This is a genomic window from Pseudomonas reactans (genome assembly GCF_013385825.1).
In the GTDB taxonomy this organism is placed as follows: Bacteria; Pseudomonadota; Gammaproteobacteria; order Pseudomonadales; family Pseudomonadaceae; genus Aquipseudomonas; species Aquipseudomonas reactans.
The window spans coordinates 1-112340 of record NZ_JACAPG010000023.1 but is presented as its reverse complement, the minus strand read 5'-3'; the positions used below and the strand labels follow the sequence as shown (position 1 = coordinate 112340).

Here is a 112340-nt window from a genome sequence, read left to right as displayed (position 1 = left end):
GATCTCTCTATACGCTGGGATCAATGAGCGGTTAACCCATTGAAAGTCCTCGATACCAATGTGGGAAAGATACCGGCTCCTGACGCTGAGGAAAAGGATCAGCCGACGCATGCGCTGCCGTAAACTCTTGTGCACTGATGTCCGATACCCGCTGGGATTGGCAGCGCCCCCACCGACAGAGCCTTTATGAACATCCAGCAGAAAACTTTTCCAGCATGCCGAAAATGAGCTTCACTGGGCTCAAAGCCTCGTTCTTCACGTGCGCTTGTCGGCTTACGACGAAAACGGCCTTGAGGGAGAAACCGGGGTCTATGACATCTTCTACTACCCACCCACTGCTCAGGTGCGTTGACCGATGATGCTCTGGGGCAAGGCCGAGAAACGCCAACCCACCCATGCTCAGCGCTTGTTCCACGGACTGGTGCGCGAGTGGTTGTGGATAGGTTTGCTGCTGCTGCCTATCACCGCCTACCTGTCGCTGAGCCCTGGCCTTGCCTTGAATAATCCGTTGTACGACAGCCTGCGTCGCCTCACGCCACTGCCAGTCGATCCGCGTGTCTTGCTGGTGACGATCGATGACTCCAGCCTGAAAAAGCTCGGCCGATGGCCTTGGCCACGCAGCGTGCACGCCGACCTGATCGACCGCCTGAGCGCCGCGCAGCCCGCAGGCATTTTGTTCGATGTGATCTTCAGTGAGCCTGGAGATCCTGCCAATGACAAACGCCTGGCCGAGTCGGTCTGTAACGCTGGCAATGTCTTGCTGCCTCTGGTGCGTGAAGGGGCTGCGAACTATAGCCAGCCGGACACGCAGGTGATGCCCCTGCTCAAATGCGCCAAAGGCTTGGGCCACATCAATGTTGAAGCGGACAGCGATGGCGTGGTCCGCAGCCTCTACCTGCGTGAAGGTCCGGCCGAGGCCACGGCGCCGCAATTGGCCTGGTTGGCCTATGAGATGAGTGGCGAGTTGTCTGAAATGCCTGGCGAGCCTCTGCAATCGCTCACTGAGCACTGGCATCGGGAACACGCTATTCGCATCCCGTTTATTGCCACCCATACCCATTTTCCCAGCGTGTCCTACGCCAGCGTACTACGCGGTGAAGTCGCTCCCGAGCAACTGCGTGGTCGTCTGATTCTAGTGGGGTCGACAGCATCCGGTATGGGCGATCGATTCGTCACACCTGTGTCTTCGACGATTGGCACCACGGCAGGCGTAGAGATCCAGGCCAACGTGCTGAATGGCTTGCTTCAAGGCCGCAGCATCGTTGATCTGCCAGGCTGGCTCGCGGCCTTGATGGCGACCTCGTTGGTGGCATTGCTCCTGGGCCTGCTGCTCTATCGCCCACGCTATGCGTTATGGATGACGTTGGGCTGCATGGCCGTCGCATTACTCGGTTCCCTGGCCCTGTTGCGCCTGGGGCACTGGTGGTCGCCTGCGGCCTGCCTGATTGGCTTGCTGCTCAGTTACCTGATCTGGAACTGGCGCCGCCTCAGTGTGATCCTCGCCTACTTTGGCTGGGAACTGGCACGTCTGGACAACGAACCCAAAGTCCTGCCCGAACGCCGCCGTGCACCCGCCAGTAAAGGCGACGTACTGCAGGCGCGTATCTTTGCCCTGGAGCAAGCTGTAAGCCGTACGCGTGACACACGGCGCTTTATGGCCGATGGCCTGGAGTGCCTGCCGGTGGCGACGCTGATTACCGATCCCAAGGGCAATATCCTGCTGGCCAACCGCATTGCGCGGGAAGTGTTCGGTAATGAGCTGGTTACCCATAACCTGCTGGAGCAGCTGGCCGATCTGGGCTATCCGCCGCTGCACAATGGCGTGCGCCCTGCCCTATCAGTGCTGGAGCTTGTGGAATTCCGAGACATCCACCAACGCAGCTTGCGCATGGAGCTTGCACCCTTGCTGCCGGCTGAAGGCGACGTCGCCCTCGGTTGGCTGCTGAGCCTGACGGATTTGAGTAAGGAGCGCGAAGCCCAGCAACACCGCGAGACGATGTTGCGGTTTCTCTCTCACGACCTGCGTGCCCCCCATTCAGCGATCCTTGCGCTGCTAGATGTGCATAACGGTGAATCCCCAGTTTTTGCCCAAATCGAACAGCAGGTTCGCCGGGCCTTGGGCCTCACCGAATCCTTCGTGCAATTGGCGAAAGCCGAGGCTGACGGTTACCAGTTCCAGCCGACGCTGTTTGCCATGCTGGTCATGGATGCCTTTGACCAAGTGGCGCTGATTGCCCAGCTCAAGGGGATTCATCTGGTTCACGACTTGGACGAGGCCGATGAAGGCATGGTGTCGGCTGATCAGTCACTGCTCACACGGGCGTTGTTCAATGTGCTGGAGAACGCCATCAAGTATTCACCTTCCGGGACGACCGTGAGGTTGAGGCACAGCAGCGCAGAAGGCTGGTTGGAATGCCGTATCAGTGACCAGGGCCCGGGGATTGCTGCAGAGGACCTGCCGGAGCTGTTCAGCCAGTACCGTCGCTTCGATTCGGCTCAAGGCAGCGAAGGCCTGGGGTTGGGGCTGACGATGGTCAAGGCCGTGGTAGAGCGTCACGGTGGGCACATCGCTTGCGAAAGTGTGGTGGGTAAAGGCACCACATTCAGCATTCGACTGCCGTTGCTGGAAGACTGAAAAACGTACTTTATGCTGTGCATAAAAAACCGGTCGCAAGGACCGTTTTTTTTATGCGGAAAAAACTTATGCACCTTTTTCGCGATTTTATGAGCTTGGGAAATATGTAGGTAAATCAGCTTCTTATAAGACAAAAAAGCTGATTCGCCAACAAACCGTACACAGGTTATCCACAGATGCTCAGATGACCGGCGTGTCGACTACAACCGGCTCCGGCGGCAGCGAACCCATGGCCCGTTGCTGGGCTTCATTCCACGCCTGGGCACGGTCATTCAACGCGGCGATGGCGCGGGGTCCTTCACCCTCGGCGTACATCGGTTCGCCAATCACCACGGTAATGGTGCCTTCGCGTTTAGCCCAGCCGGTCTTTGGCCAGAACTTGCCGGCGTTATGCGCAATTGGCAGCACCGGCAGATGCGCGTTGACCGCCAATGCTGTACCACCGCGTGAGAACTTACCTACCGTGCCGTAGGGCACACGTGTGCCTTCGGGGAAGATCAGCACCCAAACACCATCCTTGAGCAGCTCGTCGCCCTTCTTGGCCACGTGCTTGAGCGCGGCCTTGGGGTTATCACGGTCGATGGCGATCGGACGCAGCATGGCCATGGCCCAGCCGAAGAACGGCACGTACAACAGCTCACGCTTGAGCACCTGGCTCAGCGGCGAGAAGTACGCCGACAGGAAGAACGTCTCCCAGGTGCTCTGGTGGTTCGACAGAATCACGCAAGGCTGGTCCGGGACATTTTCCGCACCCTTGACCTCGAAACGGATGTTCAGGAACACCTTGGTCAGCCACAACGCGCAGCGGCACCAATAGACGTTGATAAAGCGATAGCGCGCCTTGAATGGCAAAAAGGGCGCAATAAAAAAGCTCAGGGTGCACCAGAGAAACGAACTGGTGCCCAGCAGCAGGTAAAAGAAAAAGGTTCTGATGGCCTGCAAAATCGACATGGCGGCATTTACCGTTGCGGGACACGGCCCGCCTGCTAAAAGCGCACTCCCGAGCAATCCTTGTTCAGGAAGTCGAGGGTGCTAGTTGTTGATAAGTTCTGCGGCAACGGCCGCCAGATCGTCAAAAATCAAGGTGCCTACCGGCAGGTTTTTCGCCTGGGTCTTTTCGCCTTTTCCGGTCTTAACCAAAACTGGCTGAGAGTCGACGGCTTTGGCCGCCTCCAGGTCACCGAGGCTGTCCCCGACGAACCATATCCCAGCTAACGGCACCTTGTAATGTTCTGCAATGGTTTTCAACATGCCCGGCTTGGGTTTGCGGCAATCGCAACCCTCATCCGGCCCGTGAGGGCAATACACCACCAACCCCACCTCACCATCCTGCTCGGCCACCAACGTGCGCAAGCGCGCGTGCATGGCGTCCAGAGTGTCGATGTCGTAGTAACCACGGGCGATGCCGGACTGGTTGGTGGCGATGGCCACCGTCCAGCCGGCTTTGCTCAACTGCGCGATGGCCTCGATCGAGCCGGGCAGTGGAATCCATTCCGCCACCGACTTGATGTAAGCGTCGGAGTCGTAATTGATCACCCCGTCCCGATCGAGAATCAGCAGTTTCAACATGGTCAGCTCAGCGTCGAAATGTCAGCGATATTGACGAACAGACCGCGCAGGCGCGCCAGCATGGCGTAGCGGTTTTTGCGCACGCCAGCGTCTTCGGCATTGATCATCACGGCTTCGAAGAACGCATCCACCGGGTCACGCAAGGTGGCCAGGCGCGCGAGCGCTTCGGCGTAGTTGCGTTCGGCGATCAGCGGTTTCACTGCCGTCTCCGCTTTGGCGATGGCCGAGTTCAGCGAGAACTCCTTGGCATCGGCAAACAGACCAGGGTCGACGTCAGCATTGCCCAGGCCTTCGGCCTTGCTCAGCAGGTTTGACACACGCTTGTTCACGGCGGCCAGGGCGTCGGCTTCCGGCAGTTTGCGAAAGGCCTGCACGGCTTGTACGCGCTGGTCGAAGTCCAGCGCCGAACCCGGTTGCAGGGCACGTACCGCCAGGTACACCGACACGTCCACGCCTTCGTCTTCGTAACGCGCACGCAGGCGGTCGAACACAAACTCCAGCACTTGCTCGGCCAGGCCGGCTTGCTTGACCTTGGCACCGAACTGGCCGACGGCAAACACCACGGCCTGGGTCAGGTCGAGGTCCAGCTTCTTGTCGATCAGGATACGCAGCACACCCAGGGCCGCACGGCGCAGGGCATAGGGGTCTTTGCTGCCGGTTGGCAACATGCCGATACCGAAGATACCCACAAGGGTATCCAGCTTGTCGGCGATGGCCACGGCTGCACCGGTCAGGGTGGTCGGCAGTTCAGCGCCGGCACCGCGTGGCATGTACTGCTCGTTCAGCGCCAGGGCAACATCGTCTGGCTCGCCGTCGTTGAGGGCGTAGTAGTAGCCGGCAACGCCTTGCATCTCCGGGAATTCGCCGACCATCTCGGTCGCGAGGTCGCACTTGGACAGCAGGCCCGCACGCGCAGCCCAGGCGGAATCGCCACCAATGCGTGGCGCAATGTAGGCGGCCAGCTTGGAAACCCGCACGGCCTTGTCGTAGACGCTGCCGAGTTTTTCCTGGAACACCACGTTCTGCAGGCGCAGGTTGAAGTCTTCCAGCTTCTGCTTCTTGTCTTGCTTGAAGAAGAACTCGGCGTCAGTCAGGCGCGGGCGAACGACTTTCTCGTTACCGGCGATGATCTGCTGCGGGTCCTTGCTTTCGATGTTGGCCACGGTGATAAAGCGCGGCAGCAACTTGCCGTCCACATCCAGCAGGCAGAAGTACTTCTGGTTGTCCTGCATGGTGGTGATCAGCGCTTCTTGCGGCACATCGAGGAAACGCTCTTCGAACGAACACACCAGCGGCACCGGCCATTCAACCAGCGCGGTCACTTCGTCGAGCAGGCTTGGCGGCACGATGGCGGTGCCTTCCTGCAGGCGGGCCAGCTCTTCGGTACGCTTGCTGATCAGCTCGCGACGCTCGTTGGCGTCGGCCAGCACGTAGGCGGCACGCAGGTCGGCGGCGTAGTTGGCCGGCGAGGTGATGCGTACAGCTTCAGGGTGATGGAAGCGGTGGCCGCGGGAATCACGACCGGCTTTCTGGGCAAGGAGGGTGCAATCGATGACTTGGTCACCGAGCAGCATCACCAGCCATTGGGTCGGACGTACGAACTCTTCCTTGCGAGCGCCCCAGCGCATGCGCTTCGGGATCGGCAGGTCGTTCAACGAGTCTTCAACGATGGTCGGCAACAGGCTGGCGGTCGGCTTACCGGTGATGACCTGGCTGAAACGCAGTTTCGGGCCGCTCTGGTCGATCTCGCTCAGCTCGACGCCACACTTCTTGGCAAAACCAAGGGCGGCTTGAGTTGGGTTGCCTTCGGCATCGAAAGCGGCCTGGCGCGGTGGGCCGTCGAGGTTGATGTTGCGGTCCGGCTGCTGGGTTTCCAGCGCGGTCAGCAACACGGCCAGGCGACGTGGCGCGGCGTAGACTTTCTTCGCGGCGAATTTAAGACCGGCGGTCTGCAGGCCTTTTTCGATACCGGCCAGGAACGCGTCGGCCAGGGTGTTCAGTGCCTTGGGTGGCAGCTCTTCGGTGCCCAGTTCAACCAGGAAATCTTGAGCACTCATTGTGCAGCCTCCAGCTTAGCCAACACTTCATCACGCAGGTCCGGGGTTGCCATCGGGAAGCCCAGCTTGGCGCGAGCCAGCAGGTAGGCTTGGGCGACGGAACGCGCCAGGGTGCGTACACGCAGGATGTATTGCTGGCGCGCGGTGACCGAGATGGCACGACGGGCATCCAGCAGGTTGAAGGTATGGGAGGCCTTCAACACCATTTCATAGCTTGGCAACGGCAGCGGCTGGTCGAGTTCGATCAGGCGCTTGGCTTCGCTTTCATAGAAATCGAACAGTTCGAACAGCTTCTCGACGTTGGCGTGTTCGAAGTTGTAAGTGGACTGCTCCACCTCGTTCTGGTGGAACACGTCGCCGTAGGTGACTTTGCCGAACGGGCCGTCAGCCCACACCAGGTCGTAGACCGAGTCCACGCCTTGCAGGTACATGGCCAGGCGCTCAAGGCCGTAGGTGATTTCGCCGGTCACCGGGTAGCACTCGATGCCGCCCGCTTGCTGGAAGTAAGTGAACTGCGTGACTTCCATGCCATTGAGCCAGACTTCCCAGCCCAGGCCCCAGGCGCCCAGGGTCGGCGATTCCCAGTTGTCTTCGACAAAACGGATATCGTGGACCAGCGGGTCCAGGCCCACATGCTTGAGCGAGCCCAGGTACAGTTCCTGGAAGTTGTCCGGGTTCGGCTTCAGGACCACCTGGAACTGGTAGTAGTGCTGCAGACGGTTCGGGTTTTCGCCGTAGCGGCCGTCAGTCGGGCGACGACTGGGCTGCACATAAGCGGCGTTCCAGGTTTCCGGGCCGATGGCCCGCAGGAATGTAGCGGTGTGGAAAGTGCCGGCGCCTACTTCCATATCGTAGGGCTGAAGTACCACACAACCTTGCTCGGCCCAGTATTGCTGGAGGGCGAGGATCAAGTCTTGGAAGGTACGCACGGCTGGCGTAGGCTGGCTCACGAAATTCACCTGTTACTTGGGCTGCGATTTAAAGAGCGGGAGTATACCCGATTCGGCCGCGCCACCATCCCCTGGAGCCTTATGCCACGCTGCTTTTGGTGTTCTGAAGATCCGCTGTACATGGCTTATCACGATCAGGAGTGGGGAACGCCGCTGCGCGATGCGCAGGGTTTGTTCGAGTTGCTTTTACTCGAAGGGTTCCAGGCAGGCCTTTCCTGGATCACTGTTTTACGCAAACGCGAGCATTATCGAAAGGTCCTGTTCGGTTTTGATGCACAACGGTTGGCGCGGCTCACCGATGATGAAATCGAAGCATTGATGCTCGATCCGGGCATCGTGCGCAATCGCCTCAAGCTCCAAGCCACCCGCCGCAATGCCGCAGCCTGGTTGGCGCTGGAGGACCCGGTGGGGTTGCTCTGGTCCTTCGTTGGCGGTAAGCCCAAGGTCAATAACTTCAAGGACCGCAGCGAAGTGCCGGCGATTACACCGCAGGCTGAGGCCATGAGCAAAGCCCTGAAAAAAGCCGGTTTCACCTTTGTCGGGCCGACCATTTGCTATGCGTTCATGCAGGCCTCGGGCATGGTCATGGACCACACTCAAGACTGCGACCGTTACGCGGACTTGGCCAACGCCGGTTAGAATGCCGGCTTTGCGCACCACACACGATCAGGAGTGACCTGTGGAAAAGTTTAAAGGCGCCTTGCTGGTAGGCGCTCTCCGGTTGTTTGCCCTGCTGCCCTGGCGCGCTGTCCAGGCCGTCGGCACGGCGATTGGCTGGATCATGTGGAAAACCCCCAACCGCTCCCGCGACACGGTGCGGATCAACCTGTCCAAATGCTTCCCGGACATGGACCCGGCCGAACGCGAAGCGCTGGTCGGCCGCAGCCTGATGGACATCGGCAAGTCCCTGACCGAAAGCGCCTGCGCCTGGATCTGGCCGGCGCAGCGCTCCATCGACCTGGTGCGTGAAGTCGAAGGCCTGGAAGTGCTGCACGAAGCCCTCGCCTCGGGCAAAGGCGTGGTCGGGATCACCAGCCACCTGGGCAACTGGGAAGTGCTGAACCACTTCTATTGCAGCCAGTGCAAACCGATCATTTTCTACCGCCCGCCCAAGCTCAAGGCGGTGGATGAATTGCTGCGCAAACAGCGCGTGCAACTGGGCAACCGGGTGGCTGCGTCGACCAAGGAAGGCATCCTCAGCGTGATCAAAGAGGTGCGCAAGGGCGGCCAGGTGGGCATACCGGCCGATCCAGAGCCGGCGGAATCCGCGGGGATCTTCGTACCGTTCTTCGCCACTCAAGCGCTCACCAGCAAATTCGTGCCGAACATGCTCGCGGGTCACAAGGCGGTGGGCGTGTTCCTGCATGCGCTGCGGCTGCCGGACGGTTCGGGTTACAAAGTGATCCTGGAAGCGGCGCCGGAAGACATGTACAGCACCGACACCGCCACGTCCTGCGCGGCGATGAGCAAAGTGGTGGAGCGTTATGTCGGCGCGTATCCGAGCCAGTACATGTGGAGCATGAAGCGCTTCAAGAAACGCCCGCCGGGTGAAGAGCGGTGGTATTGACGGCTACCCGCACACTGTAGGAGCGAGCTTGCTCGCGAAGATCTCTAACGATAACGCGTACACGCATGAATGCTCGCGGTGCTTTTGAGTTCTTCGCGAGCAAGCTCGCTCCTACAGTTGTTTTTCCAACTTCTTGAGAAATACGGTCATCTCTTTTTCGGCCTGTTTGTCGCCATGGGCCTTGGCCGCTTCGATGCCCTTCTCCCACGCCAGCCGCGCCGCCGCACGATCATTCAGCCCCAACTGCGCCTTACCCAACAACTTCCACGCCGCCGAATACTTCGGATCAAACTCGACGCACTTCTGCAGATGCTCCGCCGCCTTGGCGTCGTCCTTTACGTCCAGATAACCCTTGCCCAAACCAAAGCGCAGCAGCGAGTTATCCACACCCTTGGCCAGCATTTTTTCCAGAGACTCAAGCATACAAAGGACCCTGTAGGAGCCGGCTTGCCGGCGATAGCGTCATCAGAAAAAACTCAGGCCCACGTGGAACAACTTCTCCACATCGCGGATATGTTTCTTGTCCACCAGAAACAGAATCACATGGTCCCCGGTTTCGATCACCGTATCGTCGTGGGCAATGATCACCTCTTCATCACGAATGATCGCGCCAATGGTGGTGCCTGGCGGCAAGCCGATATCGCGGATGGCCTTGCCGATCACCTTGCTCGACTTGGAATCACCGTGGGCAATCGCCTCGATGGCTTCCGCCGCACCCCGGCGCAGGGAGTGCACGCTGACGATATCGCCACGGCGCACGTGGGCCAGCAAGGTGCCGATGGTGGCCAACTGCGGGCTGATGGCGATGTCGATATCGCCACCCTGGATCAGGTCCACATAAGCCGGGTTGTTGATGATGGTCATCACCTTCTTCGCGCCCAGCCGCTTGGCCAGTAGCGATGACATGATGTTGGCTTCGTCATCGTTGGTCAGGGCCAGGAAGATATCCGCGTCGGCGATGTTCTCTTCCATCAGTAGGTCGCGATCCGAGGCGCTGCCTTGCAGTACGACGGTACTGTCGAGGGTGTCGGACAAATGCCGGCAACGTGCCGGGCTCATCTCGATGATCTTCACCTGGTAGCGGCTTTCGATGGCTTCGGCCAAACGTTCACCGATCTGCCCGCCGCCGGCGATGACGATGCGTTTATAGGTCTCGTCAAGGCGGCGCATTTCGCTCATGACGGCACGAATATTCGCCTTGGCGGCGATGAAAAACACTTCATCGTCGGCCTCGATCACCGTATCGCCCTGAGGCAGGATCGGGCGGTCACGCCGGAAAATCGCCGCGACGCGGGTTTCCACATTGGGCATGTGCTCGCGCAATTGGCGCAGTTGCTGGCCCACCAGCGGGCCGCCGTAGTAGGCCTTCACGGCGACCAGTTGCGCCTTGCCGCCGGCAAAGTCGATCACTTGCAAGGCACCCGGAATTTCGATCAGGCGCTTGATGTAGTGGGTCACCACTTGCTCCGGGCTGATCAGCACGTCGACCGGAATCGCGTCGTTGTCGAACAGACCGGCGCGGGTCAGGTAGGCCGCTTCGCGTACACGGGCGATTTTGGTCGGGGTGTGGAACAGGGTATGGGCGACCTGACAGGCGACCATGTTGGTTTCGTCGCTGTTGGTCACGGCCACCAGCATGTCGGCATCGTCGGCACCGGCCTGGCGCAGCACCGTCGGGAACGATGCACGGCCTTGTACGGTGCGGATATCGAGGCGGTCGCCCAGGTTGCGCAGGCGCTCGCTGTCGGTGTCGACCACCGTGATGTCGTTGGCTTCGCTGGCCAAATGTTCGGCCAGCGTGCCACCGACTTGCCCTGCCCCAAGGATGATGATTTTCATCCGGTCACTCCCTTAAAACCATTCAGCCGCGCGCGGCGGCGATCTTGATCAGTTTGGCGTAGTAGAAGCCATCGTGTCCGCCTTCTTGCGCGAGCAACTGGCGGCCGTGGGGCTGCTTGATGCCAGCCGTGGTGGCGAGGTCCAGCTCCCGGGCGCCGCTGGTGCGGGCGAGGAAGGCTTCGATCACCTCGGTGTTTTCCGTCGGCAAGGTGGAACAGGTGGCGTAGAGCAGGATGCCGCCGACTTCCAGGGTCGGCCACATTGCGTCGAGCAGTTCGCCTTGCAGCACGGCCAGGGCGGCGATGTCGTCGGGTTGGCGGGTGAGCTTGATGTCCGGGTGGCGGCGGATCACGCCGGTGGCGGAACAGGGTGCATCGAGCAGGATGCGCTGGAACGGCTTGCCGTCCCACCAGGTGGCGGTGTCACGGCCGTCGGCGGCGATCAGCTCGGCGCTGAGGCCCAGACGAGCGAGGTTTTCGCGCACGCGCACCAGGCGTTTGGCTTCCAGGTCGACAGCGACCACACCTGTCAGGTCTTTTTCGACTTCCAGGATGTGACACGTCTTACCGCCTGGCGCGCAGCACGCGTCGAGCACGCGCTGGCCCGGCGCCAGGTCGAGCAGGTCGGCGGCCAGTTGAGCGGCTTCATCCTGCACGCTGATCCAGCCTTCGGCAAAGCCCGGCAGACTGCGCACGTCAGTGGCGGCTTCGAGCACGATGCCGTCGATGCTGTACACGCACGAGGTGGCATTGATGTCGGCGTCGGTGAGCAATTGCAGGTACGCGTCACGGCTGTGATGACGACGGTTGACCCGCAGGATCATCGGCGGGTGCGCATTGTTCGCTGCGCAAATGGCTTCCCACTGCTCAGGCCAGAACGCCTTCAGGGATTTTTGCAGCCAGCGCGGATGGGCAGTGCGCACCACCGGGTCATGTTCCAGCTCGGCCAGCAGCGCTTCGCTTTCGCGCTGGGCGCGGCGCAGCACGGCGTTGAGCAGGGCCTTGGCCCAGGGTTTTTTCAGCTTGTCGGCGCAACCGACCGTTTCGCCGATAGCGGCGTGGGCGGGCACGCGGGTGTAGAGCAGTTGATAGAGGCCCACCAGCAGCAGCGCCTCGACATCCGCATCGGCCGCCTTGAACGGCTTTTGCAGTAATTTGGTTGCCAGCGCCGACAAACGCGGCTGCCAGCGGGCCGTGCCAAAGGCCAGGTCCTGGGTGAAACCGCGATCGCGGTCCTCGACCTTGTCCAACTGAGTCGGCAACGAACTGTTCAGCGAAGCCTTGCCTTGGAGGACGGCAGCGAGAGCCTTGGCGGCGGCCAGACGTGGGTTCATTGGGCAGCCCCGAGGAGAGTACCCACGGCAAATTTCTCACGACGGCTGTTGAACAAATCGCTGAAATTCAGCGCCTTGCCACCGGGCAATTGCAGACGAGTCAGGCACAGTGCTTGTTCACCGCAGGCGACCAGCAGGCCGTCCTTGCTGGCGCCGATGATCTCACCGGGAGCGCCTTTGCCCTCGGCCAAGGTGGCGGCCAACACTTTCAAGGCTTCGCCGTTGAGGGTGCTGTGGCAGATCGGCCACGGGTTGAACGCACGCACCAGACGCTCCAGCTCCAGGGCCGGGCGGCTCCAGTCGATGCGCGCTTCGTCTTTGTTCAGTTTGTGGGCGTAAGTGGCCAGGCTGTCGTCCTGCACCTCACCTTCCAGAGTGCCAGCAGCCAGGCCGGCGATGGCCTGGATCACGGCGGGCGGGCCCAGCTCTGCAAGGCGGTCGTGCAGGCTGCCGCCGGTGTCTTCGCCGGTGATCGGGGTGGTGACCTTGAGCAGCATCGGGCCGGTGTCCAGCCCTGCTTCCATGCGCATCACGGTCACGCCGCTTTCGCTGTCACCGGCTTCCACGGCGCGCTGAATCGGCGCCGCACCGCGCCAGCGAGGCAGCAATGAGGCATGGCTGTTGATGCAGCCCAGGCGTGGGATATCCAGCACCGCTTGCGGCAGGATCAAGCCGTAGGCCACCACCACCAACAGGTCCGGCTTCAGCGCCGCCAGTTCGGCCTGGGCCTCGGCGTTGCGCAGGGTCGGCGGTTGCAGCACGGGAATGTTGTGCTCCAGCGCCAGTTGCTTGACCGGGCTCGGCATCAGTTTTTGCCCACGACCGGCCGGGCGATCCGGCTGGGTGTACACCGCGACGATGTCATAAGGGCTGGCAAGCAGGGCCTTGAGGTGTTCGGCGGCAAATTCAGGCGTGCCGGCAAAAACAATGCGCAGTGGCTCGGTCATGGGAGGTCTCGGTTAAAAGCAGTCACAAAAGAAAAAGGCTTGCCGCAGCAAGCCTTTGGAAGGGGGCATCAAGCTTGCTGGCGATGCTTTTTTTCCAGCTTCTTCTTGATTCGGTCGCGCTTGAGCGTGGACAGGTAATCGACAAACAGCTTGCCGTTGAGGTGGTCGCATTCGTGCTGGATGCACACTGCGAGCAGGCCTTCGGCAATCAGCTCAAATGGCTTGCCGTCGCGGTCCAGGGCCTTGATCTTCACGCGCAGCGGGCGTTCGACGTTCTCGTAGAACTCCGGCACGGAGAGGCAGCCTTCCTGGTATTCGCCCATCTCGTCGGTCAGCGGTTCGAACTCCGGGTTGATGTACACCATCGGTTCGCTGCGATCTTCCGACAGGTCCATGACCACGACGCGCTGATGCACGTTGACCTGGGTCGCGGCGAGGCCGATGCCCGGGGCTTCATACATTGTTTCAAACATGTCATCGACCAACTGACGAACCTTGTCGTCCACTACGGCCACCGGTTTGGCGATCGTGCGCAGGCGCGAGTCGGGGAATTCGAGGATGTTCAAAATAGCCATAAGCGTAATTGCTGCACATGTGAGGTAGAGGCAAATCGGCGTTGGGATGGACCCAGACAGCCGGTGTGAAACCCTTAAAAGCCGCGAAGGCCAAGGCATTTCACGCGAACGCACATAATAAAGGAGATTCACCCCATGAGGAAATCGCTACTCGTCTTGCTGCTGTGGGCCCCGTTTTCCATGGCCCTGCTGCCCCCGCCCGTCCAGCGCCTGGAACAACCGACGCAACAGGCTATCCAGCGCTTCCTGCTGCATAACCGCATCCTTGATACACCCCAGGACCTGGACAATGCGCCGTACATCGTTGCTGCCGAGGCTGGTCGCGTGCTCGGCGCCAATGGCGAGCGGGTGTTCGCCAGGGGCGACCTGGACCCCTCCCAGCCCAACTACGGCATATTCCGGCGTGGCAAGGTCTACACCGACCCGCAGACTCGAGAGCTGTTGGGGATCAACGCCGACGACATTGGTACCGCCCGTTTTGTAACGGCTGGCGACCTCACCACCCTGGCCGTCCAACGTATTACTCAGGAGGTGCGACCCGGTGACCGTCTGTTGCGTGCACAACCTCCGGCCGATCCGGCAGCCTTTGCGGTCTCGCCAACCACGCCCTTTATCGAAGGGCAGATCATCGATATCCCCAAGGGCGTGACCCAGATCGGCGTGCTGGATGCCGTGACCCTGAACAAAGGACGTCGTGACGGCCTGGTCGAAGGCCAACTGCTCAGCGTGATCAAGGCCGGTGCCAACGTCCGCGACACCCTCACGGGCGCTCCGACAAAACTCCCTGATGAACACGCCGGCACCCTGCTGGTGTTTCGCACGTACGAAAAACTCAGTTACGGCCTGGTCCTCAAGGCTTCACGCCCCCTGGCAGTGATGGACCGTTTCGAGACTGCTCATCAAACACAATAAATAGCCTGCTAAATAAGTTACCAACAGAGTTATCCACAGCTTGTTCCGGTCAAGGATGATCAGATGTATCCGACAAACAACCATGAAATATCTCCGTCAGAACTGGAAGCGCGTCTACGCTTGCACAGGCTGCCGGAATTGGGTCCGAAGCGTTTTCGCTTGTTGATCGAGGCGTTTGGCTCTGCCTCAAAAGCCATCAGCGCGCCTGCCAGCGCCTGGCGTTCGCTGGGGCTGCCGGCCATCAGCGCCGATGCCCGGCGCAGTCATGAAATCCGCGACGGCGCGAGTGCGGCACTGGCCTGGCTGGCCTGTCCGGCCCAGCATTTGCTGATGTGGGACCAGCCGGACTACCCGGCGCTGCTTGCCCAGATCGATGACGCGCCGCCGCTGTTATTCGTCGCCGGTGACCCTGCAATCCTGGAAAAACCGCAACTGGCGATGGTGGGCAGTCGTCGTGCATCGCGTCCCGGCATGGACACGGCGGCTGCCTTTTCTCGCAGTTTGGCGAGCGCTGGTTTTGTCATCACCAGTGGCCTTGCGCTGGGCATTGACGGTGCGGCCCATCAAGCGGCGTTGGATGTCGGCGGCCAGACAATCGGCGTGCTCGGCACCGGACTTGAAAATTTTTATCCACAGCGCCATCGACGGCTTGCGGCGGCGATGATTGACCAGGGTAGCGCCGTGGTTTCCGAGTTCCCTCTCGACGCGCCGCCCCAGGCGAGTAATTTTCCCCGACGCAATCGGATCATCAGTGGCCTGTCTCTGGGTGTACTGGTGGTGGAAGCCAGCATGGCCAGCGGATCGCTGATCACAGCGAAACTGGCGGCGGAGCAAGGGCGCGAGGTGTATGCGATTCCGGGTTCCATCCACCATCCCGGTGCTAAGGGATGCCACCAATTGATCCGTGACGGCGCGGTTCTAGTGGAGACGATCGAGCACATCCTGGAAGGTTTGCGGGGCTGGCAGGCGTTGTCACGCCCTACCCCGGTGCCTGTTGTCCATCCGCTGGTGGCACTGCTGCACGCGGCGCCGCACACCAGTGAAGCCTTGGCGATTGCCAGTGGGCGACCGCTGTCCCAGGTGCTTGCGTGCCTTACGGAGCTTGAGCTGGAAGGACAGGTCATTTGCGAAAGCGGGCGCTGGCTTGCGCGCTGCTAGGTTTTGTAAAGAAGATCGGTAAACTGCGCAGAGCTTTAGTCTGGAGAGTGAACAATGGTCAACCGGTGGCGTGTGCTGGAAACCGCACGAGAAATTCGCGCAGGCGCGGTGATTGCCTATCCAACCGAAGCGGTTTGGGGCTTGGGCTGCGATCCGTGGAACGAAGAAGCAGTAGACCGTTTGCTCGCCATCAAGAACCGTTCGGTGGACAAGGGCCTGATCCTGGTGGCGGACAACATCCGTCAGTTCGACTTTCTGTTCGAAGACTTCCCGCAGGACTGGATCGACCGCATGGCCAGCACCTGGCCAGGGCCGAATACCTGGCTGGTGCCCCATCAAGACTTGTTGCCGGAATGGGTGACGGGTGTGCACGACACCGTGGCGCTGCGGGTGACTGACCATCCGCTGGTGCGGGACTTGTGCTCGCTGGTTGGGCCTTTGATTTCAACCTCGGCCAACCCGCAGGGTCGCCCGGCGGCGCGCACGCGGATTCGCGTGGAGCAGTACTTCCGTGGCCAGGTGGATCTGGTGCTGGGTGGCGCCCTGGGTGGGCGCAAGAACCCGAGCTTGATTCGTGATTTGGTGACCGGCGAAGTGGTGCGGCCTTCTTGAGACCTCGCCGGCAAGCCGGCTCCTACAGGGACTGTGTGCTTTCTGTAGGAGCCGGCTTGCCGGCAATAGCACCCTGAAGCCTTACGGTAACAGAATGGTCGACCCAGTCGTCCTGCGCCCCGACAACTCCGTCTGCGCCTTCGCCGCCTCCGCCAGCGCATACCGCTGGTTGATATCAATACGAACCTTGCCGCTCTTGATCATCGAGAACAGGTCATCCGCCATCGCCTGCAGGTTCTGAGGGTTGTTGGCGTAGGTCGCCAGGGTCGGCCGGGTGACGTACAGCGAGCCCTTGGCCGCCAGGATCCCCAGGTTCACCCCATCCACCGCGCCCGACGCATTGCCGAAACTCACCACCAACCCACGTGGCGCGACGCTGTCCAGTGAGGTCAGCCAGGTGTCTTTGCCGACGCCGTCGTACACCACCGGTACTTTTTTGCCGTCGGTCAATTCCAGCACGCGCTGTGCGACGTTTTCCTTGCTGTAGTCGATGGTTTCCCAGGCGCCGAGGGATTTGGCCAGGGCGGCTTTTTCCGGCGAGCTGACCGTACCGATCAGCTTCACGCCCAGTGCCTTGGCCCATTGGCAGGCCAGGGAGCCCACGCCACCGGCAGCGGCATGGAACAGGATGGTTTCGCCGCCCTTCAGTTCGTAGGTCTGGCGCAGCAGGTACTGCACGGTCAGGCCCTTGAGCATGGCACCCGCAGCTTGTTCGAAGCTGATGTCGTCCGGCAGGTGCACCAGGTTGGCGGCGGGCAACACATGCAGTTGGCTGTAAGCGCCCAACGGGCCACTGCCGTAGGCCACACGGTCGCCGACCTTGAATTGAGTGACTTCGCTGCCGACCGCGTCGACCACCCCAGCGCCCTCTGCGCCCAACCCCGATGGCAACGCGGGCGGCGCATACAGGCCACTGCGGAAATAGGTGTCGATGAAGTTCAGGCCAATCGCCTCATTACGCACGCGAACCTGCTGCGGGCCGGGCTCTGCCGGCGTGTAGTCCACAAACTCAAGTACTTCGGGGCCGCCATGGGCGCTGAACTGGATACGTTTGGCCATCTGCACTTCTCCTGGGTTCGAATCGCGTAGCCCCCTATCGGACTCCTAAGCTTGATCTTCGTCAACTGCGGCGCAACCGGGTGCAGTGGTATCCTGTGCGCCCATTTGCCGCCGACGCCCAATGGCCTCGCGTAGCTTTGCCCGATTCAAGGTGATGCCATGACTACCCGCACCGAGGCTGTAAAGGCCTATCTGCTTGACCTGCAAGACCGGATTTGCAGCGCCCTGGAAACCTTCGAGACGGACACTCGCTTTATCGAAGACGCCTGGACCCGGCCTGCCGGCGGCGGCGGTCGCACCCGCGTGATCGAAAACGGTTCGGTGATCGAAAAAGGCGGCGTCAACTTTTCCCACGTGTTTGGCAGCGGTCTGCCACCGTCCGCCAGCGCGCATCGGCCTGAGCTGGCCGGCCGTGGCTTTGAGGCCCTGGGGGTGTCGCTGGTGATCCACCCGCACAACCCACACGTACCGACTTCCCACGCCAACGTGCGCTTTTTCATCGCTGAAAAAGAAGGCGAAGAGCCGGTGTGGTGGTTCGGCGGTGGTTTCGACCTCACGCCTTACTATGGCAACGACGAAGACTGCATCCACTGGCACCGCGTGGCCGAGCAGGCCTGTGCGCCGTTCGGTCCCGACGTGTATTCGCGCTACAAAGCCTGGTGCGACACCTACTTCCACATCAAGCACCGCAACGAACCGCGCGGCATCGGCGGCCTGTTCTTCGATGATCTGAACGAATGGGACTTCGACACCTGCTTCGCCTTCATCCGTGCCATCGGCGACGCTTACATCGACGCCTACTTGCCGATCGTGCAGCGCCGCAAAGCCACCGCCTACACCGAGCAGCAGCGCGAATTCCAGGAATTCCGTCGCGGCCGCTACGTTGAATTCAACCTGGTCTACGACCGTGGCACCCTGTTCGGCCTGCAATCGGGCGGGCGCACCGAGTCGATCCTGATGTCGCTGCCGCCGCAAGTGCGCTGGAGCTACGATTGGAAGGCCGAGGCCGGCAGCGAAGAAGCGCGCCTCACCGACTACTTCCTGCAAGACCGCGACTGGCTGGGCCTTACCGCGCCCAAGGCGGCTGTCTGATGGACCGCTATGTCGTGTTCGGCAATCCCATTGGCCACAGCAAGTCGCCGCTGATCCATCGCATGTTCGCCGAGCAGACCGGCGAGCAACTGGACTACAGCACCTTGCTGGCGCCGCTGGAGGATTTCACTGGCTGTGCCCGTGAGTTTTTTCTACAAGGCCGTGGCGCCAACGTCACCGTACCGTTCAAGGAAGACGCCTACCGCTTGGCCAACACCTTGACCGAACGCGCCCAACGCGCGGGCGCGGTGAACACCCTGAGCAAGCTGGCCGACGGCAGCCTGTTGGGTGACAACACCGACGGTGCGGGCCTGGTGCGCGACCTGACGGTCAATGCCGGGTTGGGCCTGCAAGGCAAACGCATCCTGTTGTTGGGCGCCGGAGGCGCGGTGCGCGGCGCATTGGAACCATTGTTGGCCGAACAGCCCGCTTCGCTGATCATCGCCAACCGCACCGTGGAAAAGGCCGAAATGCTCGCTGAGTTGTTCGACGACCTGGGCCCGGTGTCCGCCAGTGGTTTCGATTGGTTGCGTGAGCCGGTGGACGTGATCATCAACGCCACCTCCGCCAGCCTGTCAGGCGATGTACCGCCGATTGCCGGCAGCCTGATCGAACCGGGCAAGACCTTTTGCTACGACATGATGTACGCCAAGGAACCGACCGCGTTTTGCCGCTGGGCCACCGAACAAGGCGCAGCCGTGGCGATGGATGGCCTGGGCATGCTGGTGGAACAGGCAGCGGAAGCGTTCTTCCTGTGGCGCGGTGTGCGCCCGGAGTCAGCGCCGGTGTTGGCCGAACTGCGCCGCCAGTTGGCCTGACATCGATCTGACGTGGGCACGGTCATTGTAGGAACCGGCTTGCCGGCGATTGGCCCTCAAGACGTGTGCTGACCTCGCGGGCGCTATCGCCGGCAAGCCGGGCTCCTACAGGGGGGGGGTCAGTCTTCGAAATGGAGGGGGCACTTGTCGGCCCCCTCCAGCTTCTTAAGTTCTTCAACGACCTGTGGCCGCGCCCGACGCAACGTCAAGCTGCGCCCCAACCCGCGCAACCGCCGCGCCTCCTGGTGCAGCATCTCCACCCCCGAATAGTCGATAAAGTTGATCTGCTGCGCCTCGATCACCACCCGTTCGCCCTGCAGGCTTTGCAGGCGTACTTGCAGGTAGTGGCTGGCGCCGAAAAAGATCGAACCGCCTACCCGCAGCACATCCTCATCGCCATCGCGCCATTGCTGTACCCGTGGCTGCGACGTGCGCTTGAGGTAGAAAAACAGCGACGCCAGCACCCCGGCGTAAATTGCCGTTTGCAGCTCCAGCAGCAAAGTGGCGACGCAGGTCAGGCTCATCACCACGAACTCGGCGCGACTGACGCGGAATAACGCGCGAATACCGCGACGGTCCACCAGCCCCCAACTGATCAGCAAGATGCTCGCTGCCATGCTCGGGATCGGAATGTGGGCGATCAACGCCGCGCCAAACAGCGCAAACAGTGCCACCCACAACGCGGAAAACACGCCCGCCAATGGCGAACAGGCACCCGCCTCATAACTGAGGCCGGAGCGGGTAAAGGAACCGGCTGACAAATACCCGGAGAAAAATCCGCCAACGATGTTGGATAAGCCCTGCGCACGGACTTCCTGGTTGGCATCAAGCAATTGCTGGGAACGCGCCGACAACGAACGGGCAATCGACAGGCTGGTCACCAACCCCAGCATGCCCACCGCCACGGCGCTCGGCAGCAGGCGCAGGATCACGTCCAGGTCCATCGGCAACGGGCTGAACGGCGGCAGTTTGCCGACAAACGAACTGACCAGCGCCACATGCCCGAACATCGCCGGCCACAGCCACGCCACCAGGCTGCCCAGCGCCAGGGCGATCAACAGGGTCGGCCAGCGTGGTACGAGGTATTTGAGCAGTGCGCCCACCAGCAAGGTGCCGAGCCCGAGCATGAGGGACGCGTGGTCCCATTCGCCGCTGTGATGGATCAGTGCCAGCAGGCTATTGATTGCCGTGGCCTGGCTCGGCAAATCCAGCCCCAGCAGATTGGGCAGTTGCCCGAGCGCAATCACCACGGCGGCACCCAGGGTGAAACCGAGCACCACCGAATGGGAAACAAAATTCACCAGCGCGCCAAAGCGCAGCATGCCCAGCAGCCACTGGAAAACCCCGGCGAGGAAGGTGAGCAACAGGATCAGGGTGATGTAGTCCTGTGAGCCCGGCACGGCCAAGGGGCTGACGCTGGCGTAGAGCACAATGGAAATCGCCGCCGTGGGGCCGCAGATCAGGTGCCAGGAGGAACCCCAGAGGCAGGCGATCAGCACCGGGATGATTGCGGCGTACAGGCCGTATTCGGGTGGGAGACCGGCGATCAGCGCGTAGGCAATTGACTGTGGCAAGGCGAGAACCGCGCCACTGAGGCCCACCATCGCATCCCGGCCAACGCTGGCGCGGGTCTGGCGCGGGAGCCAGGCGAGGAAGGGGAAAAGTGTATGGCGGTTGGGCCGGGGCATCGGGCTGCTCGAAATACTGTAGGAGCTGGCTTGCCAGCGAAGGTGGGTAACGATAACGCGGGTTGTCTGAAAAAACGCGGCGTTTTCGAGTGCTTCGCCGGCAAGCCGGCTCCTACAGGGGGTGATGTTGCATTCAGAGTTTGGCTTTTACGGCCGCCAGCGCGTCCTTGCCATCCACGGTCTTCACGCCCTCCAGCCACTTATCCAACACCGCCGGGTTGGCCTTGATCCACGCCTTCGCCGCATCGGCATTGCTGACCTTGTTGTTGGCCACCTCGGCCATGATGCTGTTCTCCATCTCCTGGGTAAAACTCAGGTTGGTCAGCAGTTTTCCTACGTTCGGGCAGGCCTGTGCGTAGCCCTTGCGGGTCAAGGTATACACGCTGCCGGTGTCACCAAAATATTTCTCCCCGCCCTTGAGGTAGTGCATTTTCAACTGCACGTTCATTGGGTGCGGGGTCCAGCCGAGGAAGGTCACGAATTTCTGCTTCTTAACGGCGCGCGACACTTCGGCGAGCATCGCCTGTTCGCTGGACTCCACCAACTTCCACTGGCCGAGTGAGAAGTCGTTTTTCTTGATGATGTCCTGCAAGGAGATATTCGCCGGCGCGCCGGAGCCGATGCCGTAGATCTTCTTGTCGAACTTGTCGGCAAATTTGTTCAGGTCGGCAAAGTCATGCACCCCGGCGTCCCACACATAGTCCGGCACGGCGAGGGTGAACTCAGTGCCGTCGAGGTTCTTCGCCAGTTGCACCACGTCGCCATTTGCCACGAACTTGTCATAGAAACCCTGCTGCGCTGGCATCCAGTTGCCCAGGAACACGTCCACCTGGCCATCCTTGAGCCCGCCAAAGGTGATTGGCACCGCCAGGGTGTCGACCTTGGGTTTGTAGCCCATGCCCGTCAGCAGAAAACCGGTGATGGCATTGGTGGCCGCAATATCGCTCCAGCCCGGATCGGCCATCTTTACCGTTTCACAACTGGCGTCTGCGTAAACATTGGCGCTTCCCAGCGCCAGGAGCCCCAGCATCACAGTTAACTTTTGCATGGCCTTCCCTCAGTGTTATTGGTTTTGGCAGGGTTGTGGATAACGTGCCTTGCGCTCCAGGTCGTCGAGGTCGATATGGTTGCGCATGTATTGCTGACTGGCGTCCACCAGTGGCTGGTGATCCCAGCTCTTCAGCTTGCCCTGGGTCAGTGCTTCAAACACCAGACGGCGGCGGCGTTGGCTGGCGAGCACCTGTTGGTGGATCGCCGGGATGTCCCATTTGGCCCGCGCCTCGTCCAGGAAGGCTGCAAACAGTGCCCGGTGTTGCGGCGACTGGCTGAGGTCTTCATGCTCCCGTGGGTCGTTGTGTACATCGAACAGTAGACAAGGGTCGTCTTCGCTGTAGATGAATTTGTAGGCGCCCCGGCGAATCATCATCAGCGGGCTGATGGTGCCTTCGGCCATGTACTCGCCAAACACTTCGTCGTGCCCGCCCTGCCCTTGCAAGTGCGGGACCAGCGAGCGGCCGTCCAGCGGCAGGCGCGGGTCCAGCTCGCCGCCGGCCAGTTCCACCAGGGTCGGCAGCAGGTCGGCGGTGGACACGGCTTTGCTCACGCGGCCTGCCGCGAACTGCCCCGGCGCACTGACCAGCAGCGGCACGCGGGCGGCCATTTCAAACCAGTGCATTTTGTACCAGAGGCCGCGTTCGCCGAGCATGTCGCCGTGGTCGCCGGAGAACACGATGATGGTGTCGTCGGCCAGGCCGGTGTCTTCCAGAGTTTGCAGCAGCTTGCCGACGTTGCTGTCGATGTAGCTGCACGCGCCGAAATAGGCGCGGCGTGCGTCGCGGATCTTATCCACAGGCAGCGGCTTGTCCCACAGGTCGTAGACCTTGAGCAGGCGCTGGGAGTGTGGGTCGAGATCGCCTTGCGCAGGGGTCGTAGGCAAAGGGATATCAGCGTCGTCGTACAGGTCCCAGAACGGCTTGGGAATGGTGTACGGGTCATGGGGGTGAGTCATCGACACCGTCAGGCAGAACGGCTGGTCGCCGTCTTCGCGGATATGGTCGAACAGGTATTGCTGGGCCTTGAACACCACCTCTTCGTCGAAATCCAGCTGGTTGGTGCGCACACACGGCCCGGCTTGCAGCACCGACGACATGTTGTGATACCAGGTGGGGCGTACGTCCGGCTCATCCCAGTTCACCGCCCAGCCATAGTCGGCGGGGTAGATGTCGCTGGTCAGGCGTTCTTCGTAGCCATGCAACTGGTCGGGACCGCAGAAGTGCATCTTGCCCGACAGCGCGGTGCGGTAGCCGAGGCGGCGCAGGTAGTGGGCGTAGGTCGGCACGTCGGCGGGGAAATCGGCGGCGTTGTCGTAGGCGCCGATCTTGCTCGGCAACTGGCCACTCACCAGGGTGAAACGCGACGGCGCGCACAACGGGCTGTTGCAATAGGCGGCATCGAACACCACGCCTTGTGCGGCGAGGCGGCTCAAGTTCGGTAGTTTGATAGGCGAAGAACCGTAGAACGGAAGCATCGGCGCGGCCATTTGATCGGCCATGATGAAAAGAATGTTCTTGCGCTTCATGATCTATCGGCATTCCATAGGCGGTGTTTATGCCAATGAGCATGCAGCCCACGAAAATTGGGGTAAAGCCCATGAAAAGCAATGTCTAGGATAAGCACAGCTTATGTATGAAGCCCTTGGTGACCTGTCCCTCGATTTGCTGCGCGCCTTCGAAGCCGCCGCACGCCATCGCAGTTTTACCGCCGCCGCGATGGAACTGGGCACCACCCAACCGGCCATCAGCCAGCAGATCAAGCGCCTGGAAGAACAGTTGGCGATTCGCCTGTTTGATCGCATCTACCGAGGGATTGAACTGACCGACGCCGGCGCCCTGCTGTTCGAGCATGTGCAAGGCGGTTTGCAAGGCATCAACCAGGGCTTGAGCCTGATCACCCAGCAGGATCAGCATGAAGTGTTGCAAGTCGCCACCGACTTCGCCTTCGCCGCCTATTGGCTGATGCCGCGCCTGCATCGCTTTCATCAGGCCAACCCGCAGGTTGATGTGAGCCTGGTGACCAGCGAGCGCAATCACGCCACTTTGCGCAGCGATATCGACGTGGCGGTGTTGTTTGGCGACGGCCGTTTCAAGCAGGGCGACAGCCTGTGGCTGTTCAACGAGGAAGTGTTCCCGGTGTGCAGCCCTCAGTGGCTCAAGGAACAGGCCACGCCGCTGACTGTGCAGAATTTGCACGATTTCCCGCTGCTGCACCTGCGCCAGGAAAACAACAGCCAATGGTTCGACTGGAGCGGTGTGTTTCGTGAGCTGGGAATCAGTGCGGCACCGACGCCCGGCCAACTGCGTTTCGACAATTACACCCTGTTGATCCAGGCCGCGATTGCCGGCCAGGGCGTTGCCATCGGCTGGCGCCACCTGGTGGATAACCTGCTGGAACAGGGCTGGTTGTGCCGGCCGGTGAGCGACACGGTGATCTCGCGCTTTGGCTATTACGTGGTGCAGCCCCAGCGCAAACGTCGGGGGCAGTTGGTCGAGCGCTTCGTCGACTGGTTGGTGGCAGAACAAGCCAGCAGCGCCCAGTCGCTGACCGGGCTGGCCCTGCCGTCCATTGCGGTCTAGCATCGGGCGCATAATGGATCCGGAGTCCGCCATGCAACGTATCAAGGGCTACCACGCCCATATCTACTTCGACGCCAGCACGATCGAACAGGCGCGCAGCCTGTGCGAAGACGCCGCCAAACTCTTCCCACTGCGCATGGGCCGTGTGCACGAACGACCGGTGGGCCCGCACCCGGATTGGAGCTGCCAGCTGGCGTTCGATCCAGAGTACATCGGTGTCGTGCTGCCGTGGTTGGTGATCCATCGTAACGGGCTGGTGGTGTTCCTGCACCCCGAAACCGGTGATGACCTGAAGGACCACACTGACTATGCCGTCTGGATGGGGGCGATGCGGGAGCTGAACCTGTCAGCCTTTTCTTAAATTAAGTCCCTAAATATGGGATTGATATTTATATATTGAGACTTTCGTTCGCGTAGGTTTATATTCGCTGCATCCGCTCAGAACTCAGGTGAAGCGATGCAGGCGCAATTGATCGCGCTCGATTGGGGAACCAGCTCCCTTCGTGCTTATAAACTCGGCCCCGCAGGCACAGTGCTGGAACAGCGCTCGCTGGCGTGGGGCATCATGCATTTGCCCAGCGAACCCCGGGACATTGCCGGCGTGCGTTGCAGCAACGGCTTCGAGTTGGCGTTCGACGCGGCGTGCGGGGATTGGCTCGACGCCCAGCCGGGGTTACCGGTAATTGCCTGTGGCATGGTCGGCAGCGCCCAGGGCTGGAGCGAGGCGGCCTATCGCAATACCCCGGTCGATGTCGCCAGCCTCGGCCAGGCGCTGCACCAAGTGCACAGCCTGCGCGGCGTGGACGTGCACATCGTGCCGGGCGTGATCGAGCAGGTCGGCCTGCCCAACGTGATGCGCGGCGAAGAAACCCAAGTGCTGGGCGTGCTGCAAGGGCTGGGCGCCGATGTGTTGATCGGCCTGCCGGGCAGCCATTCCAAGTGGGTAGAAGTGGTCGAGGGCTGCATCACGCATTTCGATACCTTCATGACCGGCGAGCTGTTTGCGGTGTTGAGCAAACACAGCATCCTTGGGCGTACTCAGCTGCCGTCCGAACAATTCCAGGTCGAAGCCTTCGACCGAGGCGTGCACGTGGCGCTTTCCGAAGACGGCCAGCGCGGCGTGCTGTCCACCTTGTTCAGTGCCCGCACCCTGGGGCTCACCGGCGAACTCGCGCCTGACCAGCAGCCCGATTACCTGTCCGGCTTGCTTATCGGCCATGAACTCGCCGGTCTGCCCGACAGCGCCAAACACAAGCCGATCATCCTGGTCGGCGCCGCGCCCCTTTGCGCCCGTTATCAACGTGCCCTCGCCCTTTGCGGCTTTGCCCACGTCAGCCTGGAGCAGGAAGCCACCGAGCGCGGCCTGTGGCAGCTGGCCGTGGCGGCTGGGCTCACTCAACCTGTATTGGAGGCCTGACATGCTCAAGCAAGCACTCGCGCAAAACGGTTTGATCGCCATCCTGCGCGGCATTCGCCCGGACGAAGCCCAGGCTGTCGGCCAGGTGCTGTACCAAGCGGGGTTTCGGGTGATCGAAGTCCCGCTGAATTCGCCTGATCCCTACACCAGTATCCGCACCCTGCGCGACAGTTTGCCCGCCGATTGCCTGATCGGTGCTGGCACGGTGTTGACGCCGGAGCAGGTTGAGCAAGTGAAGGCGGCCGGCGGCCAAGTGATCGTCATGCCCCACAGCGATGCCAAGGTTTTGCGTGCTGCGAAAGCCGCAGGCCTGTTTCTGTCGCCGGGCGTGGCTACGCCGACCGAAGCCTTCGCGGCACTGGCCGAAGGCGCCGACGTGCTGAAGCTGTTCCCCGCCGAGCAAATGGGCCCTTCGGTGATCAAGGCGTGGCTGGCGGTATTGCCGGCTGGCACCTTGCTGCTGCCGGTGGGAGGCATCACCCCGGACAACATGCAGGTGTTCACCGACGCCGGCGCCAAAGGTTTCGGGCTGGGTTCCGGGTTGTTCAAACCGGGTATGACCGTGGATCAGGTAGCGAGCCGCGCCCAGGCTTATGTCGCCGCCTGGAAAGCCCTTAGCTGAATCAAGTTTCGCGCCTACCGGCGCCGCATCTATAAGAGAGATAACAGATGAAAATCACCAAACTGACGACCTTTATCGTCCCACCGCGCTGGTGCTTCCTGAAAGTCGAGACCGACCAGGGCGTGACCGGCTGGGGTGAGCCTGTTGTAGAAGGCCGCGCCCACACCGTGGCCGCTGCCGTCGAAGAATTGTCCGACTACCTGATCGGCAAAGACCCACGCAATATCGAAGACATCTGGACCGTGCTTTATCGTGGCGGCTTCTACCGCGGCGGCGCCGTGCACATGAGCGCCCTCGCCGGCATCGACCAGGCGCTGTGGGACATCAAGGGCAAGGCGCTCGGTGTGTCGGTCAGCGATCTGCTCGGCGGTCAGGTGCGTGACAAGATCCGCGTTTACTCGTGGATCGGCGGTGATCGCCCGGCCGACACCGCCCGCGCTGCCAAAGAGGCAGTGGCCCGTGGCTTCACCGCGGTGAAGATGAACGGCACCGAAGAACTGCAGTTCGTCGACAGCTTTGAAAAAGTCGACCTGGCCCTGGCCAACGTCGCCGCCGTGCGTGACGCGGTGGGTCCCAATGTCGGCATCGGCGTCGACTTCCATGGCCGGGTGCACAAGCCCATGGCCAAGGTGCTGATGAAGGAACTCGACCCGTACAAATTGATGTTCATCGAAGAGCCGGTGCTCAGCGAGAACTACGAAGCGCTGAAAGAGCTGGCACCGCTGACCAGCACGCCGATTGCCCTGGGCGAGCGCCTGTTCTCGCGTTGGGATTTCAAGCGTGTGCTCAGCGAAGGCTACGTCGACATCATCCAGCCGGATGCGTCCCATGCCGGTGGCATCACCGAAACCCGCAAGATCGCCAACATGGCCGAAGCCTACGACGTGGCCCTGGCCCTGCACTGCCCGCTGGGCCCGATTGCCTTGGCGGCATGCCTGCAACTGGACGCGGTCTGCTACAACGCGTTTATCCAGGAGCAAAGCCTGGGCATTCACTACAACGAGAGCAATGACCTGCTCGATTACGTGCGTGATCCGGGCGTGTTCGACTATGACCAGGGCTTTGTGAAGATCCCCGACGGACCGGGCCTGGGCATCGAGATTAACGAAGAATACGTGATCGAACGCGCGGCCATCGGCCACCGCTGGCGTAACCCGATCTGGCGCCACGCCGACGGCAGCTTCGCCGAGTGGTAAGCACCGCTTACCTGTAGGAGCCGGCTTGCCGGCGATTGCGGTGGATCAGCCACTGCCGGTGTCGACTGGCGCGCCGCCATCGCCGGCAAGCCGGCTCCTACAAGTTGATCCATACCTCAATAAGCATAAGAAGAGGCAACCCCCATGCACCCTGAATCCTTCACCGGGCAGGCTTCTTTAGTCACGCCTACCCGAAAGCGTTTCTTCATCATGGTCCTGCTGTTTATCACCGTGGTGATCAACTACCTCGACCGCAGCAACCTGTCCATCGCCGCCCCGGCCCTGACCAGCGAACTGGGGATCGACCCAGTGCACGTTGGGCTGATTTTCTCTGCGTTCGGCTGGACCTACGCCGCCATGCAGATCCCCGGCGGCTGGCTGGTGGACCGCGTGCCGCCGCGCATTCTCTACACCGCTGCGTTGCTGCTGTGGTCGATTGCGACGGTCATGCTCGGCTTCGCTGCCAGCTTTATCGCGCTGTTCGTGCTGCGCATGGCGGTGGGTGCGTTGGAAGCCCCGGCCTATCCGATCAACAGCCGCGTGGTTACAACCTGGTTCCCCGAGCGCGAGCGCGCCACGGCGATCGGCTTCTACACCTCCGGGCAGTTTGTCGGGCTGGCATTCCTCACGCCGGTACTGGCGTGGCTGCAACATGCGTTTGGCTGGCACATGGTGTTTGTGGTGACCGGTGGCGTCGGCATCCTGTGGGCGGCGATCTGGTATGCGGTGTACCGCGAGCCGAAGGATTTCAAAAGCGCGAACGCTGCTGAAATCGAGCTGATCCGTGAAGGTGGCGGCCTGGTAGACATGCAGGAAAAAGCCGCCAAGGCGCCGTTCAGCTGGGTCGACCTGGGCATCGTGTTGAGCAAGCGCAAACTGTGGGGCATCTACCTGGGGCAGTTCTGCCTCAACTCCACGTTGTGGTTCTTTCTGACGTGGTTCCCGACTTATCTGGTGAAGTATCGCGGCATGGACTTCATCAAGTCCGGCCTGCTGGCGTCATTGCCATTCCTCGCGGCGTTTGTGGGCGTGCTGTGTTCCGGGATCTTTTCCGATTGGTTGATTCGCCGCGGCGCGTCGGTGGGGTTTGCGCGCAAGTTGCCGATCATCGGCGGGCTGCTGATCTCCACGGCGATCATCGGTGCCAACTATGTGGATTCGACGGCGTGGGTGATTGCGTTCCTGGCGGTGGCGTTCTTTGGTAATGGGTTGGCCTCGATTACCTGGTCGCTGGTGTCGACCCTGGCACCGGCGCGCCTGTTGGGGTTGACCGGTGGGGTGTTCAACTTCATCGGCAACCTGTCGGCGATTGCCACGCCGATCGTGATTGGCTTTCTAGCCAGTGGCGATTCGTTTGCGCCGGCGATTACCTATATCGCGGTGCTGGCGTTGCTCGGGGCGCTTTCCTACGTGTTGCTCGTAGGCAAAGTCGAACGCATCGAACTCAAATAACCACAGCCCTGTAGGAGCCGGCTTGCCGGCGATAGCGCCCTCAAGACCGCCATCGCCGGCAAGCCGGCCCTACAGTGCATGGGTTTCAGTTGAGGACGCCGTCGAGGATCTCGTAGACGATGCCCGTACCCACCGCGATCAACACCACGTCCGGCCCCGAACGGCGCCATTCATAACCTGGATACACCGGTAGGCGCTCCAAGGCGCGGCGGTCGAGGCGCTCGCCGTAGTAGCCGCGGGGCAGCGGCTGGCCACGCACCAGGCGTACATTCGGCGGTGGCGGTGCGCCACGGGCGAACTGGCCGTGGTTATCGTGGATGATCTGGCGGACCGGGCCGAAATCCTGGGGCGGGCCGCCGCGACGGTTGTCCTGCGGGCCGCGATGGTCGTCGCCGCGTTGTTCGTGCTGGCCCTGCGGGCCGCCACGGTCAGGGCCGCCCTGGTCATAAGGCGCAGCCTGCACCAGGGCGCTGGCGCCAAGCACCAGCACGCCAAGGCCGGCAATCACGGTTTTGGGCATTTTCATCGGGTATTCCTCAGGGCACGCAAACAAAAAAGGGATTTCGAACGAGGTTCGAAATCCCTTGGTCTTGCTGTTTAGGCCGTGCCCGGGCGGGTTGATTCCTCTGTATCAGGAACTTTACCTACTGCTTACGGGGCCCTTACTTACGAGCGTTACGCACGCCTTCCGACAATGCCGCACACAGGCTCAACACGCCGTCGATGGCTTGCTGGTCGTTCTTGGCATTGGCGATATGGTCGATCAGCGCCGAACCTACGACCACACCGTCAGCCAAGCGGGCGATGGCCGCCGCTTGTTCCGGCGTGCGGATACCAAAACCGATGCTGATCGGCAGGTCGGTATGGCGACGCAGGCGGGTCACGGCTTCTTCGACGTGCTCCAGGGTCGCAGCGCCGGCGCCGGTTACACCGGCCACCGACACGTAGTACACAAAACCGGAGCTGCCATTCAGCACTGTCGGCAAGCGCACATCGTCAGTGGTCGGCGTGGTCAGGCGGATGAAGTCGATGCCAGCGGCCTGGGCCGGGTCGCACAGCTCGCCGTTATGCTCGGGCGGCATGTCGACCACGATCAGGCCGTCCACGCCGGCTTCCTTGGCGTCGGCGATGAACTGCGGCACGCCGTATTTGTGGATCGGGTTGAAGTAGCCCATCAACACCAGCGGCGTGTCGTTGTTGTCCTGGCGGAACTCGCGGACCATCTGCAGGGTTTTCACCAGGTTCTGCTTGGCGTTCAACGCGCGGATGTTGGCCAGTTGAATGGCCGGGCCGTCGGCCATCGGGTCGGTGAAGGGCATGCCCAACTCGATCACGTCGGCGCCAGCGGCTGGCAAGCCTTTGAGGATCGCCAGCGAGGTGTCGTAGCCAGGGTCGCCAGCAGTAACGAAGGTCACCAGGGCGGCGCGATTCTGTTCTTTAAGCTGTGCGAAGCGGGTTTGCAGGCGGCTCATCAGTGTTTCTCCTGCTTGGCGGTTTCCATATGGTGCATCACGGTCTGCATGTCTTTGTCGCCACGGCCGGACAGGTTGACCACCATCAGGTGATCCTTCGGCAGGGTCGGTGCGCGTTTGAACACTTCGGCCAAGGCGTGGGCGCTTTCCAGGGCAGGAATGATCCCTTCCAGGCGGCAGCATTTGTGGAAGGCATCGAGGGCTTCGTCGTCGGTCACCGAGGTGTACTGGACGCGACCGATGTCATGCAACCACGCGTGTTCCGGGCCGATACCGGGGTAATCCAGGCCAGCGGAGATCGAATGGGCGTCGATGATCTGGCCGTCTTCGTCCTGCAACAGGAAGGTGCGGTTGCCATGAAGTACACCCGGTACGCCGCCGTTGAGGCTGGCGGCGTGCTTGCCGGTCTCGATGCCGTGGCCGGCGGCTTCAACGCCGATGATCTCGACGCTGGTGTCGTCCAGGAACGGATGGAACAGGCCCATGGCGTTGGAACCGCCGCCAATGCACGCCACCAGGCTGTCCGGCAGGCGGCCTTCCTGGGCTTGCAACTGGTCGCGGGTTTCCTTGCCGATCACGGCCTGGAAGTCGCGCACCATTGCAGGGTACGGGTGCGGGCCGGCCACGGTGCCGATCAGGTAGAAGGTGCTGTCGACGTTGGTCACCCAGTCACGCAGTGCTTCGTTCATCGCGTCTTTCAGGGTGCCGGTGCCGGCAACCACCGGGATCACTTCCGCGCCCAGCAGCTTCATGCGGAACACGTTGGCTTGCTGGCGCTCGATGTCAGTGGTGCCCATGTAGATCACGCATTGCAGGCCGAAGCGCGCCGCCACGGTGGCAGTGGCCACGCCGTGCATGCCGGCGCCGGTCTCGGCGATGATGCGTTTTTTACCCATGCGCCGGGCCAGCAGGATCTGGCCGATGCAGTTGTTGATCTTGTGCGCGCCGGTGTGGTTCAGCTCTTCGCGCTTGAGGTAGATCTTGGCGCCGCCGCAGAATTCGGTCAGGCGCTCGGCGAAGTACAGCGGGCTTGGACGTCCGACGTAGTCGCGCTGGAAGTAGGCCAGTTCTTCGTTGAAAGCCGGATCGATCTTGGCCGCTTCGTATTCGCGGGCCAGGTCGAGGATCAACGGCATCAGGGTTTCAGCGACGTAGCGGCCGCCGAACGCGCCAAACAGGCCGTTGGCGTCAGGGCCGTTGCGTAGATCGGTCTGGGACTGAGTCATGGGACGCTCCAGGAAAGAAGGGGTGTGGGAAGCAATGAGGGCCACTCTACCCCTGACGTTCTACGCTGAAAACCGATAAGATCGCCGCAACCTGTCAGGAAAACTCACAGATGAGCCGAGACCTTCCGCCCCTCAACGCCCTGCGTGCCTTTGAAGCGACTGCGCGCTTGAACAGCGTCAGTCAGGCCGCCGAGCAATTGCATGTGACCCACGGTGCCGTCAGCCGCCAGTTGAAGGTGCTGGAGGAGCATTTGGGGATCAGCCTGTTCGTCAAGGAAGGTCGAGGCCTTAAACTCACAGATGCAGGCGTCCGGCTACGGGATGCCAGCGCCGAGGCATTCGAGCGCCTTAGGGATGTGTGTGCCGAGCTGACCCAGGCCAGCGCCGATGCGCCTTTCGTGCTCGGCTGTTCGGGCAGCCTGCTGGCGCGCTGGTTGATCCCGCGCCTGGGCCGCTTGAACGCGGACTTGCCGGACCTGCGCTTGCACCTGTCGGCGGGTGATGGCGATCTGGACCCGCGCCGCCCAGGCCTGGACGCACTGCTGGTGTTCGCTGAGCCGCCATGGCCGGCGGATATGCAGGTGTATGAGCTGGCCAGTGAACGCATCGGCCCGGTGATGAGCCCGCGCTTTGCCGGCTATGAACGTTTGCGCGAGGCACCCGCCGAGGCCTTGTGTGGTGAAAAGCTGTTGCACACCACCTCACGCCCGCAAGCCTGGCCCAGTTGGGCAGCGCAGCACGGCATCGAGCCCGGCGCGTTGAAACACGGCCAGGGGTTTGAGCATTTGTATTATTTGCTGGAGGCGGCAGTGGCAGGATTGGGCGTGGCGATTGCGCCTCAGCCGCTGGTGGCCGAGGACTTGCGTGCGGGTCGCCTGGTGGCGCCGTGGGGTTTCAGTGAAACCCCGGCGCACCTGGCGCTGTGGCTGCCCAAGCGCGCCGCCGATGGGCGCGCCGGGCAACTGGCGCAGTGGCTCAAGGCTGAGCTACGGCGCGAACCGGCTTAGTCGCCGCGTTTGCACAGCAGATAAGCTGCGAGCAGGCCCAGTGCACCGACGGCAACACCGGCTGTAGTCCAAGGGTGCTCTTGTGCGTAGTCCCGGGTTGCAACACCGGTTTCGCGGATTTTGACTTTGCTTTCTTCGTAGGCATCGCTGATCAGGTGGCGGGAGTGCTTGAGGGCATTCTCGGCATTGCTTTTCAGGGCCTTCAAGGTTTTGCGCGACTCGTCGGATGCATCGTCCTTGAGACTTTCCAAAGACTTGAGCAGGCTCGAAATCTCGGCTTCCATGCTTTCCAGCGACGCTTTGCGTAAAGAAGTGTTGGCCATGTGGACTCTCCTGAAGTGATTGAGTGGCGTGTGTAGATACCGACTGCGGCCGTTTCAGAAAGTGCAGTAAATCTGAACTTTCGGGTACGAACAGTCGCCAGAAGCAGTACGAACATTGACTGCTACGCTTGCTGAACGACCCTTAGGAGAACTGCCATGAGTGATCATCACACCTACAAGAAAGTCGAACTGGTGGGCTCGTCAACCACCAGCATTGAAGACGCCATCAACAATGCGCTGGCCGAGGCCAATAAAAGCATCAAACATCTGGAATGGTTCGAGGTGACTGAAACCCGTGGGCACATCAAGGACGGCAAGGCCGCGCACTTTCAGGTCACCCTCAAGGTGGGGTTCCGAATTGCCAGTAGTTGATCGCATCGGTTGAACTTGCTGACTGGCCGATTGCCATAACCTGCGCTACAACCAATGGGTGCCGATGCCACAAGCGTCGGCACGCTCTTTTCGATCAGCGCAAGGAAAGTAACGGATGAAGAAGTTCCTGTTAGCGGTAGGTTTGTTGAGCATTGCAGGCACGGCCCTGGCGGCGGGCAAGCCTTGTGAAGAGCTCAAAAGCGAAATTGCAGCGAAAATCGACGCCAAAGGCGCTTCGGGTTATTCGCTGGAAGTGGTGGATAAAGGCGCTGCGCCGAGCGATCACACAGTGGTCGGCACCTGCGAGGGTGGCACCAAGGAAATTGCCTACAAGCGCGGTTAATCCCGTGTTGCAGACATAAAAAACCGACGCGCTGCGTCGGTTTTTTTTCGCCTGAAGGTTTTAGCCCGTCATCAACTGCGCCAGCAGCTCGTAGGAATGAATCCGGTCGGCGTGTTCGTACAGGTCGCAAGTAAAGATCAACTCGTCGGCGCCGGTCTGCTCGATCAGCACTTCCAGTTTGGCGCGGATCTTCGCCGGGCTGCCCACCATGGCCAGGCCCAGGAAGCTGCCGACGGCGTCTTTTTCATGGGGCAACCACAGACCGTCCATGGTTTTCACGGGCGGGCGCTGCACCAGGCTTTGTCCGCGCATCAGCGCGAGGATGCGTTGGTAGACCGAAGTCGCCAGGTAATCGGCCTGCTCGTCGGTGTCGGCCGCGACCAAGGGAATGCCGAGCATCACGTAGGGTTTATCCAGCACGGCTGAAGGTTTGAAGTGATTGCGGTACACGCGAATCGCTTCATGCATCAGGCGGGGTGCGAAATGCGAGGCGAAGGCGTAGGGCAAACCGCGTTCGCCTGCCAGCTGTGCGCTGAACAAGCTGGAACCGAGCAGCCACACCGGCACATTGGTGCCCGTGCCAGGCACGGCGATGATCCGTTGGTCGGGGGTGCGTGGGCCCAGGTAGGCCATCAACTCGGCCACGTCTTCCGGGAATTCATCGGCGCTGCCGGAGCGCTCACGGCGCAGGGCACGGGCGGTCATCTGGTCGGAACCGGGCGCGCGACCCAGGCCCAGGTCGATACGGCCGGGGTAGAGGCTCTCCAGGGTGCCGAACTGTTCTGCAATCACCAGCGGCGCATGGTTGGGCAGCATCACACCACCGGAGCCGACACGAATCGTCGAAGTGCCACCTGCCAGGTAGCCCAGCAGCACCGAAGTGGCCGAACTGGCGATACCGTCCATGTTGTGGTGCTCGGCCACCCAGAAACGGTTGTAGCCGAACTTTTCCACGTGCTGGGCCAGGTCCAGGGAGTTGCGCAACGATTGCGCCGGGCTGCCATTGGCGCGCACGGGCACCAGGTCGAGGGTTGAAAATTTTACGTCGGACAGCGATTTCATAAGCCTGCTTCTCCAAGGGGGCCGCAGGCTTTTTAGACGAACCAAAACCTGCCGCTTCATGTGCATACCTATGCAATAAGGGCATATACCCGAGATTCAATAGCACGCTAGGAAAATTCCTACTGTATTGCTAGGTTTCTCCGACAGGATGAACTTTGCCAGTCCGACTACTCTCAGAACCCTTACTGACGCAAAACCACCGTTCGAGGAGACCGCTATGAGTATCGTGAAAAAAGCATCCGCGCATTGGGAAGGTGACCTGAAGACTGGCCTGGGCTCCATTTCCACGGAAACCGGCGTGCTACGTGAAGCGCCCTACGGCTTCAAGGCGCGTTTCGAGGGTGGCAAGGGCACCAACCCGGAAGAACTGATCGGGGCGGCCCACGCCGGCTGTTTCTCCATGGCCTTCTCCATGATTCTCGGCGATGCCGGGCTCAAGGCTGACAGCATCGACACCCAGGCTGAAGTGACCCTGGACCAGGTCGACGGTGGTTTTGCGATTACCGCCGTGCACCTGATCCTCAAGGCCAAGATTCCGGGTGCAAGCCAGGCGCAGTTCGATGAATTGAGCAAAAAGGCCAAGGAAGGGTGCCCGGTGTCCAAGGTGCTGAATGCAACTATCACCCTGGATGGCACGCTTGTAAGCTGACACCGCTAAACCGGTAGGAGCCGGCTTGCCGGCGATGAGGCCCTCAGATTTACATGGTTTTTGAGGTCGTCATCGCTGGCAAGCCAGCTCCTACAGTGGTTTTTGGGGTGGCTAAAACATCTGCTTCAAATCAGAACTCGTGTTTTGTAAGTGTGGTCCTATTACCATGCAGCCTAGGCGCACATCCGTGCGCAGTGCATTCAGGGAGCTTCACACATGAAACGTTTTGCCTTGGCAATCATCTGCGGTGTATTGGCCACTTCGGCCGTGGCCGCACCAAAAGATTGTGAAGAGCTCAGGAAAGAGATTGAAGTGAAGATCCAGGCCAAGGCGATTCCTTCGTACACCCTGGAAATCATCACCGCCGAAGAAGCCAAGAATCACGACAGTGCAATGATTGTCGGTTCGTGCGAAAACGGCACCAAGCGCATCATCTACCAGAAAAACAACGACTGATCAGATGCAGTTGACGCTGCGTTCCTCCGCGAGCAACTGACGCGCCGTGTCATACAGCCGGATATTCGGCGTGAAGGCCAACGAGCGCCCTTCCAGCACATAGCGCTGGCCGGCCTGGAAGTGGTCGTATTCCAGGGTCATGAAGCAGGTGCGATACATCATCTGGCTGAGCCCACCCAAACCGCCGCCGGCCGGGACTTCAAAGTCGAAGCGCACCATCAGTTCGTGATGGCCGGGCGGGAATTGGAAGAAACGTCCGTCATCGAGGTTCTTGCCGTCCAGGCGCTGCGCCATGACCAGCTTGGAGCCCGGCGTCGGCGTAGTGAAATCGACCCACGCCTGTTGCGGATCCATCGGTGGCACGGGTGTTGTCGTGCAGGCGCTGAGGAACAAAGCGGCGACGGGTAACAAGAGCTGGCGCATGGCAGGCACTCAACGGGAAGATAAAATTGAGCCTGCTGCGACGGCGGCAGACTTCCTATGAGTATAAACACGTCGAGCCATGGAAAAATTCCGCACAGGCGCGATAGTCTGGCGAGCAAATTACCCAGGAGCGGTCGGGGCATGGTCAGGCGTTTTCTTCCAGGGTTGATGATTTTGCTGCTCTGCGGCTGCTCCAGCGTGAGTTATTACAGCCAGTTGGCCAGCGGCCAATGGCAATTGCTGCGGGCCCGAGAGCCAGTGGCGCGGGTCATTGCCGATTCTTCCCGCCCGCCGCTGTTACGCGAACACCTGGTGCAATCACAAAAAGCGCGCACGTTCGCCAGTGAGCATTTGCATCTGCCGGATAACCAGAGCTACAGGCTGTATGCGGATATTGGTCGACCCTATGTGGTCTGGAATGTCTTTGCCACGCAGGAATTTTCCCTATCCCCCGAAACCCATTGCTTCCCCATCGCCGGTTGTGTGGCCTATCGCGGCTACTACAACCAAGGTGCGGCGCGTGGCGAGGCGGCGTTGTTGAAGCAGCGCGGCATGGACGTGTCGATCGGTGGCGTGGAGGCTTATTCCACCTTGGGTTGGTTCAACGACCCGATCATGAACTCGATGATGAACTGGGGCGATGAGCGCCTGGCCACGTTGATCTTCCATGAACTGGCGCACCAACGTTTCTATGTGAAGGACGACACCGAGTTCAACGAATCGTTTGCCAATTTCGTCGAGCAGGAAGGCACACGGCAATGGCGTGCTGCGCGGGAGTTGCCGCCGCAGAGCCTGTCGATGTCGAAGCAGCGTGACCAGTTTATCCAGTTGGTTCTCGATACCCGGCAACGTTTGGAAAAGCTCTACGCCCAACCGTTGGCTGCTGATGCGATGCGCCAGGCCAAGGCGGCCGAGTTCGAGCGTTTGCGTAGCGAGTACCGGCAATTGCGCGATAGCCAGTGGGGCGGGGATAAACGTTATGACGCGTGGATCAACCAGCCGATGAACAACGCTCGGTTGTTGCCGTTCGGGCTGTATGACCAGTGGGTGCCGGCGTTTGCGGCGCTGTTTGCGCGGGAAAATGGGGATTGGGTGAGGTTTTATAAGGCTGTGGAAACGATGGGCGGGTTGCCAGTGGCGCAGCGCAAGGCGGCGTTGAAGCAGTTGCAAGGGGGTGGCCTTTAGGGCCTCTTCGCCGGCAAGCCAGCTCCCACAGTTGACCGATTTTCAACATGAGAATGGGTTCAACTGTGGGAGCTGGCTTGCCTGCGATAGCTATCTTAAGGCCGCTGCAAAAACGCCTGATGCATCTCGCCTAATGTTTCAAAATGCCAAGTCGGCGCCTCGGCATTCAGTTCTTCAAAACTGCCAAACCCATACCCCACCGCCGCTGAATCCAGCCCGTTGCTGCGTGCGCCGATCAGGTCGTGCTTGCGGTCACCAATCATCAGGGTGGTAGCCGGGTCCAGGCCTTCCTCGCTCATCAGGTGGGCGATCAGTTCGACCTTGTTGGTGCGCGTACCGTCTAGTTCGCTGCCGTAGATCACCTTGAAATGCTTGGCGAAATCGAAGTGCCGGGCGATCTCGCGGGCAAATACCCAAGGCTTGGAGGTGGCGACGTAGAGCTGGCGCCCCTGGCCGCTCAAGTCCTCCAGCAACGGCATCACGCCGTCGAACACGCGGTTCTCATACAAGCCGGTCACCTTGAAGCGCTCGCGGTAGAAGTTCACTGCTTCCCAGGCCTTGGCTTCATCAAAACCGTAGAACTGCATGAACGCTTGCAGCAACGGCGGGCCGATGAAGTGCTCCAGCTTGGTCAGGTCCGGCTCGTCGATCCCCAGTTTGCCGAGGGCATATTGGATCGAGCGGGTAATGCCTTCGCGCGGATCAGTGAGCGTGCCGTCCAGGTCGAACAGCACGGTTTGATAATGCAGGGTCATCGGTCGAATCCTTCAGCCAGGTGCAGGTCTTTGAGCTTCACGTAGTTCGCGGCGCTGTAGGTGAAAAAGGCGCGTTCCTTGTCAGTCAGCGGGCGGATTTGTTTAACCGGGCTGCCCACGTACAGGAACCCGCTTTCGAGTTTCTTGCCTGGCGGCACCAGGCTGCCAGCGCCGATGATCACGTCATCTTCCACCACCGCGCCGTCCATGACGATGCTGCCCATGCCGATAAGGATGCGGTTGCCCACGGTGCAGCCATGCAGCATGACTTTGTGGGCGATGGTCACGTCGTTGCCGATCAGCAGCGGGAAGCCGTCCGGGTTGAAGGGACCGGCGTGGGTGATGTGCAGCACGCAGCCATCCTGCACGCTGGTGCGCGCACCGATGCGGATGCGGTGCATGTCGCCACGGATCACGGTCAGCGGCCAGACCGAGCTGTCGGCGCCGATTTCGACGTCGCCGATCACCACCGCCGAAATATCGACAAAAGCCCCGGCGCCCAGGGCTGGCGTGTGGTTCTGATAGGTGCGAAGGGTCACGATAGCCTCTCTCTCTTCTGCTGATAGCTGCGGTGGGCGTTGATTGTAATTAAGATGGCCCCATCTTTGTTCTTACATGTTTCTTCAGCCAAGGTGCCAACCGTGAGCGCGAACAACCCGCTTCTGCAGTCCTACGACCTGCCGCCGTTCTCGGCGATCCGTGCCGAGCACGTCCAGCCGGCCATCGAACAGATCCTCGCCGACAACCGTGTCGCCATCGAAGGTATCCTGCAAAGCCAGGGGAAAAATCCGACGTGGGCCGGTCTGGTGCTGGCCATGGACGAACTGAATGACCGCCTGGGCGCCGCCTGGAGCCCGGTCAGCCACCTCAACGCTGTGTGCAACAGCGCTGAACTGCGCGAAGCCTACGAAAGTTGCCTGCCGGCGTTGAGCGCCTACTCCACCGAGATGGGCCAGAACCGCGAGCTGTTCCAGGCCTTCGAAGCCCTGGCCAACAGCCCGGAAGCGGCTGGTTTCGACGTGGCGCAAAAAACCATCCTGGAACACGCCCTGCGTGACTTCCGCCTGTCGGGTATCGATCTGCCGCCGGAGCAGCAAAAACGCTACGCCGAAGTGCAGAGCAAACTGTCCGAACTGGGCAGCAAGTTTTCCAACCAGTTGCTGGACGCTACCCAGGCCTGGACCAAACACGTCATAGACGAAGCCACCCTCGCCGGCCTGACCGATTCGGCCAAGGCGCAAATGGCCGCCGCCGCCCAGGCCAAAAGCCTCGAAGGCTGGTTGATCACCCTGGAATTCCCAAGCTACTACGCGGTGATGACCTACGCCCAGGACCGCGCCCTGCGTGAAGAAGTCTACGCGGCCTACTGCACCCGTGCGTCGGACCAAGGCCCGAATGCCGGTCAGAACGATAACGGCCCGGTGATGGAACAGATCCTCGACCTGCGTCAGGAGCTGGCCAAGCTGCTGGGTTATGCGTCGTTCTCCGAACTGAGCCTGGCCACCAAAATGGCCGAGTCCAGCGACCAGGTGCTGAGCTTCCTGCGCGACCTGGCCAAGCGCAGCAAGCCGTTTGCCGCCCAGGACCTGCAACAGCTCAAGGCCTACGCCGCCGAACAAGGCTGCGCCGACCTACAAAGCTGGGACAGCGGTTTCTACGGCGAAAAACTCCGTGAGCAACGCTACAGCGTGTCCCAGGAAGCCCTGCGCGCCTACTTCCCGATCGACAAGGTGCTGGGCGGCCTGTTTGCCATCGTGCAACGCCTGTACGGCATCGAAATCGCCGAGCAAAAAGGCTTCGACACTTGGCACCCGGATGTCCGCCTGTTTGAAATCAAGGAAAACGGCCAGCACGTGGGCCGCTTCTTCTTCGACCTGTACGCCCGCGCCAACAAGCGTGGCGGCGCGTGGATGGACGGCGCGCGCGACCGTCGCCGCAAAATCGACGGCGTGCTGCAAAGCCCGGTGGCCAACCTGGTGTGCAACTTCACCCCGGCCGACAGCGGCAAGCCTGCCCTGCTGACCCACGATGAAGTGACCACCCTGTTCCACGAGTTTGGCCACGGCCTGCATCACCTGCTGACCCGCGTTGAACACGCGGGTGTGTCCGGCATCAACGGCGTGGCCTGGGATGCGGTGGAATTGCCGAGCCAGTTCATGGAGAACTGGTGCTGGGAGCCGGAAGGCCTGGCACTGATCTCCGGTCACTACGAAACCGGCGAAGCGCTGCCTCAGGACCTGTTGGAAAAAATGCTCGCGGCCAAGAACTTCCAGTCCGGCCTGATGATGGTGCGTCAGCTGGAGTTCTCGCTGTTCGACTTCGAACTGCACGCTACCCACGGTGACGGCCGCAGCGTGGCCCAGGTGCTCGAAGGCGTACGCGATGAGGTGTCGGTGATGCGTCCGCCGGCCTACAACCGTTTCCCCAACAGCTTCGCGCACATCTTCGCTGGCGGTTATGCCGCGGGTTACTACAGCTACAAGTGGGCTGAAGTGTTGTCGGCGGATGCCTTCTCCAAGTTCGAAGAGGACGGCGTACTCAATGCCGAGACCGGCCGCGCCTTCCGCGAGGCGATCCTGGCGCGTGGCGGTTCCCAGGAACCGATGGTGCTGTTCGTCGACTTCCGCGGACGAGCGCCTTCGATTGACGCACTCTTGCGCCACAGCGGCCTGAGTGAGGACGCGGCAGCATGAGTGAAGGGCCTGTGATCACCAAAAAGCAATTTATCGCCGGGGCGGTCTGCCCGGCGTGCAGCGAGCCGGACAAGTTGAAGATGTGGACCGAGGACAACGTGCCCCATCGCGCCTGCGTGGCCTGCGGTTATACCGACACGCTGAATGACCAGGGGTTGTCGGTGCCCAAGGAATTGGGCACGCGGGTGAATACGTCTGCGTTGAAAGCGCCGGCGGACCCCAAGGTGCAGGCGGTGCAGTTCTTTCCTAATCCGAAGCTGAAAAAAGATTGACCCATTTGATGTTTCTCGCCCTGAAACCAAGGTTTTGGGGCGAGGAGCGTTAAGCATCTACACCCTTCTCTCCTGCGGTGTATTCCAGGATGACAACTCCCACTTGTTGTCTTCAAGGATGCACCATGCACGACCCCAATCCCCTGTTGCAGGACTATCACCTGCCGCCTTTCTCGGCTATTCGCGCCGAACACCTTGTACCTGCCGTTGATGCGATCGTGCTGCACGGTCGCACCGAGGTGGGCCGCATCATTGCCAGCCAGCGACACAGCCCGAACTGGGACGATCTGGTGCTGGCCATAGAGGCGGTGACGTCGCGGATCGACGAGGTGTTAACGGTAATTTACATACTCGACAGCGTAAACACTGAACAAAAATGGAAACGAGCCACCGCACAAGCCACGTTCCGGGCCATTGAGTTCGTGCGCGATCTAACCAGTAACCGCGCGCTCTTTGACTGCTACAAAGCGTTGGCGGCCAGTTCAGCGGCAGGACTGTTCGATGCGTCCCGTCAGAGTTTGCTGAGGCGTACGCTGAAAAAGTTTGAACAGGCCGGTATCGAATTGGAACCTGTCTCGCAGCAGAGGCTGGTGACGCTTAACCTTGAAATTGCCGGGCTTCAGCAGTTGTTCATTAGCCGGTTGGAACAGGCAAACAACGCTTGGCGCAAACACATCACCGACGAATCGCACCTGCAGGGGCTTACGCCGACATTCAAGGCGCGTAGGGCGCAAAAGGCCCACGCCGCCAACCTGGAAGGTTGGCTGATTACCCTGAATGAAGAAACCTACCGAGACCTCATGGCGTACGCGCAAAATCGCGCTTTGCGAGAGGAGGTTTTCATCGCCTACAACACGCGTGCGTCCGATATCGGCCCGCACGCCGGGCAGTTCGACAATGGCCCGCTGCTGCAAATGATAATGGTCAGCCGTCATCAAAAAGCCCAGCTTTTGGGCCACGCCAACTTCGTTCGATTGGCGCTTGAACTCCAGGTATTGGATACCGAAGATCAGGTGCTGACGTTTATTCGTGATCAAATTGCGTCGCAACGTATGGCCTTCGAGCATGACAAACGACAGCTCACTACGCTGGGCCGTGAGCTTGGTTTGGCCGATCTGCAGCCCTGGGATTACGCCTATCTGGCGCAGATCATCCGGCAACAGGCCAGCGGCGTTGCTCAAGAGACGTTGCGCGCTTATTTCCCGCTGGATACCACCCTGATCCGCCTGTTTGCTTTGATAAAGCGCCTGTTCGACATCGAAATCAGTGAGCTCGATGGCTTCGACTCCTGGGCTCCCGGGGTTCGACTCTTGCAAGTGCAGGCCTATGGCGAAGTATTGGGGCAGATATATTTCGTACCGTTTTTGCAAAACAGCGATGATTTTCCCAGGGCGTTTTCGTTGAAAAACCGCTGGACTACAGCTGAAGGGCAAAGAGTGCAACCGGTAGTTGTGCTCTGCAGCCAGTTTGAAGTGACCCCTGACGAGCCCTGCTTGCTTGCGCACCAGCAGCTCAAGATCCTGTTCCATGAGTTCGGCCATTGCTTGCAGCAGGTGCTGATGGGCGTGGGTTATCGCACCAAAATGGGCATTGATGACCTGGGCATCGACAGTGCGGAGTTCTGCGGCCAGTTCTTCGAGCGCTGGTGTGATTCCCCTGAATGTCTTGTCTGGCTGTCAGGCCATGTCGAAACCGGCGCGCAGTTGCCTGAGGCCATGGCCCGACAGCAAGTGGTGTATGCCAACACTCAAACGTCTTGGGAGCGCGCAGAGTCGCTGACCCTGGCGCTGTTTGATATTGAAGTGCATCGCACCCACGGCGACGGACGCGCAATTGAGCAGGTATTCGCAAGCGCCAACCGTGAGGTCGGGCACCTGCCAGCGCTGGATGCTGTGCGTTATGTCAATGGTTTCAGCCATATGGTGTCGGGTTACGAGGGCGGGTTTTATGCTTACCAATGGTCTGAAGTGCTGGCACGTGCAGCCTTCAAAAGGTTTGAGCAAGAGGGTGTGTTCAACCCGCAGACGGGTCGTGCGTTTCGCGAGCTAGTGCTTGCTCCCGGTCACTCTAGATCGTTGGTTGATTCGGTGCGTTTATTTTTAGACGTTACGCCCGGCAACGCAGTTTGAATCCAGGAGCCAGTGTTGGCAGTGTTCATCCAACTCTTCATCGAACACAGGGCGAAGGCACTGGTGCTGCATTCTCCATTGAGTAATGCCTTGCGTAACTTGTCGACATCGGCCCTCATCATGTAGCGAACGCCGTCCTTGAAGCCATTGCTGGTGCCAAAACCGCCCAGGGTCATTTCGTTCAGTGCATCCTCCTTGCTCCACCCCTGAATCACCACCCGATACATCGCCGCCATCAGGCCGGTACGGTCAGAGCCGTGCTTGCAATGCATCAGCACTGGGCCGTTGGTTTCGGCGTCCTGGATGGCTCTCAACGCCGCCAGTACGTCGGAATCATCCACATGGTTGGTGCGATAAGTCAGCTGTACCTGGCGGATATCAGGCGATTTGAGCCAGTTGGCATCGGATTCCGGCAGGAAATTGATCACGGTGCCGATCTTGAGCTTTTCCAGCAGCGGCGCCGCGTTGCTGTCGGGTAACCCGCTGCGATAGAGCGTGGGCGTCATCTGATGGAGGTTGTATTGACTGCCCACCGGTTGTGCCCACTCGGGGGAACGGATGGAAATGGGCTCGTCGGCTTGAGCGAAAGCGCTGGAGAACAGCGCGATGAACGCGAGGCCGAAGGCCGGCAGCCATTGATTCTTGAGCATTGATGACAAGACCGAGCAGCAGATTGGTGAATGCCGCTCAGGTTGGTCCAAGGGGGGTCAATGAAGTGTGAGGACGCCGTCAAAGAACCGTGAATCCTCAGTCTTTAGTCGCTGAAACGCTTCTCCCGATGCATAGCCTGCTATCATTTGTAACTATTGATTGCCGAAAAAGCCAAGCCGCTCACCAGAAGCCGGCTGATAAACCCGTGACCACATGATGAGGTGCCACCATGTCTGATCAAGATCAAGACAATCCCCGGCGTGACTTTCTGCGCAAATCCTTGACCTTGATCCCGGTGGTCACGGTTGCCAGCACTGGCCTTGGCGGTTCGATGCTGATGGCCACGCCTGAGCCGGCCCAAGCCGCGCCGGCCAAGCCTGCGGCCAGCGAAAAGGCCTATGAGCCGACTTATTTCACTGCCGAGGAATGGGCGTTCATCAACGCCGCCGTCGCGCAATTGATCCCCGCTGACGCCCAAGGCCCAGGTGCTCTGGAAGCCGGTGCACCGGAATATATCGACCGCCAGATGAACACGCCGTACGCCAGCGGTGCCCTGTGGTTCATGCAAGGTCCTTTCAACGCCGACGCGCCGTCGGAGATGGGCTGGCAGTCCAAACTGGTACCCAAAGAGATCTATCGCCTGGGCATTGCCGCGACGGATGCTTGGTCGAAGGCGTTCAACGGCAAAGTTTTTGCCGCGCAAGACAGCGCTACCCGAGACGATATGTTGCGGCGTCTGGAGGCTGGCGGTAGTGAGGTGACGGCGCATTTTGATGCGGTGCCGCCAAAGATCTTTTTCAACCTGTTGCTGCAAAACACCAAGGAAGGCTTCTTCTGCGACCCGATCCACGGCGGCAACAAAGGCATGGTCGGCTGGACCATGATCGGCTTCCCCGGCGCCCGCGCCGACTTCATGGACTGGGTTGAACGCAACGAGCAATACCCCTTCCCGGCAGTTTCCATCCGCGGCGAGAGGGCATAAACGTGGCGACCATCATGAAGAAAGTGGATGCAGTGATCGTAGGCTTCGGTTGGACCGGCGCGATCATGGCCAAGGAACTGACGGAAGCAGGCCTCAACGTGGTAGCGCTGGAGCGCGGCCCGATGCAGGACACTTACCCGGACGGCAATTATCCCCAGGTCATCGACGAATTGACCTACAGCGTGCGTAAGAAACTCTTCCAGGATATCTCCAAGGAGACGGTGACCATTCGCCATAGCGTGAATGACGTCGCCCTGCCCAATCGTCAGTTGGGGGCGTTCCTGCCGGGCAATGGCGTGGGCGGCGCGGGTCTGCATTGGTCCGGCGTGCATTTTCGTGTCGACCCGATCGAGTTGCGCATGCGCAGCCATTATGAAGAGCGCTACGGCAAGCACTTCATTCCCAAGGACATGACCATCCAGGACTTCGGCGTGAGCTATGAAGAGCTGGAGCCGTTTTTCGACTACGCGGAAAAAGTCTTCGGCACCTCTGGGCAAGCCTGGACCGTGAAAGGCCAACTGGTCGGCGAAGGCCGTGGCGGTAACCCGTATGCGCCGGACCGCTCTAACCCGTTCCCATTGGAATCGCAGAAAAACACCGTCTCCGCACAGCTGTTTCAGAAAGCGGCTGCCAGCGTCGGTTATAAACCCTACAACCTGCCGTCTGCCAACACCTCGGGGCCCTACACCAACCCCTACGGCGCCCAGATGGGACCGTGCAATTTCTGCGGTTTTTGCAGCGGCTACGTGTGCTACATGTACTCCAAGGCTTCGCCGAACGTGAACATTCTGCCGGCGCTGCGCCAGGTGCCGAACTTTGAACTGCGGCCCAATGCCCACGTGCTCAAGGTCAACCTCGACAGCACCAAGCGCAAGGCCACTGGCGTGACTTACATCGACGCCCAAGGCCGCGAATGCGAGCAACCGGCGGACTTGGTGATCCTCGGCGCGTTCCAGTTCCATAACGTGCGCTTGATGCTGCTCTCCGGTATCGGCAAGCCGTACGACCCGATCACCAACGAGGGCGTGGTGGGCAGAAACTTCGCCTACCAGAACATGGCGACCATCAAGGCGTTCTTCGACAAAGACACTCACACCAACAACTTCATCGGCGCGGGCGGCAATGGCGTGGCCATCGATGACTTCAACGCCGACAACTTTGACCACGGGCCCCATGGATTTGTAGGCGGTTCGCCGATGTGGGTCAACCAGGCTGGCAGCCGACCGATTGCTGGTACGTCAAACCCGCCGGGCACTCCGGCCTGGGGCAGTGCCTGGAAGCGCGCCACCGCCGATTACTACACCCACCAGGTGTCGATGGATGCCCACGGTGCCCATCAGTCCTACCGGGGTAACTACCTGGATCTGGACCCGGTGTACCGCGATGCCTACGGCCAGCCCTTGCTGCGGATGACGTTTGATTGGCAGGAAAACGACATCAAGATGAACCGCTTCATGGTCGAGAAAATGGGCAAGGTCGCTGAGGCGATGAACCCCAAGGCCATTGCTGTGCTCGGCAAAAAAGTCGGCGAGCACTTCAACACGGCGTCGTACCAGACCACCCACTTGAACGGTGGCGCGATCATGGGCACCGATCCGAAAACCAGTGCATTGAATCGCTACCTGCAGTGCTGGGATGTACACAACGTGTTTGTCCCAGGCGCATCCGCTTTCCCACAAGGTTTGGGCTACAACCCTACAGGCTTGGTGGCGGCGTTGACCTACTGGTCGGCGCGGGCAATCCGTGAGCAGTATTTGAAAAACCCCGGCCCACTGGTTCAGGCATAAGGAGCGATGACCATGAAAGCACTTGTTATCGCGACCTTCGCCCTTTTCAGCAGCTGCTCTGTCAGCGCCGCTGAAACGGACTTGATCAAGCAGGGTGAATACCTGGCCCGCGCGGGTGACTGCGTGGCTTGCCACACGGCCAAAGGTGGTAAACCCTTTGCCGGCGGCCTGCCGATGGAAACCCCCATCGGCGTGATCTATTCCACCAACATCACCCCGGACAAGACAGGCCTGGGCGACTACAGCTTCGAGGACTTCGACAAGGCTGTGCGCCATGGCGTCGCCAAGAGCGGCAGTACGCTTTACCCGGCGATGCCCTACCCGTCTTACGCACGCGTCAGCGACAGCGATATGCAGGCGTTGTATGCGTACTTCATGAAAGGTGTCGAGCCCGTCGCTCAGGAGAACAAGGACAGCGACATTCCGTGGCCACTGAGCATGCGCTGGCCGTTGGCGGCATGGCGCTGGATGTTTGCGCCTTCTGTCGAGGAGCATCAGGCTCAAGCCGCCGCCGACCCGGTGATCAGCCGAGGCGCCTACCTGGTAGAAGGCCTTGGCCATTGCGGTGCGTGCCACACGCCACGGGCGCTGACCATGCAGGAAAAAGCCCTGAGTGCCACTGACGGAAACGCCTTCTTGTCCGGCAGCGCGCCGCTGGAAGGTTGGATCGCCAAGAGCCTGCGCGGTGACCACAAGGATGGCCTCGGCAGCTGGAGCGAGGAACAACTGGTGCAGTTCCTCAAAACCGGCCGCAGTGACCGCAGCGCGGTGTTTGGTGGCATGAGCGACGTTGTCGTCCACAGCATGCAGTACATGTCGGAAAATGACCTGACCGCTATCGCCCGTTACCTCAAGAGCCTGCCGGCGGTGGATCCCAAGGATCAGCCGCACCAATACGACAAGCAAGCGGCCGAGGCGTTGTGGAAAGGCGATGACAGCCAGCGCGGCGCCTCGGTGTATATCGACAACTGCGCGGCTTGCCACCGTACCGACGGCCATGGCTACACGCGGGTGTTTCCGGCGCTGGCGGGCAACCCAGTGTTGCAAACGGCGGATGCCACGTCGTTGATCAACATCGTGTTGAACGGCGGCACTTTGCCGGCCACCCACGCGGCACCGTCGACCTTCACCATGCCGGCGTTCGCCTGGCGGCTGTCGGATCAGGAAGTGGCGGATGTGGTCAGTTTCATCCGCGGCAGTTGGGGCAATCAGGGCGCGCCGGTGAAGGCCAGCGATGTGAAGGACCTGCGCCACAACGATATGCGTACCACCTCCGGCGATGACCTGGGGCAAGTGACGCAGAAGCACTGAGGCTTGCCTGACCGCCAAACGGCACTGGTCAGAACCCTTGCGCCTCGATACTGTATATAAAAACAGTATCGAGGCGCTTTCATGTCTACTCCGCTGCCGCCCCGTGGCCGGGGCACGGCCACCAATCTGCATAACCGCTTTGCACCTACGGTGAGCGTGGCCGAGGATGATGGCTGGTTTCAGGAAGTGCCGCCGACCCAGGGCACCGAAGTGCGTATTGAGACGGCCAAGAGCATCATCACCCGCAACAATTCACCGGACTTGCCGTTCGATCGCTCGATCAACCCCTACCGTGGCTGCGAGCATGGCTGCATCTACTGCTATGCGCGGCCCAGTCATGCCTATTGGGACCTGTCGCCGGGGTTGGATTTCGAAACCAAACTGATCGCCAAGACCAACGCCGCAGATGTGCTGGAGCAGCAGTTGTCGAAGCCGGGTTATGTGTGCGCGCCGATCAACCTGGGCTCCAATACCGACCCGTACCAGCCGATCGAGCGCGAGTACAGGATTACCCGGCAAACCCTCGAGGTGCTGCTGCGCTATCGACACCCGGTGACCATCATCACCAAGGGCTCGCTGATTCTGCGAGACCTGGACCTGCTCACCGAGTTGGCGCGCCAGCGATTGGTGGCGGTGATGATCAGCCTCACCAGCCTGGACGATGAACTCAAGCGCATCCTGGAGCCACGCACGGCAGCACCCAAGGCGCGGTTGCGGGCGATTCGGGTGATGCGTGAGGCGGGGATTCCGGTGGGCGTGCTGTGTTCGCCGATGATCCCGATGATCAACGACAGCGAGCTGGAAAGCCTGCTGACTGAAGCCCACGCCGCTGGCGCGCAAAGCGCGGCGTACATGATGCTGCGCTTGCCGCTGGAGGTGGCACCGCTGTTCGAGGAGTGGTTGGCGGCGCACTACCCGCAGCGCGCGACCCATGTGATGAGTTTGGTGCGCCAGGTGCGTGGCGGTGAGGTGTATGACAGTCGCTTCGGCGTACGCATGCGCGGTGAAGGGCCGTTTGCCGATCTGCTGGCCCAGCGCTTTAGCAAGGCAATCAAGCGCCTGGGCCTTAATCAGCGAGAAGGTTTCAATCTGGATTGCACTGCGTTCTGTCCACCGGGCAGGCAGATGGCTTTGTTGTAGACTGAAGAGGAGGAATGCACCCTTCCTGTAGGAATAGTCGCGTTTTGATATCACTGAAACCCGCGATCTAGAGCGGTTCATTCAGTTTGAGTTAAGTTTCGGCGGTTACCTTGTTCAGCGAGTGACTGATGAGTCGGCGGCCCGGTTTTGAGGCGTTTGCAACTGTTCTCCTGGCCCGGCGTCGAACTGACCTGAACACTCCCCTGCATTAATCAAGAGGATGAATCATGAGTGACAAGGATAAACAGCCGTTGGCTGCGTCGGCTTCTGCCTCTCCGGTGGCTGAAACCGCCGATGCAGCGCTGCAGCATATTGTTGACGGCTTTTTGCATTTCCATCACGACGTCTTCCCCCAGCAGGAAGAACTCTTCAAGAAACTCGCCACGGCCCAAAGCCCGCGTGCGATGTTCATTACCTGTGCCGACTCGCGCATCGTGCCTGAACTGATCACACAAAGTTCGCCTGGCGACCTGTTCGTGACGCGTAACGTCGGTAACGTAGTGCCGCCTTACGGCCAGATGAACGGCGGTGTGTCCACGGCTATCGAGTACGCGGTACTGGCCCTGGGCGTGCAGCACATCATTGTCTGCGGGCACTCCGATTGCGGCGCCATGCGTGCGGTACTCAACCCCGCCAGCCTGGAGAAGATGCCAACAGTCAGGGCCTGGCTGCGGCATGCTGAGGTCGCAAGGTCCATGGTCGAGGACAACTGCGACTGTGCCAATGAAGGCGAGAGCATGAAGGTGCTTACTGAAGAAAACGTCATCGCCCAGTTGCAACACTTGCGCACCCACCCTTCCGTGGCTTCGCGCATGGCCAATGGTCAGTTATTTATCCATGGCTGGATCTACAACATCGAGACCAGTGAAATCCGGGCCTACGATGCGGACCAGTCAGCGTTCCGATCGCTGAGCGGCGACGGGCCGATTCCTTCCGCGACGCCTAAAGCGCGCTTCTAAAACACTTCCCTGCCGGGTAAAGCGGTGGCTGCCATGGACGCAGCCAGGCTTTGCCGCGCCCGGCGAATGCCTCGGGAGAGTCATCATGCGTGCTGCTCAATTGAAAGCTGTACTGCCACGGGAGCTGCTCGCCTCGGTGGTTGTGTTTCTGGTCGCCCTGCCCCTGTGCATGGGGATCGCGATTGCCTCTGGCATGCCGCCGGCAAAAGGTCTGATCACCGGGATCATCGGTGGCCTGGTGGTGGGTTGGCTGGCGGGCTCGCCGCTGCAGGTCAGTGGTCCGGCGGCGGGCTTGGCGGTGTTGGTGTTCGAGTTGGTGCGCCAGCACGGCATGCTGATGCTGGGGCCGATCCTGTTGCTGGCGGGCTTTCTGCAACTGGTGGCCGGGCGGTTGCGCCTGGGCTGCTGGTTCCGCGTCACGGCGCCGGCGGTGGTGTACGGCATGCTGGCGGGGATTGGCGTGCTGATTGTGCTGTCCCAGATTCACGTGATGCTCGACGGCGCGCCCAAGCCTTCCGGGCTGGATAACCTGGCGGGGTTCCCGGCGGCGTTGGCCGAGGCGATCCCAACCTTGGGCGGCGGCCTGGGGTGGCAGGCGGGATTGCTGGGGTTGTCGACCATGCTGGTGATGTACGCCTGGGACAAATTACGCCCGCAACGCCTGCGCTTTGTGCCGGGGGCCTTGTTGGGGGTGGGCCTGACTACCGCGGTCAGCCTGGTGCTGGCGCTGCAGGTCAAGCGCGTGGAAGTCCCGGAAAACCTCGCCGACGCCATCGACTGGCTGCGTCCCAGCGACCTGCTCAACCTCGCCGACCCTCAACTGCTGATCGCCGCCTTTGCCGTGGCGTTTATTGCGAGCGCCGAAACCCTGCTTTCCGCTGCGGCGGTCGATCGTATGCACAGTGGTCAGCGTTCTGATTTCGATAAGGAATTGTCTGCCCAAGGTGTAGGCAACATGCTCTGTGGTCTGGTCGGCGCCTTGCCGATGACCGGTGTGATCGTGCGCAGCTCGGCCAACGTGCAGGCCGGTGCAACCACGCGTTTGTCAGCGATGTTCCACGGCCTGTGGCTGCTGGCGTTCGTCCTGTTGCTGTCGAGTGTGCTGCAAAGCATTCCGGTGGCGAGCCTGGCGGGTGTGTTGGTGTACACCGGGATCAAGCTGGTGGACATCAAGGCGTTCAAGGCACTGGGGCGTTATGGGCGGATGCCGATGTTTACCTACGCAGCCACGGCGTTGGCGATCATCTTTACCGACCTGCTGACCGGCGTGCTGGTGGGCTTCGGATTGACGCTGGTCAAGCTGGCGTTCAAGGCGTCCCGGCTCAAGGTCAGCCTGATCGACTTGCCCCAGGAGGGTGAAATGGAGCTGCGTCTGACGGGCGCGGCGACTTTCCTGAAAGTGCCGGCGTTGACCCAGGTGCTGTCGGCGGTGCCGGCGGGGACAACCTTGCATGTGCCGTTGAGCAACCTGAGTTACATCGACCATTCCTGCCTGGAGCTGCTGGAGGAATGGGGGCGGGCCAATGCGGCCAAGGGCTCGACGCTGGTGATCGAAGCGCGTGGATTGAAGCGACGGCTGGAAGGTCGGGTCAGGATGACGACGGGGATAGGTTCCGCGCCAGCCTAACCAGCAAGCAACCCTGTGGGAGCCGGGCAAACCCGGCTCCCACATTTGATCGTTTGCGACCCAGGAAATTAAGCCGGCTGATCCAGCGCCAACTCAACCCCCAACTGCCGCGACAGGCAAGGCCAGCGCTTCCACGCGGCTTCCGTGTCCGGACTCTTGAGTGTCTCGCGGTAGGCTTCTACCGACTCCAGCGCAAAGCTGTCCTCATTGAGCATCTCGTCCACCGCCAAATGCACGGCTTCATCCAATTTGTTGGCGAACGCTTCGCCGATCAACTGGTGGGCGATCAGGTTAGCCACCGTGGTATCTGCCGGAATCAACGGCTGGCCGAAGTGCTTGATATACAGATCATTCACCTCTTCAACCAACCGATGAGCCAGGTAAGCCTCGTCCAGCAGGCCGTCGAGCCCTTCGTGGCCGGCCAGGATCGCGGGTGGTTGCAGGAAGAAATGCTCGGCAATCTTCAGCACCGGCTTGATCTGGCTCTCAATACCGGCCTCGCGGGCCACGTCATTGGCGGCGTCCAGCAAATCCGGGACGAGGTCGATGTAGGCGGTGACAAAGCGGGTCATGACAATGTTGCGATCACCGTCAGCCAGGGAAATGGCCGAATGCAGGTGCGGCAATTGTTTTTCCAGTTGCTGGGCAAGCTGGCCCGTGCTGGCTTCGTGTTGATGGGCACGGGAAATCTGCTCGCGCAATGCGGCGGTGTTCATGAAAGCTCCAGTGATGCAGGCGTAGGAAAAGGGAGAGGATAAGGTAGCTCGTTTATACGAGCGCCTAAGACGCATTTGTCATAATTATTTCATGGTTATGCGCGCGCGTTATATCGAATTGCCATCGTTCGTCGGATAAACGATTCCGCCCCCGGTTTTATTAGCCCTGACCGGCCATTTCTACTCATTTGCCCCTACACATTGCGGGGTTGCAGAGCCTGTCTATACTCGGATTTGTACGCGATTAGCTGATGACGCCAGACTGCATAAGCAGGCAAGGCCAGGCGGTTGTAAGCAGTATGGAAGCCGCTCCCTTCGACGCAGGTGCAAACCGGCGGGATAACAAGAACGATAAGGGGAACCCGCAATGATGCGACATCCACACGTTTGGATGGGCCTCCTGTTGTGGTCAGTATTCGGCCAGGCACATGCCGCCTGGACAACGAATATGGCGCCAGGGGCGACAGAAGTCAGTCACGCTGTGTTCGACCTGCACATGACCATTTTCTGGATCTGTGTGGTGATCGGCATCATCGTGTTTGGCGCGATGTTCTGGTCGATGATCGTTCATCGCCGGTCCACGGGTCAGGTCGCGGCCAAGTTCCACGAGAGCACCACCGTGGAAATCCTCTGGACGGTCGTGCCCTTGCTGATCCTGATCGCGATGGCCATTCCAGCCACCAAGACCCTGATCAATATCTACGACAGCAGTGAGTCGGATATCGATATCCAGGTCACCGGCTACCAGTGGAAGTGGCATTACAAATACCTGGGCCAGGACGTGGAGTTCTTCAGCAACCTGGCCACGCCCGCCGAACAGATCCATAACCAGGCCACCAAGGGCGAACACTACCTATTGGAAGTCGACCAGCCGCTGGTGTTGCCGGTGGGCGCCAAGGTGCGCTTCTTGGTGACGGCCGCCGACGTGATCCACTCCTGGTGGGTGCCGGCCTTTGCGGTCAAGCGCGACGCCATTCCCGGTTTCGTCAACGAGGCCTGGACCCGTGTCGAGAAGCCAGGCATTTATCGCGGCCAGTGCGCCGAACTGTGCGGCAAGGACCACGGCTTCATGCCCATTGTGGTCGAGGTCAAGTCCAAGGCCGACTACGAGACGTGGCTGGGCGAGCGCAAGGCAGAGGCCGCCAAGCTCAAGGAGTTGACCTCCAAAGAGTGGACGCTGGAAGAGCTGGTGGCCCGTGGCGACAAGGTCTACCACACCACCTGCGTGGCCTGTCACCAGGCCGAAGGCCAGGGCCTGCCGCCGATGTTCCCGGCGCTCAAGGGCTCGAAGATCGCCACCGGCCCTGCGGCAGACCACCTGAGCATTGTCTACCACGGCAAGCCCGGCACCGCGATGGCGGCCTTCGGCAAGCAGCTCTCCGAAGTGGATATCGCCGCCGTGGTGACCTACGAGCGCAATGCCTGGGGCAACAACAAAGGCGACATGGTCACGCCTAAAGACGTGCTGGCCATCAAGCAGGCGGAAAGCAAATGACCTCTCTCAAGGCGTTTACCTCGACCCGCCCCGCCCACCCGCTTGCAGGAGAACGGCCATGAGCGCTGTGATCGATGACCATGGTCACGCCGACCATGCCCACGGCCCCGCCAAGGGGTTGATGCGCTGGGTGCTGACCACCAACCACAAAGACATCGGCACCATGTACCTGTGGTTCGCCTTTGCCATGTTCCTGCTCGGCGGCTCGTTTGCCATGGTCATCCGCGCCGAGTTGTTCCAGCCCGGCCTGCAGATTGTGCAGCCGGCCTTCTTCAACCAGATGACCACCATGCACGGGTTGATCATGGTGTTCGGCGCGGTGATGCCGGCGTTCGTCGGCCTGGCCAACTGGATGATCCCGCTGATGATCGGCGCGCCCGACATGGCCCTGCCGCGCATGAACAACTTCAGCTTCTGGCTGTTGCCGGCAGCGTTCTTGCTGCTGGTCTCGACGCTGTTCACGCCCGGTGGCGGGCCGAACTTCGGCTGGACCTTCTACGCGCCGCTATCCACCACCTATGCCCCGGAAAGCGTGACGTTCTTCATCTTCGCGATCCATCTGATGGGCATCAGTTCGATCATGGGCGCGATCAACGTGGTCGCCACCATTCTCAACCTGCGTGCGCCGGGCATGACCTTGATGAAAATGCCGCTGTTCGTGTGGACGTGGCTGATCACCGCGTTCCTGCTGATCGCGGTGATGCCGGTGCTGGCGGGTTGCGTGACCATGATGCTGATGGACATCCACTTCGGCACCAGCTTCTTCAGTGCGGCTGGCGGTGGTGACCCGGTGCTGTTTCAGCACGTGTTCTGGTTCTTCGGCCATCCTGAGGTGTACATCATGATCCTGCCGGCCTTCGGCGCCGTCAGCTCGATCATCCCGACCTTCTCGCGCAAGCCGCTGTTCGGCTACACCTCGATGGTCTACGCCACGGCGAGCATCGCGTTTTTATCGTTCATCGTGTGGGCGCACCACATGTTCGTGGTGGGCATTCCGCTGGTGGGCGAGCTGTTCTTCATGTACGCGACGCTGCTGATCGCCGTGCCCACCGGGGTGAAGGTGTTCAACTGGGTCAGCACCATGTGGCAAGGCTCGCTGACCTTCGAGACGCCGATGCTGTTTGCCGTGGCCTTTGTGATCTTGTTCACCATCGGCGGCTTTTCCGGGCTGATGCTCGCGATTGCCCCGGCGGACTTCCAGTACCACGACACCTATTTTGTGGTGGCGCATTTCCATTACGTACTGGTGCCCGGCGCGATCTTCGGCATCTTCGCCTCGGCCTACTACTGGCTGCCGAAATGGACCGGCCACATGTACGACGAAACCCTGGGCAAGCTGCACTTCTGGCTGTCTTTCGTGGGCATGAACATGGCGTTTTTCCCGATGCACTTCGTCGGGCTGGCGGGGATGCCGCGGCGGGTGCCGGACTACAACTTGCAGTTCGCCGATTTCAACATGGTCTCGTCGATTGGCGCGTTCATGTTCGGCGCCACGCAGATCTTCTTCCTGTTCATTGTGATCAAGTGCATCCGTGGCGGTACACCCGCACCGGCCAAGCCGTGGGATGGCGCTGAAGGCCTGGAATGGAGCGTCCCTTCGCCGGCGCCGTACCACACCTTCACCACGCCGCCGGAGGTCAAATGAACAGGATGACGGGAGGCTGCCATGGCTGAGTCCGTGCCCACCAAGCGCCTGGTCACCCGCCTGCTGATCCTGGTGGTGGCGATGTTCGCCTTCGGCTTCGCACTGGTGCCGATCTACGACGTGATGTGCAAGGCGTTCGGCATCAACGGCAAGACAGCCGGGCAGTACGAGGGCGAGCAGATCGTCGACCCAACGCGCCAGGTGCGGGTGCAGTTTTTGTCCACCAACGCCATCGACATGGTCTGGGATTTTTACGCCAAGGCTGACGAAGTGGTGGTCAATCCGGGTGCGGTGACCGAGATGCTGTTCGTGGCCCACAACCCCACCGACAAGCCGATGACGGCCCAGGCTGTGCCCAGTATTTCCCCGGCCGAAGCGGCGATGTACTTCCACAAGACCGAGTGCTTTTGCTTTACCCAGCAAGTGCTGCAACCGGGTCAGCGCATCGAGATGCCGGTGCGTTTCATTGTCGACCGCGACATGCCCAAGGATGTGAAGCATCTGACCCTGGCGTACACGCTGTTTGATGTTACTGCGCGCCAACCGCCGGTGGCTGCCCACAGCGGCGGCTAGCTACTGTTTGCCCCCTCAATCAGGAGAGCGAATACATGTCGTCTCATGATACGTACTACGTACCAGCGCAAAGCAAATGGCCAATAATTGCCACGTTTGGCCTGTTGATCACGGTGTACGGGCTGGGCCTGTGGTTCAACGACCTCAAGGCCGCGCGGGCGGAATCCCACGGCCCGTGGATCTTTTTCGTCGGCGGGCTGTTATTGGCCTACATGCTGTTCGGCTGGTTCGGCGCGGTGATCAAGGAAAGCCGCGCCGGTTTGTACAGTTCGCAGATGGACCGCTCGTTCCGCTGGGGCATGACCTGGTTCATCTTTTCCGAAGTGATGTTCTTTATCGCCTTCTTCGGTGCGCTGTTTTACGTGCGGCACATGTCGGCGCCCTGGCTGGCGGGTGAAGGCTCAAAGGGCATTGCGCACATGCTGTGGCCGAACTTCGAGTTTGCCTGGCCTTTGCTGAACAACCCCGACCCGAAAATGTACCCGGCACCGGAAGGCACCATCAGCCCGTGGGGCCTGCCGCTGGTGAACACCATTCTGCTGGTGAGTTCCAGCGTGACCATCACCATCGCCCACCACGCGCTGCGCAAAGGCCATCGTGGCGCGCTAAAAATCTGGCTGGCGATCACTGTGCTGTTGGGCCTGGCGTTCCTGGGGTTTCAGGCCGAGGAATACATCCACGCCTATAAAGAGCTGGGCCTGACCTTGGGTTCCGGCGTGTACGGCGCGACGTTCTTCATGCTCACCGGGTTCCACGGTGCCCACGTCACCATCGGCACGATCATTCTGTTCGTGATGCTGATGCGCATCCTCAAGGGGCACTTCAATGCCGAGCACCAGTTCGGGTTCGAGGCGGCCAGTTGGTATTGGCACTTCGTGGATGTGGTGTGGATCGGCCTGTTTTTCTTCGTCTATGTGCTGTGACGCTTCCTACCACGGCGCATGAGAAACCAGCTGGCCGCTGAAAAAGCCCCAGGCGATCAGCGCCACGGTGATCACGGCCAGTACGACACGCACGGTCAAGGCAGTGACGAGGCGATTGGAGTTGCCCTCGTCCTTGACCAGAAAGAACAACCCACTGAACAGGCTCACAACGGTCGCGATCAGCATCAGGGCAATAGCGGCTTTGAGCATGGTCTGGCTCCAACGGGATGGGCGGGCAATGAAAACAAGTATAGCCAGCGCCATAAAATGCTTTCGGCCAGGAATCGCACCGACATTGGTGGTGTTGGTGCTGCTGCCGTTGATGGTCGGCCTGGGGTTCTGGCAGTTGTCTCGCGGCCATGAAAAACAGTTGCTGGTGGACAGCTACGCCGAGCGGCGCGCGGCTGAGCCGATCAGCAGCGCGCAACTTAGCGACATGGCGGACCCGGCCTTCCGCCGCGTTCGTCTGCGCGGCCAATTCGACGCCGAACACAGCGTATTCCTCGACAACCGCATGCGCGACGGCAAGGCCGGCGTAGAGCTGCTGCAACCCTTCCACGACCAGGCTAGTGGCCTGTGGCTGTTGCTCAATCGCGGTTGGCTGCCCTGGCCGGATCGGCGCACGCCACCCGCCTTCACCACGCCGGATCAGCCGGTGAATCTCGATGCCTGGGTGTACGTCGCTCCCGGCGAAACTTTCCAGTTGCATCCGGACCCCACGACCGCGCAATGGCCACGCCTGCTCACGGCCGTGCACCCTGCCGCACTCTGGGCCGAGTTGGGTCGCAACGGTTTCGCCTATGAGTTGCGGGCCGAAGCCGGCCCCGGCACCTACGAAACCACCTGGCCGATCGTCGCAATGGGCCCGGAAAAACACCTGGCGTATGCCGTGCAGTGGTTCGCCATGTCGCTGGCGTTGCTGGCGCTTTACCTCTACCTCGGATGGCACAACAAAAAGGAGAAGCCCCATGGGAGCGGCCACGAATCCACTCAACATGTCTGAAGCCCCGAATCGGCGCAAAGGCCGCTGGCAGTTGATCCTGATCCTGATGATGGTGATCGGCCCGATGGCGCTGGCCACCTTTATGTACAAGCTGCAGTTCTGGGTGCCGGAAAGCCGCAGCTACCACGGCGAGATGATCGGCAACGGCCAGACCCGCGCCGATATTGGCGTACAGGCCGACGAGCAGCGCTGGCAACTGCTGGTGACCGCGCCCACTGCCTGCGCGGCGGATTGCCAGCAACTGGTGTACCTCGCACGTCAACTGCAAATCAGCCTGGGCCGTGATGCCTCCCGCGCCAGCCATGCCTTGGCCAGTGCGCAGCCGGTGAGCGCGGAGTATGAAACCAAGCTGAACGTTGAATACCCGCAACTGCAACGCTACCCGCTGGACCTGTCGACCTTCAGCAAAGGCGCCGCCGCGCCGGGTGACGCGCAACTGTGGATCGTCGATCCCCACGGCAACCTGGTGTTGCGCTACGACGCCAAGGTCAAGGGCAAGGATTTGCTCAACGACCTGCGCCACCTGCTGAAACTGTCGAACATCGGATAAGGGCACCGTCATGGCCAAACCTGGATTTCGCCTCGCGTTGTTTGCCACCTTGTTGGCTTTGATCGTCGTGCTGCTCGGCGCCTATACGCGCCTGACCCACGCGGGTCTGGGTTGCCCGGATTGGCCGGGCTGCTACGGCTTCATCAGCGTGCCCAAGACCGAAGCCCAGTTGGCTCATGCCGAGCTGCATTTTCCCGATACGCCGGTGGAGGCCGACAAGGGCTGGGCCGAGATGACTCATCGCTACTTCGCTGGCACCCTGGGCTTGCTGATTGCGTTGCTGGCCGCGCGTTCCTGGAGTCATCGGCGTGATCCGGGCCAGCCGGTGAAGCTGCCGCTGTTCCTGCTGGCGGTGGTGTTTGCCCAGGCGGCGTTTGGCATGTGGACGGTGACGCTTAAGCTGTGGCCGCAGGTGGTGACGGGGCATTTATTGGGTGGCTTTGCGACCTTGAGCCTGCTGTTTCTGCTGACCCTGCGCTTGTCCGGCGTGTTGCCCGCGTTGATCGTGCCCAAGCGCCTGCAGTACTGGGCGACGGCGGGCCTGGTGCTGGTGATCGGCCAGATCGCGCTGGGGGGCTGGGTCAGTTCCAACTATGCGGCGGTGGCCTGTGTTGATTTGCCGACGTGCCATGGCGAATGGTGGCCGGCGGCGGATTTCGCCAACGGATTTCATCTCACCCAGCACATCGGGCCCAACTACCTGGGCGGGCAGTTGGACAGTGAAGCGCGCACCGCCATCCACCTGACCCATCGCATCGGCGCCGTCATCGTCAGCCTGGTGTTGCTCGGCCTGGCGTGGCAATTGCGCGCGGTGGGCATGACGCGTTTGGCGGGCTTATTGCTGGTCGCCCTGGCCGCGCAAATCTGCCTGGGCCTGAGCAATGTGGCTTTCGGGCTGCCGCTGGCGGTGGCTGTAGGCCATAACGCCGGTGGCGCCGCGTTGTTGCTGAGTCTGGTGCTGGTCAATTACCACGCTCGCACCAGCCTGGTCCGGGTGCGCAACCAACTGCCGTTCGGCTGGCGTTTTATCCCACGCAAACACGTATCGGGCCTCATCACCCTTAAAGGAGAGATGCCATGGCGACCTTGATCGGCGCGCGTCACGGCCAGGCAATCTGGCGTGACTACCTGGAGCTGACCAAGCCGAAAGTGGTGGTGTTGATGCTCATCACCTCATTGGTGGGCATGTTCCTGGCGACCCGTGCGGGCGTGCCGTGGACGGTGCTGGTGTTCGGCAACCTGGGGATTGCTCTGTGCGCGGGCGGCGCGGCGGCGGTGAACCATGTGGTGGACCGGCGGATCGACGCCGTAATGGCGCGCACCCATAAGCGGCCGTTGGCAGAGGGCCGGGTATCGCCGCTGGCGGCGCTGGCTTTTGCATTGTTTCTGGCTGTTGCAGGATTGGCGCTGCTGCTGGCGTTTACCAACCCATTGGCGGCTTGGCTAACCTTGGCTTCGCTGCTGGGATATGCCGTGATCTATACCGGCTTTCTCAAGCGGGCGACGCCGCAGAATATCGTCATCGGTGGATTGGCAGGTGCTGCGCCGCCCTTGCTGGGCTGGGTCGCGGTCACCGGGCATGTCAGCGCCGAGCCCCTGCTGCTGGTGCTGATCATCTTCGCTTGGACTCCGCCGCACTTCTGGGCGCTGGCCATTCACCGCAAGGAGGAATACGCCAAGGCCGATATTCCGATGCTGCCGGTGACCCATGGCGAGCATTACACCAAAGTGCATATCCTGCTCTACACCTTCGCCCTGCTGGCGGTAAGCCTGATGCCCTATGTGATCCACATGAGCGGCCTGCTGTACCTTGCGTGTGCACTGGTATTGGGCGGGCGCTTTCTGCAATGGGCCTGGGTGTTGTACCGTGGCGGTCGGCCGCACGCGGCGATCAACACCTTCAAGTACTCTATCTGGTACTTGCTGCTGCTGTTTATCGCGCTGCTCCTCGACCACTACCTACTGTTGAACCTATGACTCGAACTCAAAAAACTGTCTTCATCCTGGTGGCCCTGGTGGCATTGATCATGGGCCTGACCGTTAACAAAGTGCTCTCGGGCAAGGGCCAGGGCGACCCCACTGCCTTGATCGACGCCGGCATCATCCTGTTGCCGCAAAGCCGTCAGTTGCCACCGGTGACCATGACCAACCAGGAAGGCCAGCCGGTGGTGGTCAACGAATTGAAAGGCAAGTGGAGCCTATTGTTCTTCGGCTACACCTTCTGCCCGGACATCTGCCCGACCACCCTCGCCCAACTGCGCCAGATCAAGAGCGAGCTGCCCAAGGACGTTGTGGATAAGTTGCAGGTGATTTTGGTCAGCGTCGATCCGCATCGCGATACGCCGACTCAGCTGAAGCAGTACCTGGGTTACTTTGATCCGCAGTTTGTCGGGTTGACCGGTGCGAATGTGGAGGAGGTGCAGAAGGTCTCGAATGCGGTGAGCATTCCGTTCATTCCGGCGGATACCAGCAAGCCCAACTACACCGTCGACCACAGCGGCAACCTGGCGCTGATCGGGCCGGATGGGACGCAACGTGGGTTCATCCGTGCGCCGTTGAACAACCAGAAGCTGGTGGCGCAGTTGCCGGTGTTGTTGAAGCGACCGTAAGCCTTGCGCTTACACTGCTAACAACACCGTCCCCTGTAGGAGCCGGCTTGCCGGCGATGAGGCCCTTGAGATCGGTGGTGATCTTTCGGGCCTCATCGCTGGCAAGCCAGCTCCTACAGTGGGTACGGGGGCGTTAGAACGCCGGCTTGATCGCGCCTTTGTACTTCTCTTCGATGAATTTCTTCACTTCAGGCGTGTGCAGGGCTGCAACCAGCTTCTTCACGGCGTCCGAGTCTTTGTTGTCTTCGCGGGTCACCAGGATGTTCACGTAAGGCGAGTCGCTGCCTTCGATGACCAGCGCATCCTTGGATGGGTCCAGCTTGGCTTCCAGCGCGTAGTTGGTGTTGATCAGCGCCAGGTCGACCTGGGTCAGCACGCGCGGCAGGGTCGCGGCTTCCAGTTCGCGGAATTTCAGGTTTTTGCTATTACCGGTGATGTCCTTAATGGTCGACAGGATGTTGGTCGGGTCCTTCAGGGTGATCAGGCCGTTCTTGGCCAACAGCAACAGCGCGCGGCCGCCGTTGGTGGCGTCGTTCGGGATCACGACATTAGCGCCGCTTGGCAGCTCATCCAGCTTCTTGTACTTGCTGGAGTAGGCGCCCAGGGGTTCCAGGTGCACAGCACCAACGCTCACCAGGTGAGTGCCCTTGGCCTTATTGAACTCATCCAGATACGGCTGGTGCTGGAAGAAGTTGGCGTCCAAGCGCTTTTCAGCGACTTGTACGTTCGGCTGCACGTAATCGGTGAAGACTTTGACCTGCAGGTCTACGCCTTCTTTGGCGAGGGCAGGTTTCACGAATTCCAGGATTTCCGCATGAGGCACCGGCGACGCAGCGACCGTGATGGTCTCGGCGTGGGCGGAAAACGCGGCAACGGCGGCGAAAGCAACCAGTAGTTTTTTCATCCAACAAGCTCCTTGTTCGGGCATGTACCGGCGTGCGGCCGGCAATGGCCGTTATTTTCGAGAAAAGTGCACCACCAGCTTGTCGCCGACGGTTTGCAAAATTTGCACCAGAATCAGCAGCATCACCACGGTGACCACCATCACATCGGTCTGGAAACGCTGGTAACCGAATCGGATCGCCAGGTCACCCAGGCCACCGGCACCGACCACACCGGCCATTGCCGTGTAGGACACCAGTGTAATCGCCGTCACCGTAATCGCCGCGAAAATGCCAGGACGGGCTTCGGGCAGCAAGGCGTTGGTGATGATCTGGCGCGTGCTGGCGCCCATGGACTGGGTGGCTTCGATGATGCCGCGGTCCACTTCACGCAGCGCGGTCTCCACCAGGCGCGCAAAGAATGGCGTTGCACCTACGACCAGCGGCGGAATCGCACCCGCCACGCCCAGCGAAGTGCCGGTGATCAGGACGGTGAACGGGATCATCACGATCAACAGAATGATGAACGGCAGCGAGCGCAAGATGTTCACGATCAACGAGAGCAACGCGTACAGGCCTTTCTGTTCGAACAGTTGGCGCGGGCTGGTCAGGAACAACAGCACACCCAGCGGCAGGCCGAGTACCACGGTGAAGAACAGCGAGCCGAACAGCATGGTCATGGTGTCGCCGGTGGCGAGCCAGATTTCCGACCAGTCGATATTGGCGAAGAAACTCAATAGGACGTCCATTAGCGCAGGATCTCCATGTGGACGTCAGCGGCGGTGAAGCGCGCAAAGGCGGCTTCCATGTCGCCACCGGTGACGGCGAGGGTCAATTGCCCGTAAGGGATGTCTTTGATGCGGTCGATACGACCGGCGAGGATGCTGTAGTCCACACCCGTTTCGCGGGCGACAGTGCCCAGGAGCGGCGCGTAGGTCGCTTCGCCCTGGAACGTCAGCCGCACGATGCGGCCTGGGACATGGGCGAAGTCGTCGCGTTGCTCGTTTTCGTCGACCTGCTCGGACTCTTGTACGAAGCGCTTGGTCGTCGGGTGCTTGGGGTGCAGGAATACGTCGGCCACCGAGCCTTGTTCGACGATCACGCCAGCGTCCATCACTGCCACCTGGTCGCAAACGCGGCGGATCACGTCCATTTCATGGGTGATCAGCACGATGGTCAGCTTCAACTCGCGGTTGATCTCGGCGAGCAGTTGCAGCACCGAGGCGGTGGTCTGCGGGTCGAGGGCGCTGGTGGCTTCGTCGCACAGCAGAATCTTGGGCTTGGTCGCCAGGGCGCGGGCGATGCCAACGCGTTGCTTCTGACCACCGGACAACTGCGCCGGGTATTTCTTGGCGTGGTCCGACAGGCCCACGCGCGCGAGCAACTCCGCGACGCGTAGGTCGATGTCCTTGCGCGACAATTCGCCGGCCAGGGTCAGTGGCAGCGCCACGTTGTCGGCGACAGTCTTGGATGCGAGCAGGTTGAAGTGCTGGAAGATCATCCCGACCTGCTGGCGGAAACGGCGCAGGCCGTTGGCGTCCAGGGCAGTGACTTCTTCGCCATCCACCGTGATCTTGCCGCCGCTCGGTTCTTCGAGGCGGTTGATCAGGCGCAGCAGTGTACTTTTGCCCGCGCCGGAATGACCGATCAGGCCAAACACCTGGCCGTTCTCGACGGTCAGGCTGGTGGCGTGCAGCGCGGGAATGTCCCTACCGGAGACGCGGTAGGTTTTATGGACGTTTTGAAACTCGATCACGTAGCGAACCTTGTGGGGCGCATGGAAAAGGGATCAGCGGTTAGCCGGGCGCGCATTTTAGCCTGTCCGTATAGCGTTTCTTAGCATTTATTTCGCATTCATCCAGCGATTTGGCAATAACGCGATCAAAGGTCATAAAAAAGGAACGGCTCAAAACCCCGTCAGTCACTACTTAAGCAAAGCGATTCCTGGGTGCCGTGCCTGGGTCTGAATAAGGAGTTTTGACTGATGAGTACGAAAAAGCCAAAGAGCGAACTCGCCGGAACCGACACCCTGGACCGTAACAACACCAATGCCAAGCTGGAGGCCTTGGAAGAATTCCGCTCTGACGCTACCGGCCAGGCCCTGCGTACCAACCAAGGTGTGAAGATCTCCGACAACCAGAACAGCTTGAAGGTCGGTTCCCGTGGCCCATCGCTGCTGGAAGACTTCATCATGCGTGAAAAAATTACGCACTTTGACCATGAGCGCATCCCGGAGCGCATCGTGCATGCGCGTGGCACCGGCGCCCATGGTTACTTCCAGACCTATGAAAACCATTCGGCGCTGACCAAGGCCGGTTTCCTGCGGGATCCTGGGCATAAAACCCCGGTGTTCCTGCGTTTTTCCACCGTGCAAGGCCCGCGTGGCTCGGGTGATACGGTGCGCGACGTGCGCGGTTTCGCCGTGAAATTTTTCACCGACGAAGGCAACTTCGACTTGGTCGGCAACAACATGCCGGTGTTTTTCATCCAGGACGCGATCAAGTTTCCTGACTTTGTCCATGCGGTAAAACCCGAGCCCCACAACGAGATTCCTACAGGCGGTTCGGCCCACGATACCTTTTGGGACTTCGTGTCGCTGCAGCCGGAATCGGCGCATATGGTGATTTGGGCAATGTCCGACCGGGCGATTCCTAAAAGCCTACGGGCCATGCAGGGCTTTGGCGTACATACCTTTCGCTTCATCAACGCTGAAGGGACGTCCAACTTCGTTAAATTCCACTGGCGCCCTACCGCCGGCACCTGCTCGCTGGTGTGGGATGAAGCGCAAAAGCTCGCCGGTAAAGATACCGACTACCACCGCCGCGACCTCTGGGAAGCGATTGAGATGGGCGATTACCCCGAGTGGGAGCTGGGCGTGCAGGTGATTCCCGAGGAGAAGGAGCATGCGTTCGACTTCGATATTCTCGACCCGACTAAGCTGATCCCTGAAGAATTGGTGCCAATCACCCCGCTGGGCAAGATGGTGCTGAACCGCAACCCGGATAACTTCTTTGCCGAGGTCGAGCAGGTTGCCTTCTGTCCGGGCCATATCGTGCCGGGGATCGACTTCTCCAATGACCCGTTGTTGCAGGGCCGTCTGTTTTCCTACACCGACACGCAGATCAGCCGACTCGGTGGTCCGAACTTTCATGAGTTGCCTATCAACCGCCCGGTGGCGCCGTTCCATAACGGCCAGCGCGATGCCATGCACCGCACCACCATCGACAAAGGGCGTGCGGCGTACGAACCCAACTCCATCGATGGCGGTTGGCCCAAGGAAACCCCGCCTGCGGCGCAGGACGGTGGTTTCGAGTCGTACCATGAACGCATCGATGCCCATAAAGTGCGTGAGCGTAGCGAGTCGTTTGGCGATCACTTCTCCCAGGCGCGCCTGTTTTTCCGCAGCATGAGCAAGCATGAACAGGAACACATCATCGCGGCCTACAGCTTTGAGCTGGGCAAGGTGGAGCGTGAGTTCATTCGCGCGCGCCAGGTGAATGAGATCCTCGCCAACATCGACCTTGAACTGGCCAAGCGTGTGGCGCAGAACCTGGGTTTGCCGGTACCTAAGAAAGGTACGGTGCCGGAGCGCAAGACGTCGCTGTCGCGCTCCCCGGCTTTGAGCCAGGCGAACCTGCTGTCGGGTGATATCAAGACGCGCAAGGTGGCGATCCTCGCGGCGAATGGTGTGGATGGCGCGGCGATTGAGGCTTTGAAGAAAGTGCTGAAGGCCGAAGGCGCCCACGCCAAATTGCTCGGGCCGACCTCGGCGCCGGTCACCACGGCGGACGGCAAGAGTTTGCCGGTGGATGCGTCCATGGAGGGCTTGCCGTCCGTGGCGTTCGACGCGGTGTTTGTACCCGGCGGCGCCAAATCGGTGAAGGCGTTGAGCGAGGACGGCGTGGCGTTGCACTACCTGCTGGAGGCGTACAAGCATTTGAAAGCGATTGCGGTGGTGGGTGAGGCCAAGCAGTTGCTGGACCTGTTGAAGCTGGAGGCTGATGCGGGGTTGATCGTCGGCGGGGATGCCAAGGCATTGAAGGCGTTTGTGGCGGCGATTGCCCAGCATCGGGTCTGGGATCGGGAGCCGAAGGCCAAGGCGATTCCGGCTTAGTCTGTCATACCGCTATCGCCGGCAAGCCGGCTCCTACAAGGTTCTGTAGGAGCCGGCTTGCCGGCGATTGGCTTTATTCCGCCTTGCGCGGAATCAGCACAACCTGCGCCGGGATATGCTTCAGAATCTGCCGGTGAATCTTCAGGTCATACTCCGAATCAATTCGCTTCACCCGTTTGGTCAGCAACGTGGCCAACCACGGGTAATCCTGGGTGCGCGGCGCCTGAATGGTCACATCGCACTGGTAATTCACCACGTCGGTGGCGATCGCATCCAGTTGATGGCGCAGTTCTTCAATATCGGTGAGGTTCAGTGCCACGGTAGTGCTTGGTGCGGCCGGGTCAATGACCTTGGCGGCAGGCTTGGCTTCGGCGGCCTTCAGTGCGGCTTCGGCTTTATCCAGCTCGGCCTTGCGGGCGTGGGTGATGGCGCTGTTGACGCCGCCGGTCAGTGCGGGCGCCTTGGGCATCAGGGCGCGGGCGCGGCTCAGGGCAGTCGCGGCGGCGTTGACGTCACCCTTTTGCAGCACGATCTGGCTGCGCTGCAGGTAAGCTTCCGCTAATTGGCGCTGATAGTTTTCCAGCGCCGGGTCGTTGGGCGACTGCGCTTGCAGTGCCGCCAACTGGTCTTCGGCAGTGGCCAGCTCGCTGCTGGCCAGGTTTTGTTCCAGCTGCGCGATGGCCGCAGCGCGTGCGTCCGGGGCCTCGGGGGCGGCGGGCGGTGTGCTTTGACAGGCGCCCAGCAGCAGGGAAAATGCGGCAAGGAGCAGATAACGGGAGGTGAACGGCTTCATTCCTGCGACTCTCTATTTGCGCAAAAAGCGAGCAAGTCTACACCCCTCGACGGGGCAGGACAAAACTCAGCAGAAACAGGGCGGCGGCCGTGACCACAATCGATGGCCCGGCCGGCGTGTCCTTGAACCAGGACAGCGCCAGGCCCCCGCACACGGCAAGCATCCCCAGCAAACTGGCGCCGATGGCCATCTGCTCCGGAGAACGGGCATGGCGCTGGGCAGCGGCTGCGGGAATGATCAGCAGCGATGTGATCAACAATACGCCGACAATCTTCATCGCGACAGCAATCACCACGGCGATCAACAACATCAGGGCCATGCGCAGGGTCGGCACGGGCAGACCTTCCACCGTGGCCAGCTCTTCATGCACGGTGATTGCCAGCAGCGGCCGCCACAGGGCCACCAGCAGCACCAGCACGGCTGCGCTGCCGCCGAGGATCCATGCAAGGTCGGTGGTGCTGATTGCCAGCAGGTCGCCGAACAGGTAGGCCATCAGGTCGATGCGCACTTCATGCATGAAGCTCAGTACCACCAGGCCCAGGGACAGCGTGCTGGGCGCCAGGATGCCCAACAAGGTGTCGGAGGCCAGCGGCTGGCGCTGTTGCAGGGTCACCAGCAGCACTGCCAGTAGCAGGCAGCCCACGGTCACGGCGATGGTCGGACTCACATCCAGCAAGAAGCCCATGGCCACGCCCAATAGCGCGGCATGCGACAACGTGTCGCCAAAATAGGCCATGCGCCGCCACACCACGAACGAACCCAATGGGCCCGCCACCAACGCCAAAGCCAAGCCTGCCAGCAGGGCGTAGAGCAGAAAATCAGCCATGCTTGCAGCTATCTCCATGAACGTGGGTATGAGGTGTGGCGGGATCGTCGACCACGGCGCCATGCAGGTCATGGGCGTGGTCGTGATGGTGGTGGTAGATCGCCAGGCTCTGGGCGTTCTTGCCGAACAGCTCGACGAAGGCCGGGTCGCCGCTGACTTGTTCCGGGTGGCCGGAGCAGCACACGTGACGGTTGAGGCACACCACCTGGTCGGTGGTGCTCATCACCAGGTGCAAATCGTGGGACACCATCAGCACGCCGCAGCCATGGCGGTCGCGCAGGCGGGTGATCAGGCTGTACAGCTCGGCCTGCCCGGCGACGTCGACGCCTTGCACGGGTTCATCCAGCACCAGCAGTTCCGGCTCGCGCAACAAGGCGCGGGCCAGCAGCACGCGCTGCATTTCGCCGCCGGAGATGCTTTGCACCGGGCTGTCGATCACCTGTTCGGCGCCGACTTCCTTGAGCGCTGCTTGCGCGCGGGCTCGGTCCACGCCCGGCACCAGGCGCAGGAAGCGCAACACGGACAGTGGCAGGGTCGGGTCCACGTGCAGCTTCTGCGGCATGTAGCCGACACGCAGCCTGGGCTTGCGCCACACACTGCCGGTGTCGGGCTTGAGCAGGCCGAGTACGGCACGCACCAGGGTGGTCTTGCCGGCGCCGTTGGGGCCGATCAGGGTGACGATCTGCCCAGGCTCCACGCTCAGTGCGATGTTATCCAGCACGGCTTGCCCGGCGAACGTGACCCCGACCTGTTCCAGGCGGATTAACGCGTTGCTCATCAAGCCCCCTGGCAGCCCGAGCACAGGCCGACCACTTCGACCGTTTGCCCTTCGACCCGGAAGCCGACCTCGGCAGAACTCTTGATAATGGCGTCGCTGATGCTTTTTTGTTCAAGCTCGATGGCGGCGTGGCACTCGCGGCAGATCAGGAACTGGCCCTGGTGCGCGTGTTCCGGGTGGCTGCAACCGACAAAGGCGTTCAACGAGGCGATGCGGTGCACCAGGCCGTTTTCCAGCAGGAAGTCGAGCGCGCGGTACACGGTCGGCGGAGCAGCGCGGCGGCCATCCTGCTCACTGAGCACGCCCAGGATGTCGTAGGCGCCCAGCGGCTTGTGGCTCTGCCACACCAGTTCCAGCACGCGGCGACGCAGGGCGGTCAGGCGCAGACCCTTCTGTGTGCACAGGGTATCGGCCTCCGACAGCGCGGTATGCACGCAGTGAGAGTGGTCGTGGGGACGGCTGGCAAGCGGTGTTTTAGGCATGAGCGGCGACAGATATTTGATAGAGACGTTATTATGTTACCCGTTCCTACGCCATTGAGTGGTCATCGTGTCCCGACTTTTTCCCGTTTTTGTCATATTTGTCACCAGTTTGTTCGTCGCGAGCGCCGCTCAGGCAGAGGTCAAGGTGCTGACCAGCATCAAACCGTTGCAGCTGATCGCCGCGGCTGTGCAGGACGGCGTGGCGGTTCCTGAGGTTTTATTGCCGCCGGGTGCATCGCCGCATAACTATGCGCTGCGTCCATCCGACGTACGGCGTGTGCAGTCGGTGGACCTGCTGTACTGGATCGGCCCGGATATGGAGAGTTTCCTGCCGCGCGTGCTGAAAGGTCGTACGGCCGCGACAGTGGCAGTGCAGGACCTGCCAGGTATGAAGTTGCGTCGTTTTGCCGAAGATAGCCACTCACACGCCGATGAAGCCGACGAACACGACCACGATCACCGCCCAGGCAGCCTGGATGCGCACTTGTGGCTGTCGACGGTGAACGCTCGGGTGATTGCAGCGCGCATGGCGACTGACCTGGCTGCCGCCGATCCGGCCAATGCTGCGCATTACCAGAGCAACGTAAAGGCGTTCGATGAGCGTCTGGATGCCCTGGATGCTCGCCTGAAAGTCCGCCTGGCGCCGATTGATGGCAAACCTTACTTCGTGTTCCACGAAGCCTTCGATTACTTCGAAGACGCTTACGGCCTCAAGCACACCGGCGTGTTCAGCGTGGCTGCGGAAGTACAACCCGGCGCCCAGCATGTAGCGGCGATGCGTACGCGTTTGCAGGAAGTGGGCAAGACCTGCGTGTTCAGCGAGCCGCCGTTGCGTCCGCGCCTGGCTGAAACGCTAGTCTCCGGTTTGCCGGTGAAGCTGGCGGAGTTGGATGCGCTGGGTGGTTATACCCCGGCTACCGCTCAGGGCTATGAGCAGGTGCTGGAGAAGCTGGGTAATGATCTGGCTGGGTGTCTGGAGTCGCTGTAACGCCACACTGTAGGAGCGAGCTTGCTCGCGAAAAACGTTAACGATGACGCGTTTACCCTGGATAAACGCGGCGTTCTCGGGTTTTTCGCGAGCAAGCTCGCTCCTACAGGTAGAGGTGTTACATCGCAAATGGCAGTTGGACAGTCACTTGCTGACGCTGCACCAAGCGATGCTCGAACTCCGCCGGGTCATGGATCAACACATCCTGCCCGGCGAACGACTCGGCCGCGATCAGGCGTGACAACCAGAATCGCACACAGGCCACCCGCAGCATGGTCGGCCACAACTCGGCCTCCTTCGCGGTAAACGGTCGAAGACCTGCATAGGCTCCCAGCAATGCCCGAGCCCGTTGCCCATCGATCACGCCGTCAGCATCCGAGCACCAGTCATTCAGCGCGATTGCCACGTCGTACAGCATCGGGCCGGAGCAGGCGTTGTAGAAGTCGATCAAGCCTGTAAGGTGCGTGCCTTCAAACATCGCGTTATCGCGGAACAGGTCGGCGTGCACGTTGGCGCGTGGCAGTGCGAGGATCTCAGCCTTGTGAGCTTCGATCTCGGTCAGCGCATCCTGCAGCAGACGCTGTTGTGCGTCGTTCAAGTGCGAAATCAACTGCGCGCCTTCACTGAGCATCCAGTCCAGGCCGCGATCGGTTTTGCGCTCCAGCACCTTCTCGCCCTGTGTTGCCAGGTGCAGATGGCCCAGCAGATCACCGACCTGGGCGCAGTGCTGGGCGTTGGCGTCCTTGATGTGCTTGCCGGCCAGGCGCGGTTGCAGCAGCGCCGGTTTGCCTTTCAGCTCGCGCAGGGCCACGCCGTCGGTGGTGCGCAGGGCGTAGGGCACGGGCAGGTCGGCGTCGTGGAGCACGTCGAGCAGTTCGATGAAGAACGGCATTTCCGCGACCGGACCGCGTTCAACCAGGGTCAGGACGAACTCGCCCTGCTCCAGGCTGATAAAGAAATTGGTGTTTTCACTACCGGCGGCAATCCCCTGGAAGTCGATCAGGCGGCCGAGGCCGTAAGGGGCGAGAAAGGTTTCCAGCTCGGGCCGAGCCAGGGGGGTGAACACAGACATGGTTAAAACTGCCAGTACGGGCGCCGCGGTGCGCGGCGCCAATTTAAGTTAAGAAATCATTTCCATTCGAAAATCTTCCATGACGGGATCAGCATATCCGGCTGGTCAGAGCGGATGAAGTTCGCATCGGTTCCGTCCGCGCGCACCAGGAAGTAAGGCGGCGCACCTTTCGGCGTTACCTTGATTGCGTACAGGAATCCATTTTGGCGGTATTCCTGGATGGTCTTGTCGCCTTCCGTGCGAATGGTCACTTCCGGATCGCCCCCAGGCGCATCGTCTGCCGCCATGGCAGCCATCGGAGCGAGTGCAATCAAGCCGGTCAACAGCAGGCGATTGAATGTACGCATGATAACCTTGTCCCTTTGTCGTCATTGGTCCGGCTATTCTAGCGCCTGACCCGCCGAAAAGGTTGATTCTGCTCATGAGCCAAGCACCCCTCGTCCTGGTGGACGGTTCTTCCTATCTGTACCGCGCGTTCCACGCGTTGCCACCGCTGACCACCTCCAAAGGCCTACCCACGGGTGCGGTCAAGGGCGTGTTGAACATGCTCAAAAGCCTGCGCAAGCAGTACCCGAACAGTCCGTTCGCGGTAGTGTTCGACGCCAAGGGTGGGACCTTTCGCGATGACATGTACGCCGAATACAAGGCTAACCGCCCAAGCATGCCCGATGACATGCGCCTGCAGATCGAGCCCCTGCACCAGAGCGTGATCGCCCTGGGCTTCCCGCTCCTCTGCGTCGAAGGCGTTGAAGCCGATGACGTGATCGGCACCCTGGCCCGCAGCAGCGCGGCGGCCAACCGCCCGGTGGTGATCTCGACCGGTGACAAGGACATGGCGCAGCTGGTCGACGGGCACATTACCTTGGTCAACACCATGACCGGTAGCGCGATGGATATCGAAGGCGTAAAGGAGAAATTCGGCGTCGCTCCGGAGCAGATCATCGACTACCTGGCGCTGATGGGGGATTCGTCCGACAACATTCCAGGCGTTCCGGGTATTGGTCCCAAGACTGCTTCCGGCTTGCTTGTCGGCGTGAACGGCGGCATCAAAGAGCTTTATGAGCAATTGGACATCGTTCCGACCCTGCCTATCCGAGGCGCCAAGACACTGCCAGCCAAGCTGGAAGAACATCGCGAGAGTGCGTTTCTTTCCTACCGGTTGGCGACGATCAAGTGCGACGTACCGCTGGATGTCGGCCTGGATGACCTGCACCTGATCGAGCCGGATCGCGAGAAGCTGCTGGAGCTGTACTCGCTGTTGGAATTCAAGAGCTGGATTGACGAAATCCAGCGCGATGTGAAGCGTGTGGAGCTCAAGGCTGCGCCTGTTGCTGAGGACGTCGTTGAAGCCGTTGCGCCGACAGAGGCGAGCTACACCACCATTCTCGACCAGGCGACCTTCGACATCTGGTTGAAGAGACTCAATGACGCGAAGTTGTTCGCTTTCGACACCGAAACCACCGGTATCGACGCCCAACAGGCTCAGTTGGTCGGTGTGTCCTTCGCCGTCCAGCCCCACGAAGCAGCCTACATTCCGCTGACCCACTCCTATATCGGCGCGCCGGAGCAGTTGGATCGCGACACCGTACTGCTGGCCCTCAAGCCGCTGCTGGAAGACCCGACCAAGCTCAAGGTTGGCCAGCACGCCAAGTTCGACATGAACATCCTGGCCAACTGCGCCATCGGTGGCGACCCGGCGCACGGCATTACCGTACGCGGCATCGCCTTCGACACCATGCTCGAATCCTATGTGCTCAATTCCACGGCCACCCGCCACGACATGGACAGCCTGGCCAAAAAGTACCTGGACTACGACACCGTCGCTTTCCAGGACATCGCCGGCAAAGGCGCCAAACAGCTGACATTCGACCAGATCGCGCTGGAGCAGGCTGGCCCGTATGCGGCAGAAGACGCCGATATCACCTTGCGCCTGCACCAGGCGCTGTTTGCGCAACTGGCGACCATCCCGAGCCTCGCGAGTGTGCTCACGGATATCGAAATCCCATTGGTGCCGGTGTTGGCGCGTATCGAGCGCCAGGGCGCGCTGGTCGACAAGGATTTGCTGGGCATCCAGAGCATCGAGCTGGGCAACAAGATGGTCGAGCTGGAACGCCAGGCGTTCGAGATCGCCGGCGAGGAGTTCAACCTGGGCTCGCCCAAACAGCTCGGCGCGATCCTTTACGAGAAACTCGGCCTGCCGGTACTGAAAAAAACCGGCAAGGGCCAGGCCTCAACGGCTGAAGAAGTGCTGGCCAAGCTGGCCGAAGATGACTACCCGCTGCCCAAGGTGCTGATGCAGTACCGCAGCATGAGCAAGCTGAAAAGTACCTACACCGATCGCCTGCCGGAGCAGATCAACCCGCGCACCGGGCGCATCCACACGTCCTATCATCAAGCGGTGGCGGCGACCGGGCGCTTGTCGTCCAGTGATCCGAACCTGCAGAACATCCCGGTGCGTACCGCCGAAGGGCGGCGGATCCGCCAGGCGTTTGTCGCGCCCAAGGGCTACAAAATGTTGGCGGCGGACTACTCGCAAATCGAACTGCGGATCATGGCGCACCTGTCCAAGGACGAAGGCCTGATGAACGCCTTCCGCGACAACCTGGACGTGCACACCGCTACGGCGGCAGAAGTGTTCAAGGTTGAGCTGGACGAGGTCACCTCGGATCAGCGTCGCAGCGCCAAGGCAATCAACTTCGGCCTGATCTACGGCATGGGCGCGCAGAAGCTGGGCAAGGACATTGGCGTCGATACCAAGACGGCCAAGGCGTATATCGATGTGTATTTCGCCCGTTATCCCGGGGTTCGCGAGTACATGGAGCGCACCCGCGCCCAGGCGGCTGATCAGGGTTATGTCGAGACGTTCTTCGGCCGCCGCCTGTACTTGCCGGACATCAACTCCAACAAGCCTCAGGAGCGCGCAGCGGCAGAACGTACCGCGATCAACGCGCCGATGCAGGGTACGGCGGCGGATATCATCAAGAAGGCCATGGTGCGGGTGGACAACTGGCTGATCGAGTCAGGCCTGGATGCGAAGGTGATCCTGCAGGTGCACGATGAACTGGTGCTGGAGGTGCGTGAGGATCTGGTAGCGCAGGTCAGCGAGAAGATTCGCGAGCACATGAGCGCTGCCGCGCAGTTGGATGTGCCGCTGCTGGTGGAAGTGGGCGTGGGCAACAACTGGGACGAAGCGCACTGAGTCCGGGACTCTGCCATCACCTTGCGTGCTGGCAGAGTGCTTTAGTGCGGAAATCGCCGTCGGTTATTTCAAATAGTTTTTCGAACCTGCCGGAACTTAACCCGTGAACTGCTACTCAGAGTTACTGAATGGGTGGTGAAGCCCTTCAATGCTCCTATGTTGTGTTAAGTGTTGGCAGATATCTGGACCCCGCCCTAGCGGTCCGGAACTTGAACCCCGAACTTCCCCTCCCCATAAGAAGTCCGGGGTTTTTTTTGCCTGCAGAAAAGTTACTCGGCCAGTTCTGCGCCCTTGTCTGCCAATTCCATCCAGCCTGCCAGCACCGTGTAGGCCTCTTCCAGGCCCATGCGTTTTGGCGCCGAGAACAGCTGGATGGTGATCGCATCACCCCAACCTTTACGGATGTCGGACTGCACTTTGAGCAGGGTGTTCTTGGCTGCGCCGTAGGTCAGCTTGTCGGCCTTGGTCAGCAGGATGTGCATCGGCATGCCGCTGGCGACGGCCCAGTCGAGCATCAACAGGTCGAAGTCGGTCATCGGATGGCGGATGTCCATCATCAGAATCAAACCCTTCAAACTCTCGCGGCCACCCAGGTAAGCCTCCAGGTGACGCTGCCAGTGCAGCTTCAGCGGGATAGGTACTTTGGCATAACCGTAACCCGGCAGGTCGACCAGACGCCGATCTTCGTCTAGCTTGAAGAAATTGAGAAGTTGCGTGCGGCCTGGGGTTTTCGAGGTGCGTGCCAGGCTAGCGTGGGTCAGGGTGTTCAGCGCGCTGGACTTACCGGCGTTGGAACGACCGGCAAAGGCGACTTCAAAGCCCTCGTCATCGGGGCATTGGTCAACTTTGGCGGCGCTGAGCATGAACGTGGACTGTTGGCACAGACCGAGGATGGGATTCTTGAGTTGCATGAGATTTCCGATGTGGGCGGTGCCGAAAAAGGGTGCGGCAAGCGGTGTCGTTTCCGTTTCAGTAGCGCCAGTATATAATGCCGCAGATTTTGTGTGTGCTTTGTCCCAGCGAAGGATGAGGTTCACGGGAGCGATAGACCTTTATTGCGCATTAGAACGCAAAACGCTCTCAAACCCTGAAATGGTCGACGTATGACCAAGTGGTTGCTCGCTATCGGTGTCCTGGTCCCGCTTTACGGCGCTCAGGCTACACAGGATCCGGAAGCGGTGTACAACCGAGTGTGCGTGGACACGCTGGTCAACACGTGACCCAGGGTTTCAAGGCAATGCCGCCGCGTGGTTTGTGCATGGACTGCAGTACTGAGGATTACCAGGCCATCATTCAGTTGATGGTGAGTAAACCCGGTAGATAACTCTTAAACCCCTTAGCCGTAGTTGGATTAGCTGATGAACAAACTGATCGTGAGTCTGCTGTTGACCTTGGGCATCACCGGTGTTGCCCATGCTGCAGGCGACGCTACAGCGGGCCAGGCGAAAGCCGCCGTGTGTGGTGCTTGCCATGGACCGGATGGTAACAGCCCGGCGCCGAACTTCCCCAAACTGGCTGGGCAGGGCGAGCGTTACCTGACCAAGCAGATGCAGGATATCAAGTCCGGCAAGCGCACGGTCCTGGAAATGACCGGCTTGTTGACCAACCTCAGCGATCAGGACCTGGCAGACATCGCGGCGTATTTTGCCAGCCAGAAGGGCAGCGTGGGAGCTGCTGATCCGAAACTGGTGGCGCGTGGCGAGAAACTGTTCCGCGGCGGCGACCTGGAAAAAGGCCTGCCTGCCTGCACCGGTTGCCACTCGCCTAATGGCGCGGGCATCGCCGCCGCCGGCTTCCCGCACCTGAGCGGCCAGCACGCCACCTATATCGCCAAGCAACTGACCGATTTCCGCAAGGAAGAAGCCGGGCGAGCCAACGATGGCGACGCGGCAATCATGCGCACCATCGCCCGCAAGCTGAGTGATGAAGACATTGCGGCGGTCTCCAGCTACATCCAGGGCCTGCACTAAGGTGCACGCAACGTTAACACTCGATTAATCCCGCGATGCAAGCATAAAAAGGGTGGCCCAGGCTGCCCTTTTTTGTGGCCGCTACCGTTACACTAACGAACTCATGCCCGCGTAGACCTGTCACAACAAAGGTCGCGTGAGGCGACTTTATTTGTCCAGGAGTAAAGCATGCGTAATCTGATCCTCAGCGCCGCTCTCGTCACTGCCAGCCTCTTCGGCATGACCGCACAAGCTGCCGACGTGCCGCTTGAAGCCGGTAAAACCTACGTCGAATTGGCCAACCCGGTTCCGGTTTCGGAACCCGGCAAGATCGAAGTAGTGGAGCTGTTCTGGTACGGCTGCCCGCATTGCTACGCCTTTGAGCCGACCATCAACCCATGGGTTGAAAAACTGCCTAAGGACGTGAACTTCCGACGCATCCCCGCCATGTTCGGCGGCCCGTGGGATGCCCACGGCCAGCTGTTCCTGACCCTGGAAGCCATGGGTGTGGAGCACAAGGTTCACAACGCGGTATTCGACGCGATCCAGAAGCAAGGCAAGCGCCTGACCAAGCCAGACGAAATGGCTGACTTCGTGGCCACGCAAGGTGTCGACAAGGACAAGTTCCTGGCCACCTTCAACTCCTTCGCCATCCAGGGCCAGATCAAACAGGCCAAAGAGCTGGCGCAGAAGTACGGCGTGCAAGGCGTTCCGACCATGATAGTCAACGGCAAATACCGTTTCGACCTGGGCACCTCCGGTGGTCCTGAGCAGACCCTCAATGTTGCCGACCAGCTGATCGCCAAAGAGCGCGCAGCCAAGTAAGGGGCCCGTCATGCGTCGCTGGGGTACCGAACGTGTGGTTGGCCTGCATGACCCGCAGGTCAACGAACATCACCTGGAATCCACGGGCCTGCCGGCAGACAGCCGCCTGCGCCTGCTGAGCTTCAATATCCAGGTGGGTATCAGTACCGAGAAGTACCGGCATTACCTCACCCGTGGCTGGCAGCATTTGCTGCCCCACAACGGTCGGGCTGGCAACCTGCAGAAGATCGGCAACCTGTTGAGCGACTTCGACCTGGTTGCCCTGCAGGAAGCCGACGGCGGCAGCATGCGCTCCGGTTACATCAACCAGGTCGAACACCTGGCCCAACTCGGGGCCTTCCCCTATTGGTACCAGCAACTCAATCGCAACCTCGGGCGCCTGGCGCAGCACAGCAATGGCGTGCTCAGCCGCTTGAAACCCTCCGCCATCGAAGATCACCCGCTGCCAGGCCCCAAGGGCCGGGGCGCGATTCTCGTGCGGTTTGGCGAAGGCCCGGAAGCCTTAGTGGTGGTGATGATGCACCTGGCGCTGGGTGCCCGTACCCGCACCATGCAACTGGCCTACATCCGAGAGCTGATCGGCAATTACAAACACCAGGTGCTGATGGGGGACATGAACACCCACGCCAGCGATCTATTGCAGAATTCTCCGTTGCGCGACCTCGGGCTACTGGCGCCGCAAGCCGAAGCCACGTTCCCCAGCTGGCGTCCGCAACGCTGTCTTGACCATATCCTGCTCAGTCCTACCCTCACACTCGAAAGTGTGCAGGTGCTGGCGCAGCCCATTTCCGATCACCTGCCGGTCGCGGTAGAGATTCGTCTGCCGGGTTCGCTCACGGCTGATGCATTACCCGCGTTGAGCCCTGCCCCTCGCGGACCCCTTGCATGAGCGACGACGCCCAGCGCTGGAAAGAAAAATACCTTAAAAGCATCGAGCAACAAGACAAGCTCGAACGCCGTTGGGCCGCCCGTCTCGACCTGCTGCGCCGTGGGCTGGTGCGCAGCACCCTGGCCGCTGAAGGCACTGACCGCGCGGTTGACCAATGCATGAAGGAAATGCGCGACGTTGTCCGTACCGATGATATGGACGCCGCCCTCGCCGCCTTGCTCCCACGTCTGGAAAAAGCTGTGCTGGATTCGGAACAGCGCCGTGAAACCCGGGTGGACCAGATCAGCACGGCGCTGACGTCCCTGGTCACGCAACTGCAAAAGCTGCCGCTACCGCGTGAAGTGGCCCGTCCGCTGAAGACGTTTGCCAAGCAGCTAGACGGCCGAGTCAGCCAGGCGCGCGAGATTCCCTTGCTGCTCAGCGAATTGAGTGGCCTGCAAGGCCAGGCGTTGAACAACCTGGAGCCGGACGGCGAAACCCTGCGTCCGGGGCCAGGGCTTTTGCAGCGCTTGTTCGGCTCCAAAGAAGTCGTGAACGAGGCGGTGGAAAATGAACCGACGCCCCGACCGGCCCCGCAGCCTGCGGTAGCCAAGCAGGCGGCTGCCGAGCCACAGCCGCCCGAACAATCCGAAGAGCTGACGCAAGCGTTGCGCGCCTTTGCGCCGCAGCCTCAAGAAACGCTCGCCCCCGTCATTGAGCCTGTAGCACCCGTTAAGGTGGCCCAGCCCTCCAGCGAAACCTTCGTCTATGAAGCCCCGCCTCAAGCCGCACCCATTGAAACGCCAGTAGCGCGGGTCGAGCCCGAGCCTCAAGTCGAAGAGCCTGCGCCGGAAAGCGCGCTCGCCGCCTTCATCGAAACGCCTGAGGTTCAGGTCGAAGCGCCGGATGAGACCGTCATCGGCAGCCTGTCGCTGCCTCCGGTGCTGGAGGTCGAAGAGCCAGATCCCGACGAGCTGCAAGCGGATGGCACCTATGCCTTGCCCGACTCGCCGGAACCGTCCTACAGCTCTGTGGCCAAGCACATCGAGGACACCCTGCTCGGCTTGCTGGAGGAGCTCTCGCTGCCCGAGCGCCACCGACCCCAGGCCGAAGCCATGCGCGAGCGCCTGGCCCACGGCCTGAACTGGTACGAACTGCTGCCGATCCTCGACGACCTGGCCGTATTGATGCTGGCGATCACCGACAGTGGCCAGCATGAATTCGAGGCATATCTCAAGCAGCTCAACGAGCGGCTTGAAGCCTTCCAGGGGCACTTGCAGGTCGCCAGCGACGGCCATGCCGATAGCCGTTCCGCCGCCCGCGAACTGGACACGCAGATCCGCGAGCAGGTCGATGGCTTGCAAAGCAGCGTGCAGGAAGCTGCCGACCTGGACAGCCTCAAGCACGTGCTGGAAAGCCACCTTGAAGGCCTGCTGGGCACAATGGACGAGCACCAGCAGCAGCGTGACCAGCGCGAGCAGGAAACGGCAGCGCGTCTGAAAGGCTTGGCCGAGCGTGTTGCCAATATGGAGCAGGAAGCCCAGGGCTACCGCGAGCACCTGGAGGTGCAGCGCCAGAAGGCCCTGATCGATCCGCTCACCGGGCTGCCCAACCGCGCGGCCTGGAGCGAACGCCTGGATCAGGAGGTCAACACCTGGCACCAGCGCGGCAACAACCTGTCGCTGGCGATGCTGGACTTGGATCATTTCAAGCGCATCAACGATGGTTACGGCCATTTGGCCGGCGATAAGGTACTGAAGATCATCGCCAACGTGCTGCGCAAGCGCCTGCGTCCGAGCGACTTTATCGCGCGTTTTGGCGGGGAAGAGTTTGTGTTGCTGATGCCAAACTCTTCTCTGTCGGATGCGCTGGCGGCGGGCGAAGTGTTGCGCGCAGCGATTGAAGCGTGCCCGTTTCACTTCAAGGGCGAACCGGTGACCATCACCGTTTCAATGGGGGTGGCGCAGTTCCAGCCGGGAGAGCGCAGTGACCTGGCGCTCAAACGTGCCGATGAGGCGCTGTACCGGGCCAAGGCGGCGGGACGGAACCAGGTGCAGGCCGCCTAAAAGATGTTCCATTTTGTAATTTGACGGTTGGGTCACAACGGGTACGTTACACTGTTGCATTATCGTCTTCAGTGTAATGTCTTCCGCCATGAAATCCTTGTACTTCGCCTTTGTGTTTCTTCTGCTCGCAGGTTGCGCCAGCGGCCCGCGCCTGGACACCAGCCATCCTTCGGTGAACCACGACAACCGTGTGCAGTTCGTGATTGTCCACTATACCTCCACCAACCTTGAGCGCTCCCTGGCATTGCTTACCCACGGCCAGGTCAGCAGCCATTACCTGATCGGCGACGACGCCTCCGGCACCATCTACAAGCTGGTGGATGAAAGCCAGCGCGCCTGGCATGCCGGCGAAAGCGAATGGATGGGCCGTACCTGGCTCAACTCCAGCTCCATCGGCATCGAGATCGTGAACCCTGGCTACAAGGACACCCCTACCGGTCGCTTGTGGTACCCGTACTCCGAAGCGCAGGTTAAATCCCTGGTGGTGTTGCTCAAGGACATCAGCAAGCGCAACGGCATCGACCCCAAGAACATCATTGGCCACAGTGACATCGCACCGTTGCGCAAGCTGGACCCGGGCCCATTGTTCCCTTGGAAGCGCCTGGCCGATGAAGGGTTGGGCGTGTGGCCTGATGCCCAGGCCGTAGCGCGGTTCCAAGTGCAATATGCCGCGGAGCTACCGAGCATTACCTGGTTCCAGGAAGAATTGGCCCGTCTGGGTTACCAGACGCCTCAGACCGGGGAGCTGGATGTCGCCACGCGCCATGTCATTGCGGCGTTCCAGATGCATTTCCGGCCGTCGCTGTTTGACGGCACGCCGGATGCGGAGAGTGCCGCAATCCTGCGCGCGTTGAATCGAACTTAAAGCGGCAACGCCATATAGAACTGAGTGCCCTGCCCCGGCCGCGAATACACGCCCATGCGGCCGCCGTGCAGTTGCACGATTTCCTTGCACAGCGCCAGGCCCAGGCCGGCGCCGCCTTTCTTGCGGCCCACCTGGACAAAGGGTTCGAAGATCCGTCCCTGCTGCCCATAAGCGATGCCTTCGCCGTTGTCCTCGACGCTGACAATCACTCGCTCCCCATGACGGCGCGCCTGCAGACGAATCTGCCCACCCGCCGCCGTGTGGCGCAGGGCGTTGCCCAACAGGTTGTCCAGCACCCGCTCGAGCTGTGCCTGGTCTGCATACAACCGAGGCAAATCGGATTGAGCTTCTACCAGCAATTCGATGTTCTGCGCATTGGCCGGTTCGACGAAGCGGGCACGGGCGTGCTCCAGCAGCTCAGTCACATCGCACGGCCCCAGCGTTAGCTTCTGCAAACCGTTCTGGTAGCGCGAGAAATTCAGCAGGTCATTGATCAACTGCATCAGGCGCTGCATTTCTTCATTGACCGTATCCAGCAGGTCCGCTTCGCGGGACTCTGCCGGAAACTTCGCACGCTCGCGAAACAGCCCGAAGGCCATGTGCATGCCGGTCACCGGTGTACGCAGCTCATGGGAGGCGCGCAGTACGAACTCGCTGCGTACTCGTTCGAAGGCGCGCTGTTCGGTCACGTCATGCAGCACCATCACTGCGCCGAGGATATGCCCCTGGGTATGGCTCACCGGGGTCAGGCTGTACGTCAGCAGGCGCAGTTCGCCTTCCACTTCCACTTCCAAATCGTCCGGCGCCCGCTCCAGATTACCGCCGCGCAGTACCAGTTGCAGTTGCTCATCCAGCTCGGGGCGTGCCAGTGCCTCGCCAAGACCTTGACCGAGGCGTTCCTCGTCCCAGCCCAATTGACGCTGGGCCACGGGGTTGAGGTGTTCCAGACGGCCTTGGCGATCAATCATCAGCAGGCCATCGTCGATGCTGTCGAGTACGGCTTGCAGGCGCTGTTGACCGGCCAGCAGTTCGTCGATATTGGTTGCCTGATGCTGGCGCAACGCTTCGGCCATGATGCCGAAGCGGCGGGTCAGCTGGTTCATTTCTGCTGCGGATGAGATCGGCAGCGTGACCTCGAAATCGCCCTGGCCGATCTTGTCGGCGGCTTTGGCCAGCGCTTCGATCGGCCCGCCGAAGCGCCGGGCAATGCCATGGGCGGTCACAAACCCGATGATCAGCACTGCAAGCCCCACCAAGCCCAGCAAGCCGGCGATCAGCAACGCGCGTTCACGTGATTTGTGCTCGCTGTTGCTGATGTTCTCCAGCGCCTGCTTATGTTCGTTGATCAGGCCGTTGCGCAACGTATTGAAGGTTTCGGTGAGCTTTTCCTTGGCGCCTGGAGGAGGCGTCGGTTGCTGGGATTCGTCAAAGGCGTCCAGCAGATCCTGATACTGGCCTCGGGCCTCACTGAACCCCGTCCCGCGATCGTCGCGTTGCTCATGGGCGATGCCTTGGTCCAGCAGGTCGAAGTAGCGTTGCTTGGAGGCTTGCAGTGCCTGAGGGTCGGGGCGCTCCTCCAGCATCATGATCAGTTGATCGCCCAGGCTCTGGCGCAGCTTCAGCCCCAGGTCCAGCGTAATGAAGTTGCTGCGAATCAGGGATTCCTGGGTCTTGGCCATTTGCATGACGCTGACCAGGCCCAGTATCAAACCCAGCAGGGCGACGGTGATCAACGCTGAGATACTCAGGAACAGCCGAGTGCGCAGCTTCATCGCTAACTTCATAAGGTGCAGCTCACAGGTTGTACTGTTTGCGTTTGCGGTACAGGGTCGACGCGTCGATGCCCAAGGTACGGGCGGCCTGGTCCAGGGTGTCGCTGGTGGCGAGCACGGCACCGATATGGGCTTTTTCCAACTGATCCAGGCTCAGCGCCGCGCCGATGCGTGGGGCGTTGTTGCCAGGCTGTTCGGCCATGCCCAGGTGGGTGATCTCCACCTTCTCTTGCGGGCAAATGATACTGGCGCGCTCCACCACGTTGCGCAGTTCGCGGATATTGCCCGGCCAGCGGTAGTTGAGCAGTGCTTCGCGCGCTTCATCGCTGAAGCCACGCGCCGGTCGGGCGTATTCCTTGACGAAGCGCGCCAGGAAGCGATCGGCCAGGGTCAGGATGTCCTCACTGCGTTCGCGCAGCGGCGGCAAGTGCAAGGTGATCACGTTAAGGCGGTACAGCAAGTCTTCGCGGAAGCGGCCGTCGCGGACCATGTCTTCCAGGTTCAGGTTGGTGGCGGCCAGGATACGCACGTCGGCACGGCGAGTGACCGGATCGCCGACGCGCTCGTATTCCTTATCCTGGATAAAGCGCAGCAACTTGGGTTGCAATGTGAGGGGAAAGTCGCCGATTTCATCGAGAAACAGCGTGCCGCCGTCTGCCTGGTTGACGCGGCCCAAAGTGCTTTCACTGGCACCAGTAAACGCACCGCGGCTATGACCAAACAACTCGCTTTCCATCAGCTCGGCCGTCAGCGATGGGCAGTTGATGGTGACGCAGGACTTTTTCGAACGCTTGCTCCAACCGTGAATCGCGCGGGCGAGTTCGCCTTTACCGGTGCCGGATTCACCCAGGATGAGAATGTTGGCGTCGGTGCCGGCCACCTGGCGCGCGGTTTCCAGCACCACCATCATTGCCGGGCTGTGGGAATCGAGGCCGTCTTTGGGCTGGCGCACTTCGCCTTCTAGGGCTTCAAGGCGCGCGGAGAGTTGGCGTACTTCCAACTGCTTGGCGGTGGCGAGGCGCAGTTGATCAGGGCTGCAAGGCTTGACCAGGTAGTCGGCAGCGCCGGCCTGGATCGCATCAACGGCGGTATCGACTGCAGAGTGGGCGGTCACAATCACCACACGCATCCACGGCGCCTGAATGCGCATCTGGGCCAGTACATCCAGGCCATTGTCTTCGCCCAGGCGCAGATCGAGGAAGCACAGGTCGAACACCTGGCGCTGCATCAAGGCATCGGCCTGAGCGGCGCTGTTCGCGGTGGCTACGGTGTAGCCCTCATCTTCCAGGCAATAACGGAAGGTGCGGAGGATCGCGGATTCGTCATCCACTAAAAGAATGCGGCCTTGAAGTTCCTTGGCTGATTCCATCTGTCCCGCGCTCCTTAAACTATGAATGATGGTGTTTAGTCCCGGAATAATCGGGCAAGTTGCATGGTTTATTCTGATCGATAAAAGGCAGCGTCGTGCAGCTATCTGCATCGTTACCTACAAAGCCCCGGCTGATGGCGTTTTCATGCCGTCTTGCCACTTCGGCAACACTCATTTCGTTTTCTATCCATTGATCCGACCGCTGGCCATCGTGCATTTCGCACGGCGCTCAGAGGAGCATCGTGCAGGATGCTGGGGGCCAACCCAATTCATAATATTTAACTCATTGTTTTTATTGGGTTTTATTTTGTAAAAAAGCTGGCATGCACTCTGCAATATCTCTCCCAACGAATAATCAAAATGCGGGAGAACAGCAGCATGACTCGCCAAAACCTCAGCCAATTGCGTGTATCGCCACTGCGCTTGCAACAAGGCCTGTTTGCCAGCCTGGCCCTGATGGTCACGCTGATTGGCGGCCAGCAGTTGCAACATTGGCAGCAGAGTCAGCAGCAGATCCCCCAGTTTGAACGTCCGACCATGACCCAAACCCACTTCCGTTCCGTTGGCAGTGCTGCTGCCGATGCAACAGCCCCGCAGTTGCGGATGGTTGACCAGGAGTCCGCCCTGAGTGAACTGCCATCCCAAGAGCGTTGGGTTTTCTAGGCAACAACAGCCGTTCGTATTGAGCGGCTGCACGGCACTACCGCTGTTACCCCTATAAAAGCGTAAGGAGAATCACCATGTTGAGTTGGGCAATCACATTTCTGATCATCGCCATTGTGGCTGCAGTCCTGGGCTTCGGTGGTATCGCGGGCACCGCCACGGGTATCGCAAAAATTCTGTTTGTGGTCTTCCTGGTGATGTTCATCGCTTCCTTCTTCTTTGGTCGTCGCGGCCGAGGCTGAACATGACCACTCTGTCCCTTAAAGCTATTGCTGCCGCCCTGCTCTTGGGCGGCAGCGGCTTGGCGATGGCCGCCAATGACGGCCAATCCCGGGCGAACGAATTGCTCAGCGCGGACCCGCAATACCGCGAAACCTGGCAAGGCGTGGTGAAGAAAGAAGAACGCCTACCGGAATGGGTGATGAACCTGTCGGGTACGGCCGAACAAATGAATGCCGTGGAAGAAGATGGCGACAAGTATTTGGTCGGGCCGCTGTGCGAAACCGCTGACACGTGCCTGAACAAACGCCTGATCGTTGCCTTCAGCCTCGACAAGGAAGATGCCTACGCCATGTTGGTGGAAGTCCCGGCCGGTCTGCCGGCGGACAAATCCCCGACGCGCCATGCGGATTACCGCTTCATTGGTAAGCCGGATGAAGGCATGCAGAAGTTGCTCATGGAGCAACTGAAGAAAGATCCGAATTGGTATTAGGTTCCGTCTGACGCGTCTGTCGTCTGCGGAGCTTGCGTCCATAGAAAGAAGCCCCCTCGCTTCTTTCTGTTTGCATCGCTCGCCAAGGGCGGTGCATGACCAAGGGGCCGGGTTGCTCTGATCAATCGCGATCGGCGTGACCTACGGGTACAGGGAGTGCCTGCGCAAGGGCCGGGTCAGGCGAAAAGCTGCGACGCAAGTTCACAAGCTCATGGCTTGCTGAACTTGCGGCGGGCTTATTGCTCTTTTGTTATGCCTTCCATAGTCGAATATTTCCCTTCTGCTTGTTCAGAACCATTTCTTGGTATGTCCGGTCGACCATCTATCGATAAATTTTGGCCGGGCCCATAGGACATTTCCGACACTAAACAGCGGAATTCCCAGGCATTTCTGCCAGCGCTTCAAGGACGTCCTGATTCTCTGAGCGAGCCGGGTTTGGCCGGTTCACGGCATATTTGTCGGACAAAATGTCACATTTGAACTGACCGTTCGGACAGTTATTATAGAAAAAGGCCATGCCGATTCGGCATAGGGTAGGCGTTTACGGCATTAGACGTCGCTCCCTTGCATGGGAATAGTTGCGCCTTTTTTCGCCTGCCAGTAAGCCATTTCGGCCACGCTGCGGTGACCTTCCATGGAGGCAGATGCACACACTTTTTCGCTCTCGAGCGTTGCAGATGGCGCATTTGCCTTAAGTTCACTTGAAGTAAGGGTAATGACATGAAGAAGGCAAAGCTAAGCCTCGCCTGGCAGATCCTCATCGGTTTGGTGCTGGGGATCGCAATCGGTGCAGTGCTCAACCATTTCAGTGCTGAAAAGGCCTGGTGGATCAGCAATGTGTTGCAGCCAGCGGGCGATATCTTTATTCGCCTGATCAAGATGATCGTGATCCCGATTGTGATCTCCTCGCTGATTGTCGGCATTGCCGGTGTCGGTGACGCGAAGAAGCTCGGGCGTATCGGCGTCAAAACCATCCTTTACTTCGAAATCGTCACCACTATCGCCATCGTGGTCGGCCTGCTGCTGGCCAACCTGTTCCACCCCGGTGCCGGCATCGACATGAGTACCCTGGGTACCGTCGACATCTCCAAGTACACCGCCACCGCTGCCGAAGTGCAGCATGAGCATGCGTTCATCGAGACCATCCTTAACCTGATCCCGTCGAACATCTTCGCCGCCGTCGCCCGTGGCGAAATGCTGCCGATCATCTTCTTCTCGGTGCTGTTCGGCCTGGGCTTGTCGAGCCTCAAGCCTGAGCTGCGCGAGCCGCTGGTGACTATGTTCCAGGGCGTGTCCGAGAGCATGTTCAAAGTCACCCACATGATCATGAAGTACGCCCCGATCGGCGTCTTCGCACTGATCGCCGTGACCGTCGCCAACTTCGGCTTCGCCTCCTTGCTGCCGCTGGCCAAGCTGGTGATCCTGGTTTACGTCGCCATCCTGTTCTTTGCCTTTGCAGTACTGGGCCTGATCGCTCGCCTGTTTGGTTTCTCGATCCTCAAGCTGATTCGTATCTTCAAGGATGAGCTGGTCCTGGCCTACTCCACCGCCAGCTCCGAAACCGTGCTGCCGCGCGTGATCGAGAAGATGGAAGCCTACGGCGCGCCGAAAGCCATCTGCAGCTTCGTGGTGCCGACCGGTTACTCGTTTAACCTCGACGGTTCGACTCTGTACCAGAGCATCGCGGCCATCTTTATTGCCCAGCTGTATGGCATCGACCTGTCGGTTGGCCAGCAGTTGATGCTGGTCCTGACCCTGATGGTCACCTCCAAAGGTATCGCCGGCGTGCCGGGAGTGTCCTTCGTGGTGCTGCTGGCGACCCTGGGCAGCGTGGGTATTCCGCTGGAAGGCCTGGCGTTCATCGCCGGTGTCGACCGCATTATGGACATGGCGCGTACGGCCTTGAACGTGATCGGCAACGCCCTGGCCGTATTGGTCATCTCCCGTTGGGAAGGCATGTACGACGACGCCAAGGGCGAGCGCTACTGGAACTCGCTGCCGCACTGGCGCAGCAAGGACGCCGCGCCGGCCGCCCAAGCGACCCGCAGCTGATAACACAACAGCTCTAAGACAAACCCCGGATCATTCCGGGGTTTGTCGTTTCTGCCAGCCCCGCTATCATTCGCTCCATTCTTCGGGGGATTCAACTGATGCTCAATGGCCTGTGGCTTGGCTTCTTTGTCGTGGCAATGGTGTCGGCACTGGCGCAATGGCTGGTCGGCGGTAACGCCGGAATTTTCGCGGCAATGGTCGAAAGCATTTTCGCCATGGCCAAACTGTCGGTGGAAGTGATGGTGCTGCTGTTCGGCACCCTGACCCTGTGGCTGGGTTTCTTGCGCATCGCCGAGAAGGCCGGAATCGTCGATTGGCTGGCCAAGGCCCTTGGCCCGCTGTTCCGCCGTCTGATGCCGGAAGTACCTGCCGGCCACCCCGCGATCGGTTTGATCACTCTCAACTTCGCCGCCAACGGCCTGGGCCTGGATAACGCGGCGACGCCTATCGGCTTGAAAGCGATGAAGGCGCTGCAGGAACTCAACCCCATCCCCAACACCGCGAGTAACGCGCAGATCCTGTTCCTGGTGCTCAATGCGTCGTCGCTGACGCTGCTGCCGGTGACCATCTTCATGTACCGCGCCCAGCAAGGCGCAGCGGACCCGACGCTGGTGTTCCTGCCGATCCTGTTGGCGACCAGCGCCTCAACCCTGGTCGGCCTGCTCTCGGTGGCGATCATGCAGCGCCTGCGGCTGTGGGACCCGGTGGTGCTGGCCTATCTGATCCCGGGTGCGCTGGTATTGGGCGGCTTCATGGCATTGCTGGCGACCCTTTCCGCGACGGCGCTGGCTGGCTTGTCGTCGATCCTCGGCAACCTCACGCTGTTCGGCTTGATCATGCTGTTTCTGGTGATCGGCGCGTTACGCAAGGTCAAGGTGTACGAGGCATTTGTCGAAGGCGCCAAGGAAGGCTTCGACGTGGCGAAGAACCTGCTGCCCTACCTGGTGGCGATGCTGTGTGCCGTGGGTGTGTTGCGCGCTTCGGGCGCCCTGGATTTCGGCCTGGAAGGTATTCGCCATGTGGTCGCCTGGACCGGCATGGACACACGCTTTGTTGATGCCTTGCCGACTGCGATGGTCAAGCCGTTTTCCGGCAGCGCTGCGCGGGCGATGTTGATCGAGACCATGCAGACTCAAGGTGTGGACAGCTTCCCGGCGCTGGTGGCGGCGACGATCCAGGGCAGTACCGAGACCACCTTCTATGTGCTGGCGGTGTACTTTGGGTCGGTGGGAATTCAACGGGCCAGACATGCGGTGGGGTGTGCGTTGCTGGCGGAGTTGGCCGGTGTCGTTGCTGCTATTGCGGTGTGCTACTGGTTCTTTGGCTGAGGCTTACACCCAAACCTGTAGGAGCGAGCTTGCTCGCGAAGAACGTATCGGCAACGCGGGCTGGCTGATAGCGCTGCGTTATCGTTGACGATTTTCGCGAGCAAGCTCGCTCCTACAGTGGGTGCGCTGCCGTGCCTTGACTCACCACCCAATCCACCACCTGCTTGTTCAACTGATCCCCCGCCTGCCCAAACCCGGCCACCACCGCTGGCACCTTGGTGTCGCTCACCGGCTGCCGCACCTCAAACCTGCGGCTTGCAACAATCCGCTGATCACGCCCACGCACCAACCGCGCATCCAGGCGAATCACCACCTCCACCGCACTGCCGTGGTATTCACTCTGGAACGCCTGCAATTGCCCGCCCAGCTCATAGTCGGACTGCAGGTTGGTATCGTCGGTGCTCAGCAGCGTCACCCGGCCATCGCGCTGGAAGCCGTCCATGAAGCGGTTGCGCAGCAGCACCGGCGACGGGTCGCTCCAGCGCGAGTTGGCATAACTGCTGATCAGGTCGCCATTGGGCACCACGGCAATGCGCGGGCTGTCGAGAAATTCGCTGGTCTGCGGCTTGTTCACACGCAGTGACCAACTGACAGGCGCGGCCTGGTTGGTGCTCTGCGCCGCGGCCAGGCGATACACATCCGACGGGTCGGCCTTGGGCAGGATCGAGCACGCGCTCACCAGTGCCAGGGCCACCGGGGCGATCATTTGGTAAGCACGCTTCATGGCGTGAACTCCTTGTTCTTGTCGCTGCCCAGCAGGTAACCGCTGGGGTTGGCTTCCAGGCGGCGGGAGATGGCGCGCAGCGAGCCGAGGGTTTCGCGCAGTTCGCGCACGGCCGGCGCCAGTTCGTTGAGGCCTTGCATGCCGCTGTTCACCGAGTCCTTGTTGTTGGTCAACAAGGTATTGATGGTCGCGGTGCTTTGCTCAAGGGATTTCATGGCCTGCTCGGCACTGCCGAAGGCCTGCTTGCCTTGTTCGTTGAGCAAACCGTTGGCGTTGCGCATCAGCACGGTGGTCTGCTCCAGGGCGGCGCTCGCCTGTTTGCTCACTTGCATCAGTTGCTGCATCACCACCTTGATATCGCCGCGCTGGTCGGCGATGGCGCCGGTGGTTTGTTGCAGGTTGTCCAACGTATTGCTGAGGCGCTCGACGTTCTCGCGGGAGAACATGTGGTTGGCGTTGTGCAGCAGCAGGTTGATGCTGGTCATCAGGTCGTTGCTGTTGTTCAGCAGGCGCGCGATGGGCGATGGTGAGGCGATGATCTGTGGCAGGTTACCGTCCTTGCCCTTGAGTTCGGGACTCTGCGGGGTGCCGCCACTGAGCTGGATGATCGAGGTACCCGTGATGCCGGTCAGGGCCAGCTTGGCCTGGGTGTCTTCCTTGACCGGCGTCTGCCCGGCCAGGCGGATACGTGCCAGCACGCGGCGCGGATCCTTGGGGTCCAGGCTCAGGCTGATGACATCGCCCACCTTGATCCCGCTGTACTGCACCGAACTGCCCTGGGACAAGCCGCTGACCGCCTCGTTGAAGATCACTTCGTAGTCCTGGAAGGCGCTGTCGACGCTGGACTTGGCCAGCCACAGGCCGAACAGCATCGCGCCGACCACCACGATCACGCTGAACAGACCGATCATCACATGATGGGCTCGGGTTTCCATGTCATACCTCGTTAAGCGATTGAGCGGCATCCAATGCCGCGCGGCCACGGGGGCCGTGGAAATATTCGTGGATCCATGCGTCGTCCGTTTCCGAGACAACATCAATGGCATCGGCCACCAGCACTTTCTTCTGCGCCAGCACCGCCACGCGGTCGGTGATGGTGTACAGCGTGTCCAGGTCGTGGGTGACCAGGAACACACTCAGGCCCAGCGCATCGCGCAGGGTCAGGATCAGTTGGTCGAATTGCGCTGCGCCAATCGGGTCGAGGCCGGCGGTGGGCTCGTCGAGGAACAGGATGTCCGGGTCCAGGGCCAGCGCGCGGGCCAGAGCGGCGCGCTTGATCATGCCGCCGGACAGCGACGCCGGGTACTTGTCGGCCGCCGACAATGGCAACCCGGCCAGGGCAAGTTTCACCGCGGCCAAGTGCTCGGCGTCGCGCCGGCTGAGGCCGGCATGTTCGATCAACGGCAGCGCGACGTTTTCGGTCACGGTCAGCGAAGAAAACAGCGCGCCCTTCTGGAACAGCACGCCAAAGCGCCGTTCCACCAGGGAGCGCTCATGTTCCGGCAGGCTCGGCAGGTTCTTGCCGAACACCCGCACTTCGCCTTCGCTGGGTCGACGCAGGCCGACGATACTGCGCAGCAGCACCGACTTGCCGCTGCCGGAGCCGCCGACCACGGCGAGAATCTCGCCCTTGTATAAATCCAGGTCGAGGTTCTCGTGCACGCTCTGGCTGCCAAAGCGATTGCATAGGCCGCGCACTTCAATCACCGCCTCGGTGGGCGCTCGGTGTAGACGACTCACCAGCCCATCTCCATGAAGAACAGCGCGGCGACCGCATCCAGCACGATGACCACAAAGATCGATTGCACCACGCTGGAGGTGGTGTGGGCGCCGACGGACTCGGCGCTGCCGCTGACCTTGAAGCCCTCCAGGCAGCCAATGGCGGCAATCAGGAACGCAAAAACCGGCGCTTTCACCATGCCCACCAGGAAGTGCTGCACGCCAATGTCTGATTGAAGCAACGAGAGGAACATCGCTGGCGAAATATCCAGGGCCACGGCGCAGACCACGCCGCCGCCGACAATCCCCGAGAGCATCGCCAGGAAGGTCAGCATCGGCAATGCCACCAGCAGCGCCAGTACGCGAGGCAGCACCAACAACTCCATCGGGTCCAGGCCCAGGGTGCGGATGGCGTCGATTTCTTCGTTGGCCTTCATCGAGCCGATCTGGGCGGTAAAGGCACTGGCGGTGCGACCGGCGATCAGGATCGCCGTCAGCAACACGCCGAATTCCCGCAGGAAAGAGAACGCCACCAAGTCGACGGTAAAGATAGTCGCGCCAAAACTCTTGAGCACGGTGGCGCCGAGGAATGCCACCACGGCCCCCACCAAAAAGGTCAGCAGGGCCACGATGGGCGCGGCGTCGAGGCCGACCTGTTCCAGATGCGCGACCATGGGCGTGATGCGCCAGCGCTTGGGACGGAAAATGCTACGGGCGAAGGTTTCGAGGATCAGGCCGATAAAACCCAGCAGTTTCTTGCTGTCCTGCCAGACGGTGTCCACCGCTCGGCCAATGCGCGCCAGCACCTGGATGCCGGCGGTTTCTTCGGGCGCCTTGTCCGGCACGCAAAAGTCATTCAGGGAGCGGTAGACGGTCTTGAGCAGGGCGCGGTCGGCGGCAGACAGGCTGCAGTCGGTCTGTTCGGCGGATTGCTCGATGCGGCTTGGCCCCAGCAACTCCACCAGCAACGACGCGCCGGCAGTATCCAGGGCGCCGAGGCCGTTGAGGTCGATGCGTGCGCCGGCATCGTATTGGCCGTCGAGCGTGTCCGACAGCTTCTTCAGGTTGGCGTAGTGGGCAAGCGTCCAGTCCCCCGTAATCCTCAGCTGTGGCGGGGTGGTGGACGTATCGAGGTGGGCTGCACCGGCCGTCGTAGGGGGGGTCATAAGCTCCGAGCTTGTTTGGCTATCCACAATTCCTACGTAATAGCACGAACCTGCCTACTTTGGGTTGTCCGTTTGTGCTGAGTCCGTCACTTTGAAGCGCAACACGCCGATCACCTGCCCGTCTTCGGTCAGTACCCGCACTTGCCAGCGGCCCACGGCGTCGCCGGGGAAATTCTGTTTGTGGGTCCAGGCGCGATAGCCCTCTTTGCGCCCGCCGTGGATATCCAGGGCGATGCGGTCGACCTCTTTGCCGTTGAATTGCCACACATGGTAGATGCGCTCATCCAACCCGCGCGGCGCATTGATCGCGGTGTAGGCGTACAACCCGCCGCCGCGCAGTTGGGCGGCGGTGACTTCCTTGAGGTCGTCGCCCGGCGTGCGGTCTTGCAGTTGGGTGCTGATGGCCACTTCGGTCATCCACAAGGTGGCCGGCGGCACCCAACTGCGCAGGAACCACCCGGCGCACCCAATTGCGGCCGTGACCCCGAGCAACATCGCCCAGCCTTTAAGGCTGCGTAGCGGCATGCTCACAGCCAGGGTTGGAATCGACAATGCCATGGCCACGCCCAAGGCGAGTTTGTAACTTTCGGCCGTGGTCAGGTGCAGGATGATCGGCAGCGCGGTGAGCAGTGCGGCGAACAGGGTGAAGGTGTGCAGCGCGAGGAACAGTGAGCGTTTGGGCGCCAGCCATTTGTAGTACAGCGGGTCGACGATCGACACCAGCGCCGCCGCGCCGAGCAGGCCTGTGAACACCGATTGACCGCTGTTCCATGCCGTGGTGATGAAAAAGAACGGCAATACAAAGAACAGACTTTCCTGGTGGATCATCTGGGTCGCGTAGCGCAGCAGCGGTTCGGGGATTTCGCGCTTGAAGACTTTGGTGAACAGCTGGGTGAAGCTGTTTTCCAGCATCAGCCACAACCAGCTCACCAGCATGATCACCGCGATCCAACTGGCCATGCCCTGCTGGCGATCCACCAGAATGAAGCTGCCCACGCCCGAGATGAAGCCGCCGAGTGCAATCACCCCTGGGTAGCGCTTCATCAGCTCGAGAATGCGCTGGATTACGTGGGTCAGGTTTGGCATCTGGCGGTTCGCAGTCTTTGTAGGAAAAAATCCTAGACAGAATAACGTCTTAGCCCGTCATACGTTGCGTCATTACGCAATCCGTTTGCGATAAACCCGCACGCCGATCAACACAAAGGCGATCAGCCCGAGGACACCGGCGCCGATCCAGCTGAGCCCGTCGTAACTGAGCAGCGGCTTCTCGATACGCCAGTAGCCGGGTTGCTTGAACACTTGGCGCATGGCCTGGTTGGTCTGGTCCAGGCTCACGGCCTTGATGCGTTTGACCGGGTCGCTGAAGTGACCGTTGTTGTAATCGCCGGAAGCGCTCCAGTAATAGTCGGCCAATGCGCTGTTGCCCTGCACGGCCCAGGCCTGGCGGGCGACCGCGGCTTGTTGCAGGCGGGCAAACACCGCCGGGTCGAGGCCGTCTTTGAGCAACTGCGCCCTGAGGTCCTGAAGGACCTGTTCGGCTTCGGGCAGGTTTTCCCGCTCCAGGTCGGCGTTCAGGCTGAGGAAGCCGACGCCGCCGAGCACTTCGCGTTCACTCCACGGGCCGTAGGACAAACCGTGGTTGAGGCGCAGTTGGCGGTACAGCGCCCAGTCGAGGTAGTCCTTGAGCAGGTCGTAGGTTTCATCATGCCCGTTGTCCAGTACCGGCTCCGGGAACAGCCAGTGCAGTTTGGCGCTATCGCCGACCCAGCCGTGGATCAGTTCGCGGTGGGTGGCGGCGGCGTGCTGGATTTCCGGGAGTGCCGGGTGTTCCGTGGGTTCGACCGGGTCGAGCTGGCCATAGGTACGTTCCAGATAGGCCGGTAGCAATTTGTCGAGGTCGCCGACGATGATCAGGGTCATGTTGTTGGGCGCGTACCAGTTTTTGCGCAGGTTCTCCAACTGGTCGCGGGTCAGATGGTCGACCTCGGCGCGTTCGGCGCATTTGAGGCCCAATTCCACGGCCAGTTGGTTGCTGGCGGTGTGGCCCAAGTCCTGGCGGTCCAGCAGGCGTTGCAGGTGTGAGTAGTGGCCGCCGTCTTCGCGCTCCACCACCCGCTTGGCGGCGTCGATATTGGCGTCGGTCAATTCGGTGCGGGTGAGGATCGCCAGCAACAGGTCCAGCACCTTGCGCTGGTTTTGCGCGGGCGCCTCGATCACGAAGGTGGTGTCGGCGTTGCTGGTATAGGCGTTCCACTCGCCGCCCAGGGCTTGCATGCGGTCTTCCAGCTCACCTTCTCCACCGCCGTCGATGCCGCTGAACAGCAAGTGTTCCAGCAGGTGCGGCAGCTCTTTGTCCTCACAACTGAAGTCATCCAGACCCACGCCCACCACCAGGCGAATCGCCACATGCCCGCGTTCGGTGCCCGGCTTGAGCAGCAATTGCAGGCCGTTGGGCAAGGTGTAGCCCTCGACTTGCAGGCGGTCAAAGGCGAAGGCATGGGCAGAACCCATGAGCAGGCAGGCGAACAACAGGCGACGCATAACAAGCTTCCTGGCGAGTGAGGTCAGTTTTAACTGACTTCGCGGGCCATCATCCGTTCAAGGCGAGTGTGTGATGTCGGCAATATCTTCGGCGGAGAGCGCGCCGGTGTCGGACGTTTCCAACACTACATAAGCACTGCTGCAAAACAACGAGTTGAGGCGCTTCATGTCGGCAATCAGCTCCAAATGCAGGGAGCTGGTCTCCAGACTCTGTACGATTTTCCGCTGCAGGCGACTCACGTGGGCGTGGGCCAGGCGGCGTTCCTGGGCGCGGAAGCGGCGTTTTTCGCGCAGCAATTGGCGGGCACTTTCCGGGTCGGCGCTGAGGAACACTGACAGGCCCAGGCGCAGGTTGGCGATCAACTGGCTGTGCAGGCCAGTGAGTTCTTCCAGGCCCACTTCGGAGAACTGGCGACGCTGGGAGGTTTTCTGCTGCTGCACTTTGCGCAGCATGCGTTCGATCAGGTCGCCGGCCAGTTTGAGGTTGATCGACAGTTCTATGATTTCGGCCCAGCGACGGCTGTCCTGCTCACTGAGGTCTTCGCGGGGCATTTGTGCCAAGTAGAGTTTGATTGCGCTGTACAGCGATTCGACGTCGTCGCTGAGGCTGCGCATTTCCTGGGTGATGGCGGTCTGTTTGCCACGCAGCACTTCCTGCATGGCGGTCAGCATGTTGTCGATCAGGTCGCCCAGGCGCAGGGTTTCACGGGCGGCATTGGCCAGGGCCAGGCTTGGGGTGCTGAGTGCCGTCAGGTCCAGATGGCGCGGCTTGGCCTTGCCGTTGACCTCTTCACGCTCGGGCAGCAGCCAGGCGCACAGCTTTGCCATCGGGCCGATGGTCGGCAGCAGGATCAGGCAACGACTGACGTTGTAGAGCAGGTGGAAGGTGATGACCATGCCCTGGGCGCTGTAGTCCAAGCCATCCATCCACAGCACCAACGGGTCCAGCACAGGAATGATCAGCAACAGGCCGATCAATTTGTACAGCAGGCTGCCTAGCGCGACCTGGCGCCCGGCCGCGTTCTGCATGCTGGTGCTGAGAAAGGCCAACACGCCGCTGCCGATGTTGGCGCCGATCACCAGGCCGATGGCCACGTGCAAGCCGATCACTCCGGCACCGGCCAGGGTCGCGGTCAGTAGGACGGCCGCCAGGCTGGAGTAGGAAATCATCGCGAACAAGGCGCCGACCAAGGCGTCGAGGAGGATGTCGCCGGTCAAGGACGCGAACAGCACTTTCACGCCCTGGGCATGAGTGATGGGCCCGGCGGCTTCGACGATCAGTTGCAGCGCCAGGATGATCAACCCGAGGCCGATCCCCACGCGGCCCAACTGCCCTGCCCGCGTCTGTTTGCGCGACAGGAAGAAAATCACCCCGAGAAAGATCAGCAGCGGCGACAGCCAGGACAAATCGAACGTCAGCACCCGCGCCATCAATGCCGTACCGACATCGGCGCCGAGCATGGTCGCCAGGGCGGGCATCAGCCCCATCAGGCCCTGGCCAACAAAGGAGGTCACCAGCATCGCCGTGGCGTTGCTGCTCTGCACCATGGCCGTCACCAGGATACCGGCGATAAACGCCAGCCAGCGCTTGGACATGTTCTGCCCGATGACTTGGCGCAAATTGGACCCGTAGACCCGCAGGATGCCGGTACGGACGATGTGCGTGCCCCAGATCAGCAGGGTCACGGCGGAAAGCAGATTGAGCAAGGTCAGCATGCTCGGCCCCCCGTGTGGGTGCGCTCTAAAGTGAGCGAAGGAAAGTTGCCGCGTGCCGCTCTACGTCTTGTACTTAAGCTGTAGTTGGCGAATGGGCTCTGCGCCAGCATCGCATAGCTAAAGTGGGGATTGAAACAAATCTGTCATCTGTAGGAGCGAGCTTGCTCGCGAAGAGCGTCAACGATAACGCGTTCATTTTGAAAGAACGCGGTGCCCTTGAGTTTTTCGCGAGCAAGCTCGCTCCTACAGTGATGACGATGCGGCGTTCCGGTTATTGACCCGGAATGTCTTTGCGCAGTTTCACCGGATCCTGCTGTTTTTTCTTTTTCGCGATGGCGGTGCGCATCTTGATGTTCACCGCTTCCACCGCCAGCGAGAACGCCATGGCGAAGTAGACGTAGCCTTTTGGCACGTGCACATCGAAGGACTCAGCGATCAGCACGGTACCCACGACCAGCAGGAACGACAGCGCCAGCATTTTCAGCGACGGGTGCTTGTCGATGAATTCGCTGATGGTGCCGGCCGCCAGCATCATCACCAGTACCGCCACGACAATCGCCGCGACCATGACCGGGACATGGGACACCATGCCGACGGCGGTGATCACCGAGTCCAGGGAGAACACGATGTCGATGATGGCGATCTGCACGATGGTGTAGATGAACTTGCCACCCTTGCCGCCTGGCTCTTCGTGGGTTTCGTCTTCACCTTCCAGCGCGTGGTACATCTCCTGGGAGCTTTTCCACAGCAGGAACAGGCCACCGAAGAACAGGATCAGGTCGCGACCGGAAATGCCTTGGCCGAAGACCACGAACAGATCGGCGGTCAGTTGCATCACCCAGGTGATCGACAGCAGCAACAGGATGCGCGTGATCATGGCCAACGCCAGGCCGAAGATCCGGGTGCGCGCCTGCATATGCTTGGGCATTCGGCTGACCAGGATCGAAATCATGATGATGTTATCGATGCCCAGGACGATCTCGAGGGCCGTCAGGGTGAAGAAGGCAATCCAGATTTCCGGATTGGTCAGCCATTCCATGTGTATTCCTTTGAGCAAGTGTTAAACCGCGCAAGCTGCAGCGCCGCGCGGTTGAGTTGGTACGATTATAGAGTGCTGAACAGCGGAATAATCCCCATCAGCAAAGCGGCGACCATTATGCACAGGCACACCAGTACTGCCCACTTGAGGGTAAAGCGCTGGTGATCGCCAAACTCGATACCGGCCAAAGCGACCAGCAGGTAAGTCGAAGGTACCAGCGGGCTCAACAGGTGCACAGGCTGGCCGACGATCGACGCACGGCCCATTTCTGCAGCCGTGATGCCGTAGTGGCTGGCGGCTTCGGCGAGTACGGGCAGTACGCCGTAGTAGAACGCATCGTTGGACATGAAGAACGTAAACGGCATGCTCACCAGCGCGGTGATCACGGCCAGGTAAGGGCCCAGCGCTTCAGGGATAACGGCCAGCAGGCTCTTGGACATGGCATCGACCATGCCGGTGCCCGACAGGATGCCGGTGAAGATACCGGCCGCGAAGATCAGCCCCACCACCGCCAATACGCTGCCGGAGTGTGCGGCGACGCGGTCTTTTTGCATCTGCAGGCATGGGTAGTTGACGATCATCGCGATACTGAACGCCACCATGAACAGCACCGGCAGTGGCAATAGGCCGGCGATCAGGGTGCACATCAGAGCGAAGGTCAGCGCGCCGTTGAACCAGATCAGTTTCGGGCGTCGGGCGTCCGGGAATTGCGACACGCTGATTTCACTGTGATCGATCTCGTCGCCTTGCAGGTGCAATTCACCCAGGCGTGCACGTTCGCGCAGGCCGTACATGTAGGCGATCACCAGGATGGCGACGACGCCGGCTGCCATGGCCGGGATCATCGGTACGAAAATGTCCGACGGGTCCACATGCAACGCACTGGCGGCGCGGGCGGTCGGGCCACCCCAGGGGGTCATGTTCATCACGCCACCGGCGAGGATGATCAAGCCAGCCATGATCCGCGGGCTCATGCCGATGCGCTGGTACAGCGGCAGCATGGCGGCCACGCAGATCATATAGGTGGTGGCGCCGTCACCGTCGAGGGACACGACCAGGGCCAGCACGGCGGTGCCGACCGAGACTTTCAGCGGGTCGCCCTTGACCATCTTGAGGATCTTGCGCACGGCCGGGTCGAACAGGCCGGAGTCGATCATCAGGGCAAAGTAGAGAATGGCGAACATCAGCATCACGCCGGTCGGCGCGAGCTTGGTGATGCCCGCGAGCATCATCGGGCCGATCTCCGGCGCAAAACCACCGAACAGCGCGAACAGGATCGGCACGATGATCAAGGCGATCAGCGCGGACAGGCGCTTGGTCATGATCAGGAACATGAACGTGATGACCATGGCAAAGCCAAGGAAAGTCAGCATAGGAATACTCCAGGCGTAGCGTGGCTAGGGAATGGCGAACCGAGTGGGGGTCAGCGCAGAACGAAAGGCACGAGGCGTACGGGTGGAGTGGGGGCGAACAGGCGGGTACGAGCGGACATCGGGAATCACCATTGTTGTTGTTAACAGCCGGTCTGTTGCCGGCAGTGGAGGCGATCCTAGACGGGTAAGCTTTCAGCCAGCTTTCGCCGGCTGAAAGGGTGATGAAGGGTTATTCGGCGTTTCAGGGCAGCTCCAGGCCGCCCGCCGCCTTGTGCAAGGCCCGTAAATGCTCGCCTACCTGCTTGAGGTTGGCTTCGCAGGCGGCAATCTCGGCGGAGCGGGAAGGCTCCAGCAGCGCCCTCACCTCTTTATCCAGCTCACCAGTCAGTGATTGCAGTTGCTTCTGGCGCTCGGCGCTTTCCGATTCCAGGCGCTTGGCTTCCGAAGGCTGCGGCAGGCCATAGCCGCCGCTGCCCAAGAGTTCTGCCGGGCGACTGAGGAAACCGCTGTTGGCGAGGATCTGTTGCAGCGTAGCGTTCGCTTTCTCCATGCCGCCGTTTTTCAGCTCGCGGGCGCCGAGGTAGCGTTGTTTGACTTCGTCCTGGGCCAGCATCAACTGCTTGCGAAAGCTCGCCTGCTCGAGCAATAACAACGCGGCGCTGGTGCGCAGGTCGGCCTGACCGAACCACTGGCGACGCTCCTCTGCGCTGAGAGACAGCCAGTCTTCGACCTGGGTCTGTTTGATCGGCAGGTGTTTGCGCAGCACATCGAACATCGCCTGGTAGCGTTCGCGGAAGGAGTCGAAGTGATAGCCCAGGCGTAACGCCCGGCGTTTATCGTCCAAGACGCTGGTGTCGGCCAGGCCGCGGGCACTCAATACCTCAAGCAAACCGTTGGGCGTGATGTTGTCCAGACCGGTCAGTTGCGGGTTGGCGCTGCCGCTGCGTAACAGTTTCAGGCTCTCCACTGCACAGTTGTTGGAAATGAAGAAGTAGTTGCCGTCGTAGCTCCAGTGCATCTCGGCGGCATGCTCGACGGTATCGTTGATTTCCTGGCGGGTCAGTTTCAACGGCACGGAGGCCAGGCCGCGCAACTCGGTCTTGGTGTACTCGTCGATCACTTGCGCCAACGGTAGGACAAACAAGCGCGACGGGTATTTGCCGACCAGTCCGTCCCAGCTCGACAGCTGTACGTCACCCACGAACGCCCGGTAGGACAACACCAGGTGCTGGTCCAGGTCCAGCCGACAATCCGGACCACGCGGGCGGCCGGGCGCGCAGATCACCAGGCGCAACATGCTGTGGCCCCAGCGGCTCACCAGGTTTTGGTTGGCTTCGGCCAGCAGGTAGTCGATTTCGTAGACGCGCTCCGGGTCGACATGGCCCAGCGGCGTCTTGGCGAAATCGTTGCCGGCGTTCAGGAATGCGTAGGTGTTGGCGCAGGCGTCTTGATTCGGCGGCGCCCAGCCAAAGTGTTCTTTGTAGTAACGGAACAGCGAGGGGCGACGACAGGCATAACTCTGGTCAAGCAGGAAATACTCCATGTTGACCGCGACGAACTCCAGCGGGCTGGTGGTTTCGTAGATGTCCGGGCTGCGGGCGACCTGATGGTTGTTTTGTTCGCGTTCGCCACGACGGCCGACGTATTGCGGCCAGCCGGCAAGGTCCAGCAGGCGTGGGTCATCGCTGAGGGTAAAGCGTCGGTCATGCTGGCCACGGCATTGATCCGGCAGGCCGATCAAGCCGGTGATGCTGTTCTGGCGGCTGCAGCGGTTGATCAGTGCGCGGTCTGCTTTGGACCACAGGCGTGCACGGTCATAAATGTGCGTCAGTTCATGCAGCACGGTGGCGAGCATTTCGCGGCGCACAGTGCCGTGGGGGCGATTGGTTTTCTGGGTGGCGGCGCTGCCATCGGTCAGGCTGGCGAGCAAGTTGCGGTTGAGGTCCAGCTCGGACACCAGAGAGGCTTGCCCATAGGCGTTCTCGGGCATCTTGTCGGTCCAGCCGACATCGATGCGGCGGTCCAACTGCTTGATGAAGCTAGGCGGTAAAGCGCGCATCGCTTCGTCGAGCAAGGCCTGGCTGGCCTGTTGTTCAGCCGGGCTCAAGCCATCGGTCTTGAGCCGCAGTTGCAGGCCGGCTTGGGCTGCGCTAGCACACAGCAGTACAACCCCGGCCAGGAGCCAGGCGGCCATTCGCCTCACAGTGCGAGGATAGCTTCGGCGAGGGTCTGGTCACTGGCGTCGCGGGCTTCCGGCAGACGGGTGCGCAGGGTGTCGAAGGCGGCTTCCAGGCGTGCACCACGGATCTCGCCGTTGGTAGCGACGAAGCTGGCAGCGTCATCGTGGGCTTCGCGCACGACTTTGGAGTCGCGGATGGAGGTGGTGGTGTCCGAGGTGAAATCAATGGTGCGGCCAGAGGCGCGAACAATGATGTTACTGGTGGCCACCAGGGTCTGTGCCTGGGCAACGTCGGCCAATACCAGCAGGCCAAGGGCGGCGGCGATCAGCGGGCTACGCATGAGATGACTCCGAATACAAAGATAGAAATATAAAGATGATTATTGGACGAGAATTGCTTGCGCCAGTTCAAGGTCGCTGGCGTTAAGTTTTGGTTGGCTGCGGCGCAGATAATCCAGCGCTGACTCCAACCGTGCCCCCCGCCATTGGCCGTCAGTGGCGATAAACGCGGCAGCGTCATCCTGGGCGGCCATTATCACTTTTCTGTCGAAGGGCGCGGAAGTCACCTTGCTGGTGGCGTACGCGCTGGCGACGGTGCTTTGGGTGGTCAGGTCGAAGGCCGAAGCCACGGCCGACCAAGCGCCACAAAACAATACTGGAACTATTAAAAGGCGGTATGAAAAAGCCATGGGACTCGACAACTGAAAACGAGCGCCAAGGCTAGCGTAATGCCCGGGCGAGAGCCAGCGCCCAGGCATTAGCCCTGCATTCAGATCGCCAGGATGGCCTGGGCCAACTGTGCGTCAGTTGCGGTGTTCAACTGCGGCGCTTGTTGGCGGATCTGGGCCAGGGCGCTTTCCAGTTTCACACCACGGATGGCGCCTTCGCTGGCAACAAAGCTGGCGGCGTCGTCACGGGCAGCGCGCACGACTTTGTTGTCGCGCAGGGACGAGGTGGCATCGGAGCTGGCGTCGGAGGTGGCTTTCAGCGCGCCGACGATGGAGTCGGTGGTCACGATGAAGCTGGTCGCGTTGGCGTTGGCAGCCAGGGCCAACAGGGCGGCGGCACTCAGCAGGCGAAGACGGGACATGGGATGACTCCTGTAGATGAACGGATAAGGTGGCGCAGGGCAACCATTGGGGATCAGACGCCCGTACTACGCGGTTCGCCACGTGGTGACTGGATATTAAGCCGCCGTTTATCCGTTCGGGAAGCGTCTTGACTGCCTAGTCACGCCAGAACGGTTTGGACAGCTCGTTCATTCGGTCGCCAGGGCTGATGCCCAGGTCGGACAGTTCACGGCTATCCAGCTGAGACAACTGGCGCCGTTCATAGGCCTGGCGCAGCCATTTGGCCACGGTCGAGGCCGCTTGGCGTAACAATCGCTTATAGCGGGGGGATGGCGTGTCCATGGCGAGCACCTTTCATGAGGTCTTGGGACACCATGTTGAGCGAGGGGATGTGATCGATACAGATACAATGAAGTTAAATTGTACTGCTTAATTGTTGTACTTTTTTAAACTGTACCTGTCTTCAAATCATGCCACTGTTTTCCGGTTGAAAACCCAAACCCCGAAAACAACAAAGCCCGCCTCCGGTTTCCCGTGGCGGGCTTTGCTTTGACAAATCAGGGTGCTGGCGGTGGACCCGGTAGGTCAGGGCCAGCGAGCGCTAAGTTAGCGCCAGAACGGCTTGCTCAGCTCTTCGTAGCGTTGAGCTTCGCTGATGCCTGCGTCAGCCAGCAGACGCGAATCCAGGCGAGCCAGTTGATGGCGGCTGGAGATGCGGCGCTGCCACAACATCAGGTTGGCGATAACGCGCAGAGGCAGGGAGGCCTGGGTGTTTACAGCTTTTTCTTCGAAGAACAGATCGGAACTGAGTGTACGTTCCATGATGACATCCTTCCGCTTGTGGCGGGATTAGGTAGTGGTTTAACTGATGCCAATGATCCTCTTCCGGCGCAAGACTCTCTAGATACAGTTCACCTGTATTGTGAGGGGCCAGTTAACTGTTTATGGGTGCTGTACTGTACAGAAATGGGGCAACTGTACCTGTCCGCACTGAAGTGGTGCGAAATAGGTGATTTCGAAGTGATGTGTGGGATATTTCGGTAGGAAATGACCGGTACAGCAGTACAGTTTTTTCTAGAAATGGCAATGAAGAGATCAAGCTGATGAAACTGTGTTTGCATCAGCCCGGATCTGTATCAATCACGCCTTGAGCATATGCCCGGTTTCTTCCAGGTTGATGTGCCAGCTCAGTGCTTCACGCAGGATGTGCGGGGTGTGCCCGCCGATGGCGCAGGCGGCGTTGAAGTAACTGTTCAGGGCATCGCGGTAGGCGGGGTGCACACAGTTATCGATGATCACCCGCGCCCGTTCCCGTGGCGCCAAGCCACGCAGGTCGGCAAGCCCAACCTCGGTGACCAGAATGTCGACGTCATGCTCGGTGTGGTCCACATGGCTGACCATCGGCACTACGCTGGAAATCGCCCCGCCTTTGGCAATGGATTTGGTAACAAAGATCGCCAGGTGCGCATTGCGCGCGAAATCCCCGGAGCCGCCAATACCGTTCATCATCCGCGTGCCGCAGACATGGGTGGAGTTGACGTTACCGTAGATGTCGAACTCCAGCGCGGTGTTGATGCCGATGATGCCCAGGCGACGCACCACTTCCGGATGGTTGGAGATCTCTTGCGGGCGCAGCACCAGTTTGTCCTTGTACTTCTCCAGGTTGCCGAACACGTCGGCATTGCGACGCTCCGACAGGGTGATCGAGCTGCCCGAAGCAAAGCTCAGCTTGCCCGCGTCGATCAGGTCGAAGGTCGAATCCTGCAACACTTCCGAATACATGGTCAGGTCTTCGAACGGCGATTCGATCAAGCCACACATCACCGCGTTGGCGATATTGCCGATGCCGGCCTGCAACGGCCCGAGTTTGTTGGTCATGCGGCCGGCGTCGACTTCTTGCTTGAGGAAGTTGATCAGGTGATTGGCGATGCCTTGGGTGTCACTGTCGGGTGGCGTCACGGTCGATGCGGAGTCGGCCTGGTTGGTGATGACGATGGCTGCGATCTTTTCCGGTGGGATCGGAATCGCAGTACTGCCGATCCGGTCATCGACCTTCACCAAAGGAATTGGCGTACGGGTTGGCCGGTACGTCGGGATGTAGATGTCGTGCAACCCTTCCAGGTTCGGGTTGTGTGCCAGGTTGATCTCGACGATTACCTGCTTGGCGAAAATCGCAAAGCTGGCCGAGTTGCCTACAGACGTGGTGGGCACAATATGGCCTTGCTCAGTGATTGCGACCGCCTCAATCACCGCAATATCCGGCAGCTTGAGCTGATTGTTGCGCAGTTGCTCGACGGTTTCCGACAGGTGCTGGTCGATAAACATCACCTCGCCGGCGTTGATCGCCTTGCGCAGGGTGCTATCAACCTGAAACGGCATGCGTCGCGACAGCACGCCCGCTTCAGTCAGTTGCTTGTCCAGGTCATTGCCCAGGCTGGCGCCGGTCATCAGGGTGATTTTCAGTGGGGAAGTCTTGGCACGTTCGGCCAGGGCGTGGGGGACGGCCTTGGCTTCACCGGCACGGGTGAAGCCGCTCATGCCGACGGTCATGCCGTCCTTGATCAGTGCGGCGGCGTCTGCCGCGCTCATGACCTTGTTCAACAACGAAGGCAAGCGGATACGATCACGGTACATGGATTGTTATCTCAGGCTACGGAAGCAAGGTGCGCAGTTTAGTGACTTCAAAAAAATTCGGCCCGCTACCATGGTCGAATGCCAGGCAGCGATTTAGAGCCTTTGGTCGGGTTTCATGCGGTAATAAAAAACCCCAGCCTATCGCAGGCCGGGGTTTCGAGTATTGCGCTGAAGCAGTGTTACTCGACGGCTTTGACCATGTCTTCGATGACCTTTTTGGCATCACCGAAGACCATCATGGTCTTGTCCAGGTAGAACAATTCGTTATCCAGGCCGGCGTAGCCGCTGGCCATCGAGCGCTTGTTGACGATGATCGTCTTGGCCTTGAAGGCCTCGAGAATCGGCATGCCGGCGATCGGTGAATTCGGATCGTTCTTGGCGGCCGGGTTGACCACGTCGTTGGCGCCCAGCACCAGCACCACGTCGGCCTGGCCGAACTCGGAGTTGATATCTTCCATTTCGAACACCTGGTCGTAAGGCACTTCGGCCTCGGCGAGCAGCACGTTCATGTGCCCAGGCATACGGCCCGCCACCGGGTGGATCGCGTATTTCACGGTGACGCCGTGATGGGTCAGCTTCTCGGTCAGTTCCTTGAGCGCGTGCTGTGCGCGCGCCACGGCCAGGCCGTAGCCTGGGACGATGATCACGGTATCGGCGTTGGTCAGCAGGAAGGTTGCGTCGTCCGCTGAGCCGGATTTGACCGGTCGTGCTTCTTTAGAGCCAGCCGCTGCACCTGCATCCGGCGCATTGCCGAAACCGCCGAGCAGTACATTAAAGAAGGAGCGGTTCATCGCCTTGCACATGATGTACGACAGGATCGCGCCGCTGGAACCTACCAGGGAACCGGCGATGATCAGCATCGAGTTGTTCAGCGAAAAGCCGATGCCCGCCGCAGCCCAGCCGGAGTAGCTGTTGAGCATCGAGACGACCACAGGCATATCCGCGCCGCCGATCGGGATGATGATCAGCACGCCCAGCACGAAAGCCAGGGCCAGCATCAGCGCGAAGGCGGTGAGGTTGCCGGTGAACATGAACGCCAGGCCCAGACCCAACGTTGCGAGGCCAAGCACCAGGTTCAGCTTGTGCTGACCGCCGAACTGTACCGGTGCGCCCTGGAACAGGCGGAACTTGTACTTGCCCGACAGTTTGCCGAAGGCGATCACCGAGCCGGAGAAGGTAATGGCGCCGATGGCTGCGCCGAGGAACAACTCCAGGCGGTTACCGGCGGGAATCGAGTCGCCCAGGTGTTTGACGATGCCCAGGGACTGCGGCTCAACCACTGCTGCAATTGCGATGAACACTGCTGCCAGGCCGATCATGCTGTGCATGAACGCTACCAGTTCAGGCATCTTGGTCATTTCTACGCGCTTGGCCATGATCGAGCCGGCGGTGCCGCCGATCAGCAGGCCAACGATTACGTAACCAATGCCTGCGGTAGCCAACTCAGCGCCCAGCTTATAGATGAGGCCCACGGTGGTGAGCACCGCCAGCGCCATGCCGAGCATGCCGAACAGATTGCCGCGACGTGACGTGGTGGGGTGTGACAGACCCTTGAGCGCCTGGATGAAGCAGATCGACGCGATCAAGTAGAGCGTCGTGACGAGATTCATGCTCATTACTTAGGCGCCTCTTCTTTTGCTTTCGGGGCTTTCTTCTTGAACATCTCAAGCATCCTGCGGGTGACCAGGAAGCCACCGAACACGTTGACCGCTGCGAGTGCCACGGCCAGCGTGCCCATGGTCTTGCCCAGTGGCGTGACGGTGAGGGCTGCGGCAAGCATGGCGCCGACGATCACGATCGCGGAAATGGCGTTGGTTACCGCCATCAATGGTGTGTGCAGCGCGGGGGTAACGTTCCAGACCACGTGGTAACCGACATAAATCGCCAGCACAAAGATGATCAGGTTGTAGATACCGGGGGAGATAAGCTCTTCCATCGTCTGAATCCCTGCTTAGGCGTTTTTGCGGATGACTTGGCCGTCGCGGCACATCAGGCACGCGGCGACGATGTCGTCTTCGAGGTTGATTTCAAACTGCCCTTCCTTGGTGAAGACCAACTTCAGGAAGTCCAGCAGGTTGCGTGCGTACAGGGCGGATGCGTCGGCAGCGACGGCACCGGCCAAGTTGGTTGGACCGCAAATGATCACGCCATTTTCCACTACCACCTGGTCGGCCACGGTCAGCGGGCAATTGCCTCCTTGGGCTGCGGCGAGGTCGATCACGACCGAGCCGGGCTTCATCTGCGCGACGGTTTCGGCGCTAAGCAAGGTCGGCGCTTTGCGGCCTGGGATCAGGGCGGTGGTAATGACGATGTCGGCCTGCTTGGCGCGTTCGTGCACGGCCAAGGCTTGGCGTTGCATCCAGCTGGTCGGCATTGGCCTGGCATAACCGCCGACGCCGACGGCGCACTCGCGTTCTTCATCGGTCTCGTAAGGCACGTCGACAAATTTGGCGCCGAGGGATTCGATCTGCTCTTTAACGGCCGGGCGGACGTCAGACGCTTCGATCACTGCGCCTAGGCGTTTCGCCGTGGCGATGGCTTGCAAGCCTGCAACGCCGGCGCCGAGGATCAGCACGCGTGCAGCCTTCACAGTGCCTGCTGCGGTCATCAGCATCGGCATGAAGCGCGGATAGTGATGAGCGGCGAGCAGGACGGCTTTATAGCCGGCAATGTTGGCCTGGGAAGACAGTACGTCGAGGCTCTGCGCCCGCGAGGTACGCGGCGCGGCTTCCAGTGCGAAGGCCGTGATACCACGCTCGGCGAGCTTGGCAATCGTTTCGTTGCTGAACGGATTGAGCATGCCCACCAGCACGGTGCCGCTTTTGATCAGCGTGAGTTCGCTGTCGCTGGGGGCAACCACCTTGAGGATCAGCTCGGCGCCAAATGCATCGCTGGCGCTACCAATGGTTGCTCCTGCCATTTCATAGGCACTGTCGACGACGCTGGCCTTAATGCCGGCTCCGCTTTCTACAGTGACCTTATGGCCCTGGCCGATCAGCTTCTTGATGGTTTCCGGGGTGGCAGCCACCCGCGTTTCACCGGTCTGGGTTTCGAGAGGAACACCAATGTGCACGTCAAATCTCCTGCATGATCTTTTTGCTTTTGATCTTTTTGTAAAAAGGCCAGTGCACCGCGAGTGGCGCAACTGGGGCGGCCGATCAGCACGATCCCGCTGAAATGACAGCGGGGCGCGGCATTTTGCAGGCGAACTTTACGGCCATCAAGGGATTATGACGGGTGACGAAAAATTAACTACAAGTCACCCTGTGACTGATTGTCGCAACACGCTGAAATAACCTCTTCAAATACATGGGCTTAAAGGGCTGCAGGCTTTTTTGCAATCTTTTGACATCGTTGGTGTGAATAGTCGGTCATTGGCTTGTAATAGTCGCTACAAGTCATATAGATCATGGCCTTGAGCCCTATTTTCGCCTGACAGATACAGTCTGTTGAAATGCGACATATATGTATATCTGTAGGATTACGAATTTGCTGACTACAGGGTCAGCAATGTTGTTTTACCTTTAAATACAAGGGCTGTAGCGCTGTGACTGGTCGATCAGCCAGTCCCTGAATGCGTGTAATGAGGCAGATTCGACCTTCCTGTCAGGAATCATCAAGTAATAGGCCTTCGAGCTGCTCAGTGCTTCGTGGCTTGCGATCACCAGTTGGCCGTCCGCTAATTCGCGTTGGATGAGGAACGGCGGGATCAGCGCGATCCCCATGTCATGCATGGCGGCCTGAGACAACATCGAGAATAGCTCGTAACGGGGCCCTGTCATGTCGCGAGGTACGCTCAGTTGCTGGGCGCTGAACCACTGGCGCCACGCGTAAGGTCTCGTCGTTTGCTGCAGGAGGGGCAGTTCTGCGATTTCCTGGGGACTGAATTGCGTGCTGTTACCCAGCAATCGCGGGCTGCACACCGGGACAGGATTTTCTCCCATCAGACGGTGCGATTCCGTACCGGACCAGTCGGCATCGCCGAAGTAGATGGCGGCGTCGAATTCGGTGTCGGCAAACAGGAAGGGCCGTGTACGGTTCGTGAGGTTGACTGTGACTTCAGGGTGCTGGCGTTGGAAATCCTTGAGGCGAGGGATCAGCCATTGAGTGCCAAATGTCGGGACCACCGCCAGCTCGATAGTGTTAGCACCCTGCTGACCCATGACGGAAAGCGTATCGCGCTCCACTGCGTCCAGCTGTGTGGCAACGCGGCGGCTGTAGGACAGTCCTGCTTCCGTCAGTTTTACCCCTCGGCGTGAGCGACGAAACAGCTCGACACTCAAAAACTCCTCAAGGCTGGCGATCTGTCTACAGATGGCGCCTTGAGTGATCGAAAGCTCGTGTGCGGCCTTGGTAAAGCTTTCGTGGCGGGCCGCCGCTTCAAAACTGACCAAGGCGGTAGTGCTGGGAATTTTTCTGCGCATATACCGTGTCCTCACATATAAAGCGCATATGCACGCTTGTTGGCGGTTTCGAAGTGAGAAATTAGCACAACCCTATGCGGAAACCTCGTTTGCCCTGAGCGCTTGTCGCGCCTAGGCTGGTTGCACGACTTCCGTTTCTTTCCGCGAGGACTTATTCATGGCTGGCAAGGCAAGCTTCAACTGGATCGATCCACTGCTGCTGGATCAACAGCTCACCGAAGAAGAGCGCATGGTGCGCGACAGTGCTGAGCAGTTCGCCCAGGACAAACTGGCGCCGCGTGTGCTTGAAGCCTTTCGCCATGAAAAGACTGACCCTGCGATTTTCCGCGAGATGGGCGAGACCGGTTTGCTCGGTGCGATGATTCCCGAGCAGTACGGCGGCAGCGGCTTGAACTACGTCAGTTATGGTTTGATTGCGCGCGAAGTGGAGCGTGTCGATTCCGGCTATCGCTCGATGATGAGTGTGCAGTCTTCGCTGGTCATGGTGCCGATCAATGAGTTTGGCACCGAGGCGCAGAAACAGAAGTACTTGCCGAAGTTGGCGTCTGGGGAATGGATCGGCTGTTTCGGCCTGACCGAGCCCAATCATGGTTCTGATCCAGGTGCGATGATTACCCGGGCTCGAAAAGTGGACGGCGGTTACAGCCTGACGGGCGCGAAGATGTGGATCACCAACAGCCCAATCGCGGATGTGTTTGTGGTGTGGGGCAAGGACGACGCCGGTGACATCCGTGGCTTTGTCTTGGAGAAAGGCTGGAAGGGCCTGAGTGCACCGGCGATTCACGGCAAGGTCGGGCTGCGCGCCTCCATCACCGGTGAAATCGTCATGGATAACGTATTTGTGCCGGAAGAGAACATCTTCCCGGATGTGCGTGGCTTGAAGGGCCCTTTTACCTGCCTTAACTCTGCGCGTTATGGCATCTCCTGGGGCGCGTTGGGTGCTGCTGAATTCTGCTGGCATACCGCCCGTCAATACACACTGGATCGCCAGCAATTCGGCCGTCCATTGGCTGCAACTCAACTGATCCAGAAGAAACTGGCCGACATGCAGACCGAGATCACTCTGGCCCTGCAAGGCTGCCTGCGTCTGGGGCGTATGAAGGATGAAGGTACCGCAGCGGTTGAAATCACTTCGATCATGAAGCGCAACTCCTGTGGCAAATCCCTGGATATCGCGCGTATGGCGCGCGACATGCTCGGTGGCAACGGCATTTCCGATGAGTTCGGCGTGGCGCGCCACCTGGTCAACCTGGAGGTCGTGAATACCTATGAAGGTACTCATGACGTGCATGCTCTGATTCTGGGGCGCGCGCAAACCGGTCTTCAGGCGTTCTATTAATAGGAGCACGGCCATGGGCGCGCTTTCGCATCTGCGGGTACTGGATCTATCGCGAGTACTGGCGGGCCCCTGGTCCGGGCAGGTTCTTGCGGACCTTGGGGCTGAAGTGATCAAGGTCGAGCGGCCGGGCAGCGGCGACGATACGCGCGCCTGGGGGCCGCCCTTCCTTAAGGATGCCTACGGCGAGAATACCAGTGAGGCGGCGTACTACCTGTCGGCCAATCGCAACAAGCAGTCGGTGACGATCGATTTTACGCGGCCGGAGGGGCAGGCGCTGGTGCGTGAGCTGGCGGCCAAGTCGGACATCCTCATTGAAAACTTCAAGGTGGGCGGGCTTGCGGCGTATGGGTTGGACTATGAGTCGCTCAAGGGGATCAACCCTGAGTTGATCTACTGCTCGATCACGGGCTTTGGCCAGACCGGGCCCTATGCGGCGCGGGCAGGCTATGACTTCATGATTCAGGGGTTGGGCGGACTTATGAGCCTGACGGGGCGCCCCGAGGGGGATGACGGTGCTGGCCCGGTCAAGGTAGGTGTGGCGCTGACTGACATTCTTACGGGGCTCTACTCGACGGTGGCGATTCTGGCGGCACTGGCTCATCGCGATCATGACGGTGGCGGGCAGCACATCGATATGGCGTTACTGGATGTGCAGGTGGCCTGCCTGGCCAACCAGGCGATGAATTACCTGACGACAGGCGTATCGCCAAAGCGGCTGGGCAACGCGCATCCGAATATCGTGCCTTATCAGGATTTTCCCACCGCCGACGGTGACTTCATCTTGACGGTGGGTAATGACGGGCAATTTCGTAAGTTTGCCGAAGTGGCCGGGCAGCCGCAGTGGGCGGATGATCCGCGCTTCGCTACTAATAAGGTGCGGGTGGCGAATCGGGCGGAACTGATTCCGTTGATTCGTCAGGCGACGGTGTTCAAGACGACGGCTGCGTGGGTGTTGCAGCTGGAGCGGGTGGGTGTGCCTTGTGGGCCAATCAATGACCTGGCGCAGGTGTTCGCCGACCCTCAGGTCAAGGCGCGTGGGTTGGAAATGGAGTTGCCTCACGCGTTGGCGGGGATGGTGCCTCAGGTTGCCAGCCCTATACGGTTGTCCAAGACGCCAGTGGAATACCGCAATGCGCCTCCTCTGTTGGGTGAGCATACGGCTCAGGTGCTTCAGGATGTACTGGGTTTGGGCGCGGCGAACGTGGTTGCTCTTAAGGCGGCCGGTGTTATCTGAACCCTTTCCTCTATATAGAAGGTGCGGCGGGCTCTTTGTTGGTGGTTTTTTAATCAACGCTAACTAATTGATAGAAAAGCAAAATCAAGGGTTGACGGCAGATTCCAGAAGT

The 112340-nt window shown here is 60.6% G+C and carries 109 protein-coding genes and 2 pseudogenes; 55 read left to right on the top strand and 56 right to left on the bottom strand.

The annotated features are described in order from the left end of the window. Positions 1-171: 171 nt before the first annotated feature. Together HX868_RS30955 and HX868_RS27020 are read left to right on the top strand one after the other, a co-directional pair. A pseudogene (locus HX868_RS30955) lies at positions 172-352 on the top strand (hypothetical protein); the annotation flags it as partial. A 3-nt stretch (positions 353-355) separates the two neighbouring features. After that, positions 356-2635, top strand: a complete 2280-nt coding sequence (locus HX868_RS27020; protein WP_177004958.1) for a CHASE2 domain-containing protein — start codon at positions 356-358, stop codon at positions 2633-2635. A 180-nt stretch (positions 2636-2815) separates the two neighbouring features. Here the strand turns inward: HX868_RS27020 and HX868_RS27015 are convergent, their stop codons facing one another. The 4 genes from HX868_RS27015 to glyQ form a co-directional block, all read right to left on the bottom strand. Then, positions 2816-3586, bottom strand: a complete 771-nt coding sequence (locus tag HX868_RS27015) for a lysophospholipid acyltransferase family protein (protein ID WP_016978726.1) — start codon at positions 3584-3586, stop codon at positions 2816-2818. A gap of 81 nt (positions 3587-3667) precedes the next feature. Continuing rightward, positions 3668-4204 carry a D-glycero-beta-D-manno-heptose 1,7-bisphosphate 7-phosphatase gene (gene gmhB / locus HX868_RS27010; RefSeq protein WP_177004957.1) on the bottom strand — a complete coding sequence of 179 codons (537 nt, stop codon included), beginning with the start codon at positions 4202-4204 and terminating at the stop codon, positions 3668-3670. Positions 4205-4206: 2 nt separating this feature from the next. Beyond that, positions 4207-6261 (bottom strand): glycine--tRNA ligase subunit beta, encoded by a 2055-nt coding sequence (gene glyS / locus HX868_RS27005; protein ID WP_177004956.1) that lies wholly within the window; start codon positions 6259-6261, stop codon positions 4207-4209. Continuing rightward, positions 6258-7211, bottom strand: a complete 954-nt coding sequence (glyQ, locus tag HX868_RS27000; RefSeq protein ID WP_003213601.1) for a glycine--tRNA ligase subunit alpha — start codon at positions 7209-7211, stop codon at positions 6258-6260. The genes glyS and glyQ overlap by 4 nt, the downstream gene beginning before the upstream one ends. Before the next feature lie 81 nt (positions 7212-7292). On the opposite strand from glyQ, the gene HX868_RS26995 reads away from it, so the two are divergent. Beyond that, complete coding sequence (locus HX868_RS26995) at positions 7293-7850, top strand: DNA-3-methyladenine glycosylase I (protein ID WP_177004955.1); 558 nt, start codon at positions 7293-7295, stop codon at positions 7848-7850. A 40-nt stretch (positions 7851-7890) separates the two neighbouring features. Beyond that, positions 7891-8778 (top strand): lysophospholipid acyltransferase, encoded by an 888-nt coding sequence (locus HX868_RS26990; RefSeq protein WP_177004954.1) that lies wholly within the window; start codon positions 7891-7893, stop codon positions 8776-8778. 111 nt (positions 8779-8889) lie between these two features. Here HX868_RS26990 and HX868_RS26985 read toward each other — a convergent pair whose 3' ends face one another. The 5 genes from HX868_RS26985 to def form a co-directional block, all read right to left on the bottom strand. After that, entirely contained in the window at positions 8890-9201 is a 312-nt protein-coding gene (locus tag HX868_RS26985; protein ID WP_177004953.1) for a tetratricopeptide repeat protein, read from the bottom strand. A 42-nt stretch (positions 9202-9243) separates the two neighbouring features. Next, complete coding sequence (trkA, locus tag HX868_RS26980) at positions 9244-10617, bottom strand: Trk system potassium transporter TrkA (RefSeq protein ID WP_010207735.1); 1374 nt, start codon at positions 10615-10617, stop codon at positions 9244-9246. A gap of 22 nt (positions 10618-10639) precedes the next feature. Further along, positions 10640-11950 (bottom strand): 16S rRNA (cytosine(967)-C(5))-methyltransferase RsmB, encoded by a 1311-nt coding sequence (gene rsmB / locus HX868_RS26975; protein WP_177004952.1) that lies wholly within the window; start codon positions 11948-11950, stop codon positions 10640-10642. Next, positions 11947-12897: a methionyl-tRNA formyltransferase gene (gene fmt, locus HX868_RS26970; protein WP_177004951.1), complete on the bottom strand. Its 951-nt coding sequence runs from the start codon at positions 12895-12897 to the stop codon at positions 11947-11949. The genes rsmB and fmt overlap by 4 nt, the downstream gene beginning before the upstream one ends. Before the next feature lie 68 nt (positions 12898-12965). Next, complete coding sequence (def, locus tag HX868_RS26965; RefSeq protein ID WP_016978734.1) at positions 12966-13472, bottom strand: peptide deformylase; 507 nt, start codon at positions 13470-13472, stop codon at positions 12966-12968. Positions 13473-13607: 135 nt separating this feature from the next. On the opposite strand from def, the gene HX868_RS26960 reads away from it, so the two are divergent. The 3 genes from HX868_RS26960 to tsaC all read left to right on the top strand — a co-directional run bounded on the left by HX868_RS26960 (position 13608) and on the right by tsaC (position 16154). Then, a complete protein-coding gene (locus tag HX868_RS26960) occupies positions 13608-14384 on the top strand; it encodes a peptidoglycan-binding protein (protein ID WP_177004950.1) in 777 nt (258 codons plus the stop codon). A gap of 63 nt (positions 14385-14447) precedes the next feature. Then, positions 14448-15542, top strand: a complete 1095-nt coding sequence (gene dprA / locus HX868_RS26955) for a DNA-processing protein DprA (RefSeq protein ID WP_177004949.1) — start codon at positions 14448-14450, stop codon at positions 15540-15542. A gap of 54 nt (positions 15543-15596) precedes the next feature. Beyond that, positions 15597-16154: an L-threonylcarbamoyladenylate synthase type 1 TsaC gene (gene tsaC / locus HX868_RS26950; protein ID WP_003170728.1), complete on the top strand. Its 558-nt coding sequence runs from the start codon at positions 15597-15599 to the stop codon at positions 16152-16154. Positions 16155-16235: 81 nt separating this feature from the next. On the opposite strand, the gene HX868_RS26945 is transcribed toward tsaC, so the two are convergent. Next, positions 16236-17213 carry a quinone oxidoreductase family protein gene (locus HX868_RS26945; RefSeq protein ID WP_177004948.1) on the bottom strand — a complete coding sequence of 326 codons (978 nt, stop codon included), beginning with the start codon at positions 17211-17213 and terminating at the stop codon, positions 16236-16238. A 159-nt stretch (positions 17214-17372) separates the two neighbouring features. On the opposite strand from HX868_RS26945, the gene hemF reads away from it, so the two are divergent. Together hemF and aroE are read left to right on the top strand one after the other, a co-directional pair. After that, positions 17373-18305, top strand: coding sequence for an oxygen-dependent coproporphyrinogen oxidase (hemF, locus tag HX868_RS26940; protein ID WP_122730054.1), 933 nt, complete (start codon positions 17373-17375; stop codon positions 18303-18305). Further along, the gene (aroE, locus tag HX868_RS26935; RefSeq protein ID WP_177004947.1) at positions 18305-19123 is read left to right on the top strand and encodes a shikimate dehydrogenase; all 819 of its coding nucleotides are present in this window, start codon (positions 18305-18307) and stop codon (positions 19121-19123) included. The genes hemF and aroE overlap by 1 nt, the downstream gene beginning before the upstream one ends. A gap of 119 nt (positions 19124-19242) precedes the next feature. Here the strand turns inward: aroE and HX868_RS26930 are convergent, their stop codons facing one another. The 3 genes from HX868_RS26930 to betC all read right to left on the bottom strand — a co-directional run bounded on the left by HX868_RS26930 (position 19243) and on the right by betC (position 23389). Then, positions 19243-20811 (bottom strand): SulP family inorganic anion transporter, encoded by a 1569-nt coding sequence (locus HX868_RS26930; RefSeq protein WP_177004946.1) that lies wholly within the window; start codon positions 20809-20811, stop codon positions 19243-19245. A 133-nt stretch (positions 20812-20944) separates the two neighbouring features. Continuing rightward, on the bottom strand, positions 20945-21859 hold the full coding sequence (gene choX / locus HX868_RS26925) for a choline ABC transporter substrate-binding protein (RefSeq protein ID WP_016978741.1): 915 nt from the start codon (positions 21857-21859) through the stop codon (positions 20945-20947). Positions 21860-21874: 15 nt separating this feature from the next. Then, complete coding sequence (gene betC, locus HX868_RS26920) at positions 21875-23389, bottom strand: choline-sulfatase (RefSeq protein WP_177004945.1); 1515 nt, start codon at positions 23387-23389, stop codon at positions 21875-21877. A gap of 103 nt (positions 23390-23492) precedes the next feature. Here betC and HX868_RS26915 point away from each other — a divergent pair, with 103 nt between their 5' ends. The 6 genes from HX868_RS26915 to HX868_RS26890 all read left to right on the top strand — a co-directional run bounded on the left by HX868_RS26915 (position 23493) and on the right by HX868_RS26890 (position 29130). Next, a complete protein-coding gene (locus HX868_RS26915) occupies positions 23493-24443 on the top strand; it encodes a choline sulfate utilization transcriptional regulator (RefSeq protein WP_177004944.1) in 951 nt (316 codons plus the stop codon). A gap of 31 nt (positions 24444-24474) precedes the next feature. After that, positions 24475-24804: a DOPA 4,5-dioxygenase family protein gene (locus HX868_RS26910; protein ID WP_025999921.1), complete on the top strand. Its 330-nt coding sequence runs from the start codon at positions 24475-24477 to the stop codon at positions 24802-24804. Between the two features lie 96 nt (positions 24805-24900). Next, positions 24901-25860: a 2-dehydro-3-deoxygalactonokinase gene (locus HX868_RS26905; RefSeq protein ID WP_177004943.1), complete on the top strand. Its 960-nt coding sequence runs from the start codon at positions 24901-24903 to the stop codon at positions 25858-25860. A 1-nt stretch (position 25861) separates the two neighbouring features. Beyond that, the gene (locus HX868_RS26900) at positions 25862-26482 is read left to right on the top strand and encodes a 2-dehydro-3-deoxy-6-phosphogalactonate aldolase (protein WP_016978746.1); all 621 of its coding nucleotides are present in this window, start codon (positions 25862-25864) and stop codon (positions 26480-26482) included. Between the two features lie 47 nt (positions 26483-26529). Then, positions 26530-27678: a galactonate dehydratase gene (gene dgoD / locus HX868_RS26895; protein WP_177004942.1), complete on the top strand. Its 1149-nt coding sequence runs from the start codon at positions 26530-26532 to the stop codon at positions 27676-27678. Positions 27679-27822: 144 nt separating this feature from the next. Next, a complete protein-coding gene (locus HX868_RS26890; RefSeq protein ID WP_177004941.1) occupies positions 27823-29130 on the top strand; it encodes an MFS transporter in 1308 nt (435 codons plus the stop codon). A gap of 85 nt (positions 29131-29215) precedes the next feature. Here the strand turns inward: HX868_RS26890 and HX868_RS26885 are convergent, their stop codons facing one another. The 3 genes from HX868_RS26885 to trpB all read right to left on the bottom strand — a co-directional run bounded on the left by HX868_RS26885 (position 29216) and on the right by trpB (position 31828). Continuing rightward, positions 29216-29656 (bottom strand): anti-virulence regulator CigR family protein, encoded by a 441-nt coding sequence (locus tag HX868_RS26885; RefSeq protein ID WP_177004940.1) that lies wholly within the window; start codon positions 29654-29656, stop codon positions 29216-29218. Positions 29657-29792: 136 nt separating this feature from the next. Further along, on the bottom strand, positions 29793-30602 hold the full coding sequence (gene trpA, locus HX868_RS26880) for a tryptophan synthase subunit alpha (protein ID WP_016978750.1): 810 nt from the start codon (positions 30600-30602) through the stop codon (positions 29793-29795). Beyond that, positions 30602-31828, bottom strand: coding sequence for a tryptophan synthase subunit beta (trpB, locus tag HX868_RS26875; RefSeq protein ID WP_028618617.1), 1227 nt, complete (start codon positions 31826-31828; stop codon positions 30602-30604). The genes trpA and trpB overlap by 1 nt, the downstream gene beginning before the upstream one ends. A 110-nt stretch (positions 31829-31938) precedes the next feature. Between trpB and HX868_RS26870 the strand changes: the two genes are divergently transcribed. Beyond that, complete coding sequence (locus tag HX868_RS26870; RefSeq protein WP_177004939.1) at positions 31939-32835, top strand: LysR family transcriptional regulator; 897 nt, start codon at positions 31939-31941, stop codon at positions 32833-32835. Here HX868_RS26870 and HX868_RS26865 read toward each other — a convergent pair. Then, positions 32832-33158, bottom strand: coding sequence for an ElaB/YgaM/YqjD family protein (locus HX868_RS26865; RefSeq protein WP_003170746.1), 327 nt, complete (start codon positions 33156-33158; stop codon positions 32832-32834). The genes HX868_RS26870 and HX868_RS26865 overlap by 4 nt on opposite strands. 156 nt (positions 33159-33314) lie before the next feature. On the opposite strand from HX868_RS26865, the gene HX868_RS26860 reads away from it, so the two are divergent. Continuing rightward, entirely contained in the window at positions 33315-33530 is a 216-nt protein-coding gene (locus tag HX868_RS26860) for a dodecin (protein ID WP_005783406.1), read from the top strand. Positions 33531-33645: 115 nt separating this feature from the next. Continuing rightward, positions 33646-33873, top strand: a complete 228-nt coding sequence (locus tag HX868_RS26855) for a DUF1161 domain-containing protein (RefSeq protein ID WP_028618619.1) — start codon at positions 33646-33648, stop codon at positions 33871-33873. A gap of 60 nt (positions 33874-33933) precedes the next feature. On the opposite strand, the gene HX868_RS26850 is transcribed toward HX868_RS26855, so the two are convergent. Beyond that, a complete protein-coding gene (locus HX868_RS26850; protein WP_177004938.1) occupies positions 33934-34935 on the bottom strand; it encodes an LLM class flavin-dependent oxidoreductase in 1002 nt (333 codons plus the stop codon). 217 nt (positions 34936-35152) lie between these two features. Here HX868_RS26850 and HX868_RS26845 point away from each other — a divergent pair, with 217 nt between their 5' ends. Next, entirely contained in the window at positions 35153-35584 is a 432-nt protein-coding gene (locus tag HX868_RS26845; RefSeq protein WP_010168580.1) for an OsmC family protein, read from the top strand. A 216-nt stretch (positions 35585-35800) separates the two neighbouring features. Then, positions 35801-36040, top strand: coding sequence for a DUF1161 domain-containing protein (locus tag HX868_RS26840; RefSeq protein ID WP_016969660.1), 240 nt, complete (start codon positions 35801-35803; stop codon positions 36038-36040). Here the strand turns inward: HX868_RS26840 and HX868_RS26835 are convergent, their stop codons facing one another. After that, on the bottom strand, positions 36041-36463 hold the full coding sequence (locus HX868_RS26835; RefSeq protein ID WP_177004937.1) for a PA0061/PA0062 family lipoprotein: 423 nt from the start codon (positions 36461-36463) through the stop codon (positions 36041-36043). Between the two features lie 141 nt (positions 36464-36604). Here HX868_RS26835 and HX868_RS26830 point away from each other — a divergent pair, with 141 nt between their 5' ends. Further along, positions 36605-37648 carry an aminopeptidase gene (locus HX868_RS26830; RefSeq protein WP_177004936.1) on the top strand — a complete coding sequence of 348 codons (1044 nt, stop codon included), beginning with the start codon at positions 36605-36607 and terminating at the stop codon, positions 37646-37648. Positions 37649-37743: 95 nt separating this feature from the next. Here HX868_RS26830 and HX868_RS26825 read toward each other — a convergent pair whose 3' ends face one another. Both HX868_RS26825 and HX868_RS26820 read right to left on the bottom strand, forming a co-directional pair. After that, positions 37744-38403 carry an HAD family hydrolase gene (locus HX868_RS26825; RefSeq protein ID WP_033900415.1) on the bottom strand — a complete coding sequence of 220 codons (660 nt, stop codon included), beginning with the start codon at positions 38401-38403 and terminating at the stop codon, positions 37744-37746. Next, positions 38400-38942 (bottom strand): gamma carbonic anhydrase family protein, encoded by a 543-nt coding sequence (locus HX868_RS26820; protein WP_177004935.1) that lies wholly within the window; start codon positions 38940-38942, stop codon positions 38400-38402. Before HX868_RS26820 ends, HX868_RS26825 begins: the two co-directional genes overlap by 4 nt. A gap of 102 nt (positions 38943-39044) precedes the next feature. On the opposite strand from HX868_RS26820, the gene prlC reads away from it, so the two are divergent. From prlC to HX868_RS26805, 3 genes are all read left to right on the top strand, one after another. Next, positions 39045-41096: an oligopeptidase A gene (gene prlC / locus HX868_RS26815; RefSeq protein ID WP_343048344.1), complete on the top strand. Its 2052-nt coding sequence runs from the start codon at positions 39045-39047 to the stop codon at positions 41094-41096. Next, complete coding sequence (locus HX868_RS26810; protein WP_177004933.1) at positions 41093-41368, top strand: YheV family putative zinc ribbon protein; 276 nt, start codon at positions 41093-41095, stop codon at positions 41366-41368. The genes prlC and HX868_RS26810 overlap by 4 nt, the downstream gene beginning before the upstream one ends. A gap of 125 nt (positions 41369-41493) precedes the next feature. Continuing rightward, positions 41494-43497: a M3 family metallopeptidase gene (locus tag HX868_RS26805; RefSeq protein WP_177004932.1), complete on the top strand. Its 2004-nt coding sequence runs from the start codon at positions 41494-41496 to the stop codon at positions 43495-43497. Here the strand turns inward: HX868_RS26805 and HX868_RS26800 are convergent. Then, on the bottom strand, positions 43431-44147 hold the full coding sequence (locus tag HX868_RS26800) for a dual specificity protein phosphatase family protein (protein ID WP_177004931.1): 717 nt from the start codon (positions 44145-44147) through the stop codon (positions 43431-43433). The genes HX868_RS26805 and HX868_RS26800 overlap by 67 nt on opposite strands. A gap of 230 nt (positions 44148-44377) precedes the next feature. On the opposite strand from HX868_RS26800, the gene HX868_RS26795 reads away from it, so the two are divergent. From HX868_RS26795 to HX868_RS26770, 6 genes are all read left to right on the top strand, one after another. Then, on the top strand, positions 44378-45130 hold the full coding sequence (locus HX868_RS26795; protein ID WP_177004930.1) for a gluconate 2-dehydrogenase subunit 3 family protein: 753 nt from the start codon (positions 44378-44380) through the stop codon (positions 45128-45130). Positions 45131-45132: 2 nt separating this feature from the next. Further along, on the top strand, positions 45133-46917 hold the full coding sequence (locus HX868_RS26790; RefSeq protein ID WP_177004929.1) for a GMC oxidoreductase: 1785 nt from the start codon (positions 45133-45135) through the stop codon (positions 46915-46917). A 12-nt stretch (positions 46918-46929) separates the two neighbouring features. Beyond that, positions 46930-48228, top strand: coding sequence for a cytochrome c (locus HX868_RS26785; RefSeq protein WP_177004928.1), 1299 nt, complete (start codon positions 46930-46932; stop codon positions 48226-48228). Positions 48229-48309: 81 nt separating this feature from the next. Then, the gene (locus HX868_RS26780; protein WP_177004927.1) at positions 48310-49368 is read left to right on the top strand and encodes a PA0069 family radical SAM protein; all 1059 of its coding nucleotides are present in this window, start codon (positions 48310-48312) and stop codon (positions 49366-49368) included. 227 nt (positions 49369-49595) lie between these two features. Then, positions 49596-50327, top strand: coding sequence for a carbonic anhydrase (locus tag HX868_RS26775; RefSeq protein ID WP_095014125.1), 732 nt, complete (start codon positions 49596-49598; stop codon positions 50325-50327). 85 nt (positions 50328-50412) lie between these two features. Continuing rightward, positions 50413-51954, top strand: a complete 1542-nt coding sequence (locus HX868_RS26770) for a SulP family inorganic anion transporter (protein ID WP_177004926.1) — start codon at positions 50413-50415, stop codon at positions 51952-51954. Positions 51955-52022: 68 nt separating this feature from the next. Here HX868_RS26770 and HX868_RS26765 read toward each other — a convergent pair whose 3' ends face one another. Beyond that, positions 52023-52670, bottom strand: coding sequence for a hypothetical protein (locus HX868_RS26765; RefSeq protein ID WP_177004925.1), 648 nt, complete (start codon positions 52668-52670; stop codon positions 52023-52025). Positions 52671-53037: 367 nt separating this feature from the next. Between HX868_RS26765 and coxB the strand changes: the two genes are divergently transcribed. Genes coxB through HX868_RS26745 form a run of 4 tightly spaced genes read left to right on the top strand, consistent with a single transcriptional unit; the run spans position 53038 to position 57306 of the window. Further along, positions 53038-54165 (top strand): cytochrome c oxidase subunit II, encoded by a 1128-nt coding sequence (gene coxB / locus HX868_RS26760; protein ID WP_028618633.1) that lies wholly within the window; start codon positions 53038-53040, stop codon positions 54163-54165. Between the two features lie 58 nt (positions 54166-54223). Continuing rightward, positions 54224-55810: a cytochrome c oxidase subunit I gene (gene ctaD, locus HX868_RS26755; protein ID WP_095014128.1), complete on the top strand. Its 1587-nt coding sequence runs from the start codon at positions 54224-54226 to the stop codon at positions 55808-55810. Between the two features lie 21 nt (positions 55811-55831). Next, entirely contained in the window at positions 55832-56383 is a 552-nt protein-coding gene (locus HX868_RS26750; protein ID WP_177004924.1) for a cytochrome c oxidase assembly protein, read from the top strand. Between the two features lie 35 nt (positions 56384-56418). Further along, entirely contained in the window at positions 56419-57306 is an 888-nt protein-coding gene (locus tag HX868_RS26745) for a cytochrome c oxidase subunit 3 (RefSeq protein WP_177004923.1), read from the top strand. A 6-nt stretch (positions 57307-57312) separates the two neighbouring features. On the opposite strand, the gene HX868_RS26740 is transcribed toward HX868_RS26745, so the two are convergent. After that, positions 57313-57516, bottom strand: a complete 204-nt coding sequence (locus tag HX868_RS26740; protein WP_016978774.1) for a twin transmembrane helix small protein — start codon at positions 57514-57516, stop codon at positions 57313-57315. 28 nt (positions 57517-57544) lie between these two features. Between HX868_RS26740 and HX868_RS26735 the strand changes: the two genes are divergently transcribed. Genes HX868_RS26735 through HX868_RS26715 form a run of 5 tightly spaced genes read left to right on the top strand, consistent with a single transcriptional unit; the run spans position 57545 to position 61468 of the window. Beyond that, positions 57545-58309 (top strand): SURF1 family protein, encoded by a 765-nt coding sequence (locus HX868_RS26735; RefSeq protein ID WP_177004922.1) that lies wholly within the window; start codon positions 57545-57547, stop codon positions 58307-58309. Then, positions 58275-58859 (top strand): hypothetical protein, encoded by a 585-nt coding sequence (locus HX868_RS26730; RefSeq protein WP_177004921.1) that lies wholly within the window; start codon positions 58275-58277, stop codon positions 58857-58859. Before HX868_RS26735 ends, HX868_RS26730 begins: the two co-directional genes overlap by 35 nt. Positions 58860-58869: 10 nt before the next feature. Further along, positions 58870-59949: a COX15/CtaA family protein gene (locus HX868_RS26725; protein ID WP_177004920.1), complete on the top strand. Its 1080-nt coding sequence runs from the start codon at positions 58870-58872 to the stop codon at positions 59947-59949. Beyond that, entirely contained in the window at positions 59937-60836 is a 900-nt protein-coding gene (cyoE, locus tag HX868_RS26720) for a heme o synthase (RefSeq protein WP_038851113.1), read from the top strand. Before HX868_RS26725 ends, cyoE begins: the two co-directional genes overlap by 13 nt. Next, on the top strand, positions 60833-61468 hold the full coding sequence (locus HX868_RS26715; RefSeq protein ID WP_095014134.1) for an SCO family protein: 636 nt from the start codon (positions 60833-60835) through the stop codon (positions 61466-61468). Before cyoE ends, HX868_RS26715 begins: the two co-directional genes overlap by 4 nt. A 133-nt stretch (positions 61469-61601) precedes the next feature. Here HX868_RS26715 and HX868_RS26710 read toward each other — a convergent pair whose 3' ends face one another. Genes HX868_RS26710 through HX868_RS26700 form a run of 3 tightly spaced genes read right to left on the bottom strand, consistent with a single transcriptional unit; the run spans position 61602 to position 64105 of the window. Then, on the bottom strand, positions 61602-62372 hold the full coding sequence (locus HX868_RS26710) for a MetQ/NlpA family ABC transporter substrate-binding protein (protein WP_028618642.1): 771 nt from the start codon (positions 62370-62372) through the stop codon (positions 61602-61604). A 51-nt stretch (positions 62373-62423) separates the two neighbouring features. After that, positions 62424-63098: a methionine ABC transporter permease gene (locus tag HX868_RS26705; protein ID WP_010207814.1), complete on the bottom strand. Its 675-nt coding sequence runs from the start codon at positions 63096-63098 to the stop codon at positions 62424-62426. After that, positions 63098-64105: an ATP-binding cassette domain-containing protein gene (locus tag HX868_RS26700; protein WP_177004919.1), complete on the bottom strand. Its 1008-nt coding sequence runs from the start codon at positions 64103-64105 to the stop codon at positions 63098-63100. Before HX868_RS26700 ends, HX868_RS26705 begins: the two co-directional genes overlap by 1 nt. A gap of 228 nt (positions 64106-64333) precedes the next feature. Here HX868_RS26700 and katE point away from each other — a divergent pair, with 228 nt between their 5' ends. After that, positions 64334-66463 (top strand): catalase HPII, encoded by a 2130-nt coding sequence (katE, locus tag HX868_RS26695; RefSeq protein ID WP_177004918.1) that lies wholly within the window; start codon positions 64334-64336, stop codon positions 66461-66463. Positions 66464-66536: 73 nt separating this feature from the next. Here the strand turns inward: katE and HX868_RS26690 are convergent, their stop codons facing one another. The 4 genes from HX868_RS26690 to HX868_RS26675 are packed head-to-tail and all read right to left on the bottom strand — an operon-like array spanning position 66537 to position 69342. Then, the gene (locus HX868_RS26690; protein ID WP_177004917.1) at positions 66537-67256 is read right to left on the bottom strand and encodes a PA5502 family lipoprotein; all 720 of its coding nucleotides are present in this window, start codon (positions 67254-67256) and stop codon (positions 66537-66539) included. A 37-nt stretch (positions 67257-67293) separates the two neighbouring features. Then, positions 67294-68082 carry a zinc ABC transporter permease subunit ZnuB gene (gene znuB / locus HX868_RS26685; protein WP_016969536.1) on the bottom strand — a complete coding sequence of 263 codons (789 nt, stop codon included), beginning with the start codon at positions 68080-68082 and terminating at the stop codon, positions 67294-67296. Continuing rightward, positions 68075-68860 carry a zinc ABC transporter ATP-binding protein ZnuC gene (gene znuC, locus HX868_RS26680; protein WP_177004916.1) on the bottom strand — a complete coding sequence of 262 codons (786 nt, stop codon included), beginning with the start codon at positions 68858-68860 and terminating at the stop codon, positions 68075-68077. Before znuC ends, znuB begins: the two co-directional genes overlap by 8 nt. Beyond that, a complete protein-coding gene (locus HX868_RS26675) occupies positions 68860-69342 on the bottom strand; it encodes a Fur family transcriptional regulator (protein WP_025854323.1) in 483 nt (160 codons plus the stop codon). Before HX868_RS26675 ends, znuC begins: the two co-directional genes overlap by 1 nt. A 58-nt stretch (positions 69343-69400) precedes the next feature. Between HX868_RS26675 and HX868_RS26670 the strand changes: the two genes are divergently transcribed. Then, positions 69401-70330, top strand: a complete 930-nt coding sequence (locus HX868_RS26670) for a metal ABC transporter solute-binding protein, Zn/Mn family (RefSeq protein WP_177004915.1) — start codon at positions 69401-69403, stop codon at positions 70328-70330. A gap of 118 nt (positions 70331-70448) precedes the next feature. On the opposite strand, the gene HX868_RS26665 is transcribed toward HX868_RS26670, so the two are convergent. Together HX868_RS26665 and HX868_RS26660 are read right to left on the bottom strand one after the other, a co-directional pair. Continuing rightward, a complete protein-coding gene (locus tag HX868_RS26665; RefSeq protein WP_177004914.1) occupies positions 70449-71402 on the bottom strand; it encodes a homoserine kinase in 954 nt (317 codons plus the stop codon). A gap of 56 nt (positions 71403-71458) precedes the next feature. Further along, on the bottom strand, positions 71459-71749 hold the full coding sequence (locus tag HX868_RS26660) for a DUF2782 domain-containing protein (RefSeq protein ID WP_012721523.1): 291 nt from the start codon (positions 71747-71749) through the stop codon (positions 71459-71461). Between the two features lie 74 nt (positions 71750-71823). On the opposite strand from HX868_RS26660, the gene polA reads away from it, so the two are divergent. Next, positions 71824-74601, top strand: a complete 2778-nt coding sequence (gene polA / locus HX868_RS26655) for a DNA polymerase I (protein WP_177004913.1) — start codon at positions 71824-71826, stop codon at positions 74599-74601. 269 nt (positions 74602-74870) lie between these two features. Here the strand turns inward: polA and yihA are convergent, their stop codons facing one another. Further along, entirely contained in the window at positions 74871-75512 is a 642-nt protein-coding gene (gene yihA / locus HX868_RS26650) for a ribosome biogenesis GTP-binding protein YihA/YsxC (protein ID WP_177004912.1), read from the bottom strand. 192 nt (positions 75513-75704) lie between these two features. On the opposite strand from yihA, the pseudogene HX868_RS26645 reads away from it, so the two are divergent. The 6 genes and pseudogenes from HX868_RS26645 (at position 75705) to HX868_RS26620 (ending at position 81174) form a co-directional block, all read left to right on the top strand. Next, positions 75705-75925, top strand: a pseudogene (locus tag HX868_RS26645) (c-type cytochrome). A 34-nt stretch (positions 75926-75959) separates the two neighbouring features. Continuing rightward, a complete protein-coding gene (locus tag HX868_RS26640) occupies positions 75960-76571 on the top strand; it encodes a c-type cytochrome (protein ID WP_016978792.1) in 612 nt (203 codons plus the stop codon). A gap of 168 nt (positions 76572-76739) precedes the next feature. Further along, positions 76740-77375 carry a thiol:disulfide interchange protein DsbA gene (gene dsbA / locus HX868_RS26635; RefSeq protein ID WP_010207835.1) on the top strand — a complete coding sequence of 212 codons (636 nt, stop codon included), beginning with the start codon at positions 76740-76742 and terminating at the stop codon, positions 77373-77375. A gap of 10 nt (positions 77376-77385) precedes the next feature. Next, positions 77386-78264, top strand: coding sequence for an endonuclease/exonuclease/phosphatase family protein (locus tag HX868_RS26630; protein WP_177004911.1), 879 nt, complete (start codon positions 77386-77388; stop codon positions 78262-78264). Further along, positions 78261-80309 carry a GGDEF domain-containing protein gene (locus HX868_RS26625; protein WP_177004910.1) on the top strand — a complete coding sequence of 683 codons (2049 nt, stop codon included), beginning with the start codon at positions 78261-78263 and terminating at the stop codon, positions 80307-80309. Before HX868_RS26630 ends, HX868_RS26625 begins: the two co-directional genes overlap by 4 nt. Positions 80310-80397: 88 nt before the next feature. After that, on the top strand, positions 80398-81174 hold the full coding sequence (locus HX868_RS26620) for an N-acetylmuramoyl-L-alanine amidase (RefSeq protein WP_177004909.1): 777 nt from the start codon (positions 80398-80400) through the stop codon (positions 81172-81174). Here HX868_RS26620 and HX868_RS26615 read toward each other — a convergent pair. Next, positions 81171-82958: a KinB sensor domain-containing domain gene (locus HX868_RS26615; protein WP_177004908.1), complete on the bottom strand. Its 1788-nt coding sequence runs from the start codon at positions 82956-82958 to the stop codon at positions 81171-81173. The two genes, HX868_RS26620 and HX868_RS26615, sit on opposite strands and share 4 nt — an antisense overlap. 10 nt (positions 82959-82968) lie before the next feature. Continuing rightward, positions 82969-84315 (bottom strand): sigma-54-dependent response regulator transcription factor AlgB, encoded by a 1347-nt coding sequence (algB, locus tag HX868_RS26610; protein ID WP_016978797.1) that lies wholly within the window; start codon positions 84313-84315, stop codon positions 82969-82971. Positions 84316-84693: 378 nt separating this feature from the next. On the opposite strand from algB, the gene HX868_RS26605 reads away from it, so the two are divergent. The 5 genes from HX868_RS26605 to HX868_RS26585 all read left to right on the top strand — a co-directional run bounded on the left by HX868_RS26605 (position 84694) and on the right by HX868_RS26585 (position 89070). Then, on the top strand, positions 84694-84978 hold the full coding sequence (locus HX868_RS26605) for a hypothetical protein (RefSeq protein WP_177004907.1): 285 nt from the start codon (positions 84694-84696) through the stop codon (positions 84976-84978). Between the two features lie 77 nt (positions 84979-85055). Then, positions 85056-85220: a DUF1328 domain-containing protein gene (locus HX868_RS26600; RefSeq protein WP_003170804.1), complete on the top strand. Its 165-nt coding sequence runs from the start codon at positions 85056-85058 to the stop codon at positions 85218-85220. A gap of 2 nt (positions 85221-85222) precedes the next feature. After that, entirely contained in the window at positions 85223-85690 is a 468-nt protein-coding gene (locus HX868_RS26595) for an inhibitor of vertebrate lysozyme family protein (RefSeq protein ID WP_016978799.1), read from the top strand. Positions 85691-86410: 720 nt separating this feature from the next. Further along, positions 86411-87742 carry a glutamate/aspartate:proton symporter GltP gene (gene gltP / locus HX868_RS26590; RefSeq protein ID WP_016978800.1) on the top strand — a complete coding sequence of 444 codons (1332 nt, stop codon included), beginning with the start codon at positions 86411-86413 and terminating at the stop codon, positions 87740-87742. Between the two features lie 98 nt (positions 87743-87840). Next, the gene (locus HX868_RS26585) at positions 87841-89070 is read left to right on the top strand and encodes a nucleoside recognition domain-containing protein (RefSeq protein ID WP_016978801.1); all 1230 of its coding nucleotides are present in this window, start codon (positions 87841-87843) and stop codon (positions 89068-89070) included. 112 nt (positions 89071-89182) lie between these two features. Here HX868_RS26585 and HX868_RS26580 read toward each other — a convergent pair whose 3' ends face one another. The 20 genes from HX868_RS26580 to HX868_RS26485 all read right to left on the bottom strand — a co-directional run bounded on the left by HX868_RS26580 (position 89183) and on the right by HX868_RS26485 (position 109655). Continuing rightward, positions 89183-89794: an ABC-type transport auxiliary lipoprotein family protein gene (locus tag HX868_RS26580; protein WP_177004906.1), complete on the bottom strand. Its 612-nt coding sequence runs from the start codon at positions 89792-89794 to the stop codon at positions 89183-89185. Continuing rightward, entirely contained in the window at positions 89791-90729 is a 939-nt protein-coding gene (locus HX868_RS26575) for an MlaD family protein (RefSeq protein ID WP_177004905.1), read from the bottom strand. Before HX868_RS26575 ends, HX868_RS26580 begins: the two co-directional genes overlap by 4 nt. Position 90730: 1 nt before the next feature. Next, the gene (locus tag HX868_RS26570) at positions 90731-91534 is read right to left on the bottom strand and encodes an ABC transporter ATP-binding protein (RefSeq protein WP_177004904.1); all 804 of its coding nucleotides are present in this window, start codon (positions 91532-91534) and stop codon (positions 90731-90733) included. After that, positions 91531-92679, bottom strand: coding sequence for an ABC transporter permease (locus HX868_RS26565; protein ID WP_177004903.1), 1149 nt, complete (start codon positions 92677-92679; stop codon positions 91531-91533). The genes HX868_RS26570 and HX868_RS26565 overlap by 4 nt, the downstream gene beginning before the upstream one ends. A gap of 54 nt (positions 92680-92733) precedes the next feature. Continuing rightward, complete coding sequence (locus tag HX868_RS26560) at positions 92734-93765, bottom strand: DUF5924 family protein (RefSeq protein ID WP_095014154.1); 1032 nt, start codon at positions 93763-93765, stop codon at positions 92734-92736. Positions 93766-93837: 72 nt separating this feature from the next. Further along, complete coding sequence (locus HX868_RS26555; protein WP_177004902.1) at positions 93838-95220, bottom strand: M16 family metallopeptidase; 1383 nt, start codon at positions 95218-95220, stop codon at positions 93838-93840. 57 nt (positions 95221-95277) lie between these two features. Beyond that, a complete protein-coding gene (locus HX868_RS26550) occupies positions 95278-96936 on the bottom strand; it encodes a Na/Pi cotransporter family protein (protein ID WP_016978808.1) in 1659 nt (552 codons plus the stop codon). A gap of 271 nt (positions 96937-97207) precedes the next feature. Then, positions 97208-97975 (bottom strand): TerC family protein, encoded by a 768-nt coding sequence (locus HX868_RS26545; RefSeq protein ID WP_177004901.1) that lies wholly within the window; start codon positions 97973-97975, stop codon positions 97208-97210. Between the two features lie 65 nt (positions 97976-98040). Then, positions 98041-99348: a CitMHS family transporter gene (locus HX868_RS26540; protein WP_016978810.1), complete on the bottom strand. Its 1308-nt coding sequence runs from the start codon at positions 99346-99348 to the stop codon at positions 98041-98043. Positions 99349-99589: 241 nt separating this feature from the next. Next, entirely contained in the window at positions 99590-101551 is a 1962-nt protein-coding gene (locus HX868_RS26535; RefSeq protein WP_177004900.1) for a DUF7844 domain-containing protein, read from the bottom strand. Further along, positions 101548-101868, bottom strand: coding sequence for a DUF2388 domain-containing protein (locus HX868_RS26530; RefSeq protein ID WP_016978812.1), 321 nt, complete (start codon positions 101866-101868; stop codon positions 101548-101550). Before HX868_RS26530 ends, HX868_RS26535 begins: the two co-directional genes overlap by 4 nt. Positions 101869-101907: 39 nt before the next feature. After that, complete coding sequence (locus HX868_RS26525; RefSeq protein WP_095017515.1) at positions 101908-102216, bottom strand: DUF2388 domain-containing protein; 309 nt, start codon at positions 102214-102216, stop codon at positions 101908-101910. Between the two features lie 80 nt (positions 102217-102296). Continuing rightward, on the bottom strand, positions 102297-102617 hold the full coding sequence (locus HX868_RS26520; protein ID WP_025854295.1) for a DUF2388 domain-containing protein: 321 nt from the start codon (positions 102615-102617) through the stop codon (positions 102297-102299). Positions 102618-102753: 136 nt separating this feature from the next. Further along, complete coding sequence (locus tag HX868_RS26515; protein ID WP_033901532.1) at positions 102754-102939, bottom strand: DUF1127 domain-containing protein; 186 nt, start codon at positions 102937-102939, stop codon at positions 102754-102756. 264 nt (positions 102940-103203) lie between these two features. After that, positions 103204-103419, bottom strand: coding sequence for a DUF1127 domain-containing protein (locus HX868_RS26510; protein ID WP_010168694.1), 216 nt, complete (start codon positions 103417-103419; stop codon positions 103204-103206). A gap of 318 nt (positions 103420-103737) precedes the next feature. Next, entirely contained in the window at positions 103738-105231 is a 1494-nt protein-coding gene (scpC, locus tag HX868_RS26505) for a succinyl-CoA:acetate CoA-transferase ScpC (RefSeq protein WP_177004899.1), read from the bottom strand. A 179-nt stretch (positions 105232-105410) separates the two neighbouring features. Continuing rightward, positions 105411-106847: an NAD(P)(+) transhydrogenase (Re/Si-specific) subunit beta gene (locus HX868_RS26500; protein WP_028618674.1), complete on the bottom strand. Its 1437-nt coding sequence runs from the start codon at positions 106845-106847 to the stop codon at positions 105411-105413. After that, entirely contained in the window at positions 106847-107167 is a 321-nt protein-coding gene (locus tag HX868_RS26495; RefSeq protein ID WP_003220416.1) for an NAD(P) transhydrogenase subunit alpha part 2, read from the bottom strand. The genes HX868_RS26500 and HX868_RS26495 overlap by 1 nt, the downstream gene beginning before the upstream one ends. A gap of 15 nt (positions 107168-107182) precedes the next feature. Then, positions 107183-108304, bottom strand: a complete 1122-nt coding sequence (locus HX868_RS26490; RefSeq protein WP_177004898.1) for a Re/Si-specific NAD(P)(+) transhydrogenase subunit alpha — start codon at positions 108302-108304, stop codon at positions 107183-107185. A 451-nt stretch (positions 108305-108755) separates the two neighbouring features. Further along, a complete protein-coding gene (locus HX868_RS26485; protein WP_177004897.1) occupies positions 108756-109655 on the bottom strand; it encodes a LysR family transcriptional regulator in 900 nt (299 codons plus the stop codon). Between the two features lie 157 nt (positions 109656-109812). Between HX868_RS26485 and HX868_RS26480 the strand changes: the two genes are divergently transcribed. Then, positions 109813-110994 (top strand): acyl-CoA dehydrogenase, encoded by a 1182-nt coding sequence (locus HX868_RS26480; RefSeq protein ID WP_003187423.1) that lies wholly within the window; start codon positions 109813-109815, stop codon positions 110992-110994. A gap of 13 nt (positions 110995-111007) precedes the next feature. Then, on the top strand, positions 111008-112228 hold the full coding sequence (locus tag HX868_RS26475) for a CaiB/BaiF CoA transferase family protein (RefSeq protein WP_177004896.1): 1221 nt from the start codon (positions 111008-111010) through the stop codon (positions 112226-112228). The last annotated feature ends 112 nt before the right edge of the window (positions 112229-112340 follow it).

What these genes read in the sequence shown, in the direction of transcription:
- HX868_RS27020 (WP_177004958.1), top strand. Translation starts at nt 356, where the DNA reads ATGATGCTCTGGGGCAAGGCCGAGAAACGCCAACCCACCCATGCTCAG.
- HX868_RS27015 (WP_016978726.1), bottom strand. Translation starts at nt 3,586, where the DNA reads ATGTCGATTTTGCAGGCCATCAGAACCTTTTTCTTTTACCTGCTGCTG.
- gmhB (WP_177004957.1), bottom strand. Translation starts at nt 4,204, where the DNA reads ATGTTGAAACTGCTGATTCTCGATCGGGACGGGGTGATCAATTACGAC.
- glyS (WP_177004956.1), bottom strand. Translation starts at nt 6,261, where the DNA reads ATGAGTGCTCAAGATTTCCTGGTTGAACTGGGCACCGAAGAGCTGCCA.
- HX868_RS26995 (WP_177004955.1), top strand. Translation starts at nt 7,293, where the DNA reads ATGCCACGCTGCTTTTGGTGTTCTGAAGATCCGCTGTACATGGCTTAT.
- HX868_RS26985 (WP_177004953.1), bottom strand. Translation starts at nt 9,201, where the DNA reads ATGCTTGAGTCTCTGGAAAAAATGCTGGCCAAGGGTGTGGATAACTCG.
- trkA (WP_010207735.1), bottom strand. Translation starts at nt 10,617, where the DNA reads ATGAAAATCATCATCCTTGGGGCAGGGCAAGTCGGTGGCACGCTGGCC.
- rsmB (WP_177004952.1), bottom strand. Translation starts at nt 11,950, where the DNA reads ATGAACCCACGTCTGGCCGCCGCCAAGGCTCTCGCTGCCGTCCTCCAA.
- fmt (WP_177004951.1), bottom strand. Translation starts at nt 12,897, where the DNA reads ATGACCGAGCCACTGCGCATTGTTTTTGCCGGCACGCCTGAATTTGCC.
- def (WP_016978734.1), bottom strand. Translation starts at nt 13,472, where the DNA reads ATGGCTATTTTGAACATCCTCGAATTCCCCGACTCGCGCCTGCGCACG.
- HX868_RS26960 (WP_177004950.1), top strand. Translation starts at nt 13,608, where the DNA reads ATGAGGAAATCGCTACTCGTCTTGCTGCTGTGGGCCCCGTTTTCCATG.
- dprA (WP_177004949.1), top strand. Translation starts at nt 14,448, where the DNA reads ATGTATCCGACAAACAACCATGAAATATCTCCGTCAGAACTGGAAGCG.
- tsaC (WP_003170728.1), top strand. Translation starts at nt 15,597, where the DNA reads ATGGTCAACCGGTGGCGTGTGCTGGAAACCGCACGAGAAATTCGCGCA.
- HX868_RS26945 (WP_177004948.1), bottom strand. Translation starts at nt 17,213, where the DNA reads ATGGCCAAACGTATCCAGTTCAGCGCCCATGGCGGCCCCGAAGTACTT.
- hemF (WP_122730054.1), top strand. Translation starts at nt 17,373, where the DNA reads ATGACTACCCGCACCGAGGCTGTAAAGGCCTATCTGCTTGACCTGCAA.
- aroE (WP_177004947.1), top strand. Translation starts at nt 18,305, where the DNA reads ATGGACCGCTATGTCGTGTTCGGCAATCCCATTGGCCACAGCAAGTCG.
- HX868_RS26930 (WP_177004946.1), bottom strand. Translation starts at nt 20,811, where the DNA reads ATGCCCCGGCCCAACCGCCATACACTTTTCCCCTTCCTCGCCTGGCTC.
- choX (WP_016978741.1), bottom strand. Translation starts at nt 21,859, where the DNA reads ATGCAAAAGTTAACTGTGATGCTGGGGCTCCTGGCGCTGGGAAGCGCC.
- betC (WP_177004945.1), bottom strand. Translation starts at nt 23,389, where the DNA reads ATGAAGCGCAAGAACATTCTTTTCATCATGGCCGATCAAATGGCCGCG.
- HX868_RS26915 (WP_177004944.1), top strand. Translation starts at nt 23,493, where the DNA reads ATGTATGAAGCCCTTGGTGACCTGTCCCTCGATTTGCTGCGCGCCTTC.
- HX868_RS26910 (WP_025999921.1), top strand. Translation starts at nt 24,475, where the DNA reads ATGCAACGTATCAAGGGCTACCACGCCCATATCTACTTCGACGCCAGC.
- HX868_RS26905 (WP_177004943.1), top strand. Translation starts at nt 24,901, where the DNA reads ATGCAGGCGCAATTGATCGCGCTCGATTGGGGAACCAGCTCCCTTCGT.
- HX868_RS26900 (WP_016978746.1), top strand. Translation starts at nt 25,862, where the DNA reads ATGCTCAAGCAAGCACTCGCGCAAAACGGTTTGATCGCCATCCTGCGC.
- dgoD (WP_177004942.1), top strand. Translation starts at nt 26,530, where the DNA reads ATGAAAATCACCAAACTGACGACCTTTATCGTCCCACCGCGCTGGTGC.
- HX868_RS26890 (WP_177004941.1), top strand. Translation starts at nt 27,823, where the DNA reads ATGCACCCTGAATCCTTCACCGGGCAGGCTTCTTTAGTCACGCCTACC.
- HX868_RS26885 (WP_177004940.1), bottom strand. Translation starts at nt 29,656, where the DNA reads ATGAAAATGCCCAAAACCGTGATTGCCGGCCTTGGCGTGCTGGTGCTT.
- trpA (WP_016978750.1), bottom strand. Translation starts at nt 30,602, where the DNA reads ATGAGCCGCCTGCAAACCCGCTTCGCACAGCTTAAAGAACAGAATCGC.
- trpB (WP_028618617.1), bottom strand. Translation starts at nt 31,828, where the DNA reads ATGACTCAGTCCCAGACCGATCTACGCAACGGCCCTGACGCCAACGGC.
- HX868_RS26870 (WP_177004939.1), top strand. Translation starts at nt 31,939, where the DNA reads ATGAGCCGAGACCTTCCGCCCCTCAACGCCCTGCGTGCCTTTGAAGCG.
- HX868_RS26865 (WP_003170746.1), bottom strand. Translation starts at nt 33,158, where the DNA reads ATGGCCAACACTTCTTTACGCAAAGCGTCGCTGGAAAGCATGGAAGCC.
- HX868_RS26860 (WP_005783406.1), top strand. Translation starts at nt 33,315, where the DNA reads ATGAGTGATCATCACACCTACAAGAAAGTCGAACTGGTGGGCTCGTCA.
- HX868_RS26855 (WP_028618619.1), top strand. Translation starts at nt 33,646, where the DNA reads ATGAAGAAGTTCCTGTTAGCGGTAGGTTTGTTGAGCATTGCAGGCACG.
- HX868_RS26850 (WP_177004938.1), bottom strand. Translation starts at nt 34,935, where the DNA reads ATGAAATCGCTGTCCGACGTAAAATTTTCAACCCTCGACCTGGTGCCC.
- HX868_RS26845 (WP_010168580.1), top strand. Translation starts at nt 35,153, where the DNA reads ATGAGTATCGTGAAAAAAGCATCCGCGCATTGGGAAGGTGACCTGAAG.
- HX868_RS26840 (WP_016969660.1), top strand. Translation starts at nt 35,801, where the DNA reads ATGAAACGTTTTGCCTTGGCAATCATCTGCGGTGTATTGGCCACTTCG.
- HX868_RS26835 (WP_177004937.1), bottom strand. Translation starts at nt 36,463, where the DNA reads ATGCGCCAGCTCTTGTTACCCGTCGCCGCTTTGTTCCTCAGCGCCTGC.
- HX868_RS26830 (WP_177004936.1), top strand. Translation starts at nt 36,605, where the DNA reads ATGGTCAGGCGTTTTCTTCCAGGGTTGATGATTTTGCTGCTCTGCGGC.
- HX868_RS26825 (WP_033900415.1), bottom strand. Translation starts at nt 38,403, where the DNA reads ATGACCCTGCATTATCAAACCGTGCTGTTCGACCTGGACGGCACGCTC.
- HX868_RS26810 (WP_177004933.1), top strand. Translation starts at nt 41,093, where the DNA reads ATGAGTGAAGGGCCTGTGATCACCAAAAAGCAATTTATCGCCGGGGCG.
- HX868_RS26805 (WP_177004932.1), top strand. Translation starts at nt 41,494, where the DNA reads ATGCACGACCCCAATCCCCTGTTGCAGGACTATCACCTGCCGCCTTTC.
- HX868_RS26800 (WP_177004931.1), bottom strand. Translation starts at nt 44,147, where the DNA reads ATGCTCAAGAATCAATGGCTGCCGGCCTTCGGCCTCGCGTTCATCGCG.
- HX868_RS26795 (WP_177004930.1), top strand. Translation starts at nt 44,378, where the DNA reads ATGTCTGATCAAGATCAAGACAATCCCCGGCGTGACTTTCTGCGCAAA.
- HX868_RS26785 (WP_177004928.1), top strand. Translation starts at nt 46,930, where the DNA reads ATGAAAGCACTTGTTATCGCGACCTTCGCCCTTTTCAGCAGCTGCTCT.
- HX868_RS26780 (WP_177004927.1), top strand. Translation starts at nt 48,310, where the DNA reads ATGTCTACTCCGCTGCCGCCCCGTGGCCGGGGCACGGCCACCAATCTG.
- HX868_RS26775 (WP_095014125.1), top strand. Translation starts at nt 49,596, where the DNA reads ATGAGTGACAAGGATAAACAGCCGTTGGCTGCGTCGGCTTCTGCCTCT.
- HX868_RS26770 (WP_177004926.1), top strand. Translation starts at nt 50,413, where the DNA reads ATGCGTGCTGCTCAATTGAAAGCTGTACTGCCACGGGAGCTGCTCGCC.
- HX868_RS26765 (WP_177004925.1), bottom strand. Translation starts at nt 52,670, where the DNA reads ATGAACACCGCCGCATTGCGCGAGCAGATTTCCCGTGCCCATCAACAC.
- coxB (WP_028618633.1), top strand. Translation starts at nt 53,038, where the DNA reads ATGATGCGACATCCACACGTTTGGATGGGCCTCCTGTTGTGGTCAGTA.
- ctaD (WP_095014128.1), top strand. Translation starts at nt 54,224, where the DNA reads ATGAGCGCTGTGATCGATGACCATGGTCACGCCGACCATGCCCACGGC.
- HX868_RS26750 (WP_177004924.1), top strand. Translation starts at nt 55,832, where the DNA reads ATGGCTGAGTCCGTGCCCACCAAGCGCCTGGTCACCCGCCTGCTGATC.
- HX868_RS26745 (WP_177004923.1), top strand. Translation starts at nt 56,419, where the DNA reads ATGTCGTCTCATGATACGTACTACGTACCAGCGCAAAGCAAATGGCCA.
- HX868_RS26740 (WP_016978774.1), bottom strand. Translation starts at nt 57,516, where the DNA reads ATGCTCAAAGCCGCTATTGCCCTGATGCTGATCGCGACCGTTGTGAGC.
- HX868_RS26735 (WP_177004922.1), top strand. Translation starts at nt 57,545, where the DNA reads ATGAAAACAAGTATAGCCAGCGCCATAAAATGCTTTCGGCCAGGAATC.
- HX868_RS26730 (WP_177004921.1), top strand. Translation starts at nt 58,275, where the DNA reads ATGGGAGCGGCCACGAATCCACTCAACATGTCTGAAGCCCCGAATCGG.
- HX868_RS26725 (WP_177004920.1), top strand. Translation starts at nt 58,870, where the DNA reads ATGGCCAAACCTGGATTTCGCCTCGCGTTGTTTGCCACCTTGTTGGCT.
- cyoE (WP_038851113.1), top strand. Translation starts at nt 59,937, where the DNA reads ATGGCGACCTTGATCGGCGCGCGTCACGGCCAGGCAATCTGGCGTGAC.
- HX868_RS26715 (WP_095014134.1), top strand. Translation starts at nt 60,833, where the DNA reads ATGACTCGAACTCAAAAAACTGTCTTCATCCTGGTGGCCCTGGTGGCA.
- HX868_RS26710 (WP_028618642.1), bottom strand. Translation starts at nt 62,372, where the DNA reads ATGAAAAAACTACTGGTTGCTTTCGCCGCCGTTGCCGCGTTTTCCGCC.
- HX868_RS26705 (WP_010207814.1), bottom strand. Translation starts at nt 63,098, where the DNA reads ATGGACGTCCTATTGAGTTTCTTCGCCAATATCGACTGGTCGGAAATC.
- katE (WP_177004918.1), top strand. Translation starts at nt 64,334, where the DNA reads ATGAGTACGAAAAAGCCAAAGAGCGAACTCGCCGGAACCGACACCCTG.
- HX868_RS26690 (WP_177004917.1), bottom strand. Translation starts at nt 67,256, where the DNA reads ATGAAGCCGTTCACCTCCCGTTATCTGCTCCTTGCCGCATTTTCCCTG.
- znuB (WP_016969536.1), bottom strand. Translation starts at nt 68,082, where the DNA reads ATGGCTGATTTTCTGCTCTACGCCCTGCTGGCAGGCTTGGCTTTGGCG.
- znuC (WP_177004916.1), bottom strand. Translation starts at nt 68,860, where the DNA reads ATGAGCAACGCGTTAATCCGCCTGGAACAGGTCGGGGTCACGTTCGCC.
- HX868_RS26675 (WP_025854323.1), bottom strand. Translation starts at nt 69,342, where the DNA reads ATGCCTAAAACACCGCTTGCCAGCCGTCCCCACGACCACTCTCACTGC.
- HX868_RS26665 (WP_177004914.1), bottom strand. Translation starts at nt 71,402, where the DNA reads ATGTCTGTGTTCACCCCCCTGGCTCGGCCCGAGCTGGAAACCTTTCTC.
- HX868_RS26660 (WP_012721523.1), bottom strand. Translation starts at nt 71,749, where the DNA reads ATGCGTACATTCAATCGCCTGCTGTTGACCGGCTTGATTGCACTCGCT.
- polA (WP_177004913.1), top strand. Translation starts at nt 71,824, where the DNA reads ATGAGCCAAGCACCCCTCGTCCTGGTGGACGGTTCTTCCTATCTGTAC.
- yihA (WP_177004912.1), bottom strand. Translation starts at nt 75,512, where the DNA reads ATGCAACTCAAGAATCCCATCCTCGGTCTGTGCCAACAGTCCACGTTC.
- HX868_RS26640 (WP_016978792.1), top strand. Translation starts at nt 75,960, where the DNA reads ATGAACAAACTGATCGTGAGTCTGCTGTTGACCTTGGGCATCACCGGT.
- dsbA (WP_010207835.1), top strand. Translation starts at nt 76,740, where the DNA reads ATGCGTAATCTGATCCTCAGCGCCGCTCTCGTCACTGCCAGCCTCTTC.
- HX868_RS26630 (WP_177004911.1), top strand. Translation starts at nt 77,386, where the DNA reads ATGCGTCGCTGGGGTACCGAACGTGTGGTTGGCCTGCATGACCCGCAG.
- HX868_RS26625 (WP_177004910.1), top strand. Translation starts at nt 78,261, where the DNA reads ATGAGCGACGACGCCCAGCGCTGGAAAGAAAAATACCTTAAAAGCATC.
- HX868_RS26620 (WP_177004909.1), top strand. Translation starts at nt 80,398, where the DNA reads ATGAAATCCTTGTACTTCGCCTTTGTGTTTCTTCTGCTCGCAGGTTGC.
- HX868_RS26615 (WP_177004908.1), bottom strand. Translation starts at nt 82,958, where the DNA reads ATGAAGTTAGCGATGAAGCTGCGCACTCGGCTGTTCCTGAGTATCTCA.
- algB (WP_016978797.1), bottom strand. Translation starts at nt 84,315, where the DNA reads ATGGAATCAGCCAAGGAACTTCAAGGCCGCATTCTTTTAGTGGATGAC.
- HX868_RS26605 (WP_177004907.1), top strand. Translation starts at nt 84,694, where the DNA reads ATGACTCGCCAAAACCTCAGCCAATTGCGTGTATCGCCACTGCGCTTG.
- HX868_RS26600 (WP_003170804.1), top strand. Translation starts at nt 85,056, where the DNA reads ATGTTGAGTTGGGCAATCACATTTCTGATCATCGCCATTGTGGCTGCA.
- HX868_RS26595 (WP_016978799.1), top strand. Translation starts at nt 85,223, where the DNA reads ATGACCACTCTGTCCCTTAAAGCTATTGCTGCCGCCCTGCTCTTGGGC.
- gltP (WP_016978800.1), top strand. Translation starts at nt 86,411, where the DNA reads ATGAAGAAGGCAAAGCTAAGCCTCGCCTGGCAGATCCTCATCGGTTTG.
- HX868_RS26585 (WP_016978801.1), top strand. Translation starts at nt 87,841, where the DNA reads ATGCTCAATGGCCTGTGGCTTGGCTTCTTTGTCGTGGCAATGGTGTCG.
- HX868_RS26580 (WP_177004906.1), bottom strand. Translation starts at nt 89,794, where the DNA reads ATGAAGCGTGCTTACCAAATGATCGCCCCGGTGGCCCTGGCACTGGTG.
- HX868_RS26575 (WP_177004905.1), bottom strand. Translation starts at nt 90,729, where the DNA reads ATGGAAACCCGAGCCCATCATGTGATGATCGGTCTGTTCAGCGTGATC.
- HX868_RS26565 (WP_177004903.1), bottom strand. Translation starts at nt 92,679, where the DNA reads ATGACCCCCCCTACGACGGCCGGTGCAGCCCACCTCGATACGTCCACC.
- HX868_RS26560 (WP_095014154.1), bottom strand. Translation starts at nt 93,765, where the DNA reads ATGCCAAACCTGACCCACGTAATCCAGCGCATTCTCGAGCTGATGAAG.
- HX868_RS26555 (WP_177004902.1), bottom strand. Translation starts at nt 95,220, where the DNA reads ATGCGTCGCCTGTTGTTCGCCTGCCTGCTCATGGGTTCTGCCCATGCC.
- HX868_RS26550 (WP_016978808.1), bottom strand. Translation starts at nt 96,936, where the DNA reads ATGCTGACCTTGCTCAATCTGCTTTCCGCCGTGACCCTGCTGATCTGG.
- HX868_RS26545 (WP_177004901.1), bottom strand. Translation starts at nt 97,975, where the DNA reads ATGGAATGGCTGACCAATCCGGAAATCTGGATTGCCTTCTTCACCCTG.
- HX868_RS26540 (WP_016978810.1), bottom strand. Translation starts at nt 99,348, where the DNA reads ATGCTGACTTTCCTTGGCTTTGCCATGGTCATCACGTTCATGTTCCTG.
- HX868_RS26530 (WP_016978812.1), bottom strand. Translation starts at nt 101,868, where the DNA reads ATGCGTAGCCCGCTGATCGCCGCCGCCCTTGGCCTGCTGGTATTGGCC.
- HX868_RS26525 (WP_095017515.1), bottom strand. Translation starts at nt 102,216, where the DNA reads ATGGCTTTTTCATACCGCCTTTTAATAGTTCCAGTATTGTTTTGTGGC.
- HX868_RS26520 (WP_025854295.1), bottom strand. Translation starts at nt 102,617, where the DNA reads ATGTCCCGTCTTCGCCTGCTGAGTGCCGCCGCCCTGTTGGCCCTGGCT.
- HX868_RS26515 (WP_033901532.1), bottom strand. Translation starts at nt 102,939, where the DNA reads ATGGACACGCCATCCCCCCGCTATAAGCGATTGTTACGCCAAGCGGCC.
- HX868_RS26510 (WP_010168694.1), bottom strand. Translation starts at nt 103,419, where the DNA reads ATGGAACGTACACTCAGTTCCGATCTGTTCTTCGAAGAAAAAGCTGTA.
- scpC (WP_177004899.1), bottom strand. Translation starts at nt 105,231, where the DNA reads ATGTACCGTGATCGTATCCGCTTGCCTTCGTTGTTGAACAAGGTCATG.
- HX868_RS26500 (WP_028618674.1), bottom strand. Translation starts at nt 106,847, where the DNA reads ATGAGCATGAATCTCGTCACGACGCTCTACTTGATCGCGTCGATCTGC.
- HX868_RS26495 (WP_003220416.1), bottom strand. Translation starts at nt 107,167, where the DNA reads ATGGAAGAGCTTATCTCCCCCGGTATCTACAACCTGATCATCTTTGTG.
- HX868_RS26485 (WP_177004897.1), bottom strand. Translation starts at nt 109,655, where the DNA reads ATGCGCAGAAAAATTCCCAGCACTACCGCCTTGGTCAGTTTTGAAGCG.
- HX868_RS26480 (WP_003187423.1), top strand. Translation starts at nt 109,813, where the DNA reads ATGGCTGGCAAGGCAAGCTTCAACTGGATCGATCCACTGCTGCTGGAT.
- HX868_RS26475 (WP_177004896.1), top strand. Translation starts at nt 111,008, where the DNA reads ATGGGCGCGCTTTCGCATCTGCGGGTACTGGATCTATCGCGAGTACTG.